The 115,343-nt window shown below is 65.5% G+C and carries 88 protein-coding genes, 3 other RNA genes and 2 pseudogenes (1 of these 93 only partly in view); 20 read left to right on the top strand and 73 right to left on the bottom strand.

Annotated elements, in window-relative coordinates:
* A protein-coding gene (locus ACCQ06_RS04410) for a glycosyltransferase family 2 protein (RefSeq protein ID WP_316690326.1) crosses the window boundary here: on the bottom strand, positions 1-349 show its start. Its footprint begins 491 nt before the window's first position; 349 of the gene's 840 nt are visible here — the first part of the coding sequence; its start codon is at positions 347-349; its stop codon lies off the left edge, out of view.
* 354 nt (positions 350-703) lie between these two features.
* Here ACCQ06_RS04410 and ACCQ06_RS04405 point away from each other — a divergent pair, with 354 nt between their 5' ends.
* The 4 genes from ACCQ06_RS04405 (at position 704) to ACCQ06_RS04390 (ending at position 5,816) form a co-directional block, all read left to right on the top strand.
* Positions 704-1,861: a phosphotransferase enzyme family protein gene (locus ACCQ06_RS04405; protein WP_316690323.1), complete on the top strand. Its 1,158-nt coding sequence runs from the start codon at positions 704-706 to the stop codon at positions 1,859-1,861.
* Positions 1,862-1,907: 46 nt separating this feature from the next.
* The gene (locus ACCQ06_RS04400) at positions 1,908-4,079 is read left to right on the top strand and encodes a TonB-dependent receptor (protein ID WP_316690322.1); all 2,172 of its coding nucleotides are present in this window, start codon (positions 1,908-1,910) and stop codon (positions 4,077-4,079) included.
* A 327-nt stretch (positions 4,080-4,406) separates the two neighbouring features.
* A complete protein-coding gene (pnuC, locus tag ACCQ06_RS04395; RefSeq protein ID WP_316690320.1) occupies positions 4,407-4,982 on the top strand; it encodes a nicotinamide riboside transporter PnuC in 576 nt (191 codons plus the stop codon).
* 105 nt (positions 4,983-5,087) lie between these two features.
* Positions 5,088-5,816: a UTRA domain-containing protein gene (locus ACCQ06_RS04390; RefSeq protein WP_228324117.1), complete on the top strand. Its 729-nt coding sequence runs from the start codon at positions 5,088-5,090 to the stop codon at positions 5,814-5,816.
* A gap of 385 nt (positions 5,817-6,201) precedes the next feature.
* Here the strand turns inward: ACCQ06_RS04390 and ACCQ06_RS04385 are convergent.
* The 20 genes from ACCQ06_RS04385 to ACCQ06_RS04290 form a co-directional block, all read right to left on the bottom strand.
* A non-coding RNA gene (locus ACCQ06_RS04385) (sX9 sRNA) lies at positions 6,202-6,293 on the bottom strand.
* Positions 6,294-6,351: 58 nt separating this feature from the next.
* Positions 6,352-7,191, bottom strand: a complete 840-nt coding sequence (locus tag ACCQ06_RS04380) for a glycosyltransferase family 2 protein (RefSeq protein WP_104615788.1) — start codon at positions 7,189-7,191, stop codon at positions 6,352-6,354.
* The gene (gene gspD, locus ACCQ06_RS04375) at positions 7,188-9,506 is read right to left on the bottom strand and encodes a type II secretion system secretin GspD (RefSeq protein WP_316690316.1); all 2,319 of its coding nucleotides are present in this window, start codon (positions 9,504-9,506) and stop codon (positions 7,188-7,190) included. The genes ACCQ06_RS04380 and gspD (ACCQ06_RS04375) overlap by 4 nt, the downstream gene beginning before the upstream one ends.
* Positions 9,503-10,297 (bottom strand): type II secretion system protein XpsN, encoded by a 795-nt coding sequence (xpsN, locus tag ACCQ06_RS04370; RefSeq protein ID WP_316690314.1) that lies wholly within the window; start codon positions 10,295-10,297, stop codon positions 9,503-9,505. The genes gspD (ACCQ06_RS04375) and xpsN overlap by 4 nt, the downstream gene beginning before the upstream one ends.
* Positions 10,287-10,940 carry a type II secretion system protein GspM gene (gene gspM, locus ACCQ06_RS04365; protein ID WP_316690312.1) on the bottom strand — a complete coding sequence of 218 codons (654 nt, stop codon included), beginning with the start codon at positions 10,938-10,940 and terminating at the stop codon, positions 10,287-10,289. The genes xpsN and gspM overlap by 11 nt, the downstream gene beginning before the upstream one ends.
* On the bottom strand, positions 10,924-12,045 hold the full coding sequence (locus ACCQ06_RS04360; RefSeq protein ID WP_104615784.1) for a PilN domain-containing protein: 1,122 nt from the start codon (positions 12,043-12,045) through the stop codon (positions 10,924-10,926). Before ACCQ06_RS04360 ends, gspM begins: the two co-directional genes overlap by 17 nt.
* Positions 12,042-12,893, bottom strand: coding sequence for a type II secretion system minor pseudopilin (locus ACCQ06_RS04355; protein WP_316690308.1), 852 nt, complete (start codon positions 12,891-12,893; stop codon positions 12,042-12,044). Before ACCQ06_RS04355 ends, ACCQ06_RS04360 begins: the two co-directional genes overlap by 4 nt.
* Complete coding sequence (locus tag ACCQ06_RS04350; RefSeq protein ID WP_104615782.1) at positions 12,890-13,525, bottom strand: type II secretion system protein J; 636 nt, start codon at positions 13,523-13,525, stop codon at positions 12,890-12,892. The genes ACCQ06_RS04355 and ACCQ06_RS04350 overlap by 4 nt, the downstream gene beginning before the upstream one ends.
* Positions 13,522-13,938, bottom strand: a complete 417-nt coding sequence (xpsI, locus tag ACCQ06_RS04345) for a type II secretion system protein XpsI (protein ID WP_316690305.1) — start codon at positions 13,936-13,938, stop codon at positions 13,522-13,524. Before xpsI ends, ACCQ06_RS04350 begins: the two co-directional genes overlap by 4 nt.
* Complete coding sequence (gene xpsH / locus ACCQ06_RS04340) at positions 13,935-14,441, bottom strand: type II secretion system protein XpsH (protein ID WP_228324111.1); 507 nt, start codon at positions 14,439-14,441, stop codon at positions 13,935-13,937. Before xpsH ends, xpsI begins: the two co-directional genes overlap by 4 nt.
* Before the next feature lie 10 nt (positions 14,442-14,451).
* Positions 14,452-14,883 (bottom strand): type II secretion system major pseudopilin GspG, encoded by a 432-nt coding sequence (gene gspG / locus ACCQ06_RS04335; protein ID WP_039426219.1) that lies wholly within the window; start codon positions 14,881-14,883, stop codon positions 14,452-14,454.
* 225 nt (positions 14,884-15,108) lie between these two features.
* Entirely contained in the window at positions 15,109-16,326 is a 1,218-nt protein-coding gene (gene xpsF / locus ACCQ06_RS04330; protein WP_104615779.1) for a type II secretion system protein XpsF, read from the bottom strand.
* 181 nt (positions 16,327-16,507) lie between these two features.
* Complete coding sequence (gspE, locus tag ACCQ06_RS04325; protein WP_316690301.1) at positions 16,508-18,235, bottom strand: type II secretion system ATPase GspE; 1,728 nt, start codon at positions 18,233-18,235, stop codon at positions 16,508-16,510.
* A gap of 129 nt (positions 18,236-18,364) precedes the next feature.
* A complete protein-coding gene (locus ACCQ06_RS04320) occupies positions 18,365-20,248 on the bottom strand; it encodes a diffusible signal factor-regulated S8 family serine peptidase (RefSeq protein WP_316692497.1) in 1,884 nt (627 codons plus the stop codon).
* Between the two features lie 233 nt (positions 20,249-20,481).
* On the bottom strand, positions 20,482-27,084 hold the full coding sequence (locus ACCQ06_RS04315; RefSeq protein WP_316690300.1) for an ESPR-type extended signal peptide-containing protein: 6,603 nt from the start codon (positions 27,082-27,084) through the stop codon (positions 20,482-20,484).
* 560 nt (positions 27,085-27,644) lie between these two features.
* Complete coding sequence (locus ACCQ06_RS04310; protein ID WP_372365119.1) at positions 27,645-27,902, bottom strand: PPC domain-containing protein; 258 nt, start codon at positions 27,900-27,902, stop codon at positions 27,645-27,647.
* Between the two features lie 143 nt (positions 27,903-28,045).
* Positions 28,046-28,870 carry an IS3 family transposase gene (locus ACCQ06_RS04305; RefSeq protein WP_316685822.1) on the bottom strand — a complete coding sequence of 275 codons (825 nt, stop codon included), beginning with the start codon at positions 28,868-28,870 and terminating at the stop codon, positions 28,046-28,048.
* Positions 28,870-29,187 (bottom strand): DUF1153 domain-containing protein, encoded by a 318-nt coding sequence (locus ACCQ06_RS04300; RefSeq protein WP_316685821.1) that lies wholly within the window; start codon positions 29,185-29,187, stop codon positions 28,870-28,872. Before ACCQ06_RS04300 ends, ACCQ06_RS04305 begins: the two co-directional genes overlap by 1 nt.
* 560 nt (positions 29,188-29,747) lie before the next feature.
* Complete coding sequence (gene purL / locus ACCQ06_RS04295; protein WP_316690299.1) at positions 29,748-33,866, bottom strand: phosphoribosylformylglycinamidine synthase; 4,119 nt, start codon at positions 33,864-33,866, stop codon at positions 29,748-29,750.
* 288 nt (positions 33,867-34,154) lie between these two features.
* Positions 34,155-34,958, bottom strand: a complete 804-nt coding sequence (locus ACCQ06_RS04290) for a DsbC family protein (protein ID WP_104616011.1) — start codon at positions 34,956-34,958, stop codon at positions 34,155-34,157.
* A 582-nt stretch (positions 34,959-35,540) separates the two neighbouring features.
* Here ACCQ06_RS04290 and xerD point away from each other — a divergent pair.
* Together xerD and ACCQ06_RS04280 are read left to right on the top strand one after the other, a co-directional pair.
* A complete protein-coding gene (gene xerD / locus ACCQ06_RS04285; RefSeq protein ID WP_316690296.1) occupies positions 35,541-36,512 on the top strand; it encodes a site-specific tyrosine recombinase XerD in 972 nt (323 codons plus the stop codon).
* Between the two features lie 337 nt (positions 36,513-36,849).
* Complete coding sequence (locus ACCQ06_RS04280) at positions 36,850-37,323, top strand: RDD family protein (protein WP_104616010.1); 474 nt, start codon at positions 36,850-36,852, stop codon at positions 37,321-37,323.
* Positions 37,324-37,489: 166 nt separating this feature from the next.
* Here the strand turns inward: ACCQ06_RS04280 and ACCQ06_RS04275 are convergent, their stop codons facing one another.
* The 3 genes from ACCQ06_RS04275 to lptF form a co-directional block, all read right to left on the bottom strand.
* Positions 37,490-37,783 (bottom strand): hypothetical protein, encoded by a 294-nt coding sequence (locus ACCQ06_RS04275; protein ID WP_104616009.1) that lies wholly within the window; start codon positions 37,781-37,783, stop codon positions 37,490-37,492.
* A gap of 138 nt (positions 37,784-37,921) precedes the next feature.
* Positions 37,922-39,028, bottom strand: coding sequence for an LPS export ABC transporter permease LptG (lptG, locus tag ACCQ06_RS04270; RefSeq protein WP_228324106.1), 1,107 nt, complete (start codon positions 39,026-39,028; stop codon positions 37,922-37,924).
* Complete coding sequence (lptF, locus tag ACCQ06_RS04265; RefSeq protein WP_104616007.1) at positions 39,025-40,107, bottom strand: LPS export ABC transporter permease LptF; 1,083 nt, start codon at positions 40,105-40,107, stop codon at positions 39,025-39,027. The genes lptG and lptF overlap by 4 nt, the downstream gene beginning before the upstream one ends.
* A 107-nt stretch (positions 40,108-40,214) precedes the next feature.
* Between lptF and ACCQ06_RS04260 the strand changes: the two genes are divergently transcribed.
* The 5 genes from ACCQ06_RS04260 (at position 40,215) to ACCQ06_RS04240 (ending at position 47,125) form a co-directional block, all read left to right on the top strand.
* Positions 40,215-41,687, top strand: a complete 1,473-nt coding sequence (locus ACCQ06_RS04260) for a leucyl aminopeptidase (RefSeq protein ID WP_316690291.1) — start codon at positions 40,215-40,217, stop codon at positions 41,685-41,687.
* Positions 41,687-42,049 carry a hypothetical protein gene (locus ACCQ06_RS04255; protein WP_316690290.1) on the top strand — a complete coding sequence of 121 codons (363 nt, stop codon included), beginning with the start codon at positions 41,687-41,689 and terminating at the stop codon, positions 42,047-42,049. The genes ACCQ06_RS04260 and ACCQ06_RS04255 overlap by 1 nt, the downstream gene beginning before the upstream one ends.
* 7 nt (positions 42,050-42,056) lie before the next feature.
* Entirely contained in the window at positions 42,057-42,482 is a 426-nt protein-coding gene (locus tag ACCQ06_RS04250; RefSeq protein WP_005995970.1) for a DNA polymerase III subunit chi, read from the top strand.
* Positions 42,483-42,590: 108 nt separating this feature from the next.
* Positions 42,591-45,431, top strand: coding sequence for a valine--tRNA ligase (locus tag ACCQ06_RS04245; protein WP_316690281.1), 2,841 nt, complete (start codon positions 42,591-42,593; stop codon positions 45,429-45,431).
* Between the two features lie 428 nt (positions 45,432-45,859).
* A complete protein-coding gene (locus ACCQ06_RS04240) occupies positions 45,860-47,125 on the top strand; it encodes a multifunctional CCA addition/repair protein (RefSeq protein WP_228324102.1) in 1,266 nt (421 codons plus the stop codon).
* Between the two features lie 424 nt (positions 47,126-47,549).
* Here the strand turns inward: ACCQ06_RS04240 and ACCQ06_RS04235 are convergent, their stop codons facing one another.
* Entirely contained in the window at positions 47,550-50,126 is a 2,577-nt protein-coding gene (locus tag ACCQ06_RS04235; protein ID WP_316690280.1) for a TonB-dependent receptor, read from the bottom strand.
* Between the two features lie 1,156 nt (positions 50,127-51,282).
* Here ACCQ06_RS04235 and ACCQ06_RS04230 point away from each other — a divergent pair.
* Positions 51,283-51,359: non-coding RNA, sX9 sRNA (locus ACCQ06_RS04230), on the top strand.
* 107 nt (positions 51,360-51,466) lie between these two features.
* On the opposite strand, the gene nagA is transcribed toward ACCQ06_RS04230, so the two are convergent.
* The 19 genes from nagA to ACCQ06_RS04135 all read right to left on the bottom strand — a co-directional run bounded on the left by nagA (position 51,467) and on the right by ACCQ06_RS04135 (position 72,343).
* Entirely contained in the window at positions 51,467-52,621 is a 1,155-nt protein-coding gene (gene nagA, locus ACCQ06_RS04225) for an N-acetylglucosamine-6-phosphate deacetylase (protein ID WP_316690279.1), read from the bottom strand.
* A gap of 2 nt (positions 52,622-52,623) precedes the next feature.
* Positions 52,624-53,652: an SIS domain-containing protein gene (locus ACCQ06_RS04220; protein WP_055850722.1), complete on the bottom strand. Its 1,029-nt coding sequence runs from the start codon at positions 53,650-53,652 to the stop codon at positions 52,624-52,626.
* A gap of 6 nt (positions 53,653-53,658) precedes the next feature.
* The gene (locus ACCQ06_RS04215; protein ID WP_055851407.1) at positions 53,659-54,726 is read right to left on the bottom strand and encodes a LacI family DNA-binding transcriptional regulator; all 1,068 of its coding nucleotides are present in this window, start codon (positions 54,724-54,726) and stop codon (positions 53,659-53,661) included.
* Positions 54,727-54,766: 40 nt separating this feature from the next.
* Complete coding sequence (locus ACCQ06_RS04210) at positions 54,767-56,041, bottom strand: sugar MFS transporter (RefSeq protein ID WP_316690278.1); 1,275 nt, start codon at positions 56,039-56,041, stop codon at positions 54,767-54,769.
* Between the two features lie 43 nt (positions 56,042-56,084).
* Positions 56,085-56,807, bottom strand: a complete 723-nt coding sequence (locus ACCQ06_RS04205) for a GntR family transcriptional regulator (protein WP_181113212.1) — start codon at positions 56,805-56,807, stop codon at positions 56,085-56,087.
* A gap of 389 nt (positions 56,808-57,196) precedes the next feature.
* Positions 57,197-57,913, bottom strand: a complete 717-nt coding sequence (gene gspN / locus ACCQ06_RS04200) for a type II secretion system protein N (RefSeq protein WP_228324097.1) — start codon at positions 57,911-57,913, stop codon at positions 57,197-57,199.
* Positions 57,910-58,368, bottom strand: a complete 459-nt coding sequence (locus ACCQ06_RS04195) for a type II secretion system protein M (RefSeq protein ID WP_316690277.1) — start codon at positions 58,366-58,368, stop codon at positions 57,910-57,912. Before ACCQ06_RS04195 ends, gspN begins: the two co-directional genes overlap by 4 nt.
* Positions 58,365-59,453 (bottom strand): type II secretion system protein GspL, encoded by a 1,089-nt coding sequence (gene gspL, locus ACCQ06_RS04190; protein ID WP_228324095.1) that lies wholly within the window; start codon positions 59,451-59,453, stop codon positions 58,365-58,367. The genes ACCQ06_RS04195 and gspL overlap by 4 nt, the downstream gene beginning before the upstream one ends.
* Complete coding sequence (gspK, locus tag ACCQ06_RS04185) at positions 59,450-60,442, bottom strand: type II secretion system minor pseudopilin GspK (RefSeq protein WP_316690276.1); 993 nt, start codon at positions 60,440-60,442, stop codon at positions 59,450-59,452. Before gspK ends, gspL begins: the two co-directional genes overlap by 4 nt.
* Positions 60,439-61,041, bottom strand: a complete 603-nt coding sequence (gspJ, locus tag ACCQ06_RS04180) for a type II secretion system minor pseudopilin GspJ (RefSeq protein ID WP_316690275.1) — start codon at positions 61,039-61,041, stop codon at positions 60,439-60,441. Before gspJ ends, gspK begins: the two co-directional genes overlap by 4 nt.
* Positions 61,038-61,415 carry a type II secretion system minor pseudopilin GspI gene (gene gspI / locus ACCQ06_RS04175; RefSeq protein WP_316690274.1) on the bottom strand — a complete coding sequence of 126 codons (378 nt, stop codon included), beginning with the start codon at positions 61,413-61,415 and terminating at the stop codon, positions 61,038-61,040. The genes gspJ and gspI overlap by 4 nt, the downstream gene beginning before the upstream one ends.
* The gene (locus ACCQ06_RS04170) at positions 61,399-61,842 is read right to left on the bottom strand and encodes a GspH/FimT family pseudopilin (RefSeq protein ID WP_316690273.1); all 444 of its coding nucleotides are present in this window, start codon (positions 61,840-61,842) and stop codon (positions 61,399-61,401) included. The genes gspI and ACCQ06_RS04170 overlap by 17 nt, the downstream gene beginning before the upstream one ends.
* A 66-nt stretch (positions 61,843-61,908) precedes the next feature.
* Positions 61,909-62,373, bottom strand: a complete 465-nt coding sequence (gspG, locus tag ACCQ06_RS04165) for a type II secretion system major pseudopilin GspG (RefSeq protein WP_316690272.1) — start codon at positions 62,371-62,373, stop codon at positions 61,909-61,911.
* A gap of 27 nt (positions 62,374-62,400) precedes the next feature.
* Positions 62,401-63,600 carry a type II secretion system inner membrane protein GspF gene (gene gspF, locus ACCQ06_RS04160; protein ID WP_316690271.1) on the bottom strand — a complete coding sequence of 400 codons (1,200 nt, stop codon included), beginning with the start codon at positions 63,598-63,600 and terminating at the stop codon, positions 62,401-62,403.
* Positions 63,587-65,080: a type II secretion system ATPase GspE gene (gspE, locus tag ACCQ06_RS04155; RefSeq protein ID WP_316690270.1), complete on the bottom strand. Its 1,494-nt coding sequence runs from the start codon at positions 65,078-65,080 to the stop codon at positions 63,587-63,589. Before gspE (ACCQ06_RS04155) ends, gspF begins: the two co-directional genes overlap by 14 nt.
* Before the next feature lie 4 nt (positions 65,081-65,084).
* Positions 65,085-67,160, bottom strand: coding sequence for a type II secretion system secretin GspD (gene gspD / locus ACCQ06_RS04150; protein WP_316690269.1), 2,076 nt, complete (start codon positions 67,158-67,160; stop codon positions 65,085-65,087).
* Complete coding sequence (locus ACCQ06_RS04145) at positions 67,157-67,978, bottom strand: type II secretion system protein N (RefSeq protein WP_316690268.1); 822 nt, start codon at positions 67,976-67,978, stop codon at positions 67,157-67,159. The genes gspD (ACCQ06_RS04150) and ACCQ06_RS04145 overlap by 4 nt, the downstream gene beginning before the upstream one ends.
* A 159-nt stretch (positions 67,979-68,137) precedes the next feature.
* Positions 68,138-70,792, bottom strand: a complete 2,655-nt coding sequence (locus ACCQ06_RS04140; RefSeq protein WP_316690267.1) for a TonB-dependent receptor domain-containing protein — start codon at positions 70,790-70,792, stop codon at positions 68,138-68,140.
* Between the two features lie 78 nt (positions 70,793-70,870).
* Positions 70,871-72,343 carry a beta-helix domain-containing protein gene (locus ACCQ06_RS04135; RefSeq protein WP_316690266.1) on the bottom strand — a complete coding sequence of 491 codons (1,473 nt, stop codon included), beginning with the start codon at positions 72,341-72,343 and terminating at the stop codon, positions 70,871-70,873.
* Positions 72,344-72,530: 187 nt separating this feature from the next.
* Here ACCQ06_RS04135 and ACCQ06_RS04130 point away from each other — a divergent pair.
* Positions 72,531-72,836, top strand: a pseudogene (locus ACCQ06_RS04130) (2-oxoglutarate-dependent dioxygenase); the annotation flags it as partial.
* A gap of 19 nt (positions 72,837-72,855) precedes the next feature.
* Here ACCQ06_RS04130 and ACCQ06_RS04125 read toward each other — a convergent pair.
* Positions 72,856-74,070: an IS4 family transposase gene (locus tag ACCQ06_RS04125; RefSeq protein WP_316686182.1), complete on the bottom strand. Its 1,215-nt coding sequence runs from the start codon at positions 74,068-74,070 to the stop codon at positions 72,856-72,858.
* Between the two features lie 117 nt (positions 74,071-74,187).
* Here ACCQ06_RS04125 and ACCQ06_RS04120 point away from each other — a divergent pair.
* Together ACCQ06_RS04120 and ACCQ06_RS04115 are read left to right on the top strand one after the other, a co-directional pair.
* A pseudogene (locus ACCQ06_RS04120) lies at positions 74,188-74,751 on the top strand (2OG-Fe(II) oxygenase); the annotation flags it as partial.
* 192 nt (positions 74,752-74,943) lie between these two features.
* Positions 74,944-76,989 (top strand): TonB-dependent receptor, encoded by a 2,046-nt coding sequence (locus ACCQ06_RS04115; protein WP_316690265.1) that lies wholly within the window; start codon positions 74,944-74,946, stop codon positions 76,987-76,989.
* A 227-nt stretch (positions 76,990-77,216) separates the two neighbouring features.
* On the opposite strand, the gene ACCQ06_RS04110 is transcribed toward ACCQ06_RS04115, so the two are convergent.
* Complete coding sequence (locus ACCQ06_RS04110; RefSeq protein ID WP_316690264.1) at positions 77,217-77,630, bottom strand: VanZ family protein; 414 nt, start codon at positions 77,628-77,630, stop codon at positions 77,217-77,219.
* Positions 77,618-78,871, bottom strand: coding sequence for a class I SAM-dependent methyltransferase (locus ACCQ06_RS04105; RefSeq protein WP_316690263.1), 1,254 nt, complete (start codon positions 78,869-78,871; stop codon positions 77,618-77,620). Before ACCQ06_RS04105 ends, ACCQ06_RS04110 begins: the two co-directional genes overlap by 13 nt.
* On the opposite strand from ACCQ06_RS04105, the gene ACCQ06_RS04100 reads away from it, so the two are divergent.
* Positions 78,870-79,607 (top strand): pteridine reductase, encoded by a 738-nt coding sequence (locus ACCQ06_RS04100; RefSeq protein ID WP_055850677.1) that lies wholly within the window; start codon positions 78,870-78,872, stop codon positions 79,605-79,607. The genes ACCQ06_RS04105 and ACCQ06_RS04100 overlap by 2 nt on opposite strands.
* Positions 79,608-79,894: 287 nt before the next feature.
* On the opposite strand, the gene folK is transcribed toward ACCQ06_RS04100, so the two are convergent.
* From folK to ACCQ06_RS04075, 5 genes are all read right to left on the bottom strand, one after another.
* Positions 79,895-80,404, bottom strand: a complete 510-nt coding sequence (gene folK, locus ACCQ06_RS04095) for a 2-amino-4-hydroxy-6-hydroxymethyldihydropteridine diphosphokinase (protein WP_316690261.1) — start codon at positions 80,402-80,404, stop codon at positions 79,895-79,897.
* A gap of 89 nt (positions 80,405-80,493) precedes the next feature.
* Complete coding sequence (locus tag ACCQ06_RS04090) at positions 80,494-81,996, bottom strand: ATP-binding response regulator (RefSeq protein ID WP_104615982.1); 1,503 nt, start codon at positions 81,994-81,996, stop codon at positions 80,494-80,496.
* 3 nt (positions 81,997-81,999) lie between these two features.
* Positions 82,000-82,440: a response regulator gene (locus ACCQ06_RS04085; protein WP_228324079.1), complete on the bottom strand. Its 441-nt coding sequence runs from the start codon at positions 82,438-82,440 to the stop codon at positions 82,000-82,002.
* Positions 82,437-84,248 (bottom strand): sensor histidine kinase, encoded by a 1,812-nt coding sequence (locus tag ACCQ06_RS04080; protein ID WP_228324078.1) that lies wholly within the window; start codon positions 84,246-84,248, stop codon positions 82,437-82,439. The genes ACCQ06_RS04085 and ACCQ06_RS04080 overlap by 4 nt, the downstream gene beginning before the upstream one ends.
* A 769-nt stretch (positions 84,249-85,017) precedes the next feature.
* Complete coding sequence (locus tag ACCQ06_RS04075; RefSeq protein ID WP_170068633.1) at positions 85,018-85,389, bottom strand: BON domain-containing protein; 372 nt, start codon at positions 85,387-85,389, stop codon at positions 85,018-85,020.
* Between the two features lie 149 nt (positions 85,390-85,538).
* Between ACCQ06_RS04075 and ACCQ06_RS04070 the strand changes: the two genes are divergently transcribed.
* Together ACCQ06_RS04070 and ACCQ06_RS04065 are read left to right on the top strand one after the other, a co-directional pair.
* Positions 85,539-86,597, top strand: coding sequence for an oxidoreductase (locus ACCQ06_RS04070; protein WP_316690260.1), 1,059 nt, complete (start codon positions 85,539-85,541; stop codon positions 86,595-86,597).
* A 251-nt stretch (positions 86,598-86,848) separates the two neighbouring features.
* A non-coding RNA gene (locus tag ACCQ06_RS04065) (sX9 sRNA) lies at positions 86,849-86,924 on the top strand.
* 158 nt (positions 86,925-87,082) lie between these two features.
* On the opposite strand, the gene gnd is transcribed toward ACCQ06_RS04065, so the two are convergent.
* From gnd to ACCQ06_RS04025, 8 genes are all read right to left on the bottom strand, one after another.
* Complete coding sequence (gnd, locus tag ACCQ06_RS04060) at positions 87,083-88,024, bottom strand: phosphogluconate dehydrogenase (NAD(+)-dependent, decarboxylating) (protein WP_316690259.1); 942 nt, start codon at positions 88,022-88,024, stop codon at positions 87,083-87,085.
* Between the two features lie 21 nt (positions 88,025-88,045).
* Positions 88,046-89,359 (bottom strand): hypothetical protein, encoded by a 1,314-nt coding sequence (locus ACCQ06_RS04055; protein ID WP_316690258.1) that lies wholly within the window; start codon positions 89,357-89,359, stop codon positions 88,046-88,048.
* Between the two features lie 176 nt (positions 89,360-89,535).
* Positions 89,536-89,913 (bottom strand): glycine zipper 2TM domain-containing protein, encoded by a 378-nt coding sequence (locus ACCQ06_RS04050; RefSeq protein WP_055850660.1) that lies wholly within the window; start codon positions 89,911-89,913, stop codon positions 89,536-89,538.
* Between the two features lie 124 nt (positions 89,914-90,037).
* Positions 90,038-90,820, bottom strand: a complete 783-nt coding sequence (locus ACCQ06_RS04045; RefSeq protein ID WP_228324074.1) for a DUF2242 domain-containing protein — start codon at positions 90,818-90,820, stop codon at positions 90,038-90,040.
* A 73-nt stretch (positions 90,821-90,893) separates the two neighbouring features.
* Positions 90,894-91,958, bottom strand: a complete 1,065-nt coding sequence (locus ACCQ06_RS04040; protein ID WP_316690257.1) for a DNA methyltransferase — start codon at positions 91,956-91,958, stop codon at positions 90,894-90,896.
* Positions 91,951-93,051, bottom strand: a complete 1,101-nt coding sequence (locus ACCQ06_RS04035) for a hypothetical protein (RefSeq protein ID WP_316690256.1) — start codon at positions 93,049-93,051, stop codon at positions 91,951-91,953. Before ACCQ06_RS04035 ends, ACCQ06_RS04040 begins: the two co-directional genes overlap by 8 nt.
* A 22-nt stretch (positions 93,052-93,073) precedes the next feature.
* Positions 93,074-94,477 carry a nicotinate phosphoribosyltransferase gene (locus ACCQ06_RS04030; RefSeq protein ID WP_316690255.1) on the bottom strand — a complete coding sequence of 468 codons (1,404 nt, stop codon included), beginning with the start codon at positions 94,475-94,477 and terminating at the stop codon, positions 93,074-93,076.
* A gap of 125 nt (positions 94,478-94,602) precedes the next feature.
* Positions 94,603-95,658: a bifunctional nicotinamide-nucleotide adenylyltransferase/Nudix hydroxylase gene (locus ACCQ06_RS04025; protein WP_115512599.1), complete on the bottom strand. Its 1,056-nt coding sequence runs from the start codon at positions 95,656-95,658 to the stop codon at positions 94,603-94,605.
* Positions 95,659-95,825: 167 nt separating this feature from the next.
* Here ACCQ06_RS04025 and ACCQ06_RS04020 point away from each other — a divergent pair, with 167 nt between their 5' ends.
* Positions 95,826-96,719: an endonuclease/exonuclease/phosphatase family protein gene (locus ACCQ06_RS04020; protein ID WP_316690254.1), complete on the top strand. Its 894-nt coding sequence runs from the start codon at positions 95,826-95,828 to the stop codon at positions 96,717-96,719.
* Between the two features lie 133 nt (positions 96,720-96,852).
* Here ACCQ06_RS04020 and ACCQ06_RS04015 read toward each other — a convergent pair whose 3' ends face one another.
* From ACCQ06_RS04015 to ACCQ06_RS04000, 4 genes are all read right to left on the bottom strand, one after another.
* Positions 96,853-99,012, bottom strand: a complete 2,160-nt coding sequence (locus ACCQ06_RS04015; protein ID WP_316692496.1) for a carboxy terminal-processing peptidase — start codon at positions 99,010-99,012, stop codon at positions 96,853-96,855.
* Positions 99,013-99,360: 348 nt separating this feature from the next.
* Entirely contained in the window at positions 99,361-100,374 is a 1,014-nt protein-coding gene (gene lipA, locus ACCQ06_RS04010; RefSeq protein ID WP_228324069.1) for a lipoyl synthase, read from the bottom strand.
* 14 nt (positions 100,375-100,388) lie between these two features.
* Entirely contained in the window at positions 100,389-101,081 is a 693-nt protein-coding gene (gene lipB, locus ACCQ06_RS04005; protein WP_316690253.1) for a lipoyl(octanoyl) transferase LipB, read from the bottom strand.
* Entirely contained in the window at positions 101,069-101,347 is a 279-nt protein-coding gene (locus ACCQ06_RS04000) for a YbeD family protein (protein WP_316690252.1), read from the bottom strand. Before ACCQ06_RS04000 ends, lipB begins: the two co-directional genes overlap by 13 nt.
* A gap of 252 nt (positions 101,348-101,599) precedes the next feature.
* On the opposite strand from ACCQ06_RS04000, the gene ACCQ06_RS03995 reads away from it, so the two are divergent.
* On the top strand, positions 101,600-102,661 hold the full coding sequence (locus ACCQ06_RS03995) for a lipid A deacylase LpxR family protein (protein WP_316690251.1): 1,062 nt from the start codon (positions 101,600-101,602) through the stop codon (positions 102,659-102,661).
* Positions 102,662-102,976: 315 nt separating this feature from the next.
* Here the strand turns inward: ACCQ06_RS03995 and ACCQ06_RS03990 are convergent, their stop codons facing one another.
* The 9 genes from ACCQ06_RS03990 to ACCQ06_RS03950 form a co-directional block, all read right to left on the bottom strand.
* Positions 102,977-104,182 carry a D-alanyl-D-alanine carboxypeptidase family protein gene (locus ACCQ06_RS03990; protein ID WP_228324066.1) on the bottom strand — a complete coding sequence of 402 codons (1,206 nt, stop codon included), beginning with the start codon at positions 104,180-104,182 and terminating at the stop codon, positions 102,977-102,979.
* Positions 104,183-104,426: 244 nt separating this feature from the next.
* Positions 104,427-105,818 carry a septal ring lytic transglycosylase RlpA family protein gene (locus ACCQ06_RS03985; protein WP_316690250.1) on the bottom strand — a complete coding sequence of 464 codons (1,392 nt, stop codon included), beginning with the start codon at positions 105,816-105,818 and terminating at the stop codon, positions 104,427-104,429.
* Positions 105,815-106,954 (bottom strand): lytic murein transglycosylase B, encoded by a 1,140-nt coding sequence (gene mltB / locus ACCQ06_RS03980; RefSeq protein WP_316690249.1) that lies wholly within the window; start codon positions 106,952-106,954, stop codon positions 105,815-105,817. The genes ACCQ06_RS03985 and mltB overlap by 4 nt, the downstream gene beginning before the upstream one ends.
* 433 nt (positions 106,955-107,387) lie before the next feature.
* Positions 107,388-108,776, bottom strand: a complete 1,389-nt coding sequence (locus tag ACCQ06_RS03975) for a glycoside hydrolase family 28 protein (RefSeq protein WP_316690248.1) — start codon at positions 108,774-108,776, stop codon at positions 107,388-107,390.
* A gap of 317 nt (positions 108,777-109,093) precedes the next feature.
* Complete coding sequence (gene rodA, locus ACCQ06_RS03970) at positions 109,094-110,212, bottom strand: rod shape-determining protein RodA (protein ID WP_104615957.1); 1,119 nt, start codon at positions 110,210-110,212, stop codon at positions 109,094-109,096.
* Positions 110,209-112,269 (bottom strand): penicillin-binding protein 2, encoded by a 2,061-nt coding sequence (mrdA, locus tag ACCQ06_RS03965; protein ID WP_104615956.1) that lies wholly within the window; start codon positions 112,267-112,269, stop codon positions 110,209-110,211. The genes rodA and mrdA overlap by 4 nt, the downstream gene beginning before the upstream one ends.
* Positions 112,270-112,272: 3 nt before the next feature.
* Entirely contained in the window at positions 112,273-112,758 is a 486-nt protein-coding gene (mreD, locus tag ACCQ06_RS03960) for a rod shape-determining protein MreD (RefSeq protein ID WP_104615955.1), read from the bottom strand.
* Complete coding sequence (gene mreC, locus ACCQ06_RS03955; RefSeq protein ID WP_316690247.1) at positions 112,755-113,957, bottom strand: rod shape-determining protein MreC; 1,203 nt, start codon at positions 113,955-113,957, stop codon at positions 112,755-112,757. Before mreC ends, mreD begins: the two co-directional genes overlap by 4 nt.
* A 172-nt stretch (positions 113,958-114,129) precedes the next feature.
* Positions 114,130-115,176: a rod shape-determining protein gene (locus ACCQ06_RS03950; RefSeq protein ID WP_003482734.1), complete on the bottom strand. Its 1,047-nt coding sequence runs from the start codon at positions 115,174-115,176 to the stop codon at positions 114,130-114,132.
* Positions 115,177-115,343: the final 167 nt, after the last annotated feature.

Raw genomic sequence — 115,343 nt, 5'->3', positions numbered from 1 at the left:
CCAGCAGCACCGCGGCATGCCCGGTGGCGCGCGCGCGCAGCTGCACCAGGGTGTCGGCTTCGACCATCAGATCCGGGTTGATGAAGACCAGCCAGGGCGCCTGCGAGTCGCGCGCGCCTTGATTGCAGGCAGTAGCAAAGCCGGGGTTGTCCGGGTTGGCGATGAAGTGCACCCGGGCATCGGCCAGCGCATGCCGTTGCACCACATCCAGGGTGTCGTCGCTGGATGCGTTGTCGACCACCCGGATCTCGCTGATGCCCTCGGCCGCACGCAGCCGCGACAGGCAGGCATCGATGGTGCTGCTGCTCTGATAGGTGACGACGACGGCGGCGATCTGGACTGGAGTCATCCGCCCATTATCCGGTGCCGGGACCACGCAGCGCCATTGCAGCGACGGCCCGGCATGGCGGCCGACGGCGGCACGGGGCATACTGCGCGCCCGACGGCCGCCACGCGGCGTGGTTCGGCGCCGCTTGCGGCACTCCCACATTTGATCTTGAGATGACGGCCAGCGAACTTTCGGTTTCGCGCTGCCCTTCCACTCCATGTCGCGCGACCGCCTGATGGCGCCAGCGCGACAACGACGGCCCGGCAGCGCCGTCCGTGTTGTTGCCGGTCTGCGTGCCGGCCCCGTTGGATCGGCTTCGCGCAATTGGTCTATACCACTCACCCTCTGCTCGGCATGTCTGCAGAGGGTGTGCGCATGAGCGCGACCCATCAAGTGCATGGCATGAGCCTGGAATTGGCCCTGCCCGACTGGCCGGCACTGACCGTGGATGAAATCCGCCAGGTGCTGCAGCGGTTCTCCGGGCTCGGGGCTGACGAAGGCGTGCGTTGGCACAGCGCGCGTCCGTTCTCCGCCGCTGCCTGCGTGCAGACCGCATCCGGCGCGGTCATCGTGAAGCGCCATCACTGCAGCGTGCGCAGTGTCGCTGCCTTGCGCGAAGAGCACAGCTTCATGGCCCATCTGCGCTGGGCTGGCGCGCCGGTGGTGGAGGTGCTGTACGCGGCTGACGGCCAGACCGCACTCGCGCAGGACCAGTGGGTCTACGAGGTGCAACGCGTCGGCGCGGGGCGCGACCTGTATCGCGATGCCTTGTCGTGGACACCGTTTACCAACGTTGCGCACGCACAGGCCGCAGGGGCTGCGCTCGCGCGGCTGCATCACGCCGCGCAGGGCTTCGATGCACCACCGCGCTCCACCACCGTGTTGGTCGCCAATCTACGGCTGTTTGCACAGCAAGACCCTGTGCAGGCGCTGCAGCGCGCGTTACCCGCGCGGCCGCATCTGGCCGCAGCGTTGCAGGAGTTTTCCTGGCAGCACGATCTGGCCACCCACGTACTGCCCTGGCATGCGCGCGCCTGGCCGTTGCTGTCTGCGCCAGGTGCGATGCCGCCGCTGTGGACGCATGGCGACTGGCATGCGTCCAATCTGCTGTGGAACACCGATCACGGCCACACCGACGTCAGCGCGATCTTCGATTTCGGATTGAGCGATCGCAGCAGCGCCTTGTTCGATCTGGCCACCGCCATCGAACGCAACCTGATCCCGTGGCTGCAGCTGGATACCGGCGCGCGTGCGCCAGCGGACCTGCAACAACTCGATGCCTTGCTGGATGGCTATGCGCTGCATCGCCCAATCAGCGCCACACAGCTGCGCTGCCTGGCCGCCCTGTTGCCGATCGTGCATGCCGATTTCGCCTTGAGCGAGATCGAGTACTTCGCCGGCATCACGCGTTCGCCCGACAACGTGGACATCGCCTATCACCGCTATCTGCTGGGTCATGCGGACTGGTTTGCCAGCACCGATGGTCAAGCGCTGCTTGCGCATCTGCATGCGCGCGCAGCGCTACTGCGATGAGCGGCAACCCCGTTTCTTTCCTCTCTATTCTTTGCGAGTTCCGTGCATGTCCCGTCTGTCGCTAGCCGCACTTCCCCGTCGCCCGCTGACGCTCGCCCTGGCGCTAGGTCTGGCCACGCCTGCGTTGGCGCAACAGCAGCAACCCGGCGAGTCAGCGGTGCAACTGGATACGGTCAACGTGCTGGGCGAGCGCAGCGATAGCAGCACGGCGCTGACCGGCTTCGGCGCAACGCCCCTGCTCGATGCGCCGGCCTCCATCGCGGTGATCGAGCGCCAGCAATTGCTCGATCGCCAGGCGCGCGTGCTCAGCGAGGTGTTGCGCGCCGATGCCTCCGCCGGCGATGCGTATGCACCGATTGGCTATTACGAAAACTTCGTGGTGCGCGGCTATTCGCTCAACGCCGCCAACAGCTATCGCATCAACGGGCTGAGCGCGGTGGGCGAGCAGTCGATTGCGCTGGAAAACAAGCAGCAGGTGCAGATCCTAAAGGGCCTGGCCGGGCTGCAGTCGGGCGTCAACGAACCGGCCGGGTTGATCGACTACCGCACCAAACGCCCCGAGCATGTGCGCAGCGTGACCCTGGGTACCGACGAGCAGGGCTCGCGCTATGTCGCCGCCGACCTGGGCGACTGGTTCGGTGCCGAGCGCACGCTGGGCCTGCGCGTGAATGCCGCACGCGAAGACATCGACAGCTATGTCGATCACGCCGACGGCTACCGCAATTTTCTGTCGCTGGCCGGTGACTGGAAGATCAGTGCGCAATCGTTGTTGCAGCTGGATGTGGAATATCAGCATCGGCAACAACGCTCGGTGCCCGGCTACCAATTGCTCGGTGGCACGCATGTGCCGCGCGACATCGATGTGCACCGCCTGCTCGGTTATCAGCCGTGGGCGCGGCCGGTGGAAATGGACTCGCTCAACGCGCAGCTGCGCTATGCGTATCAGTTCAACGACGATTGGCGCGCCACTGCCGAGGCGTCGCGCAGCCGTTCGGTGATCAACGATTTCTCCGCATTCGCCTGGGGCTGCTACGGCGCGGCAAGCTGTGCCGACATCGCCACGCCCAACGTCTTCAGCGCGCAAGGCGAGTACGACGTCTACGACTACCGCAGCCCCGACGACACCCGCGTGCACGATCAACTGCGCGCCACCCTCGAAGGCCACGTGGTCACCGGCGCGCTGGAGCATCACCTGAGCATCGGCGGCGACTGGCTACGCCGCACCATCGACCGCTTTGGCTCGGTCAACGAGTTCGTCGGCAGCGGCAGCATCGATCGCGACCCGGAGGTTTTCGCACAGACCGATGTGGCGCTGGACCCCAAGCAACGCCGCCTGGATAGCCGTCAACGTGCGTTGGTGCTGGCCGACCGCATCGGCCTGGGCGCGCAGTGGGAACTGGCGTTCGGCGCACGCGCTGTCCGCTTGGACGAGCGCGCCTTCGACCGCGATGGGCTGCTGGAACGACGCACCCGCAAGGATGCGGTGTTGCCGCAGGCCGCGCTGTTGTTCAAGCCGCAGCAAAACGTGTCGCTGTATGCCAGCTACGCCAAGAGTCTTGCCGCCGGTGGCACTGCACCGTGGTTTGCCGACAACGCCGATGAAGTCCTGCCGCCGACCAAGGCCTACCAGCTGGAAACCGGCGCCAAGCTCGAACTGGATGGCCTGCGCCTGGGCGCGGCGCTGTTCGACATCCGCCAGGCCTATCAATTCACCCAACCGCAGGCCGATGGAGGTTTGCTGTTCGTGCAACAAGGCCGGCTGCACAACCGCGGGCTGGAACTCTCCGCCGACGGCGCAGCTACCGAGCAACTGCGCCTGTTCGTCAGCGTCGCCGCCATCCGCGCACGCGCCGAAGAGACCGACATTGCCGACTACGAAGGCCATCAGGCGATCAATGTGCCCAAGCTGCGTGCCAGCGTGCAGGCCGACTACAGCGTGCCTGGCGTCGATGGCCTGGCGGTGTTGGCAGGCGTGCAATACAGCGGGCGCAAGTTCGCCGACCGGCTCGGCAATGCCAGCGTGCCGGCGTACACCGTGGCCAACCTGGGTGCGCGTTACGCCACTGCACTGGGCGGCCTGGCGACCACCTGGCGTTTGAACGTGGACAACGTGTTCGACAAACGCTACTGGCGCGATTCCGGCGAATACCAGGGCGATGCGTATCTGTTTCCGGGTGCGCCGCGCACGGCGCGTCTGAGCGTGCAGGTGGATTTTTGAGGTTTGCCGCCCCCATCCGCCCTTCGGGCACCTTCCCCCGCAGGCGGGGGGAAGGATGTCGGAGCGTCCGCAGGCGGGGAAAGGACATCGAAGCGTCCGCGAGCGGGGGAAGGACGTCGAAGCGAAAGCACCTGTGCGTTTGCGTGTTTCAGGCACTGACTGAAGGCCGCAGGCACCAGCTGAAGGCAGGGGCTCAGCGGTGCAGGCGCTGACGCGCTTGCAGTGCACGTCGGTACGGGGCATGGCGCAGCATCCACTTCCAACTGCACCACTGTTTTGCACCGGTTGCGTCTCTCCCACCGCCCTCCACTTTCCATCAGGCCTTGCATGTCTTTGCTCGAATCCATCGCCGTTGTGATCAACCTGCTGGGCGTGTGGCTGACCGCACAGCGCATCCGCTGGTGCTGGCCGGTCGGCATCGTGGCCGTCGCGCTGTATGCGTGGCTGTTCTATCAGTGGAAGCTGTACTCGGACATGCTGCTGCAAGGCGTGTATGTGCTGACCCAACTCTACGGGTGGTGGCAGTGGCAACGCGGCAACACCGTGGACACGCGTATCCGCCCCGTACCGATGCCGCAGCCGGAGCTATGGATGTCCATAGGCATCGGCGCGGCGTTCGCAGCTGCGCTGGGTGCGTACATGCATCACCGCACCGATGCCGCACTGCCCTGGCTGGATGCAGCACTGGCCAGCTTCAGCCTGGTCGCCAGCGTGTGGGCCGCGCGCAAGCGCATCGCCAACTGGGTGTTGTGGATCGTGCTCGACTGCATTTACGTCGGCGTGTTCGTCAGCAAGGAGTTGTATCCCACTGCCCTGCTTTACGCCGGCTTCGTGGCATTGGCGGTCTACGGCTGGCGCAGCTGGAAACCCCAACAGAACCGGAACCTGACCACGGCACGCTAAGCACAGCGCAGTTTGTGTGCGCGTTCTTCTTTACCATCGCGGCATGCACGATCTTCCTCTCATTGTCTCGCCCATGGCCCGCATCTTCGAGTGGCGGTGCGCCGCATGACCGCGTCGCGCCAACACGTCATCACCGAAATCATCGCCGCGCAGATCGCCACGGGCGAATGGGGACCGGACCAGCGCCTGCCGGTAGAGCGCGCGCTTGCCGAGCGCTTCGGCTGCACCCGCATCACCCTGCGCGAAGCCTTGCAGCACCTTGAAGCCGAAGGCCGCATCTACCGCGAGAACCGCCGCGGCTGGTTCGTCAGCGCGCCTCGCGTGCGCTACGACCCCACCAGCATCGCCGGCTTCATGCAGTACGTGGCCGCGCAAGGACGCAAGCCACGCACCGAGCTATTGAGCGCCACCCGCCAGCCCGCAGGCGCTGCGGTTGCGGCCGCGTTGCGTCTGGATACCCCGTACGAAGACGTCTTTGTGCTGCAACGCCGGCGCTGGATCGACCGCCGCGCCGTGCTGCTGGAAACCAACGTGGTGCTGGCGGCGTGGGCACCGGGCCTGCTCGAACACGACCTGGCCGGCTCGCTGTCGAGCGTGTTCAACCAAAAGTTGGGTCTATTCCTGAGCCGCGCGCAGGTGTCGATGCATCCGGCCGGGCTGGATGCGACGCAGGCCATGCTGCTGCAGTCCACCACCGGCACGCCGTGCTTCCGCCTGCAGCGGATCAGCTTTGCCGAAGACGGCCGCGCGGTGGAACTGGATATCGAATCCTGGCGTCACGACGCACTGGACGTGGTGGTGCGCACCGATGCGCCGACGCGGTCGGCTTCTTGAGGGGCTAACAAAACTAAGTCACGCCAGTCTATTGCAGGCCGGCTGATCTGCGGCCTGGCTGCAGGGCCCTTGCCCGCACACCCTCGCGGGACACGCTGCAAGTACGTCCTTGTCAGCGCTTACGCGGCATCCATGCCGCGTAAGGTCCCGCAAGGGTGGGCGGGCAAGGACCAGTCGAGATGGTCGGTGTGCGAGGCTTCAACAAAGCAACCAGCAACCTGTCTGGTGCGGTGTCCTCGCCGCTTGCGGGACCGTGTGGCGGCATGGATGCCGCCACCGAGACTCCATGGACGGATGCACGGCGTGTCCCTCGAGCGGTGAGGGCACCGCGCACTCGACCCACTCAGCGTTTGATCTGGACTTCCGACGGCATCCACCAGGATGCGGCCGACAACACCCCTGCACTCAGCGCACGGCGAGCAGTCGTCAGGTTGCAGGGGACAGCGCTCAAGGACCCGCACTGTACGCGTGCTACATGCCGCACCGAACACCGGCTGCGCCCGCCTAGCGATGCGCATGCTACTTGGCAGCTGCGCTACGCGTCGAACAGCATGCGTTGCGGGTCCGGCGGTGGCAGGTCGGCGAGCAGTTGGGTCAGTTGGTCGCGTTGCGCACGCAGCGGGTCGTGCATAAGGAAGTTGGCCAAACGCGCGTGCCAGGCCGGCCAGCGTGTGGCCAGGGCATCCATGTCGCCATCGGCCGGGCGGCCCTCGTGCGGGGAGGCGACGAAGGCGGTGTCGCACAACACGTTGCGCCATCCCAGCCCGCCCATGCGCAGGCTGAGGTCCACCAGCGCGGCATACCAGGAGCCATAACTGCTGGCATCCAGCCCGCCGGCCTTGCGCCGTGCGGCGCCACGCAACAACACCGCATGCCCGACCGCCGATGGCAGCTCCGGATGCAGTGGCGGCATGGCCGCACAGGCAGCGGCCAACCGCTCCGGCGCGTCCGGCAGTGGGTTGAGTTCGCCCAGCCGCGGCCAGCTGCAGGCTTCGCCCACATTGCTCCAGGGCGTGGCCGTGGCGATTGCCGCATCGCGCGCAAAACACGCGGTGAGCTGCCGCAACCAACCGCGCAGCGGACAGGCATCCACCCCCAGCACCACCACGTCGGCGTCGCCGCAGGCGGCGAGCATTTCATCCAGATGCGCCACCTCGCCGAGCATGCGCTGGCGGCGGGTGTGGTGTGCCTGCAGCTGGGTGCGCGCCAACCAGTGATCGATCACCGCGCGGCCGCGCGGGCCGGCCTGCGCATCGTCGGCCAGCCACACCCGCGTGCCCGCAGGCGTGGCCGCATCCAATGCGCCCAGGCACGCATCCAGCGCCTCGTCGTCGGTGCCGACCGGCACCAGCACGACGGGCAGTGCCGCACTCATTGCGGCTTCTGGCTGGGTTTCAGCGGCTCCATGGCCTTGAACTTCTGGCCGTATTCGTCGGTGAGATTGCGCGCTTCCTGCGGGTTGCGCACGATCGACGGGGTGATCAGCACGATGACTTCGCGACGCGTCGTGTCCCTCGTCTTCTGACCAAACAAGGCACCGATCACCGGCAACTTACTGAGGAACGGGACCCCTGAACTACCGTCGCTGGTGCTGTCATCGATCAGGCCAGCCAGCATCATGGTGTCACCACTTTGCACAGCAGCTTCGGTTTTGACACGGCGCGTATTGATATCGACGTTACAGGCAGCGCTGTTGACGGTAGTGGTGGTTGCCGCCGTGCACGCTGCGGGCCGTGCACCGGGCGTGCTTATTTCCTGAACGATATCCAGGAACACCATGCCGTCCTTGGTGACCCGCGGACGCACTTTCAGGATCACACCGGTATCGATGTATTGCACCGACGAGAAACTGCTGTCGCTGCCCAGTCCGGTGTTGATCGAGGTGGAGTTAATCGGAATGCGTGACCCCACATTGAGCGTGGCTTCGGCGTTGTTGCGCACAAAGACCGATGGCGTTTGCAGCAGGCGGATATTGGTGACCTGATCCAGCGCACTGATAACCGCAGCCGCATTTTTCCCCAGGAATGTCCAACCCACACCGTTGTTGGTGATGCTTCCTGCAATGTCGCCCCAGATATTGCGGCCCGCAGCCGATGGCAGTGCAGGACCGCCACCATTACCGTTGGCGTTGAACGGAGTCGTTACCGCATTTTCGAAATACCAGTTCACACCGTACTGCAGTTGGCCGGTCAAATTCACCTCAGCCACCTGCGCTTCGATATGCACCTGCATCGGCATCACGTCGAGCTTTTCGATGACGTCGCGGATGGAGGCCCACGATTGCGGTGTGGAACGCACCAGCAAGGTGTTGGTCTCTGCCACAGCCGACACGCCGACCTTGTCGCCTTCCACTTCCAGCGTCACTGCGCCGTTGCCGTTGCTGCGCGGTGAGAGCTGCAAGCTGCCGTTGCCCAGGCCACCGCTGCTGCCACTGCTTCCACCGACGCCGCTGCTGCCGCCGAAACTGCTGCCCGAGCCACTACCATCGCCGCTTTCGCCGACGCTGCCGCCGGTCATGCCCGAGCTGCCACCCATGCTGCTGTCGCGGTTGCCCAGCGCACCGCCAAGCACGCTGCTCTCGGCACCCGGCGCCAGCGAGGCGTTGGAATCGCCGCCACCGCTGCGCCCACCGAACACTTCCGACAACCGATCGGCCAGATCCTTGGCCTTGATGTACTTCAGCTCATACGAGAACAAGCGCACGCCGCCGCCGGCGCTGTCGATGCGGTCCAGCCACTGCTGGATCTGATCCAGATAGCGCGGTTGCGGAGTGATCACCAGCACCGCATTGGCGTTTTCCAGCGGCATGAAACGGAACATGCCGGCGCTGGGCGTCTTGCTCTGTTCGCCGAAGACCTTTTCCAGATCGGCACTGACCTTTTCGGCCTTGCCGGACTGGATCGGGAACACGCCCACCGACATGCCCGACAACCAGTCCACGTCGAAAATCTGCACGGTGCGCAAGTAGTTTTCGAGTTCGGCGCGGGTGCCGCCAAGGGTGATCACGTTGCGCGCGTTGTCGGTGCCGACGATGGCATTGGGCCGTGCGTACGGCTCCAGCACCTTCTTCATTTCGCTGGCGGAAATGAACTTCAACGGCACCACGCGCACTTCGAAACCGCGTGCGGCAGACGGCGATGCGGTGCTGGGCGCGACGGTGCCGGCCAGCGCCTGGTCGGCCGGCACGATGTTGTAGCGGCCACCGCTGAACACCATGCGCGCGTTGTTCCAGCCCAACACCATCTCCAGCAGGTTCAAGGCCTGCGCCGGCGAAACCGGATTGGGCGTGGCCAGGGTCACGGTGCCCTGCACGCCGGGCGCGATGACGTAGTTCTGGCCAAGCATGTCGCCCAGGATTGCCTTGACCACCGCCTGTACCGACTCGCCTTCGAAGTTGAAGGTGGCGCTGCCGCTGCTGGCCATGCCCAGCGTGGGCGACGGCGACGCCGCGGCGCTCTGGTTGATCATGGTGCCGCTGCCGCGCCGGATCACCGGGCTGGGCTTGGCGCTGGTAGCGGCATTGCCGTCGGTGCGTTGGTCGGCAGCGGTCTGGGTAGCGCCGGCAGCGCCGACTTGTGGGTCCAGGCGCGCGTCGCGGCGTACGTCCGGCGGCGGAGTGGTGGCGCAACCGGCCAGCAGGCCAATCAGCAGGGACACGGGAAACAGGCGCGGCGTCATGCGTTTACTCATTGGGTCTGACCGGGGGTAGAGCCGCTCTGGCGCTGCTGTTGCAGCTGGCGGCGTCGGGCTTCGATACGTTCGCGGATGGCACGCATCTGATCGTCGGAGGGGCGTGGAGCTTCCTGCGCGCCATCGCTGCGCTGCGGCGGCACCGTCGGCGGAGCTTGCCCGCCAGGCTGTTGCGCCGGCGGGGTGGCAGGCGGCGGCGGTTGCGGTTGCACGACCGCGGCGGCATCGGGCGATGGCGGCGGTAACGGCGGGAGCGCGCCCGCCGCACCACGCGCGGCGGCGTTGGCGGTCGGCGGTTGCCCGCCCTGGCCATTGAACACGTGCAGTTCCAGCGTCTGGGTGCCGCCGGGGCCTTCGATGGTGGCACTGCGCGGCTGCAGGGCCAGCAGGCGCCAGCCCTTGACCGCGTCGCCGCCGAGCTGCACGCGCACCGAATCCTGCGGGTCCAGGGTCAGCGTGGCCATCTTGAAGTTCTCGGTCAGCAGCACGCCGGTCAGGCGCACCGTCGAGGCCGCGCCACTTCCATCAGTGCCGGACAGGAAGAACGGATGCGGCAGGCGGTCTTCGGCGAATGCGGGATGCGCGGCGATCTCCGAATATTTTTCGAACGCCCCCAACCGCTCCGGCGCGGGCGCCGGCAGCGTGGGCAGGCGCTGCACCAGCGCCGGGTCGTCCGGCAGCAACTCCACCCGCTTGCCTAAGCCAGCCACTGCCAGGATGCATACCAGCAACGCCCAGCCGACCAAGGTGGCCAGCAACCAGGTGCGCAAACCGATCAGGTCAAGGCGCATTGCTGGCCTCCCCGGCGGCTGCGGCGGCGCGCGCGGCATCGGTGTTCAACGGCGCAGCGATGGCGCCGGGCCGCAGATAACCGGCCAGCTCGAAGGCGATGTCCAGGCCGTTGCCGCTTTCGTTGGGCGAGAGCTGGTAGCGCTGCGCCATCACGTTGAGGTTGTCCACGAACAGCCGCGGGGTACCGTTTTCCAGGCTGTACAACACCGAGGCCAGTTCCGGCGTGCCGCAACGCAGGCGCACCTGCACCGCCACGCGGGTGAAGCGGTCCTTGCTCTCCGGCTGCAGCGGCGAGCGGTTGCTGATGGCGCAGCTGCGGTTGCCGGGGCTGGCTTCCACCACCGCGCGTTCCAGCCGCTGCACCAGCCCGGCCGAGGCCAGCTCGGCGGAGGTTTCCGGCAAAAAGCCCGGGCGGCTTTCCAGCGTCTGCCGCGCCTGGCGCAGCCGCTGGGTGACCTGCGGCGCCTGCTGCAATTGCACACGTACGCGCAGCTCGCGCTCGCGCAGGGATTGCAGCTCGTCCTGCACGGCGATCATCGGCTGGGTGAACCACGGGTGCACCAGCACCAGATACGCCATGCCGAGCACCAGCAGCAGCAGACCCAAAGCGATCCAGCGATCGCGCTTAACGCTGCGTGGCATCGGCCGCCTCCTTCGCATCGGGGCCGGCCAGCTCGGCGGTGATGGTGAAACGGTCGACGTTGCGACCGGCATCGCTCTGCAGCACGCCAGTCAGCGACGGCGTACGCCACAGCGGCGAGCCTTCCAGACGACGCACCAGCGACGAGGCTTCGTTGCTCAAACCGATCAGCTGCAATTGCCCGCCTTCGACCGAGAATTTTTCCAGATAGGTGCCGCCCGGAAGACGCCGGCTCAACTCGTCCCAGATTTCCACCGAGGTCGGACGCGTGGCGCGTTGCTTCTGGAAGAAGGTGGCGCCTTCGACCAGATCCACCAGCTGCTGGCGTTCGGCAGCCACCTGGCGCGCGCGCGCGGCATTGGCCTGCACCTTGGCGCGCAGATCGTCGGCGGCCTGGCGGCGATTATCCAGCAGCAGCCAGCCGGCCACAGCCAGCAACACCACCGCGGTGGCGGCGAGCAGCAGGTTCCAGCGTTGCATCGGGTCGCTACGCCGCAGCCGGCGTGCCGGCGGCAGCAGGTTCACCCCCAACGGGGCGCCCTGCGCATCGGCCACATCGATGCCGGACAGCGCGTTGGCCCAGGCATCGGGCACACCGGCCGGGCCATCGATCATGCGCCGCGGCACGACGACCAATTCGGCATCGAGCTGGCCGTCTTCGCGCACATCGAGCACGCGTGCGTCGAAATACACCTGGTCGGCAGTGAACGGGGTTTGTCGGTCGATTTCGAAACGTGCCACGTCCTGCAGACGCGCAGCGGCCGCTGCCGGCAGCCGCAACGGCCGCCGCAACGCATGCGCCGACGGCAACAGCCAATGCCGCGGCAGGCCATCCAGCGCAGTCGGCAGCACGGCGTTGACTTCCTGCGGCTGCACCGGCCATGGCAGGCTGGCGATCGCCTCACGGCTCTGATCGCGTTGGCGCAGCAACTGCAAGGTGTCGCCATCGAGCTGCAACAACAGGCGCGCCTGCGACAGGCCCAATTGCCATTGCCAGCGCTGCGGCAGCCACGCCAGCAGCGATTGCTGCCACCAACGCCAGAAGCCTCCGGCTCCCGGCATGGCGCGCACGCCGATACGACCCAAGGTGTCCCGCCATGCGGTCATTGCACTGCTGCTCCCTCTTCCCAACGCAACACGGTGTAGGCCGATCCTGGAACTGCGGACGCGCTTGTCGACACGACCGCGCGCAACACAGCCTCGCGTCCCTGACTCAGTCGCGCCCGGCTCTCGATACTATAAGTGTCTGAGCCACCGACCGTCGCCTCGCTGCCCGGCAAACCCGGCGGCGCGTCACGCTGGGCCAGCAGTTGCCGCGCATCCAGGCCCATTGCGGTCAACACCGGACCGGGCGCAAAACGCGCTTCGGGCCGCGAGCGGCCGCTGTACAGGGTGATGTTCGGCAGCAACTTGCGATACAACGCGCTGTCCATGCCCAGCACCAGGCGCAGTTCGCCTAGGGTTTCGAACGGGCTGTCCTTTGCGCCATACGGCAAGCCGGCATCGGCGTAATCGCGGTCTTCTGCGCCACCGCCGGGCTGGCTCAGCGAGTCGCCATCGCGCCAATCGACGATGGCACCGGCAATGCGCGTCTCGCGGCCTTGTTCGCCGCCCACGGCGCGCACCAGCCCGGCCAACAGCGCCGGCTCGGCCATGTTCAGATCCACCTTGCCGCTTTCGTCAGTGATCCGGATCTCCACCGTGGCGTCGTCCATCTGCCAACGATAGCGTCGGCCGTCTGCACGCCAGCGTGCCTGGGTGTCGGCGCCCTGCAAGCGGGACAAGGCGTATTCCAGACCGGCGCGCGCATACTCCTGCGCCTGCGCGCCGTTGCGCAGCATCGTGCCTTGCAAGGCTTCCACGCGCGCGGTGAGCGCAAACGCACCGATCATCGCAGTGAGCAAGGCGATCAACCACAACACCAGCACCAAGGCAGCGCCACGGATCCGGCTCATTGCCCCGCTCCGGGGTTGCTGGACTGCGGCAGCGCCACCACCAACGAGGGCCATGCAGCGTCGCCGCTGCGGATATCGATCCGCACCAGCAGCGGCATGCGGTCGTGCCATTCCCACTGCGGCAACCATGCGCTCAGGCGGCCGTTCTGCGGATCCATGCCACGGTAACGAAAGCTCACCTGCTGCACGCCTTGCGCCAGCGGCTCCGGCGGCAATTTGCTGCCTTCTTCGATCGACTTGCCCGACTGCAGCATGGTCAACGCAATCTGCAAGGTGCGTTGCTCGCCATCGCCGACCACCGACAACTCGTGCAGATACGGGCCACCGCGTCCCAGGTAATCCGGCACATCGGCGGCAAAGCGCATGCGCTGCGGTTCGCCGACGAACAACATCGGCTGCTGGCTTTGCGGGTCGATACTCATTGCCAGCGGCAACGCAGCGGCCAACCGGCGGCGCAGGAATTCTTCCACCGCGCGTACGCGCTCGCTGCGCTGGGCAATCGCCTCGCCGCGCTGGCTCACCGCGCTGGCCGAGCGCAAGGTGGCAAAGGCCAATGCCAGACCGCCGACCAACAGCATCGTGGCCAGCAGCACTTCGATCAGGGTGAAGCCGGCGCTGCGCGAACGGATCACAGCGCGTTGTCCTGTGCGGTGGCGGCCACCAGGCGCAAGGTGCGCCATTGCAGCATTTGATTGGGCGCTTCGCCCCAACGTACCACCAGGGTCAGTTGCAGCAGTTTGTGCGCACCAGGAGCCACCGGCGCCTGCGGATTGCGCCGCGGTTCGTCGTAGGGGCGCACATCCATCGACCAACGGAAATGCCCGTCTTCGAACGTGCCTTGCTGTTGCTCGGGCACCAGTGGCTTGTCCATGCCTTGCAATGCCAGCAGCGATTGCGCATGCAGCGTGGCACGCGTGCTGTCGTCGGCCGCACGCACCTGACGTGCCGCACCGGACAACGAGCCCAGCAACAGACTCAATGCCAAGGCGAGCAGGGCAAAAGCGACGATTACCTCGATCAGGGTGTAACCGTGTTGCCGTTTCATGGCGCAGGCGTCCGCAGCGGGCCCGAACGCACTTCGCCGGTGATCCAGCCCACATCCACGCGCCAGCGCGCGTCCTTGACCTGCAGATCGATGCGACCGCCCGTGGAGGCCCCATCGGGGAAGAACTGGATGGCGCCCTGATCTTCCCGCGACTGCACCTGGCGTGCGCCGGTGAAGCGCACCTGCAGCGACGACGGCAGGTCGCCGTGATGGCCACCGGGCGCTTCCCAGCGGCGCTGCAGCGGGTCGATCAGAAAGCGTTGCGGCGTGCCGGTGGCGATCGCCTGGGTGCGCGTATAGCGCAGTTGCGAGGCGATCGCCTTGCCGGCGGTGCGCAGCCGCATGCCATCGATACCGCCGTTCAATGCGGCTGCGGCCAGCACACCGGCCATCGCGATCAACGCGATGACCAGCAGCATTTCAAGCAGCGAGGTGCCACGCGTGCGGGTACGGCCAGGACCGACTCCATGCGGATGACGCAACGGCTGACACGCAACGCGCATGGCGGAAGACTTATTGGTACTTGATGTCCGAGTCGTAGCTGCTGCCGCCAGGGCGACCATCCTTGCCCAGGCTGATCAGATCGAACGGCTGACCATCGCCCGGCGCGCGGTACTCGATGGTGTGGCCCCACGGGTCGTTGAGTTCCGCCGGCTTGGCGTACGGGCCCAGCCAACCGCTGCTGCCGCCGGGCTGGGTGACCAGGTCATCGAGCTTGCTCGGCAGCTTGCCGGTGTCGAGCTGGAAGTTTTCGATCTTGCCGGCCAGGGTCTGGATCTGCGACTTGGCCAGATTGGCCTTGCCGCGATCGGCGCCACCAAGCACGCGGCTGCCGACCAAGGTGAGCACCGCGCCGATCAGCACGATGACGATGATGATTTCCAGCAAGCTCATGCCGGCCTGGCCTGCGCGCGACGGACTACGGGTGATGGAACGCTTGATCATGAACGATTTCCTTGCACGTCGATGAAGGATGCTGCCGCTAGATGACACAGCGGCGATTGCATTGGTTCCCGCGTAGGTGTCGTGCGGTCACCGGAACGTTGTTGTGAAGACGCCGCCCGATTGAAAGCGCTGCGTACGGTTAAGCGAGTGTACGAGCGATGCGTGCCGATGCCGAGTCCCGCTTGCGCCCGCCTGACAGCGGCGCAGTCGCGTTGTCCACCGCTCTCAGCCGATCGCATTGGTGAGGTCATACAGCGGCACCAGCACCGAAATGATGACAAGCCCCACCACCGACGCCAGGACCAGCGTAATCAGCGGCACCAATGCAGCCAGCGCACGGTCGATGGCTTGCGCGGTTTCCAGCTCGAACGTATCGGCGGTCTTGAGCAACATCGTGTCCAACGCGCCGGATTCTTCGCCCACCTGGATCATCTGCAAGGCCAGCCGCGGAAAGCGCTTGCCGCGCGCCAGCGATATCGCCAGGCCATGCCCGTTCTTGACATCGTCGGCAGCGTTGGCCACGTCCTCGACCAACGCCAGATTGGACATCACGTTGCGCGCGATGCCGATCGCCGCCAGCAACGGTACGCCGTTGCGCAACAAGGTGCCCAAGGTGCGCGTCAGCCGTGCGGTTTCCAGCCGCGCAATCAGGCTGCCGACCACTTTTTGCCGCAGCAGCCATTCGTCCAGCGCTGCACGGAAAGCGGCGTTGCGCCGCTTGCGATCCAGCCACAGCCCGAGCACACCCGGCACCACGATCAGCACCAGCCACCAGTCGCGCACCAGCAAGCCCACGCTCAACACCGCCTGGGTGAACCACGGCAACGCGACATCCAGGCTTTCGTACATCTGCGCAAATTGCGGCACCACGTAACCCAGCAGAAACAACAGCGCGCAACCGACCACCGCCAGCAGGATCGCCGGATAGATCAAGGCGTTGATTACCTTGCCCTTGAGCGCGCGGCTGCGCTCCAGGTAATCGGCCAACCGTTGCAAGGTGTCCTGCATGCTACCGCCGGCTTCGCCGGCACGCACCATGTTGATGTACAGCTTGGAGAACAGCCCGTGCTGGCGTTCCAACGCGGACGACAGCGGCGCACCGCCGCGCACGGTGTCGCGGATGTCGCCGATGACGCGTCGGCTTTTTTCGTCTTCCGGCAAATCCATCAGGATCGACAACGCGCGATCCAACGGTTGCCCGGCGCCGATCAAGGTGGCCAGCTGCTGGGTGAATTGCACCAGCGCGGCATTGTCGAACGGCTTCTTGCGCAGCAGCATGCGCAGCGACGGCGAATCGCTTTCCCCGGTGGCCAGCCGCGTTTCTACCGGCAGATGGCCCTGTTCCTGCAGACGCAGCGCCACCTCGGCATCGCTGCCCGCTTCCATCTGGCCGTCGAGCATTTCGCCGTGGGCGTCGAGCGCTTTGTAGCGGTAGAGAGGCATCAGGAACGGCCGGGGCCGGGGGCCCGGGACAGGGGACCCGGGGAAAGCGGCGTACCGCAGCACTGGAATCCAGCAGCACGTCGGTCGGCGCATACGACAGCGACGACCAAGCACTTGCCTTGGCTGTTCCCGGGTCCCCGGCCCCGGGTCCCCGGTCCCGACCACCCGGTCACTTCACCGATCACGCATCCTCCGTCACGCGCAGGACTTCTTCGATGGTGGTTTCGCCGCGCAAGGCCTTGGACAGGCCGTCTTCGTACATGGTGCGCATGCCGGCCTGGCGGGCGAGTTGTTCGATCTCGCCCATGCCGGCACGGCGCATCACCGCGCGCCGCAATTCGTCGTTCATCACCAGGAATTCGACGATGGTGGTACGGCCCAGATAGCCGGTCGGCGCGGCCGCCGAGGCACGCGGGCGATACAGGAAGATCTCGCCCTCCGGCTGCAGGCGGCGCAGGTTGAAGCGTTCGATTTCTTCCGGCGATGCCAGGTAGCGTTCGGCGTTGGCCAGGTCGAGTTTGCGCACCAGGCGCTGCGCCAGAATGCCGTTGATGGTGGAGGTGAGCAGGTAATCCTCCACGCCCATGTCAAGCAAACGGGTGATGCCGCCGGCAGCGTTGTTGGTGTGCAGCGTGGACAGCACCAGATGGCCGGTGAGCGCAGACTGGATCGCGATGCGCGCGGTTTCCAGATCGCGCATTTCGCCGATCATGATGATGTCCGGGTCCTGACGCACGATGCTGCGCAGCGCATTGGCAAAATCCAGGCCGATCTGCGGCTTGGCCTGGATCTGGTTGATGCCTTCGATCTGGTATTCCACCGGGTCTTCGACGGTGATGATCTTGACGTCGGAGGTATTGAGCTGGCTCAGCGCGGTGTACAGCGTGGTGGTCTTGCCCGAGCCGGTGGGGCCGGTGACCAGCATGATGCCGTGCGGTTGCTCCAGCACCTTGCGGAACTGCGGCAGAAAGTCTTCGGTAAAGCCCAGCTTGTAGAAGTCGAACACCACCGTTTCACGATCGAGCAAACGCATCACCACGCTTTCGCCGTGCGCGGTGGGCACGGTGCTGACGCGCAGGTCCAGCTCCTTGCCCTGCACGCGCAACATGATGCGGCCGTCCTGCGGCAGGCGGCGCTCGGCGATATTGAGCTTGGCCATGATCTTGATGCGGCTGATCACCGCGGCGGTGAGTTTGGCCGGCGGGCTTTCGCCTTCCACCAGCACGCCATCGACGCGGTAACGCACCTTGAGGCGGCTTTCGAATGGTTCGATATGGATGTCCGATGCGCGCAATTCCACCGCATGCTGGATCACCAGATTGACCAGGCGAATCACTGGCGCTTCAGAGGCCAGATCGCGCAGCGCTTCGATGTCGTCGCTGCTGTTGGCATCGCCATCGGCGGTCTCGACGATGGTGCCCATCGCACTGCGGCCCTGGCCATACCAACGCTCGATCAGATCGTCGATTTCCGAGCGCAGGCCAACCTGCAGGAACAACGCGGAGCCGGTGGCAAGACGCACTGCATCGATGGCGTAATCGTCGTATGGATCGGCGATCCACAGATCCAGCCGGCCATCGCGTTCGCCCACCGGGCACAGATGAAATTGTTTGAGAAAGCGCAGCGACAGGCCCTGCACGTCGGGCAGCATTTCCGGTGGGGTATCGCCGAGTTGGCGTGCATCCACCAACGGCAGGCCGAGCACATCGGCGCATGTCTCTGCATGATCGCGTTCGGACACCAGGCCCAGACGGCCGAGCAGGGCCAGCAAGCCCATGCCGGATTCGGCCTGCAACTGGCGTGCGCGCAGCAGGTCGGAGTCCTTCAGACGACGGCGTTCAAGCAACGCTTCGACGATGCGCGTTTCCGCACTTCGATGCTCAATTGGATCGACGGCAACCGCGTTCACACTCGTCTCCACTGGTCCGGCGCCGACTGTAGCAGTTTGCCGCGACGATCAACCGCACACATCTGAATCGTCCTGAAAAACAATGCCCCCGGTGATTGGCCGGGGGCATTGGTCACACTATTTCACTACTTACTGTCGTGCAACGAGGGTCAGCTTCGCGTAATCGGATGCACCGACCAACTTGATGTAGTAAGTGCCTGCCTTCGGGGCCGTGAAGCGGACGGTTTCGCTGTTGCCCGGACGCGTGGACTTGGCATCGAAACTGGTGGCGCTGGGCTCGGCTTCATAGCTGACGTACACCGACACATCGCCGGTACCGCCGTAGGTCATGAAGCTCAGCACCGCACCGGCCTTGGCTTCGAAGCTGTACAGCGTGGAGCTGCCGTAGGCGCCGCTCAGGCCGGCCACCGGCGCCTTGTTGGTCAGCGCGATAGCAGTCGGTGCGCAGCTCTCGGTGGCCGGATCGCACGGCTCCACCAACACTGCTTCCAGCGCAGCCTTGGCGTCGACGATGCCGCTGCCGATCGGGGTGCTGGCCGGCGGGGTCACCGGGAAGCGGCGGCTGGTCTGCTTGAGTAACGCTTCGACCGCAGCCGGGGTCAGCGGGCCGTCGCCCAGACCGATCGCCGCGCTCTGCACCAGCGCCACGACGCCAGCCACATGCGGGGACGCCATCGAGGTTCCGCCCATGCCCATGTAGCTATAGCTACCGGAGGTCGGCGTGGTCGCACCGTCGTAGCCGGCCTGCCAGATATAGCCGCCCGGATTGCCGTCCACGCTGCCGCCGCCGCCCGGGCCGGACAAATCGACCTTGCTGCCGTAGTTGGAGTAGTAGGTGATGCCGCCGGTGATGCGGGTGGCACCGACGGTGATGGTGTTGTTGCAGCTGGCCGGCGAATGGTTGGCCGCGTCATCGCCATCGTTGCCGGCAGCGACCACCACGGTGGTGCCGCGCGCCACCGCACCGTTGATCGCCAGCTGGGTGGCCGAATCGCAAGCCCCACCGCCGCCCAGGCTCATGTTGATCACTTCGGCCGGGTTGGTGTTGGCGGGGACGCCTTCGACCGCGCCGCCGGATGCCCACACGATGGCGTCGGCGATGTCGGAGGTATAACCGCCGCAACGGCCGAGCACGCGCACCGGCAGGATGGTCGACTTGGGTGCGACGCCGGCCATGCCGATGCCGTTATTGGTCGCTTCGGCCACGGTGCCCGAGACATGGGTGCCGTGCCAGGAGCTTTCCTGCGCCACCGAGCCGGTGTAGCAGACGTTGTCGGCTTCTTCCCAGTCGCCGTAATCCAGTGCGCCGGGGACGCGGGCATCGGTCGGACGACGCGAGACTTCGGCATCGGTGATGAAGTCATAGCCCTGCAGCAGATTGCCGGCAAAATCCGGATGGCCCGGCAGGATGCCGGTGTCCAGCACCGCCACCACCACGCCAGCGCCTTGCGACAGATCCCATGCGCCCGGCGCATTGATACCGCCGTTGGGGTTGCTCAGGTGCCACTGGTACTGCGCATACAGCGGGTCGTTGGGAACCAGCTGCGGGCTCACATCGGTGGCCGCAACGCTTTTCTTGATCTCGACCGGACGCAGCATGCGATCGATCTGCACGTCGGCCACGGACGGATCGTTCTTCAGCTCGACCACCACCTTGTCCACCTGCGCGGCGGTCAGCGTGCTGGACAGCTTGATCAGGTCCGAGCCGATACCGAGCTTGCGCACATACGTCGCCTTGGCGGCGGCTGCGCTGCTACGTGCGCCGGTACTGGCGCCGACGCGGCCGACCGCGGCCTGCACGGCATTGAGCTTGCTGCTGCGATTGGTCGCAGCGGCAGTGTTGTCCTTGTAGCGCACGATCAGGCGGCTACTGAATTGGGCGCCGGCCGAAGCGGACTGGGTCGGTTCCTTGACCAGCAGTTTCGGTGCGGCAGCCAGGGTGCCGGATGCACCAAGGGCCATCATCAGGATGGCGCCGGTCAGCGGGGTGAGGCGGAAGGTCTTGTCGATCACGGTGAAATCCTCTTCGTGTTTTTCGTGAATCAGGCTTGGAACGGCGTCGACAACGCCGCGCAGCCGTGAACCGGCCTGCGGCAGTTGATCGATCGCTCCTGGTACGGCCATCACTCCATGCGAATCCGTTGGCTGGCCTAGCCACGGTCCTTGCCCGCCCCCTCAGGCCTTACCGCGGCGGCGCACATCGGCGCCGCCGCGTTTGATGCAACTGCGCACGCTGTTGCTAAGGGTTACCAGCCGAAACCGGCACCCACGCCGATCGAGCTGTCGTCGCCGCTCAGCGCACCGCCCACGGTCAACGTGGCGCGCGGACTGATCGCACGCTGGTAGCCCACCGACAACGCCGACTCGCCGTTCTGGAAACCGACACCGGCACCGACGCGGTTCTGCGAGGCGATACCGGCCACGCTGGCGGACATGTTCAACATCGCCGAGCTCATCGCGCCCTGACGATCCAGGCGACGGTTCTGCCGACGCAGGCGGTCTTCGATATCGCCCTGATAGCTTTCGAAGCTGTCGGCCATCGCGCTGTAACGGCTGTCGGTGTAGCTGTTGGCCGCGGCCACGCCGCTGTCCAACTGGCCCTTGTTCACCGCATCGGTGGCACGCGTACCGGCGGCCACATTGGCCACCTGGCGCTCGCCGCCAACGCTACCGACCGACACCGTGTTGGCGCGGTCGGCCACCGAGCCCTGGCCCAGTGCGACGGCACCCTGTGCACTGGCACGCGCGCCCTGGCCGATCGCGGTAGCGGACGCCGCGCTGACCTGCGCACCCTCGCCCATCGCCACCGCGTTGGTGGCCACGGCCGCAATCTGCGTGTTGGCACCCACCGCGGTGCTGCCGTCGGCATTGACGCGCGCATTGCTGCCGATGGCGGTGTCGTTGGGGCCGTGCGCGTAAGCGCTGCCACCAATCGCCGTGCCGGTGACGTGGTTAGCCACTGCCGCCGTGCCCACCGCCGTCGAGGTTGCCGCCGGGGTGATGCTGCCGACCACGGCTGCGGTTGGGGTGCCTTGCACGCCGGCAGTTGCGCTGGCGGTGTCCGTGCTGACGTTGCTTGCCGCATCGCTCGCAACAGCTGTAGCCACAGCCGGCACCGCGGCGGTACGCAGCGACACGCTACGTGCTGCCGTGCTGGCCGTTGCGGTGCCACCACGTGCATCCAGTTCGGTGACCTTGGTATCCAGCGCGGTCAATGCCGCGCCCACGTTGTTGTAGCTGGCGCCCTGAATCACGTAGGTCGGCGCAACGAACACGCCTTGCGCGCCGATCGCCGCACCGCCACCAAGGAAGCTGGCGGCATTGCTGAGCGACTGGAACAACTGACCGCCGTTGATGGCATCGGTGCTGGCATCGGCAATCGCGCCCGCGCCCACGTTGACGATGCGACGCGTTGCCGGACCACCGCGGCCATTGCCGCTACCCACCGACACCGTATTGGCCTCGTAGGTACGCGAACCCGAGCCCAACGCCACCGAATCGGCGCCGGTTGCACCGGCATTGGCGCCCAACGCCACGCTGTTGACCGCACTCTGGCGGACGAAGGAGTTGTAGCCCAGCGCCACGCTCTTTTCGCCGATGGCATTGGTCTGTTGACCCATCGCGGTGCTGTTCATGCCGCTGGCGCTGCTGTCCACGCCCACCGCACTGGCACCAGTGCCGGCGGCGCTGCTGCCGGAAGCAATGGCGACACTGCGTGCGCCACTGGCAGTGGCACCCGCACCTGCGGCGGTCGCGCGATCACCGGTTGCCACGGCTACGCCGGTGCCGGTGGTCTTGACCATGCCGCTGGTGGTCTGCACATCGGCCGCCAATGCATCCAGCTGCCCCTTGTTGACGGCATCGCTGGCGGTCTGGCCGTCGCTGACGTTGACGATGCGACGCGTTGCCGGACCACCGCGACCATTGCCGCTACCCACCGACACCGTATTGGCGTCGTAGGTGCGCGAGCCCGAGCCCAAGGCGACCGAATCGGCACCGCTGGCACCGGCATTCGCACCCAGGGCCACCGCATTGCTGCCGCTTTCGCGCACGAAGGAGTTGTAGCCCAGCGCCACACCATTTTCGCCGATGGAATTGGTCTGACGGCCCATCGCGGTGCTGTTCACGCCGCTGGCGCTGCTGTCCACACCCATCGCGCTGGCACCGGTCGCCGACGCGCTGCTGCCGGAGGCAATGGCAACACTGCGTGCACCCGTGGCAACAGCACCGGAGCCGGCAGCCGTGCTGCGCTCGCCGGTTGCGGCGGCCACCGCATCGCCGGTGGTCTTGAACTTGCTGCTGGTGGTCTGCACATCGGCCGACACCGCATCCAGCTGGCCCTTGTTGACCGCATCGGTCGCGGTCTGGCCATCGCTGACATTGACGATACGACGCGTCGCCGGACCACCGCGGCCGTTGCCGCTGCCGATCGACACCGTGTCGGCTTCATAGGTACGCGAACCCGAGCCCAATGCCACCGAATCGGCACCGGTGGCGCCGGCGTTGGCGCCCAGCGCCACACCGTTGACCGCGCTCTGGCGGACGAACGAGTTGTAGCCCACGGAGACCGCGTTTTCGCCGATCACATTGACCTGACGACCGACACCGGTGCTGTTGACGCCGGTGGCCGACGCATCCACGCCGATCACGCTGGCGCCGACCGCATCGGCGCGGCTATTGCCACCCAGTGCCAGCGTGTTGTTGGCTAACGCCGCAGCGCTTTGGCCTAGCGCGGTGGCATTGGTGCCGTCCGCATACGAGTTCCAGCCGATCGCGGTGGTGTAGTCCGCGGTTGCCCACGCACCCGCACCGAAGGCGGCCGCGCCGGTTCCCGAGGCACGCGCCGGGATGAAGCCGAAGAACGTGCTGCCACCGACCGCAACGCTTTCGTCGCCGGTGGCTTCGCTGAACTCACCCACGGCCACCGCGCTGGCGCCGGAGGCCAGCGATGCCGCACCGACGGCGGTGCTGTAATCGCTGGACGCCACCGCGCCGTAACCCAGTGCCGACGACAGCCGGCCGCTGGATTCGCTGTAGCCGCCAAATGCCGCGCTGCCGACGTTGGACGCCGCGCTGCGGAAGCCCGCAGCGGTGGCCTGGTTGTCGGATGCCACTGCCTCGCTGCCGAGCGCAGTGGTGTAGGTGGAGCTTGCCTGCGCGCCAGCGCCATTTGCGGTGGCGCCGATAGCGCTGGCCTGCGCATTGCTGCCGAATGCGCTGCTGTTTTCGGCCAACGCCTGCGCGTTGCTGCCGACCGCTGCGGCACTGGTGCCGCTCGCCAGCGCATTCAAGCCGACTGCGGTAGCCGCATCGGCCACTGCCTGCGCACCCGCGCCCAATGCGGTGGTGCCGGCGCCGGTGGCGTTGGCGCCCTCGCCTGCAGCCAATGCGTTATCGCCTTCGACGTACGCACCGGCATCGCTGTCGTCGCTGCCGCTGGCCTGGAAATACTTGCTGGTGGTTGCACTGGCTTCGGCAACTGCGTTGAGCTGATCCAGATTCACCGCATCGGTGCCCTGGGTGCCGGCCGCCACGTTGGTGATCTGACGCTCGTTGCCGGCGCTGCCGACCGACACCGCAAAGTCGCGATCAGCGACCGAATCGGCGCCCAATGCCACGCTGCTTTCGCCGGTGGATTCGGCAAAGTTGCCCAGCGCGGTGCTGTTGAGACCCGGTGCCCACGCGGCACCACCCACGGCGGTGGAGAAATCGCCGGAAGCTTCGGTCGGCAACAGGCCGAGCAAGGCGCCGCCAACCGACACGCTGTTGTAACCGCTGGCCACACTGCCCTGACCGGCTGCAACGCTGTAGGCGCCAGTGGCGGTGGCATCGCTGCCGACGGCGAGCGTGTTGGAGCCGCTGGCGGTGCTGAAGTTACCCAACGCAGTGCTGTTGAAACCGCTCGCGGTGGAGTACCCACCAACGGCGGTGGCGTAATTGGCCGTCGCCTGTGCGCCGAAGCCCAGTGCTGCGGCGGTGGTGCCGTCGGCGACGCTTTCTGCGCCGATTGCCGTGGCCGATTCGCCGCTGGCGCTGGCGAAGTAGCCCATCGCGGTGGATTCGCTGCCCTGTGCCTCGCTCAGCGCACCGACCGCCAGCGAGCCATCGCCATATGCGCCTGCCGCTGCACCGAGCGCGGTGCTCTGCGCGCCGGCTGCTTCGCTCTCGCCACCCACGGCCACGGCATAGTCGCCGCTGGCCTGGCTGAAGGCGCCGTTGGACACGCTGCCGAAGCCGCTGGCTGCTGCGTTGTAACCGGCGGCACTGGCGTACTGCGCCGTTGCGCTGGCGCCGCTGCCGATAGCCACTGCACCGATCGCGGTGGCATTGCTGCTGCCGCCGAACGCGCTGCTGTAATCGCCTTCGGCAGTGGCATTGGAACCGGCCGCCGTTGCATCTTCGCCCTGTGCGACGGCAGTGCCGTCGCCGGTGCCTGCATACAGGCGCGCGGTGGTTTCGGCGGTGCCGGCCACTGCGTTGAGCTGATCCAGATTCACCGCATCGGTGCCTTCGGTACCGGCAGCGACATTGGTGATCTGACGTTCGCCGCCAACGGTACCCACGGAAACCGTGTTGGCGCGATCGGCAACAGCGTTCACGCCAAGCGCAACGCTGTTGTTCACCGCAACTTGCGCACCATCGCCGATCGCAACGCTATCGGTGCCTTCGACGAAGGTGTTGGCACCCAGCGCAAGCGAACGATCGCCGTAAGCATTGGCCTGCGAGCCAATCGCAACTGCACGATTGCCGCCGGTGAACGTGGTATCGCCGATGGCAACCGAAGCATCGCCACCTGCGGCCGAGGCGATGCCAACTGCCACGCTGCCTGTGCCATACGCGGTGCTTTCCGCACCGATCGCGGTGCTGGTGTCGCCGAACGCAACGCTGGCAAACCCCAGCGCCGTGGATTCAAGCCCGTTGCCGATGCTTTCGAAACCGACCGCAGTCGCACCGCGGCCGAAGGCCACGCTGGTGCTGCCAAGTGCGGTGCCGTAGAAGCCCGACGCGGTGCTGTCTGCGCCCAGCGCAGTGGCATAACGGTCGCTGGCGATGCTGTTGAAACCTACCGCCGTGGCGTTGTTGAAGTTCGCAACTGCACCGCTGCCCACGGCAGTGGTATTGATGTCCGATGCAATGCTGCTGGAACCCAGCGCAGTGCTGTAATCGGCAAGCGCCGACGCATTGGAACCTGCCGCGACGCTGTCCACGCCTTCGGCAACTGCAGCGCCCTCACCGGTGGCGACGAACGTGCGCGCGGTGGTGGCGGCGACATCGGAGACGGCGGTGAGCTGGCCGAGATTCACCGCATCGGTGGCTTCGGTACCGGCAGCGACGCTGGTGATCTGACGCTCTGCGCCGGCCGCGCCGACCGACACGGTGTCGGCGCGCGTGGCGACCGAATTGGCGCCCAGCGCCACCGAGTTGGCGCCGCGTGCGGTGCTGTAATAGCCCAGCGCCGTGCTCAGCTCACCGCTGGCCCACGATTCCGGACCGACCGCGGTTGCGCCTTCGCCCGGTGCGTAGGCGAAGTAACCCACTGCCGTGGCTTCGGTGCCCGACGCCTCGCTCAACGTGCCGACAGCGGTGGTGTAGGTGCCCGATGCGATCGCACCGGCGCCGAGCGCAGTGGACGCGTCGCCACTGGCCTGGGTCTGCACGAAGAAGCCCAGTCCGGGAATCAGATCCACCGGGCCGCCCACGGCAGTGCTGCTGGTGCCGCTGGCGCTGGTCTGGGTGCCGACGGCAGTGGCGTAATCGCCACCGGCGTTGGCTACTGCACCGAATGCCGATGCCTGCGCACCGGCGGCATACGCGCCGACGCCGAACGAGGACGCCGCGAAACCGTCTGCATTGGCGCTGGCGCCGACCGCAGTTCCGCCAACGCCTGCGCTGGTGGCACCGGTGGTGACCGGCACACCGCCATTGGTGATCAACGGCTGGCCATCTTCGTTGACCGCAGCGCCGCCCACGGCCACGCTGGCCGGGCCATTGGCCTGCGCGTTATGGCCGAACGCTGCGCTGTTCTGGCCGGAGGCCAGTGCATTGGCGCCCACGGCCGTCGCGTTCTCGGCGATGGCATTGGCGCCGGTGCCGAGCGCGGTGGTGGCGGTACCGATCGCATTGGCGGCATCGCCTGCGGCCAGTGCGCTATCGCCTTCGACATAGGCGCCGACGCTGTCGTCGCCCGGGCTTGCCTTGAAGAACAGCGCGGTGCCTTCGGCCACATCGGCCACGTCGCGCAGCTGCGCCACGTTGACCGCATCGGTGGCGTTGATGCCGGCACCGACGTTGGTGATGCGACGCGTTGCCGGGCCGCCGCGACCATTGCCGCTACCGACCGACACCACGTCGTCTTCGTAGGTGCGCGAGCCTGCGCCCAGCGCCACCGAATTGGCACCGGTAACACCGGCATTGGCGCCCAGCGCCACGCCGTTTTCGCCGGCCTGGCGCACGAAACTGTTGTAGCCGATGGCCACCGCGTTTTCGCCGATGGCGTTGGTCTGGCGACCGATCGCGCTGCTATTCACACCGCTGGCGCTGCTGTCGGCACCGGTGGCGACTGCGCCGGTGGCGCTGGCGGTGCTGCCGGCACCGATGGCGGTCGCCTTGGCGGCAGGTGCGGAGGCACCGCGGCCGACTTCGACCGATTGCGCGCTGGCGGGCAGTGGCGTGATGAATCCGGCGCCGCCGAGCGCCAGGGTGATGGCGGCGGCCAATGCCAGGCTTTGGCGGCGGTCGATGAGCGAGGCTGGAGCAACGGCTCCGGTGCTGTCACCGGTGGCCAATTCCGAGGCCACGGCCCACACACCCAATGACTTGTTCCAGACCTTGCGATAAATCCGATTCATCGACGCACGACTCCTGAGTTGTTGGGACTGGTTTTTGGCGAGCGCCCACCCTCGGAAGGCCTTTCGGCCACGCGATTCCCCGTGGTTGTGCGCGCTATGGGCCTTGCGGCGGTGGGCGGCTCGCGCCTGCACCCTGGATAGTCAAAAAATGAACGCTACCCAACAATAGAACTGCGCAAAGTGTTAACAGCCGCCAAATCAGGCGTCAAGTTTTTGACAGAAAGCGAAGATAAGAGTGCTTTTCGTCACACTTCTGCTTGCTTTTATTAGATTTTTGATAATTCTTTGGAAAACAGCGACCTAGATCATGTCCCTCAAGACATTTGAAGGCTGAATAGCCATGTCCGTTGCGGACAAAAAAACCCCACTGGCGAGACGCCAGCGGGCTTGGTTGCGCAAAAACGCCGCAGGAATAGGTCAGTTGGCGGGTCAGCGTCTCGGGTGTCGGCACTGTCGCCTGGACGGCCCGCCAACATCGGCGCCAGATGCAGGCGCGCCAAGGAAATGACGATCACCCGGGCATCGGTGCCCGGCGTCGACGCATTGGCGCGCCAACCGGCTCACGCCATCGAAGCTGGCACCTCAAGCTTGAGTACGCAGGTACCTGTACGCGGCGCGGCGAAGCGCCCCGTCTGGCTGGTGCCGCTGCGCATGGAGACGGCATCGTTATCCTCGACGACGGGCACGCGGCACGCTGCCACGTATAGCGATGCCTGTCCGCTGCCACCAAAGCATGGAGGCACGTCGTTGTCGTCTTCGGCCGGCATTGCCGCGTTGGACGAGAGCGTCGACTCCACCGCACTGGCAACCGAACCCATCGACGCGTCAGCGACAGCGACAGCGGAGAACTGCGCGCACAGATGTGACCATCGACCACGCCCTACGGCGTCGCCGGACTACGCGCCTGTGCCATTGCAGTGAATGTGATGGCACTGTAATGACCCATCGGTTTCTGCACAGGTCAGGTGGTTAATGTAGCGGCATAGGCTTGGTCAGGCGTCATCATCTTCAGTGCCTGATGCGGCCGCTGCCGGTTGTAGAACCCAATCCAGTCGCCAATGACGCGTAGGGCGTGGGCCAGGCTCTCGAACCGGTGCCGATGGACGCACTGTTCCTTGAGTGTTCGGATGACGCGCTCGACCATCCCGTTCTGCTGCGGACAGTGTGGCGTGATGAACTCCTGCTTGAGGCCGTAGCCGGCGACCAGGCGGGTGTAGTCGCGGCTGGTGAAGACCAGGCCATTGTCCGAGCGCAGCAGGAACGGCTCCTTGACCTTGCCCAGCGTGCCGAAGCGGGTGATCAGCGCCTGCTCCAAGGCCGCCACGGCGGTGCTGGCCCTGCCTGTGCGCGAGAGCTGCCAGCCCAGCAATTGCCGGGTATGGCAATCGATCACCAGGGCCAGGCTCAGCCAGCCGTCCTTGCCGCCCCAGACCCGACACAGATCGGTGGCCCAGCGTTGATTCGGCGCGCTGGCCACCGAGGGCAAGGCCTCGATCCGCGGTCGCTTGCCCACGGCCCGCTTGCGCACCTGCCAGCCCTTGATCTGAAAGATCCGCTGCACCGTGTTCTTGTTCATCCCCAACAGTCCGGCCACCGTCCGATACCCGAACGACGGCTCGGCCTCGATCATGGCTTCGATCGGTGCGGCCAGCTCCGGCTTCACCTTCGGCACTGCCTTGCGCGGCGTGTAGTACACGCTGCGCCGGGCCACACCGAACCAGCGGCACAGCTTGACCATCGAGACGTCGAACCCGTCCTCCTTCAGGCCCTGCTGGATCGAGACCATCAGCTCTCGTCCTTGCCCAGCAGGGCTGACAACTTTTTTCGGGCGCGCAGTTCCAGCATGGCCTCGCCGTAGGCTTCCTGCAGGTCCTTGAGCTGGCGTGCGTACTGCTCGCGCACGTCTTCTGGTTTGGCCCGCAGCGCGTTCTCCAGCCCGCGCTTACCTTCCTCGACCCAGCCTTCGATCTCATTGGGCGTCAGGTCGAATTGCCGGCTGGCCAAGGCCACCGTCGTCTTCCCCTGGATGATCTCCAGCACCAGCGCCGACTTGCGCCGGGCCGTCCAGCGCTTGATCTGTTCTTCGTCCATCACTGCACTCATCGATGTCTCCTCTGAAAACTAACACCTGAGCAGAGTTTCAGTGGGTCTTTACAAAGATGCAACGCTGGGTAAATTTATTGAACACCCGAATAACTAAATTCAGAGCGCATCACGCACGCAAAAAATATTTTGGTGCGAATAACTAACAAATCTTACATTTGCTTGAAGAAATCTTTATTTTTTTACGGAACCTAGCCGTGACTGCACAGCCAAGTCGGCATGATCAGGCGCGACACATTGTCGATCGCCGAGTTGCTGCACAACACACCGGCCGCGTTGCCGCGGCGCACCTCCCGGGACGCACGGATGGATCGACCAGGACGCGCCTGCAGCCTGCTAAAACATACGGATTACACACCTCTTTCAGCGACAGCATCGCCGCACCGCTGCATGGTGATGCGCGATGCAACCCAATCCCTCCAGACCGTCGCGCAGCCACCTTGCGACGCGGTGGTATCAGACCGGGGGCCTAAACGAAAACGGCCGTGTGCATCGCTGCACACGGCCGTCAGGGAGACGCGTGACGCGCGCTTAGCGCACGCGGCTCCGGATCACCTCACTCAACCGCACCACACCCGCGCGTTACGGAACATGCGCAGCCACGGCGAGTCGTCGCCCCAGTCGGCCGGATGCCAACTCAGGTTTGCCGTGCGCGGCGTGCGCTCGGGATGCGGCATCAGGATGGTGGCGCGGCCATCGGTGCTGGTCAGCCCGGTGATGCCGTCCGGCGACCCGTTCGGGTTGAGCGGGTACTGCGATGCCACCGCGCCGTTGCCATCGATGAAACGCAGCGCCACGCGTGCGGCGGCCTGGTCCACGGCAGTGTCGAACTCCGCACGGCCTTCGCCATGCGCCACCGCCACCGGAATCCGCGAGCCCGCCATGCCGCGCAGGAAGATCGACGGCGACTCCACCACTTCCAGCAGCGCGGTGCGCGCTTCGAACTGCTCGCTGCGATTGCGCAGGAAACGCGGCCAATGCCCGGCGCCGGGAATGATGTCCTTGAGCTGGCTGAGCATCTGACAGCCGTTGCACACACCGAGCGCGAACGTATCGCTACGTGCGAAAAACGCGGCAAACGCATCGCGTAACGCGGTGCGCTCCAGGATCGAGGTGGCCCAGCCGCGGCCGGCGCCCAGCACATCGCCGTAGCTGAAACCGCCGCAGGCGGCGAAGCCGGAAAACTGCGCCAGATCCACGCGCCCTTCGATCAGGTCGCTCATGTGCACGTCGAATGCACTGAAGCCCGCACATTCGAAGTTGTAGGCCATTTCGATCTGCCCATTGACGCCCTGCTCGCGCAGGATCGCCACCTTGGGCCGCGCGCCGGTCGCCACGAACGGCGCGGCCACATCCTCGGACGGGTCGAACACCAACGTGGGACGCAGCCCAGGCGCCTGGAAATCGCGCGCCAGCGCGCGCTCTTCGTCGGCGCTGTCGGGGTTGTCGCGTAGCTTCTGCATGGCATGGGTCACCGACCACCACGCATCGAACAACTCCTCCCAACGCCATTCCGCCAGCACCCGCCCCTGCCCGCTCACCCGCACGCGCGGCGCGCCGGTGGGACGCGCGATACGCTGCGCGCACTCGGTCAGTGCATGGCGTTCGACCAGATCGGCAAACGCAGCGCGATCTTCGCTGGCGATCTGCACCACCGCACCGAGTTCTTCATTGAACAGGCTGCGGAACGCGTCGTCGCCCCAGGCATCCAGCGTGATATCCAGGCCCTGGCGCGAGGCAAAGGCCATCTCGCACAGCGCCGCAAACGCACCGCCATCGCTGCGATCGTGATACGCCAGCAACAGGCCGCTTTCGCGCGCATCGCGGATCAATTCGAAGAAACTACGCAGCCGTTGTGCGTCCTCCAGATCCGGCACGTCGCCGCCGAACGCCGGCAAGGCCGCATCGTCGGCATACACCTGCGCCAGCACCGACCCACCCAGGCGCTGCTTGCCGCCGCCCAGCCCGATCAACCACAGCTCGCTTTCTTCGTCGTTGCGCAACAACGGCGTCAGTTGCGTGCGCACATCGCCGACCGGTGCGAAGGCGCTGATGATCAGCGACACAGGTGAAACGCTTTTGTGGGTTTCACCGGGACCGGGGACCGGGGACCGGGGACCGGGGAAAGCGCCCTCTTCGGTGAGATCCAGCAAGGCGGCAGCTTGCTCTTCCCGGGTCCCCGGTCCCGGGTCCCCGGTCCCGGCCACAACCCACTGCGCCTGCATCGACAGCGAGTCCTTGCCCACCGGCACGCTCAGCTCCAGCGCCGGGCACAATTCCATGCCGATCGCACGTACCGCGTCGTACAGCAGCGCGTCTTCGCCAGCGTGGCCGGCGGCGGCCATCCAGTTGGCCGACAGCTTGATGCTGTCCAGCGACTGCACCGGAGCGGCACACAGATTGGTGATCGCCTCGCCCACCGCCATGCGCGCGGACGCGGCGGCGTTCAACAGCGCCAGCGGCGTGCGCTCGCCGATCGACATCGCCTCGCCGGAAAACGTCTCGAACCCGGCCAGGGTGATCGCGCAGTCGGCCAGCGGCAGCTGCCACGGGCCGATCATCTGTTCGCGCGCGGTCAAGCCACCCACGCTGCGGTCGCCGATGGTGACCAGAAAGCTCTTGGACGCGACTGTGGGATGCGCCAGCACGCGCAAACCGGCCTGCTGCAGATCCAGCGTTGCGGTCTGCAACACCGGCCACTGCGGCGCCGGCGGATGCACCGCATCGCGATGCATCTTCGGCGCCTTGCCGAAAAGCACGTCCATGGGGAGATTGATCGGGAGGTCGGGACCGGGGACCGGGGACCGGGGACCCGGAACAGCGCTGCCAAGTGCTGCATCAAACGTGCTCTGCGCGTTTGTGGCATCGCGCTCACGCTGTTGCACTTGCTCCTCACCGGTCCCCGGTCCCCGGTCCCCGGTCCCGCCATCCAGCGTCCCGTATCCCACCACCAGCCGCTCCTCGGCCGTAGCAACGCCGACGGCGGCAAACGGGCAGCGTTCGCGGGCGCAGATGGCAGCAAATTCCTGCAGACGCGCCTGCGGCACGCCCAGCACGTAGCGTTCCTGCGATTCGTTGCACCACAGTTCCAGCGGCGACAACGACGGGTCGTCGCTGAGCACGCGGCCCAGGTCGATGATGCCGCCCACGCCGGAGTCGTGCAGCAGTTCGGGAATCGCGTTGGACAGGCCGCCTGCACCCACGTCGTGGAACCAGCGGATCGGGTTGTCGATACCCAGCGCCACGCAGCGGTCGATGACCTCCTGGCAGCGGCGCTCCATTTCCGGGTTTTCGCGCTGCACGCTGGCAAAATCCAGCGCCTCGGCGCTGTCGCCGGCGGCCACCGAACTGGCCGCACCGCCGCCCAGGCCGATCAGCATCGCCGGGCCGCCCAGCACGATCACCGCATCGCCCGGCTGCAGGCGTAGCTTTTCGACCTGATTGCGATCGATCGCACCCAAGCCGCCGGCCAGCATGATCGGCTTGTCGTAAGCGCGGGTCAGGCCCGGGCCTTCGGCAAGTTCGAAGCTGCGGAAATACCCGAGCAGATTCGGCCGGCCGAATTCGTTGTTGAATGCGGCGCCGCCCAGCGGGCCGTCGAGCATGATGTCCAGGGCCGGAGCCATGCGCGGATTCAGCGCGCGCGGCGCTTCCCACGGCTGCGGCAGGGTCGGAATACGCAGGTGCGACACCGTGAAACCGGTCAGACCGGCCTTGGGCTTGCCGCCGCGGCCGGTGGCGCCTTCGTCGCGGATCTCGCCACCGGCACCGGTGGCCGCACCGGGAAACGGTGCGATCGCGGTCGGGTGATTATGTGTTTCCACCTTGATGGCGAATGCCGACGGCAGCACCGCTTCGCTGCGGTACTGGCCGGTGGCCGGATCCGGGCGATAGCGCGCGGCCGGCACGCCTTCCACCACCGCCGCATTGTCGCTGTAGGCCGACAAGGTGTTTTGCGGGGTCTGCTGGTGGGTGTGCTTGATCATGCGGAACAGCGAGCGTTCCTGCGGCTTGCCGTCGATGGTCCAGCTGGCGTTGAAGATCTTGTGCCGGCAGTGCTCGGAATTGGCCTGCGCAAACATCATCAACTCGACATCGGCCGGGTCGCGCCCAAGCTCGGCGAAGCGCTCGCGCAGGTAGTCGATCTCGTCCTGCGCCAGGGCCAGGCCGAGGTCACGGTTGGCCTGCTCCAGCCCATCCAGCGGCACGCGCTGCAGATGGCCCGGGTCGGGCACGTTGAACAGCGCCTCGGCGGCGGCCGCAGAACCAAGCAGCGATTGCGTCATCGGGTCGTGCAGCAGCTTGGCCACGGCGCCCCTGGTCGCTGCGTCGTCCGGCCAACCGACTAGATCGATGCGGGTGCCGCGCTCCACGCGCTGGATCGGCTGCCCGGCGCCGCGCACCAGTTCGGTGGCCTTGCTCGACCACGGCGACAGCGTGCCCAGACGCGGCACCACGTAGTGCGAGGACGCCTGTTCGTCGCGCGGCGCGGGGTCCGCTTGCGCCTGCAGGATCCGCTGCAAGGTGGCCGGATCGGGCGACTGCCCGGCCTCGGCGCGGATGAAATACACGTGCCAGGCGCCGGTGATGCGCAGCGCGGGGACGAGGGTTTGCAGGCGGGTTTCGAGCCGAGCGCGGCGGAACGGCGAAAGGGCGGAAGCGCCCTCGAGGACCATCATGTCCGGGGAACCGTGTCAGAAACGGGGCCGATCATTGTAGCGGAGGTTGGTCGGTGCAGGCCGGGATTGGGGATTGGGGATTGGAGGTCGGAGGTCGGCAATTAGCTTCGAGGTCGGAGGGGCTGCCTGGCATCGCGCCAGCCAGCCTCTGACCACTCTCTCCACACGGCAATCCCCCAAAACGACGAAGGGCCGGATGCCTACGCATCCAGCCCTTCCTCAACCGTATCCTGCCGTTGCGAAGCGCCTTACCCGCGCGCCACCGCTGCCAGGCTCACGTCTTCCCGCTTAGCGGCTGCCACCGGCGGTGGTGACGGCGCGCTTTTCCAACGCCTCGCGCAGCTGCGCCGGCGGGAGGTAGCCACCGAGCTGGGTGCCGTCCGGCGCAAAGATCGCCGGGGTGCCGTTGACGCCAAGACGCTGACCCAGTGTGTATTCCATCGACACCGGGTTCTTGCAGTCCTTGGAATTGACCGGCTGGCCCGACTTGGCCGCCGTCAAGGCCTGCTTGCGGTCGGCCGCGCACCACACGGCGATCATTTCCTTGTGGTCCTGGCTGCCCAGGCCCATGCGCGGGAAGGCCAGATATTCGACCGCGATGCCCTGCTTGTTGAGCTCGCCGATCTCGCTGTGCAGCTTGCGGCAGTAGCCGCATTCCACGTCGGTGAACACGGTCACGGTGTACTTGGGGTTGGCAGGAGCGAACACGATGCGGTCGGCCTTGGGCACGGTCTCCAGCTGCTTGCGACGATACGCCAGCAGGCCCGGGCTGGCCGCGAACTGCTTGTTCTGGATGTCGAACGGCTGCGCCTGGATCAGATAACGGCCGTCATCGCTGACGTACAGCACCTGCCCACCGACCACCACCTCGCGGAACCCGGGGAACGGCGCAGCGCCGATGTAGTCCGGCTTGAAGTCCGGGTCCAGCGCCTTGAGGGCGGTGCCGACGCGCTGATCCACATTGCCGGTCGCGGCGGGGGCGGCAGCGGCGGCTGGCTTGGCGCCGGCGTTGCTTGCCGCAGGCTGCGACGATTGTGCGCAGGCGGTAAGGCTGAGCGCGCCCAGCAGCGCGGCAATAGCAAGACGATACATTCACGCATCCAGTCGAATCGGGGTACCCTGATTCTCGCACAGGGTGGATGAAGCCTGGCAGCGGCCGCGACAGTTTATCGGTTGGCTTGCCGCTGGCTTGTTGGCGCTCCCAGTTCACAGGAGCGGATTGTTACGCCTGGCGCTGCCAAGACAGCGGTTGGAGCAGTGAAGCGGGATTGGGCGCGCAGGATTCCCGGCGATAGCCGTCGCGCCCCGGTGCGCTCCTACGTGTCTGATCCATGGTGCCGCGATGTCAGACGTAGGGATTGTGACGCCTGGTGCAGCCAAGTCAGCGTTGACGCATTGAAGCGAACTGGCTGCGGCGGGACTCCCGGTGACGGCCGTCGTACCCGCGTGCGCTCCTACGTGTGTGATCCGGCTGCAATTCGCATGGTGGCTTGCGTGCAGTCGCCCTGGCCAGGGAGCCGGCCATTACGCTGTGGGCAGCCTCAGGCGGCGCGTGCGACTGCCTTTGGGAGCGCCAAACCTTGGGCGTGCTACGGCAGGGCACGCACTGGCGATACGTGGCCGATCACCAATGTGGCGCATCGCAATCCATGCGGCACGTTCTATGCTGTGGCGATGTCAGCCAGCAGTCCCGCCGAACGTCGCCAACTCACCCAACAGCTGCCGCCGGTGCAGGCGGCCGATGCCGCCGTCATCGAGCGCTTTCTGGATCGCTTGTGGGCCGAGCAAGGCGTGGCGCGGCAGACGCTGGACAGTTACCGACGCGATCTGGAAGGGTTGGCACGCTGGCGCCATGGTGCCGGCGGCGGCTTGCTGGGCATCGATCGTTCGGTGTTGTTCGATTACCTGCGCTGGCGGACCGAGGCCCGATATTCGCCGCGCAGCAATGCCCGGCTGTTGTCGACCTTGCGGGCCTTCTACGGCCTGTGCCTGCGCGATGGCGTGCGCAGCGATGATCCCACCGCCCTGCTCGACCCGCCGCACTTGCCGCGCTCGCTGCCCAAGGCGCTGACCGAAACCCAGATCGAGGCCTTGCTGGCGGCGCCGGATATCCAGACACCGCTTGGCCTGCGCGACCGCGCCATGCTCGAGTTGATGTACGCCGCCGGGCTGCGCGTCAGCGAGTTGGTGAATCTGCCGGCGGTGGGCGTCAATCTGCGCCAGGGCGTGCTGCGCGTGACCGGCAAGGGCAGCAAGGAACGCCTGGTGCCGCTAGGCGAAGAGTCGCAGCATTGGCTGGAGCGCTATCTGCACGAAGCACGCCCGCTGTTGGCCGATCACAAGGCCGTGGCGGCGGTGGACGGCCAGGTGCCGCTGTTCATCGATGCGGCACACCAGCCGCCCAGCCGTCAGCACTTCTGGGCCTTGGTCAAACGCTATGCGGCGGTGGCCGGCATCGACCCGGCAACGGTCAGCCCGCACGGCCTGCGCCACAGTTTTGCGACCCACCTGCTCAACCACGGCGCAGACCTGCGCGCGCTGCAGATGCTGCTGGGCCACAGCTCGCTGTCGACCACCCAGATCTACACGCTGGTGGCCAGGCAGCACCTGCAGAAGCTGCATGCCACGCATCACCCGCGCGGTTAGCGCGCTTTGCCGGCAGACCTATCGCGCGCCCACGACCCAGCCATCCGCGCACATCAGACTCGTAGGAGCGCACCTGGGCGCGACGCCGTCGCCGAGAAGCCCGCCGCGCCCAAGCACGCCCCGAAACCCAGGCGCGACTTGGTAACGCGAGATGGGCCAATCCGTACATCAATTGCCGGAGAACCTCCACCGCATCGGCGGCAGCCTCCACGCCAACTCCGCGCACCGGCCGCAGCCACTTGGCGATTCGCACAGCCAGCGTCGGCCACGGCGTGTTCGATACGCCGTTACTGCAGCGCGGCGTTGCTGGATCGCTGGCGCCAGCTATGCTCGCGCCATGACGTCGATCGCCGCATCCGATTCCCCACGGCCAGCCGCCTTGTTGCACTGGCGGCTGCTGTCCATGTGCTACGACGCCTGGCCGGTGCTGGCGCTGTGGATGCTGATTTCCGCCGGCTTCACGCTGGGCTTTACCCTGGCCGGGCATCCGGCACGCGAAAACATCGCACCGTTCAGCGCCTGGCAGTGGCTGCTCTGGCTATGCTGCTGGGTCGCCGCCGGCGGGTACGCCACGCTGAGCTGGCGCCGCGGCGGCCAGACCCTGGGCATGCGTCCATGGCGGCTGCAGCTGGTCGGCCCGCAAGCCTCCTGGCGTGCGCTGTGGATCCGCTATGCGGTGGGCACGCTGTCGTTGGCCCTGGGCGGACTCGGATTCTGGTGGGCATGGGTCGATCGCGACCGGCTGACCTGGCACGACCGCGCCAGTGGGACGCGACTGCAGCGCAGTCACAAGCCAATCCGCACCCATTGATTACCCGCACGCCAGGCTGCCATTGCATGCTGCACAGCATCGGTGTGTCATGAAAATCTGCAGTGCAAGCAAAGATCCCGTACTCAGCTCCAGCCCGCCAGCCATCGACGCCCACACGCACGACACGCATCACCGCGTGCCTGCGACGCCCTCACTGCAGAGCTGACTACAGATCCACAGACGGGCGTTCAATCAATACCTGAATGCAATAGCCAAGCAAATACAACGCCGCCAGCATCGGCGGGAACAGCAGCGCGTAGGCGCCTGCCCATGAGAGCTCGCTCAAAATGTGGGTGCTCCCGAAGCCACGCAATAACTCGTACTGCGGCGTCAGCGGCAACTGCAACATGACGAAGCGACCCTTGGGATCGGCACCGGTGTTGGCAATCCATACGCAAAGCATGGTCAATGCGAGGTAGGGCAGACACAACAGAAGCCCACCGATGCTCAAGCGACGCATACGATTCCTTTCGCAGATACGGATCATTGGATGCCGCAGAAGTGCCGTCGGGTTAGAAAGTGGCACATGCGCAAGTTCCGACACACTACAGGGCGCCCTACGGCGTCCCGCGACATCGAATCTTTTGACCAGCGGCGCCTAACTACTGCGCCGCCGGAACAACCACGCGGACACGCCCAGCATCACCATCGGCGGCAGTGCGTAGGCGATGCGATAGTCCAGCTTTAGCGCGCCAGCCATACGGCCGAAGAACAGCTGCAGCAGCCAGAAGCCGAGGGCGAACAGGATGCCCAAAAACAGGCGCTTGCCCAGGCCGCCGCTGCGCAGCGAACCGAACGAGAACGGGATCGCCGCCATGCACAGCGCCAACACGTTGAGCGGGTAGAACCAGCGGCTCCAGTACTGGTCTTCGTAATCGCGCGCGTCCAGTCCGTTGCGGCGGCGATATTCGATGCTCTGCTGCAGTTCGTGTGCGGAGAGATTGCGCGGCTTGGCCAGGCCGGACGCCAATGCCGCCGGGCTCAGCTGCGATTGCCATGGTAGCTCGGGGAAGGTTTCGCGCTGCACCGAACGTTCCTGGAAGGTATCGCGACGCACCTGGCGCAAGGTCCAACGGCCGTCGCGGTGCTCGGCCACGGACGCGTAGGTCAGCTGCTGCAGCCTGCCGTTGGCATCCAGGTGATACAGCCGCACATCGTGCAGATCGAGCGCGGTGCCGCCGCCGTCGAGCAGCTTTTCTTCGCCGCTGAGCGCGTTGAGGAAGGTATCGCCTTCGCGTGCCCACAGACCCGAATAGCGCGAGGACGCCATGCTGTTGTTGTAGCGGGCGCTGGCCTTGAGGGTGTCGGCCTGGTTCTGCGCCCATGGCCCGACGGTTTCGCCGCTGATCACCATGCTGGCGGTCAACAGCGCCATCGCTGTCACCACCGAGGCGGACATGCGCTTGCGCGAGACGCCCAGCGCGCGCAAGGCGGTCAACTCGGATGTGGCCGCAAGCTGGCCCAGACCCATCAGCGCGCCGATCACCGCGGCGGTGGGGAACAAGGTGTAGGCGCGACGCGGCACAGTGTAGGCCACATAGGCCACCGCGTGACCGAAGCTGTAGCTGCCCTGGCCGATGTTCTTGGCCTCGCTGGCGAAGGCGTTGACCAGGTCCAGACCCAGCAGCACCGCCCAGGTCAGCAGCACGGTGAACAACACCACGCGACCGACGTACCAATCATGGACCCGCGGGGTCAGCCTCATGCGCCCGCCCTCGGCCGACGCACGCGGCCATCGCGCGCATACGCCCACACCGCCACCGCCAGCAGCGGCAGCGTCAGCCACCACAGGCCCAGCGCAGCCGGCGTCTTGCCGTTGGCGATCCACTGGGTCCCGACGATCATCAGATTGGTGCCCACCATGTACGCCAGGAAGGCCAGCATGATCCGGCCGTAGCGCTGCTGCCGTGGCGCGCTGCGCGACAGCGGCAGGGTCAGTAGCGCGAAGGCCAGCGCCAGCAAGGGCGGCGCCAGGCGCTCATGCAGCTGCGCGCGTGCGGCCGGGCGCGCATCGGACAGCAGCTGGGTGGTCCACATCACTTCCGGGTCGTTGGCGTCGTGGGTGCGGGTGCGGTCGGGCAAGGCCACGTCGTTGCTGGCGAACTTCATCAAACGGTAGTCCAGGGTGTCGCCGGCAGCCGGGCCTTCGATACGGTAGCCGTCCTCCAGACGCAGGTAACGGTCGGTCTTGCCTTCGAAGAACATCGCGCCGCGCTGGGCAGTGACCACATCGAGGCGGTCGTCCTTCTGGCGCTGCATGAAGACCTTGCCCAGGCCCTTGCCATCGGCGGAGATGGTGGTCAGATAGACCACGCCACCGCCGGACAGCGGGGTGAACTTGCCCGACTCCAGGCCGGCCATCAGCACGCTGCGGTTGGCGTCTTCCAGCATGGTTTCGGCGGTACGGCTGGCCCAAGGGCCCAGCCAAAGCGAGCACAGTCCGATGATGATCACCACCGGCACCACCAGCATCAGCATTGGCCGCAGCATGCGCTTGGGGCCGACGCCAATGGCGGTAATGACCGCCATTTCTGAATCGCGGTACAGCCGCGCCAGCGCCAATAACAGGCCCAGCATCAGCGCCAGCGGCAGGATGATCGGCAGATAGGCCACAAATTGCAGGCCTACCTGCGACAGCAGCAAGCGAGCCGGGATGCGGCCGTCGGCGATATTGCCGAGGATATCCACCAGGACACCGCCGACGCTGACGACCAGCAGCACGATCAAGGTGGCCAGGAAGCTCTGGGTGAAATCGCTAAGCAGATATCGATCGAGCTTCGGCATAGGGTGGGCTTGTTTTAAACTCTCGGATTCGTTCGCGGCGTCGCCAGCCTAGTCAGGTTGGCGTAAACAGCCCGCGATTGTACGGATTTGCCTACGGAATCTGATCAATGGCCCTGCAATTCACCCTGAACCAAGACGCGCCGGCAAGCGCCGCCGTCGACTGCATCGTGGTTGGCGTGTTCGCCGACAAGACCCTGTCGCCTGCCGCGCAGGCGCTGGACAGCGCCAGCCAGGGCCGCCTGACGGCCCTGGTGGCACGCGGCGACGTGGTTGCCAAGACCGGCAGCACCACCCTGGTCCACGACCTGCCGGGCGTGACCGCCCCGCGCGTGCTGGTGGTCGGGCTGGGCGAGACCGCCAGGTTCGGCGTCGCGCCCTACCTCAAGGCCATCGGCGATGCGACCCGCGCGCTGAAGACCGGCGCCGTCGGCACTGCCCTGCTCACCCTGACCGAATTGCCGATCAAGGCGCGCGATACCGCCTGGAATATCCGCCAGGCAGTCGTCGTCAGCGACCACGCCGCTTACCGCTACACCGCCACACTGGGCAAGAAGAAGGTCGACGAGACCGGCCTGACCACCCTGGCGATCGCCGGCGACGACGCGCGCGCGCTGGCGGTGGGCGTGGCGACCGCCGAGGGCGTGGAGTTCGCCCGCGAGCTGGGCAACCTGCCGCCGAACTACTGCACCCCGGCCTACCTGGCCGACACCGCGGCCGCATTTGCCGGCAAGTACGCCGGTGCCGAAGCGCAGATCCTGGACGAGGCGCAGATGGAGTCGCTGGGCATGGGCTCGCTGCTGTCGGTGGCGCGCGGCTCGGCCAACCGCCCGCGGCTGATCGTGCTGAAGTGGAACGGCGGCGGCGACGCGCGCCCGTACGTGCTGGTCGGCAAGGGCATCACCTTCGATACCGGCGGCGTCAATCTCAAGACGCAGGGCGGCATCGAGGAAATGAAGTACGACATGTGCGGTGGCGCCAACGTCATCGGCACCTTCGTGGCCACGGTCAAGGCCGAGCTGCCGATCAACCTGGTGGTGGTGGTGCCGGCGGTGGAAAACGCCATCGACGGCAATGCGTATCGTCCCTCGGACGTGATCACCAGCATGTCCGGCAAGACCATCGAAGTGGGCAATACCGATGCCGAAGGTCGCCTGATCCTGTGCGATGCGCTGACCTACGCCGAGCGCTTCAACCCCGAAGCGCTGGTGGACGTGGCCACGCTGACCGGCGCCTGCATGGTGGCCCTGGGCCACCAGACCGCCGGCCTGATGAGCAAGCACGACGACCTGGCCAACGAACTGCTGGCCGCTGGCGAGCACGTGTTCGACCGTGCCTGGCGCTTGCCCTTGTGGGACGAATACCAGGGCCTGCTGGATTCCACCTTTGCCGACGTCTACAACATCGGCGGTCGCTGGGGCGGTGCGATCACCGCGGGCTGCTTCCTGTCGCGCTTCACCGAAAACCAGCGCTGGGCGCATCTGGACATCGCCGGCGTGGCCAGCGACGAAGGCAAGCGCGGCATGGCCACCGGTCGCCCGGTGGGTCTGTTGACGCAGTGGTTGCTGGATCGCGCGGCCTGATGTCGCCACGCGCCGCGCTGGGGCTGATCGCCGGCTTCGCCGTCATCGACGGCGCCACCAGCGCGGTGCCGGGTTGGGCAGGCCTGGCCAGCGACCTGGTGCGGCTTGCGCTGTTGCTGGTGCTGATCTTCATCTGGCTGAGCGCTGACAGCCGCCGGCACGGTTATCGCCGCCATATGTGGCTCAACGTGGGGATCGTGCTGGCCTGGCTGTTGTTCATCCCCATCTATCTGTATCGCTCGCGGCCTGCGGGCAGGCGCCTGCGTGCAACAGGCGGGTTCCTGCTGGCGATCCTGGCGTATGGACTGCTGTTCGCTCTCGGCAGTTTCGTCGCCGACTCCGTTTTTCCTTCCGTTTCGTGACCTGCCCATGCCCCGTGCCGATTTCTACCTGATCGCCAAACCGCGCTTCCTCGACGAACCGCTGCGGCTGGTCTGCGAGCTGGCGCGCAAGGCCAACGACGCCAACCTGTCCACGCTGATCCTGGCACGCGATGCCGCGCAGGCCGAGGCGCTGGATGACCTGTTGTGGGCGTTCGACGACGAAGCCTATGTGCCGCACCAGATCGCCGGCACCGATGAGGAAGACGAACTGGCGCCGGTGCTGATCGCCACGCCGGAGTTCGCCGCGCCCTCGCGCCCCCTGGTGATCAACCTGCGCGACGACCCGTACCTGGGCGCCTGCGACCGCGTGCTGGAAGTGGTGCCCGCCGACCCCGCCGCCCGCGAACCGCTGCGCGAACGCTGGAAACAGTACAAGGCCCTGGGCCTGGAACTGACCAAATACGATATGTGAATCGGGAATGGGGAATCGAGAATCGAACGTCGACTACCCCGTAGACCTTCACCTTTCAACGCACCCGCTTTCCCTATTCCCTATTCCCGACTCTCCATTCCCTGCCTTATGACCACCCTCGCCTCCAGCTACGAACCCTCTTCCTTCGAATCGCGCCTGTACGCGCAATGGGAGGCGGCCGGTTACTTCGTGCCGTCCGGCAAGGGCGAGCCGTACACCGTGTTACTGCCGCCGCCGAACGTGACCGGTACGCTGCACATGGGCCACGCGTTTCAGCAGACGCTGATGGATGCGCTGGTGCGCTATCACCGCATGCGCGGCTTCGACACGCTGTGGCAGGTGGGCACCGACCACGCCGGCATCGCCACCGAAATGGTGGTGTCGCGCAATCTGGCGCTGGAAGGCAACGGTGAAACGCGCGACTCGCTCGGGCGCGAGGGTTTCATCGCCAAGGTGTGGGAATGGAAGGCCGAATCCGGCGACACCATCGAGCGCCAGATGCGTCGCCTGGGCACCTCCAGCGATTGGTCGCGCAGCACCTTCACCATGGACCCGCAACCCTCGGCAGCGGTCAACGACGCCTTCATGCGCTGGTACGAGCAGGGCCTGATCTATCGCGGCCAGCGGCTGGTCAACTGGGACCCGGTGCTGAAGACCGCCATCTCCGACCTGGAAGTGGAAAACGTCGAAGAAGACGGTTTTTTGTGGTCGATCCGCTACCCGCTGGCCGATGGCGTGACCTACGAACACGTCGAGCACGATGCCGACGGCGTCGAGACCCTGCGCGAAACCCGCGATTACTTGGTGGTGGCCACCACGCGCCCGGAAACCATGCTGGGCGACACCGCGGTGATGGTGCACCCGGACGATGCGCGCTACGCCACGCTGCATAACGCGCGCATCGTGCTGCCGCTGACCGGCCGGCACGTGCCGGTGATCACCGACGATTATGTCGACCGCGCCTTCGGTACCGGCGTGGTCAAAGTCACGCCTGCGCATGATTTCAACGATTACCAGGTGGGTGTGCGGCACGACCTGCCGTTGATCAACCTGTTCACCGTCACCGCTACCATCAACGACAACGCACCGGAGCGCTACCGCGGCCTGGATCGCTACGACGCACGCAAGCTGGTGCTGTCGGAGCTGGAAGAGTTGGGCGTGTTGGTGGAAACCAAGCCGCACAAACTGCAGGTGCCACGCGGCGACCGCACCGGTCAGGTGATCGAGCCGTACCTCACCGACCAGTGGTTCGTGAAGATGGACGCGCTGGCCAAGCGTGGCCTGGAGCTGGTTGAAAGTGGCCAGATCAAGTTCGTGCCGCCGAACTGGATCAACACCTATCGCCACTGGATGGAGAACATCCAGGATTGGTGCATCAGCCGTCAGCTGTGGTGGGGGCATCGCATTCCGGCGTGGTTCGACGACGCAGGCAAGTGCTATGTCGGCCACGACGAAACCGAGGTGCGCGCGAAGCACGGCCTGGGCGCAGAGATCGCGTTGCATCAGGACAGCGACGTGCTGGAAACCTGGTTCTCCTCGCAGCTGTGGCCATTCTCCACGCTGGGCTGGCCGGATGCCGATGCAATGGCCGAGCGCGGTTTCGAGCGCTATCTGCCCTCCAGCGTGCTGGTCACCGGCTTCGACATCATCTTCTTCTGGGTGGCCCGCATGATCATGGCCACCGACAGCTTCACCGGCCAGGTGCCGTTCCGTGATGTCTACATCACCGGCCTGATCCGCGATGCGCAGGGGCAGAAGATGTCCAAATCCAAGGGCAATGTGCTCGACCCGCTGGACATCATCGACGGCATCAGCATCGAGGACCTGGTCGCCAAGCGCACCAGCGGGCTGATGCAACCGCGGATGGCCGAGAAGATCGAAAAAGCCACGCGTCGCGAATTCCCGGACGGCATCATCGCCCACGGCGCCGATGCGCTGCGCTTCACCATCGCCGCACTCGCCACCCACGGCCGCGACATCAAGTTCGATCTGGGCCGCGCCGAGGGTTACAAGAATTTCTGCAACAAGCTGTGGAACGCCACGCGCTTTGTCCTGATGAACACTGAAGGCGCGCGCTTTGCTGGCGTACCGCAACCGCGTACCGAAGCGGAGAAGTGGATTCTGGCGCGGCTGGACAAGGTCACTGCGGAAACGCATGCGCATTACGCCAACTACCGCTTCGACCTGCTGACGCAGTCGTTGTACGAATTCGCCTGGAATGCGTTCTGCGATTGGTTCGTGGAGCTGGCAAAGCCTGCGCTCAACGGTGCCGTGCAGGACAACGACGCTGCCGCCAGCACGCGCCACACCCTGCTGTACGTGCTCGAATCGCTGCTGCGCCTGCTGCACCCGCTCACCCCGTTCGTCACCGAAGAGCTGTGGCAACAGGTCGCTCCGCGCCTGGGCATCACCACCGCGACGATCTCCCTGCAGACGTTCCCGCAGGTCGGCGATGTGGACACCAGCAGCTACGCCAGCGCAGACGCCGATGTCGAATGGTTGAAGTCGATGGTGTCGGCCTTGCGGCGCGTGCGCAGCGAGTTGAACGTGCCGCCGTCCAAGCAGGTGCAGCTGCTGCTGCAGGCCGGCACCGCCGACGACCGCACGCGCGTATCGCGCTTCGCATCGCAGCTGGCGTTCTTGCTCAAGCTCGAAGCCATCGACTGGCTGGACGCCGGCCAGGACACCCCGCCGGCCGCTGCTGCCATCGTGGGCGAACTCACCCTGCTGGTACCGCTGGAAGGCCTGGTCGACATGGAGGCCGAGCGCACCCGCCTGGACAAGGAGATCAAGCGCGTGGAAAGCGAAATCGGCAAGTGCAACGGCAAACTCGGCAATGCCACCTTCGTGCAGAACGCACCGGCGGCAGTCGTTGAGCAGGAGCGTGCGCGCTTGAACGATTGGACTGTGCAATTGACAGGTCTGCGGGAACAACGCGCCAAGATCTGACGCAGTGGAACGTCCAGATGCGCTGCAGCTGCACGGTCACGCGCCGTGCAAACGGCCACCGATTCGACGGCAGCAATTGACCTGGCACGTATCGCTCAGCTCGATGAAGCACGAATTGCGTTAACAGTGCACACCGACCATCGTGACGGCCCTTGCCCGCTCACCGTCGCGGGACCTTTGGCGGCATGGATGCCGCCAAAGCGCTGACATGGACGTACTTGCAGCGTGTCCCGCGATGGTGGGCGGGCAAGGGCCCTGCAGCGAACCGGCAGACCAGACGCCTTGCGCATCATCCATCTGCAGCAATCGCTTGCAGACGCCAAGATCTACGCGATACCCCCCCCGCCAGGCACCACATCCAAGCAAAACGCGACAGCGCACGCGGCAAGTTGTTTCGACGCGAGCACCGCATCGGGCATCATGGAGCGATGAAGATCTATCTCGTTGGCGGCGCAGTCCGCGATGCCTTGCTTGGCCAACCGGCCGGCGACCGCGACTGGGTGGTGGTGGGCGCCGACCAGGCGCAGATGCAGGCACAGGGTTTCAAACCGGTGGGCAAGGACTTCCCGGTATTTCTGCATCCGCGCAGCGGCGAGGAATATGCATTGGCCCGCACCGAGCGCAAATCCGGGCGCGGCTACCGCGGGTTCGTGGTGGATGCCGATCCGTCGGTGACGCTGGAAGAAGATCTGCTGCGCCGCGACTTCACCATCAACGCGATGGCGCGCGACGAAGACAGCGGCACCTTGGTGGATCCATACGGCGGTGCCCGCGATCTGCAAGCGCGCGTGCTGCGCCACGTGGGCCCGGCCTTTGTCGAAGACCCCGTGCGCGTCTTGCGTGCCGCGCGCTTCATGGCGCGGCTGGCGCCGCTGGGGTTCAGCATCGCACCGGACACTGCCGCATTGATGCGCGAGATGGCCGCCAGCGGCGAGCTGGACAGCCTGGTGCCCGAACGCGTGTGGCAGGAACTGCGCCGCGCGCTGACGTGCGCGCAGCCCTCTGCGTTTTTGCGCACGTTGCACGACACCGATGCGCTGCGCGTCATCCTGCCGGAACTCGATGCGCTGTATGGCGTCCCTCAACGTGCCGAATTTCATCCGGAAGTGGATACCGGCATCCATCAGGAAATGGTCAGCGACATGGCCGCGCAGCTGGCACCTGGCGATGCGCTGATCGGCTTTGCCGCATTGACCCACGACCTGGGCAAGGCGCTGACACCGCCGGACGAATGGCCGCGCCATGTGATGCACGAACAGCGCGGCGTTGCGCCGCTGCAGGCGCTGTGCGAACGGCTCAAGGTGCCGCAAGACTATCGCCAGCTCGCCGTCATCGCCTGCCGCGAGCACCTCAACGTGCATCGTCTGGCGGAACTGCGCGACCGCACGCTGCACGAGCTACTGGTGCGCTGTGATGCATTTCGTCGGCCGGAGCGTATCGCGCAACTGGCGTTGGTCTGCGAGGCGGACAAGCGTGGCAGGCTGGGCAGCGAAGACGCCGCATACCCGCAAGGCGCCGAACTCCAACGCCTGCATGCCGCCGCCCTGGCGATCAACGCACGCGACCTGGCCGCCGAAGGCTTGCAAGGCCCGCAGATCGGCGAGGCCCTGACAAAGGCGCGCATTGCCGCGATTGCGAACGCACGCAACCGCGACAAGCACAGCGGCAGCGAAGAGCCTTCTACACGCGCTTGATAAGCGGCTCTAGCGTGCGACGCGATATCCATGCGACTCAAGGGCACTGGCATGCAGCTGCGGCATCGCAGCAGTGCGTCCACACTTGCCATCTCTATCGAGCAAGATTGTGCGCGGTGTCGTTTGCGTTGCCGCGCTGCCCGTCGCCACCGACCTACACGTCATAGACGCCCAAGCGTGCCGAATCGTGACGCCCTGACCACCAAAAGCAACGGACCGCTCTAGAACGACGGACATCCTGTCGCAAGCGGTCGTCAGCTGGACGGCGCGGCGGAAACGTAAGGCAGGACGCGAACATGCCAACTTCGAGCACCGACCGGGCCAATCTGGCGGCCGCACTGTCGCTCGCTGCCCAGCCTTGGCCGTCGTCGACCAAAACCCTCCCATCAGCGAGCGGCTGCATCGCGCAGCCGCTCGGCATCCGTCACATCTTGAAATTCAGGCTCAGCATGAAGGAACGGCCGTTCTTGTAGATGTAGTACGGCTGGTTCTTGTTACCGATGTAGCTGAAGTAGGTTTCGTCCAGCAGGTTGGTGGCTTCCAGCGCCACGCGCAGCCGCTCGGTGGCCTGGTAGCCGAACGAGGCATCCACCTGGGTAAACGCATCGGTCATCTGCTGACCGTTGAGGCGACCGATCTGGGTGAAGTACTCCGAGCGCCAGCCAAGATTGACGCGCGCACTCCACTTGCCCTGCTCGTAGTACGGGCTGATGTTGTAGGCGTTGCGCGAGTTGTACGGCAGGCTGTAGTCGCCGTCGGTGTTGGAGTCGGAATACGTGTAGTTGGCGACCACGCCGAACCCGTTGCCGAAATTGTGCTGCAGATTGAGCGCCACGCCCTGCACCTTGGCGTCGCCGGCGTTGGTCGGTACCGAGGTCTGATACGTGCTCGACCCGCCGGTAGCGTTGTTGAAGAACACGCGGTCCTGCACGGTGGTCAGGATGTAGTTGGAGATATCGCGCGAGAAGAACTCGCCGCTGAGCAAGCTGCTGTCGGAGAAATACCACTCCACCGACGCACCGAGATTGGTCGACTCGTAAGGACTCAACCCGGGGTTGCCGGTGGACGCGGTCAACGTGGTGTCGTCGGTGGCAACGTACGGCGTCATGTTGGTGTAGCGCGGCCGCGCGATGACCTTGGAGGCGGCAAAGCGCAGCATCAGATCATCGCGTAGGTCGTAGGCGATATTGAAGGCCGGCAACCACTTGCCATAACTGCTGAGAAAGTTCACCGGCGTGTAGCTGCCGCCCGGCGCATAGCTGAAACCATCGGTGGAATCGCGCGTGTGCACGTAGCGCACGCCGATGTTGCCGCGATAGCGCTCGCCGGAGAAATTGCCTTGCAGAAACCAGGCGCGATTCTGTTCTTCGATGCTGTAGTTGCCGGCGTAGCTGATCGGCAAACCGTCATCGCCCTCCAGGCCACCGATGTACTGACCGATGGCACCACGATTGATGGTGGACCAGCGCTGCATGTCGGCGCTGGTCGATAACCCGCCCAGATAGCCGGACGGCGTGGTGCCCGGCGAGAAATCCGCCAGTGTGCTGCCGTCGTTCGGATTCCAGGTGCGGCTGTAAGACGATTGCCCGGTAGCATGATTGGTGAGCTTGATGCCGGTCATGATCTGCGTAAACGGGCCCCACTCCACCGCATGGTCGAAGTCCAGCTGCAGGTAACGCTCCTTGTCGTACTGCGGGCTATGGCTGGCCGAGGCGTTATTGAGCTGCATCGCCGCCGCATTGGTGGGGTCGGTGCTGTAGTCCATCGCGGTGCGGCGACCGTCGATGTTGTAGCTGTAGCCGGCAAGATTGCGGAACTGGATGCCGTAGATGCGCTCGGCACCGCCTTGCGAGCTGGTGTAGCCAACCTGGCTCGACGCATTCCAGCCATCGCCATGCCAGTCGGCACGCAAGTGGATGCTGCCGGTGGTGACGTCGCTGTTGCGCAGATAACCGTCCAGGAACGTGGTGGACTGATCGCCGAAGGTGCCCGAGGTGGCCACGCCGTTTTCGAAGCCCAATGCCTGCGCATCGCCAGGGTTGGAACCCCAATAGCCGTAACGGCTCTGGTTGTAGTTGTCGAAACTTTCCTTGACGTACAGGCCGGTCAGGTTGAGCTCGAAGTCGGCGTCGGGTTTCCACTGCAGCGCTGCACTGATGCCATCGCGTTTGCGCGTCTGCTGAAACAACGCAGTGTTGATCGAGGTGGGGAACACGCCGGTGTTGTTGCCAACCACTGCAGGCGGAAACGCCGCGCCGGCCACGTTGTCGTAACCGAAGATTTCCACACCATCGCGGCGCAGCACGCGCTGGGAATGCATCACCGAGGTGAGCACACCCAGGGTTTCGTCCTGGTTCTTCCAGCTGTACAGCGCCGATGCGTTGGGCTTGCCTTCCTCGGACCGGTCGTTGTAACCGTAGCTCACCGTGCCGGTCAGCGTATTGCGCTCCAGATCCAGCGGTTTGCGCGTATGCACGATCACCGTGCCGCCAATGGACCCTTCGTCGATGCGCGCTTCCGGCGTCTTGTAGACCTCCATCAGCCCCACGACTTCTGGCGCGAGCGTGCTGTAGTTGAACGAGCGGCTGTCCGGGTCGTTGGGATCGCCGCCCCAGCTTGTCGATGCAATGGTCTGGCCATTAAGCAACACGCGATTGAGTGCCGGGTCGGTACCAAGGATGCTGACCTTTTCGCCTTCGCCGAACTGGCGGTCGACGGTGATGCCGGACAACCGCGACAGCGATTCGGCGACGTTGGTATCCGGGAACTTGCCGATGTCTTCGGCGCTGATCGCATCGACGATGGCATCGGCATTGCGCTTGACGTTAAGCGCCTTGCCCAGGCTGGCCTGATAGCCCACCACCTTGACTTCGTCCAGCGTCGAGACCGACGGGTTGGCTGGAGCCTGCTCCTGCGACGGCGCAGCGACCGGCTGTTGTTGTGCGGGCGCAGGTTCGGATTGTTGCTGCGCAGACGCGGGAAGCGCCAGTACGCCGCTCATTGCGGCGCCACCAATCAGCAAGCCGCGCACCGCTGCACTCAATCGCGCGCGTCGCGGCCAATGCCTGGCTGCAGCAGTATTCAAGGAAGCGCTACGCGACTGCGCTGGATTGGCTTCCACAGCCTTGGTAAAGCGCGATTTAGAAGTGGCCTGCGACGCTGCGCAGAGACGACGGCGCACGTCGATTGATTGCGCGGTGGGTTGGCTTGTTGCGGAAACAGACAACGGGAACAGACGGGGAAACTGCATTACATTGACCTCGTGGCAGATACGTCAGGTCGCAACCGATGGGTTGCACTAAAGCGCGCTGCGCGCGCCATGCTGCGGTCCGTCCCCTGTGCCGGATCGCGAGCAGCGATCCGCGCGGCTCGATACAGCGCACGGATCGAAAGGCCAGGCCGATGCATGGCTGGCTGCAGTGATGTGATCGAGTGAAACAGGCTCCTGTTCGCTGACAACGTTATCAACGAAGGTGCCTTCCGCAAGTTGCACTGTCAACTTGCTGCGAACTGTGTCTGCTTTTATGCGGAATGCATTACGACTGACGCAGATAATGGAATGACGGCGTGACCGCAATCTCACTCTTGCTGACGCGCATGCAGACCACTGCGCCTTGCACTCAGATACTGCAAGGCTGCGCAGCAAAATGTTGCGATGCAGAGTGTGATGTCTCTGCGGAGTGGTGTAAGCGTACGGCCGTCATGCAAAGCGCGATGCGGTGCGACGGGCCTTGCATCCAACACGCAAGGCTTGCGCGCGATTCAACTGCCGGTGGATTGCTGCGTCAGTGCGACGCTGCCGAACGCACGCGAGCTCCGCATGGTGTAACGCGATGCGCAGTTTGACCTTGCATATGACGTCTCAATCAATGCATCGCATGTAGATTGGGATCAGCAGCGCCGTTGCCTCTGCGCGCTTCATAGCGCCTGTGTGTATCGCCGTATGCGGCGCCGCCGCGCTGCGGCGTCACTGGCGTCACTGGAGTGTCTGCGTGCCCAGCACTCCGTCCGGCTGCAACACCCTCCACGCGCTGTCCGTTGCGACCCTGCGAACGGCACTGCGCGTCGAACCGCAGCGCACAGACACTCACCTTTAGAGCAGCTGACAAACCCACCAGGCTCACCGCCAGGCGGGCGTGGACGGTGCTCGGTGCGGCATGTACCACGCATCCACTCCGGTTCTGAGCGCGTCGTCCACACCCAGCTGACCGCTGCTCGCTACGTTCTGTTAGCCGCTCTTAGACTGAAAACTTCAGCTGCGCTCGCGCGACCGCGAGCGCCGCCGCTTTCTTTGCCACAACGCCGCGTGATCGACGCGCCGATCCGTTGCTCGCGGCGCCCTCAATCGCGCTGCCCGCCAACCCAGGTGCCCAGCACTTGCACGTTCGTATCCACCAGCACCAGATCGGCCTGGTAGCCGGGTGCGATGCGTCCCAGGCGGTCGCCCAGACCGATGCATTGCGCGGGGTAGGTCGAGGCCATGCGTGCGGCTTCGGCCAGATCCACGCCCAGCCATTGCACGCTGTTGCGCACGGCGGTGGCCATGTCCAGGGCGGAGCCGGCAAGTGCGCCGTCGGCATTGCGCACCACGCCGTCGACGGCGGTGATGGTTTCGCCGTACAGATCGAAGCTGGGGCTGTCGGCGCCGACCATCGGCATGGCGTCGGTGACCAGCAGCAGCTTGCCGCGCGGTTTGGCTGCCAGCGCCACACGCAGGCTGGCCGGGTGCACGTGCACGCCATCGACGATGACGCCGCACCACACCTGCGGGTCTTCCAGTGCGGCGCCGACAGCGTTGGGCTCGCGACCGGCCAGTTGCGACATCGCGTTGTAGACGTGCGTAAAACCGCTCACGCCGGCGGCAATGCCATCGCGCGCCTGCTCGTAGGTGGCCGCGGTGTGCCCGGCGAATACGATCGCACCCCCGGCCACGAACGCGCGGATGTCATCCAGCGGCACGCGCTCGGGCGCGAGCGTGATCAGGGTGACGCCATTGTCCAGCGAGGTGTCGACGGCGATTTCGTGCGCGTCCGGCAGACGAAATTTGTGCGCATCGTGGGTGCCCTTGCGCGCGGGGCTCAGGTACGGGCCTTCCAGATGGATGCCGAGCACGCCGGGCACGCCTTGGGCGATGGCCGCACGGGTGGCCTCGATCGCTTCGGCCATCACCTGCGCGGTATCGCTGATCAGCGTCGGCAGCATGCCGGTGGTGCCGAAGCGGCGATGCGCTGCGGCAATCGTGGCCAGTGCCTGGGGGTCGCGCGCGTTGTTGAACAACACCCCGCCGCCGCCATTGACCTGGATGTCGATGAAGCCCGGCAACAAGGTGGCGCCGTTCAACTCCACGCGCGTGCGCGCCTGCGTAACGCGCACGTCGTCGGCCGGCACGATTGCCTGGATCTGCGCACCGTCCAGCAGCACGACCAGGCCCTCCTGCAGGCCGTCATCGGTGAGTACGCGTGCGTTGCACAATGCCTGAGTGCGGGAAGCATCCATGTTCAAACGGTTTCCGTCACCTTGTTCAAATGCGGCGGTAAATCGGGATTGTGGCCACGCTGCAGCGCCAGCGCATTGATGGCGCGATAGAAGCTCTGCACGGTCAGCAGCGGCGCGCACGCCGGGTGTGCGGCATCGGCAAGCGGCAGATCGCCATCGGGCGCAGCCAGCCACACCTGCGCGCCACGCGCACGGAATTCTTCTGCCAGTGCACGCGTGCCAGCACCGGTTTCGTCGGGCTGCGCGAAGACCAGCACCGGAAAGCCCGGGCCGACCAAGGCCATCGGCCCGTGTTTGACCTCGGCCGAGCTATAGGCTTCGGCATGCAGGCCGCAGGTTTCCTTGAACTTCAATGCCGCTTCCTGTGCCGCGCCCAGGCCCAGGCCGCGACCGAGCACGAACAGGTTGTGTGCAGGCGTCAAACCGGTGGTCAGTGCGGACCAGTCCGCCTGCCAGGCGCTGCGCAGTTGTTGCGGCAACGCATCCACTGCGGCGAGCAAAGCCGGGTCGTTCTTCCACACGGCGCCAAGGTGCAGCACCGCAGCGAGCGAGGCGAGATAGCTCTTGGTGGCGGCGACGCTTTTTTCCGGGCCGGCACCGAGCGGAATCACCACATCGGCCAGCTGCGCCAGCGGCGAATCTTCCACATTGACCAGAGCCACCACACGGGCACCGGCGGCCTTGGCCGCTTCGGCATTGCGCAGCAGATCTGGGCTTTTGCCCGATTGCGAAATCACGATGTACAGCGCGCCACGCAGTTGCAACGGCGCGGCGTACACCGAGCCCACCGATGGCGATGCGGAGGCGGTGACGATGCCCAGCTGCGTCTCGAACAGATACTTGGCATACGTCGCGGCGTGATCGGAGCTGCCGCGCGCGCAGGTCACCACGAACGGCGGCGGGTTGTCGCGCAACGACTGCGCAAGCGCAGCGATGGTGTCGGCGTTACGCGCGAACTGTGCGGCGACCACGTCGGCGGTTTGCGCCGCCTCGCGGAACATCAAGGTGTCGGTTTCCTGGGGGAGAGTCATCAGTGCTCAGGCGGATTCGGGGGGAAGGGATTTGGCGGCCGGCGTCTGCGCCGGCGCGGTGGAACCGCGCACCACCAGCTGTGGCACGAAGCCGCGGTTCTGCAATTGCGCCGGCTGGTCGTCGTAGGCATCGCTGCGCAGCTGGCTGATCAACAAGCGTGCCGCGTGCCGCGCGATGTCTTCGGTGGCCTGCTTTGCGGTGGTCAACGCCGGCCAGGACTGCCGCGAGAACGGGCTGTCTTCGAAGCCGGCGATCGACAATTGATACGGCACATTCATGCCGGTGGACTTGGCTGCGGCCAGCACGCCGGCGGCGATTTCGTCGTTGCTGCCGAAGATGGCAGTGGGCGGCTCGCGCAGCGACAGCAACCGGCGCGCACCACGGAAGCCATCGTCGAAGGTGTAATCGCCGGGAATCACCAAGTGCTTGTCCAGCGGGATGCCGTAGTCCTTCAACGCCGCTTCGTAGCCGGCGTAGCGCTCGCCGCTGGAGCGATGCTGCGGGCCGCCCCACAAGAAGCCGATGCGCTGATGACCGAGCTGGATCAGATGCTCGGTGATTTCATATGCGGCATCGCGGTCGTCGATATACACGCACGGGCCGTCGCCGGGATCTTCGGTGGACGCGATGATGCGCACGCTCTTGATGCCGCGCGCGGCCAGGCCGGCGAGCAGCTCGGGGCGTTCGGACATCGGCGCGGTCAACACCACCCCGGCCAGACGCGAGCGCTGCACCCACTCGGCCAGTTCTTCGGCCAGCAACGGCGAAGTGGAATCGCAGGGATGGATCTGCAGGCCAAAGCCGGTTTCGCGGCAGGCGGCCAGCACGCCGTTCTGGATGCCGATGATGTGATACGGGTTGGGATTGTCGTAGACCAGGCCGATCACGAACGGCGTGCCGCTACGCAGATTGCGTGCGGACGGATCGGGTTCGTAATCGAGATCGGCGATGGCGCGCAGCACGCGCGCACGCGTTGCCTGCATCACCGAGGGCTCGTTGTTGATCACCCGCGACACGGTCTTCAATGAGACCTTGGCGCGCTCGGCGACGTCTTTGATGGTGGGCCTGCGCATGGAAGTGCCTTGTTCGTCGGAACGCATCATGCCGCGTCGCTCACTTGGCCTGGGCCGGAAGGCCCACGCGATGACCGCGCAGCGAATAGAACAGGATGTACAGATAGCACGGCACCATCAGCGCAGCGAACACGCCCTGGAAGTCGTAGTGCTGTTTGAGAATGGCGAACAGCTGCGGAATGATCGCGCCGCCGGCAATGCCCATCACCAGCAGCGCCGAGCCGATCTCGGTAAAGCGGCCTAGCCCGCGAATGGCCAGCGGAAAGATCGCCGGCCACATCATGGCGTTGGCGAAGCCGAGTGCAGCCACAAAGGCCACCGACACGTAGCCATGGGTGAGCAACGCGCCCAGCGAGAACAGCACGCCCAGCACTGCCGAGACGCTCAGGTAACGCGCCTGCGAAATGACGGTCGGGATCAGCACCAGGCCGGCGATGTAGCCCAGCAGCATCGCGCCCAGCGTGTAGGAGGTGAACAGCTTGGTGCTGTCCAGCGGCAGGTTGAAGCCATGCCCGTAGGTGCCGATGGCATCGCCGGCCATCACTTCCACGCCCACGTAGACGAACAGGCACAGCACGCCCAGCCACAGATGCGGGAACTGGAAGATGCTGAATTTCTGCACGCCGGCAGCGCCGGGCGTTGCGTTGGCTTCGGAGGCCTTGAGTTCCGGCAACGGCGAGAACAGCACGCCGATGGCCAGCAACAACAGCACGCCGGACATCACCAGATACGGTGCGTGGATCTTGGCGGCGAACGCAGTGAGCAAGGTTTGCTTGGTCGCGGCATCGGCGCTGGCCACCTGAGCGGACAGGTCGCCGATCCCGTGCAGCACCAGCGAGCCGATCAGGATCGGCGCCAGGATGCCGGCGATCTTGTTGCAGATGCCCATCAGCGCGATGCGGCGTGCGGCGCTTTCGATCGGCCCCAGGATGCTGATGTACGGGTTGATCGCGGTCTGCAGCAAGGCCAGGCCGCTACCGATCACGAACAGCCCGCCCAGTGCGCCCGGATACCAGCGCTGGGTGGCGAACTGGCCGAACCCGGCCGCGCCCACCGCCATCACCACCAGGCTCAAGGCCAGGCCTTTCTTCATGCCGGTGCGCTTGAGAATCCACGACGACGGCAGCGCCAGAAAAAAGTACGACAGGTAGAACACCATCAGTACCAGAAACGCGTTGACCTCGTTGAGGTCGAACGCCAGCCGCACGAAGGTGATCAGCGGCCCGTTGATCCAGGTAAAAAAACCGATGATGAAAAACAGCACGCCGACGATGGCGATCGAGACAACGGGATTTGCGGGCCTGGCGGTAGTCATGGATCGGCTGGCTCTGAGGTTGTCGTAAGGAATGCCGTTGGCGTCAGCGGCGCAGTTCGGCGACGAAGTCGTAGAAGTCGTTATGGCAATAGGTATCGGTCAATTCGATTGCGCTGCCGTCGCGGGTGTAGCCCACGCGCACCACGTGCAGGATCGCCTCGCCGGTTTTCATGCGCAGATGTTCGGCCAGACGCGCCGGCAGATTGATCGCGCGGAAATACTGCAATGCGCGCACCACCGGCGTGCCCTGCGCATCCAGATAGCTGTAGAGCGAATCGCCCACCTGCTGCGGGTCGGCGACGATGCGTTGCGGCAGCACCGCGTGTTCGTAAGCCATGACGCGGTCGTCGGCGCTGCGCAGGCGCGTCAGCGAGGCCACAGCCGCATCCGGCGACAGGCCCAGCCGCAGGATTTCTTCGCCATGCGCCGGGCGCAGACGCCGCTCCAGCCAACGCGTGCCGGGCTCGTAGCCCTTGATCCGCAGCGTCTCGCTGAAACTGGTCAGACCACTGAGTTGGTGCTGGATCTGGGTGGTGACGAAGGTGCCGGCCCCCTGGCGACGCGAGACCAGGCCCTGTTCGACCAGTACATCGACTGCCTGCCGCAGGGTGACCCGCGAGATCTGCAGGCGCTCGCACAGCTGGCGCTCGGCCGGCAGCGCTTCGCCGGCCTTCCACTGACCGCCACGGATGGCATCGGTGAGCTTGCCGGCCAGCTGCAGATACAGCGGGGTTGGCGCGGACGCGTCCAGGTGCAGGTCGTCCAGTCGCTTGTCGGCGTCCGCCTTGGCCTTGGCCATTGGTTAGTCCCATCTGCCCGAATTCGATAGGTCCAATATAGTACCAATCGACGGCGACGCACCAGCCCTGTGCTGTGCCTCCACACGTGGACTGGTCTGGCGGGCATTGGGGTGGCCTGCGGGTGTATCTGCGGATTGGCCGATGCATGCCAGCACGGCGAGGACTGGTCCGCATCGGACGGGCCGTCCTATCGGCAGCGGCCCTGGCAAGACGTGGTGGCGACCGGCCGAGGTGTGGCCGGGTAGATCAGACCAATTTCGCCCGCGCCGAGGTCTCAGACAGGCAGCCAGCTGCCAGGTAAAAGCGCTGCGCCACGCGCACCTGAAACAATCCGCCCCGCTACCAGGCGTCTGCGCTACAGCTGCCCCTGATCGACACGCACCAGCCAACGCTCCGGCGTCTGCACGAAGCCGAGCAGTTGCAGGCCCAGCTGCAGCGCGGTGTCGTTGCCGGGCTCGACCTGGGTGCGCCACTGCCAGCGACCATCGCGCTGCAGGCGCAGCTCGGCGCTGAGGTCGACGCCTTCGGGCAGGCCACCATCGGGCGTCAGTGCCAGCACCACGGCATCGTCCATGCATCGCGGGCTACCGCGCAGACGCAACGGCAGCAGCCCGGCGGCTTCGCCACCGGCGTTGGGCAGCACCTGCACGGCCACATCGCCGCCGGCCTGCGTGCAGCGTGTGGCGTCGAACACCGCATGCACCTCGCGCAGGTCGATCGACAGGTCCAGCAAGGTCACCCCACCCGGCTTGCGCAGCAACAGGCGACCGTTGGCCTGCTGCACACCCTGCTGCGCACCCTGCAACGCCACCAGCTGCGCGGTGGCCGAACGCAGCTGCACCTGGCGTTGCCCGCGCAACAAGGGCAGCGGGCGCACACGCACACCGACATCGCCCACGTCCATGCTGGTCCAGGTCACGCCACGCAGGGTGCCATTCCAGATCGAGCCCTGTGCTTCCAGCGCGGCAAACGGCAGCGTGTCGATCGGCAACACCAGGCGCAGCGGCAAGGTGGCGATGACGCCGATGACCAGCAATACGCTGCCCAGCAACAACCAACGCACTGTCCTCATGGCGCGATGCCTGCGAACGTGCAGCGCACCTGCAGTTGCCCGTCGCGGCGGCTGATGCCAAGCGTCGAAGGCGTCAGGCCGTGGCGCTGGCGCAGCTGTTCCAGCCAGGCGAACAAGACGGGGCTGGTGACGGTGTCGATCTGCAATGCAAGTGTTCCCGTCGAACTGCGCTGTTGGCGGGTGATGGTGATCGTCGCATCGCGCGCGCTTTGCGCGATGCGCGCCAGCGGAATGGCGGCCACGGTAGCGCCGGGCTGCGATGCGCGTGCCATGAGCAGCGCCTGCGCAGCATGGTCATAGCGTGCCTGCGCGCTGCTGCGCCAGTGCCGCAGCGGCACCAGCAGCGCGTACCAGCCGATGAATGCAGCGATGGCAGCCACTATCACCGACAGCATGAGGCGCTCGCGTGGTGCGCGGGTCTGCCACCACACCGGCATGCGTTGCAGCGTACTCATTGCAGCGGCTCCAGTTCCAATGAAGTGGCGAGTCTGTCATCGCGGGGCTGGCCTGCGCCTGCGCGCACCTGCCAACCGGCGCGACTGAGCGGGGCAGTGACGTGTTGCAGTTGCGCGGCGTCGTTGTGCAGCAAGGTGACACGCAGCGGACCTTGCTGCTGGTAAGCGAGCGCGTCCAGTTCTGCACCAGGTACCGCTTCGACTGCCGCGAACAGTGCGGCCAGGTGCGGGGCGAATGCGTTCTGCGAGGCGGCAGTTTTCCGGGTTGTGTCTGCGCTGGGCGTCATCACCACCTTGTCCAGCAGCTGTGCGCTGCGCCGCTGCAGAAGCTGCGCGCCGATCTCGTAACGCAGGCTCTGCGCCACCAGCAGAAACACCGGCGACAGCACCAGCAGCGCAAGCAACCACGCAAGCGTGCGTGCGCTCAGCTGCGCACGCTGGCGCGTTGGCGCGGCGAAGCCTTGCTGGCGCAGATTGATCGGCACGCTGGCGGCATGCCGGGCAAACTGCGCGATGGCGGGCGTTGGATCCGGATCCGGCGGCAGTGCCGGTGCGACCGGGAGCGCTGCGATCAGCACCTGCGCAAGCTGCGGCTCCAGGCTGCAGGCGATGCGTGTACCACGCACCACCCAGCGGCCATCCCAGTGCAGCAGCGTCGGCGGTTGATCCGCCGCCGCGTCGGGCAGCAGCAGACAGTCGGGCACCACTGCATCGGGCACCATGCCCAGGGCTGCTGCACGGTCGAGCCACTGCCGCATCACCGACGCATCCACTGCGGCAACCAGGCGCATGCCATCGCTCTCTGCATGGTCGGCGATCACCACATGCAGCGCCTGGGCATCGCCCGCCAGATGCTCGGCCAGCTGCAGCCGCGCCGCAGCCAGCGACTGCGCGACGCTGCGCCCAGGCAAGGTCATCCAGCGCAGATGCACGTCCATGCCTGGCACCACCAGCACCGTCTGCGTTGTTTGCGCCGGGCGCTCATTCGACGCGTCCTGCGCCAGCACATGGCCGTGTGCATCTACGCGCACGGCGATGGGCTGCGTTGTGGCATCGGCCGGCAACAACACCAGGGTGCTACTCATTCGTCGGGGCTCCATTGGCGTGCCACCAGCCGCACACGGCCGGCAGGGTCCTGTTGCAGCAATGCCTCCAGCAGAACCTGCGCACCGGCATGGTCGACCTGGCTGTAGAGGGAAAAATAGGACGTGCGTAATGCGATCTGCTGAAACACCGCGTCGGGCAACTGCGCCTGCATCAGTGCAGGTTGCTTCCAGAACGCCGCCGGGTCCCGCCAACCGCCGACCGGCCGTGCGGCGATGATGCGGCGTGCCGCCGGCAACTCCACGGCGCCCTCGGTCAAGGCCACCAGCACCGCTGCATCGTCGGCGCGCAGCGTGTTGATGTTGATCGGCGACAACCGCCCTTCGGGCAATGCGCACACATAGGGCTTCAGCTGCGCGACGAGCGACGGCGTGTAACCGGCGATGGCGTGCAGCTCGCTGACGCCAGCCAGCAAGGTCGCCCCGGTGCGCAGCGGTACCGCTGCTTGCAGATAGCGGTCATCTTCGGCACCTTGCGCGCCCGGCTGTGCATCGCTATCGATCCAGTCCACCAGCGCATCGGTCAGGGCCTGCGACTGTTGCGGCGCGATGCCCAACGCGTCCAGCAAGGCCAGATACTGGTTGGCGCCATCGTCGCTACGTTGCCATTGCTCGGGTGCGCCCATCACCACGCTATTGAGGTTGAAGCAGCCGCCGCGATCGCGCAGCCGCACGCTCACCATCCCATCGTCCAACGGGAAGGTGACCGGCTGATCGTTCCAGCCGCCCTCCAGCGTGGTGCGCAACGGGTCGCGCTTGGCCAACGCCTGCAAGCGTTGCCGCGCGACGGTTTCGCTGCCCAGCGCATACCACTGCGCCTGCGTCATCGCCTCTGCATTACCGCTGCGGCGCAGGCCAAAGCGCAGGTCGTTCAAGACCGCCACCATCAGCAGCGTCATCACCGCCACCAGCAACAACACCGTCAGTAACGCGACACCGCGTTGTTGCGCAGGCGCCTGCAGCGTTTTCATGCGCGTCCCTCCGGCAGCAGGAACAGCTGACGCACGCGGCCCCAGTGTTCCAGATCCAGTTCCAGCGACAGCGCATCCGGCAGTGCTTCCAGCCCGCCGCTCCAACCATCGCTCCACTGCGCGCGGTAGTGAAACGCCACCTCGGCCGAACGCACCCCACGCAGCAGCACCTGCGGCGCCCCGGCCACCGCACCATCCAGCATCGGCCGCGCACTGCGCTCCAGGCGGCCATCGACGATGCGGTACTCGACATATTGCAGCGACGCACGCGGCGCCTGATCCGGATTGCTCCAGCCGCGCCGAACAAAGCCGAACAACGGCCCTTGCGTTCCGGGCGCACGCGCAACGAACGCAGTACGCGCGGCGCTGCCATCGCTGTTGCGGGTGCGGCGTACCGCAGCCTGTTGCAGATCGCTGCGCAGCAGGCCATGGGCCAGTTGAAGATCGCGCACCTGCTGCAGGCGCGCGCGCACCGCATCGCGCTGATCGATGCTTTGCCGCATCACCACCATTGCGGCGCTGGCCACCAGCGCGAAGACCGCCAGCGCCACCAGCAGTTCGATCAAGGTGAAGCCCTGCATGCGGCGCGTGCGGCTCATTGCACACTCCGTAACGTACTCAGGGTGGCGATCTGCTGCACTTGTCCTGCGGCGCGCACGCGCACCTCGATACGCACCATGCCAGCGCTTGCCGGCACCACCTGGCGCTGCCAGTCCCAACCACGGCCACCCAGTGTGTCCTGGCCTTGCGCAGGCGCCACTGCGGCGTTGGCCGGCGCCAGCATCGCCTCGATCGCCTGATTCTCTGCAACCAACGCGGCCAACATGCGTTCTTCCAGCACCACCGCGGTGCGCGTGCTCTCGCCCGACAGATTCAACAAGCCGACCACCGCCATGCCGAAGATGGCCAAGGCAACCATCAACTCAAGTAGCGAAAATCCGGCACAGGCGCGGTGATTATCGATGCGGCGCATCGACCTGCACCACACCGGCGGCATCCACCGTCACCTGTACCTGTTGCTGCCCATCGGCCAGCGCGATGCGTTGCGGCGTGGCCGCACCGGTCGGGTCGAAGCGAACGCTCAGCTGGGTGCCGCCAGCCGGAAACTGCGCCTGCACGCCGGCCGGCCAGCGCGTGGCGGCGAACGGCGTGTCGTCCAGTGCCACCCAGCGCTGTTGCGCCTGGCGACGGAACGCATAACCGCCCGCATCGATGGTGACTTCCACCATGCGCAGGCTCAGGATCGCTTCGTCGCGGGCATTGGCCAGCGCGCTGGCCAGCATGTCCGCCTGATCGTGCAGATCCTGACGCGTGTCCGGCAAGGTCATCACCACCAGGGTGCTGGCAAGCGCAGTGATCACCAGCACAGCCAACAGCTCGAGCAGGGTGAAACCGCGCATGCGTGCACGCCCACTGCGTAACGACGCGCGTTGCTCGCTGGGTGACGCAGTCAGCACAGCGGCACCTCAGCGCCAGTTGCCGATGTCGGCATTGTCGGCATCGCCACCTTCGGCGCCGTCGGCACCGAACGAGTAGACGTCGAAGCCGCCGTTTCGGCCCGGGCGACGGTACTGATACGCGTGGCCCCACGGGTCTTCCGGCAACCGGCGGATGTAACCGCCCTGCCGATAGCGCTCGGGCCGGGTCAGGCCGCTCGGCGGGTTGAGCAAGGCCTGCAAGCCCTGCTCGGTGGTCGGATAGGTCAGATTGTCCAGGCGGTAGGTTTCCAGCGCCTGCTCCAGCACCGCGACATCCGCGCGTGCCTTTTCGACCATGGCGCGGTCCTGGCTGGGCATCACGTTGATCATCACCACGGTGGCCAACAGGCCGATGATGACGATCACCACCATCAACTCGACCAGGGTAAAACCGCGCACGCCACTGCGCGAGACAGGCGAGCCGGCGAGTGCACGAGATTGGGTGGACTGCATGTGGATCTCCGAAGAAAGCGGCCGCGCTCAGCCAAGCGCGAGGGTGTTGAATTGCAGGATGGGCAACAGGATCGACAGCACGATCACCGCCACCACGCCGCCGAGCAGCACGATGATGGCCGGCTCCAGCAGGCTCATCGCCGCGGTGGTGAACGATTCAAACTCGCGCTCCAGATACTCGGCGGCGCGTTCCAGCATCGGCGCCAGGCGCCCGCTGTTTTCGCCGCTGGACGCCATGTACAGCAGCGTGGGCGGAAACACGCCGGCGCGCTTCATCGCCGCAGCCAGGCTGCCACCCTCGCGGATGGCGGTGACCATGTTGTCGGTGGCCAGCCGCAATGCGCGGTTGTCGACCGTACGTGCGGCGATCATCAGGCCTTCCATCAGCGGCAGGCCGCTGTTGACCATGATCGCCAAGGTGCGCGCCATGCGCGCGGCGTGCAGGTCGCGGATCAGCCGGCCAAGCAAGGGCACGCGCAGGACGGCACGATCCGCCGCCAGCCGCAACGCCGGACGTTTGAGCAACCGCAACGCGGCGATAACCGCGATCACCAGCGCAACCAGCAGCGGAATGCCGGCATGCAGCAGGAAGTTCGACACCGCGATCACCGCGCGCGTCAGCCATGGCAAGGCGCGGCCCATCGAATCGAACTGGTCCACCACCTTGGGCACGACAAAGGTCATCAACACGATCACCACCGCACCGGCCGTCAACGCCAACGCGGCCGGGTAGACCAAGGCGGACTGCAGCTTGCTGCGCACCTGCGCCTGCCGCTCGAGCAGATCGGCTAACCGCTCAAGCACCTGCGGCAACGCGCCAGCGCTTTCGCCTGCGGCCACCATGGCGCGATACAGCGGCGGAAATGCCTTGCCCTGGCGTGCCATCGCATCGGATAGGCGAAAGCCTTCGATCACCAAGCCATGCGTCTGGCTGGTCACGCGGCGCACGCCGCGACGTTCGGATTGCGTGCCGATGGTGCGCAAGGCTTCTTCCAACGGCGCGGTTTCCACCAGTGTCGACAGCTGGCGCGTGAACAACACCAGGTCCTTGCCGCTGAAGCGTGCCGCGTGCACGGCGGTCGAAACAGTTGCCGCGGCAGCGATCCGCACCGGTACCCATTGGCGCTGCTCCAGCTGCGCGCGCGCACTGTGCATGCTGTCGGCGCTAATCACGCCCTGGCGGCTGCGCCCATGCAGATCGAGCACGGTGTAATCAAACCGCGGCATGCGCATCGTCCTGCTGGCGAGTGACGCGCAAGGCTTCTTCCAGCGTGGTCAGCCCCTGCAGCACCGCAGCGCGTGCGGCATCGCCCAACCGCGTCGCGCGTGCGAACGCGACTGCCGCCAGCGCATCTTCGTCGGCGTTGTCGCCGATCAGGCGGCGCAGCGCATCGTCCACCGCAATGGCTTCGTAAATGCCCAGGCGCCCGGCATAGCCGCTGTGATGGCACACCGCGCAGCCCACCGCTGCATAAACGGTTGCACTGCCATCGTCGTTGATCGCAAGCAGCTGCCGCGTGGCTGCATCCAGTGGCCGCGGCGTGCAGCATTGCGGGCACAGCCGCCGCACCAGCCGCTGCGCCAGAATCAGGCGCAGGCTCGACGCCAGCAGAAACGGTTCGATGCCCATGTCGCGCAGGCGCGTGACCGCGCCCACCGCATCGTTGGTGTGCACGGTGGACAGCACCAGATGGCCGGTAAGGCTGGCCTGCACCGCGATCTGCGCGGTCTCGGCATCGCGGATCTCGCCGATCATCACCACGTCCGGGTCCTGCCGCAGGATGGCGCGCAAGCCGGCCGCGAAGGTCATGCCCACGCGCGCGTTGACCTGGGTCTGGCCGACCCCGTCGATGGCGTATTCCACCGGGTCTTCGACGGTGAGGATATTGCGCGAGCCATCGTTGAGCAGGCTCAACGCAGCGTACAAGGTGGTGGTCTTGCCCGAGCCGGTGGGGCCGGTCACCAGCACGATGCCGTTGGGCACCTGCAATGCGCGCTGCACGGTGTGCATCACCGCCGCCGGCATGCCCAACTGGGTCAACGACAAGCTGCCCTGCTCCTTGTCCAGGATGCGCAGCACCACGCGCTCGCTGTTGCGCGTGGGCAAGGTGGACACGCGTACGTCCAACGCCTTTGCGCCCATCACCAGCGACACCCGGCCGTCCTGCGGAACACGTTTTTCCGCGATATCCAGGCGGGCCATCACCTTGACGCGCGACACCAGCAGCGGTGCGATGCGTCCGGGCAACGTGGCCGCTTCGCGCATCACCCCATCCACGCGCATGCGCACCCGCAGCCGCGATTCGTAGGATTCCAGATGCACGTCGGACGCGCCCAGGCGCGCGGCCTCGGCGATGATGCCGTTGATCAGGCGAATGATCGGCGCATCGTCCTGGCTGTCGAGCAGATCGGCGGTGGGAATATCGTCGATCAACGCATCCAGGCTGCCATGCAGATCCAGCGCCTCGACCTGTACGCCCTGCTCCATGCCAGCATCGGCATAGATCTCCGACACATGCCGGTCGAATACCGCCGGCGCCAGCGTGCGCACCTGCAACGGCCTGCCCAGCGCACGACGCAACTCGATCAAGGCGTGCACATCGGCGCCATCGCGCAGCCCGATCTGTGCAACGTCGTCGGCGCCAAGCAGCACCACGCCGTGGCGCTTGGCGAATGCGTAGGAAATGCTGGCGCGCGCGGTGCTCATGGCATCAGCGCTGCACGGGGCGTGCGCTGGGTGCAGGCGTAGCTGCAGGTGCCGGCGCCACCGGCGATGGCCCGGCGGGCAACTGCGGCGGCTGCGCGCGCAGGTAGTCGCGCACCAGGGCATCGAGCGCCGCTTCCGGGTCGCCGTCGGCCAGCTGGCGGTCGCGCAGATAGCTGTAGCGTGGTGCGGTCATGCGCTGCGCATCGGCGGCATCGCGAATGATGGTGGGGCGGATGAAGACCATCAGGTTGGTCTTGTCGCGGTTACGCGACTTGTGCCGGAACAGTGCGCCCAGGCCCGGCACGTCGCCCAGCAGCGGCACCTTTTCCACGGTCTGGCGGTCGTTTTGATCCAGCAATCCACCGAGCGCAACGATGGCGCCGTTTTCCACCACCACCCGCGTTTCGATCTGACGTTTATTGAAGACCAGCTCCGAGGACTGCGCGCTCACCGGCCCGGCAATGGCCGAGACTTCCTGCTTGATCGCCAGCGTAATGCCGCCGGCGGTATTGATCTGCGGGCGCACTTCCAGCTCCACGCCCACGTCCTGACGCTGGATGGTGCGGAACGGGTTGTCGTTGGCCGCGCCCAGCACTTCGCCCGTGGTGATCGGCACTTCCTGGCCCACCAGAATGCGTGCCTGTTCGTTGTCCAACGTCATGATCGACGGCGTGGACAACAGATTGGAACCGGTATCGCTCTTGACCGCATCGATGATCATGCCGAACACCGCATCGTTGCTTTGCCCGGCCAGACCAATCAGGCCGCCGCTCAACCCCAGCAGCGATTGCGCGGCCACATTGCGCGCCTGTTCCAGCAACGAATCGTCGTCGTCATTGCCGCTGCGCGTACCGGCCGCTGCGGCGGCAAGCGGTACGATGCCCGGCGATGCACCGCTGTACTGCGTGGCGATCAACGGCACGGTGCCATTGCGACCGGCCAGCAGCAGCTGCACGCCCAAGCGCTTGGCCGCGGTGTCGGAAATCTCCACCACGATCGCCTCCACCAGCACCTGCTCGCGATGCACGTCCAGCTGGCGGATGACATCCATCAAGGCGCGCTGGGTTTCCGGATCGGCGTTGATGATCAAGGCATTGGAGCCGGGGTAGCGCACGATCACCGGGCGCTTGCCGGCGGCAGGCGCAATCACCTGGGTCTGTGCGGTGCCGGCGGCTGCCACATCCACGGCAGTGGAGCGCGTGTCCTGCCCGGCTTGCGCCTCATTGCCCGGCGTCTGCCCGACCAACTGTTGCAGCACCGGCAGCAATTGCTCGGCGCTGGCGTGTTGCAAGCGCACCACGCTGACATCGCCGCGACGCTCGGCGCGCCCATCCAGATCCATCGCGGTGCGCACCACGCGATGCACCAGCGCCGGGTCGCCACGCACGATCAACGAATTGCTGCTGTCCACCGGCAACACCGACAACACCGCGCTGCGTTCGCCTGCCTGGCCGAACAGCGAGGTCAATGTGCGTGCCAGCTCCTGCGCAGAACTATTGCGCAAGGTCACCGTGTCGATGGCCGCACGGTCGGTATCGATCTGCGCCACCAGCGCGCGAATGCGGCGCAGGTTGTCCGCGTAATCGGCAATCAGCAAGCTATTGCCCTGCGGCAGCGCCATGATCACGCCACCGCGCCCGATCAGCGGCTTGAGGATCTCTGCCGCACTGCGCGCATCCACGCGCTGCAGCGTGAACACCTGGGTGGCAAACCCCAGATTGGCGCTGGCAGCACTGCCCGGCTGTTGCGCGGCGGTGTCGTCGGGAATGATGCGATACGTCGACGGACCACTGGACACCGCAATCAAGCCATTGGCGCGCAACACCGCCAGCAGCATGCCGAGCAGATCGGCTTCGCTCATCGCCTGCGCGCGCGCCACGTTCACCGTTCCCTGCACGCGCGTGTCCACGATGAAGGTGATGCCGGTAGCGCGCGAGACGTCCTGGATGAAGGCACGCAGGTCCACGTCCTGCAGGCGCACGGCAGGCGCATCGGCGGCCTGCAGCGAGACCACCGGTGCGACGGCACACATGCACAGCAACGTGGCCGACAACAGCCATAAGGGGCGAACAGCGGTCATTGCGTGCGTTTCAAGGTCATGGTGTGGGTCTGGCCGTCGCGGCGATAGGTCAGCGTGGCCGCCTGGCCATCGCGTAGTTCGTCCTGCAACTCGCGCAGGTGTTCTGCATCGAGCGTGCGGCCGTTGATCTGGGTCAGCACATCGCCTGCTGCCAGCCCGGCCTGGCGCAACAGCGCGCCATCGCCACGCGGCATGATGGTGAAACCGCTGCCGTCCGCGCTTGCGCGCAGCCCGGCGCTGCTCAGCAGCTGCTGCGGGTCGACCGCGGTTGCGCTTGCTGCTGCCGTCGCATTGCCCACGTTGGACATCACGCCGGATGCGCTGCCTGCTGCCGCCGTGTTCGCTGACGATGGCGTTGTTGCAAGCGCCGCCACTGCCGCATCGCGCAGTGCCAGGCGGCGCACGCCGCTGCCGGTGCGCAACAGCACATGGTCGGCAGCGACCGCTTGCAACACCACGCCGGGCATCACCGTATCGCCAATGCGGTAGGCGCCTTGCCGGCCATCGCCAAGACTCAGGTAAGCCGCTGCCTGCGCAGCACCTGCGCGCACACCGTGCAGCACCACACCGTCGCTATTGCTATTGCTGTCGGCAACGCTGCGATAGAACACGTCGCGGCGTAATGCAGACAGGTCGGACGCCATGGCAGCGCTCGGCGGTGCATGACCCACCGGACCGACCGGCGTCAGCACCAACCACAGCAATCGCAGCCCTTGCAGTGCCAGCAACGCGACCAGCGCACAGACCAGTGCCGTGCGTGCGGCATGCGACGACATGACGGTGGTCAACGGGGGCAAGGCGCGGTGCAAAGCGGACATCCGTCTGGAGGATTTCGATCGGATGACAGAATGCGGCAGCAATGTGTCATTTCTAAGAAATCGATGACACAAGCCGACACACTCCGACATACGGCAAAACGCAAACGCCCGCCATGCGAAGCACAGCGGGCGTTTGCGTTTCTGCAGGCGTCTGAGGGATCAGAAACGCGCTGTCACACTGATGTCATAGCTGATGCCGGGCTGGTAGGTGTACAGATCCACCCGGTTGCTGCCCACGCGCTGGAACTCCTGGTATTTGGTCTTGAGCAGATTGCGTGCGGCAAAGTTCACCGACAGCGTATCGCCCGACCACACCAGGCCCTTCTTGATCACCAGATCCAGCGATGTACCCGGCTTGTCGATGTAGTCCGGCTGACCCGGACGACCGCGTGCAGAAATACGCTCGCCCACGTAGTTGGCGATCAAGGTCGCCTGGCTATGCGTGCTCTCGCTTTCCACACCGATCTGCAGGTTGGCGATATCGTCCGACTGCCCCTGCAGTGCCGACCCGTCGCGAATGAACAGGTTGGCCTGCACCGGTGCGCTGAAGCCGAACGGCTGCACGGTATCGCCGGCACTCGCGCTCACCTCGGACTTGGTGCGCGTGTAGTTGCCGGACACGAACAGGCGCTTGTCGCCCCACCAATCGGCTGCGACCGGCACGTCCAGATACTTCTTGGCTTCCAGCTCGATGCCGTACAGCGTGGCCTTGGGCGCATTGATGAAGCTCTGCACGATGCCGCCGCCGGGTGCATCGTTGACGATGGCTTCGATCGGCTTGTCGATGTTCTTGTAGAACGCGCCGACAGTGACGTACTGGCCCGGCTCGAAGAACCATTCGTAGCGCGCATCCAGATTGACCAGTTCGCTGTCGATCAGAAACGGGTTGCCGAAGAACTGGCGGTCGATATCCGGGTCCAGATACTGCTGCGGTGCCATTTCGCGGAATTGCGGCCGCGCAATCGTCTTGGACGCACCGAAGCGTAGTTGCTGGTTGTCGGCAAAGTTCCAGGTCACCGTGGCCGATGGCAACGCGTAGCTGTTCTGCAACGGCGCCACGCTGTCCTGGCGTGCGCCGCTGAAGATGTCGTACGGATGCACCGCCTGGGTGGCGTCTTCGTAACGCACGCCAACGGTGGCGCGCAGGGTCGGCACGATTTCGCCTTCGGCCTGCAGATAGGCTGCCTTGACCTTCAACGTCGCGTCGTACGCAGCCGCACCGAAGCTGCCGGTGGTTTCGCGTAGCCGCAGCAGATCGTTGCTGAGGTTGTAGTCGGAGATCAGATAATCCACGCGCTGATACTGGTTCAAGAACGGCAACGGGCCGTCCAGCGCCAGAAAGCGGAATTCGCGGCTCCAAGCAGTGCGGTCGTTATCCAGATAGGCCAAGCCGCCCTTGATGGTGAGGTCGTGTTCGATCGGCAGCCGCCAGGTCACATCCACGCCGCCGCTGGCGACTTTATCGTCGACCTTGCTGAAGCGTGTGTAGTTCTGCACGCGCGAGGCATCGTGCGCCCAGTAGCCATCGAGCAACTCGTAACGGATGCCGGTTTCGTACGGCACATCGCGGCTGGCGTTGGCCACCGCGGCACGCCACTCGATCTTGAGATCGTCGTATTCGCCGAACGCATGCGAGCCAAGCAGCTGGTTGTTGATCAACTGACGCACATACCACTCGGTGTTGTCGTCGCGCACATCGAACCCGGCCAGTTCATCGCGGCCGGCGCGGCTGCGCGCCACCTTCAGGGTGTCGTGGACATACAAGGTGGTCCAGCCGATCTTGTGGCGGCCATATTCCCAGCCCAGGCCGAGCATGCCGTTGGTGCGCACGTTGTTGCGTGTGGTCGCAAAGTCATAGTTGGAATTGAACTCCACGCTGTCGCCGACAAAGATGCCGTCCTGCTGCTTGCCGGTACGCGTGCGCCACTCGTTGTCGTAGCTGGCCACGGCCAGAATGCCCAGCTTGGCCTCGCCGATGTCCATGCTGTAGCCGGCGCTGCCGCCGACATTGACGTCCGGGTCGATGCTGTCCTTCTCCTGCAGCACATACAGGTTGGCGTCGTTCATGCTGCGGCCGATGCGGCGGATGTCCTCGCGCGAAAAACTGCCCAGGTCTACACGGCGCCCGGTGCGGATCGCATCGCGCAACGCGGCAGGCTGCTTGCGCGTGCCATCGTCTTCGCCCCACTCGTCATCGCCGGAACCGTAGTACGTCAGGCCCTTCTCGCCGGTACTGACGCTATTGGCGCCGCCGCCCACGGTGAGCGACAGAAACGGTTTGTCCGGCACCGTCATCGATTGCAGATCGATCACGCCGCCGCCGAATTCGCCCGGATAGTCGGCCGAATACGTCTTTTGCACGGTCACGCTTTGCAGCACATCGCTGGGAAACAGATCCAGCGGCACCACGCGCTGCATCGGCTCCGGGCTGGGCAGTGGCGAGCCGTTGAACAAGGCCGACGAATAGCGCTCGCCCAGGCCGCGTACGTACACGTATTTGCCACGCGACAGGCTCAGCCCGGTAACACGCGTCAGCGCCACCGCAGCGCTGCTGTCGCCGGTGCGCTCCATGTCCTCGCGGGTGATGAACGAGGCCACTTCGGAGGTTTGCAGCATCGGTTCGGGAATGTATTCGCCGCGCACCACGACCTGGTCGAGTTGCTTGGGCGCAATGGCAGCAGCGCTGGCACTGCTGCTACCGCCAGCGGCATCGCTGCTGGTCGACTGCGCCATGGCGGCGCCGGACAGCAGCAAGGTGGAAATGGAAAGAGACAGGCCCGTCCGCGAAAGACGGGCAACAGCGAAGGTTCGCATCGTGGGAGCCCTGACAACAGAAAGATGAAGCTGGACGCATCACACGGCGACGCGATGGCCGCCGTGCGATGCCGCGCCTCAGCAGGGGCGATCGGCGGTCAGCCCGCAGGTCCAGCCCTGCCACCAGGTGTCGTTGGCATCACGCACGCCACCGATGTAGTTCACCTGCTGAAAGAAGCTGCTCACGCCGTTCAAGCCCTGGAACGCCGGCACTGCAGTTTCGTTGGCGCCATTGATGAAGGTGTTCTGCAGCGTGGACACGCCGTTGGCCACATTGTTGGTGCCGGCGGCGAACTGGCTGGTCGCACGCGGGTCGCTGCCGAACGCGGTCGGGCAGGCGAAGAACACCGAGTTGAACGTCCCCACGGTATCGGTATCGGCCAGGTTGAAGCACACCAGACCATCGCCGGTGCCACCGGCCGGACGGGTGAACACCGAGTTGTAGAACGCGGCCTGCGTGCCCTGGTTGAGCATGATCGCCGCACCCGTGCGGGCATTGCCCACGTAAGTGAAGTTGGCCACCTTCGGGCGCGAATACGGCTGACGACGCAGGCTGCTCCACTCGTTCATGCGGTCGCCGCCGCCAGCACGCTGGACCACGATGCCGAACTGCAATGCGCCGCTCCAACCGGCATCGGTATCCAGCGAATCGTCGTCGGCGCCGGTGATGACCACGTGGCTACCGTTGACCGTACCGCCGAACCATTCGATACCGTCGTCGGAGCTGTTGTGGATCTGTACGTAGTCCAGACGCGTGCCGCTGCCCACGCCGGCCAGGGTGATGCCCTGCAGCTCGTTGTTGGGCGAGATTTCGAAACCCGAATACATCACGCGCAGGTAGCGCATCGAGCCGCTGTTATCGGTGGCGCTATTGCCGCCGTAGAACGCGTTGGTGCCTTCGACCTGCGCCTGACATTCCGGCGTGCCCGACACGGTGGCGCCCGGGCAGTTGTTGATCGCTGCACGACCCAGCACCACGATGCCGCCCCACAGGCCGATGGTGTTGGCGCTGACCGTGCCATCCAGCGCCTGACGCGCAGTGAAGACGATCGGCGCAGTCGCGCTGCCTTCGGCAAAAATCTGCGAACCGCGATTGACCACGATGTAGTCGCTACCCGCCGAGCCATACAAGGTGACGCCCGGCTCGATGGTCAACACGCCCTGCGTGCTGCCGGCCGCCGGCGCGATGGCGTTGCCGCCGCGATCGGTACCGACGTTGACGCGGCCGCTGATCGAATACGCGGTACCGGCGCGCGCGGGCACCACCAGATTGCCGTTGATGGTGTCCGGCAGCTGGCAAGCGCGCAGCGTGTTGTTGGCGATAGTGCCCACGTTGGAAAACCCGGTCGGGCAATCCGCAGCCGGGCCGCTCGGGGTCGGTGTCGGAGCCGGGGTTGGTGCAGGCGTGGGCGCCGGGGTCGGTGCCGGGGCGGGCGGAAACGCGCCTTCGCCGGGCGAAGCGACACGGTCGGCACCGCCACCGCAGGCAGACAAGGCCAGTGCGGTGCTAAAGGTCATGAGAAGTGTCTTGCTGCTGTTGCGAACGGACATACGGCTGATCTCCAGGTCAAAGGGTCCGGTATGAAGAGGAGTCGTCAAGAATTGGTTGCGTTCCGCTCACTGCAGTGGCGAGCACGTTCAAGATCCCCGTCACCTTTATAGGGGCCGTCTGTTGCATTTGTCTTACCACGACACATTTGACACATAGATGCCACACGTTGGCATGCACTGTAGCGGGATGACACTCACCGATATCCCCAGCGCCCTGGCCGACTGGATCGTGGCGCAGGCCTTGGCCGGCCAACCGCCCGAGCACGCGCTGCAACCGCTGCTGGATCTTGGCTGGAACATGCAGGACGCCATCGATGCAGTCGAAGCGCTGGTGCGTGCGCACATTCAGCAGCACGCGCAGACACATGGATTGCCGATGCCGGTGCGCGTGCCGGCGCTGCTGCAAGACAGCGATGCATCGCTGCTGGATCTGGGCGATCGCCAGGTGCGCGTGTTGATGCGCATGCAGTTGCCGCGCGTGATGGTGCTGGGTCTTAGGTATCCCCACGTTTTTAAGGTACCAGGGTCATCTGCTCGCGCACTGCGTCGGGCAGTGAGCGCAAGCGTTCTAGCCAGCGTGAGACAGGTTCCATGGGCCAACGTCGGATCAACGCCTCGCGGCCGACACGCAGTGTCGAGTAGAGCTTGCGCTGACTGTTGCGGGGCGACAGCCAGTGCGCGATGCCGGTGGCTTCGCAGCCCAGTCCTGCCAGCCAGCTGGCGAAGGTGGCCAGCGTATTGAGCAACAACAGGATCTGCAAGCGCTCACCGCGACGGGTCAGGCTGTCTTCCATCGCCTGACCGTAGCGATGCGACTTCAGATCCCGAAATGCCAGCTCGATCTGCATCCTTCGTGCGTACAGGTTGACCAACTGCTTTGCGCTGGGCGCTTGCAGTTGTGGGGAGGCGACGATCAGCCACGGCTCGCGCTCACGCGCTGCTGCTTTCAAACTTGATGATGCGCGCGAGACCTTGGCAGGTGAGCGTCGATTGCGTTGCTGACGTCCCTGCGGTGTCTTGGCATAGAGCACCAGACGGCAATCGAGTGGATCGCTGCGATTGGCCTGCATCGGTGGCAATGCGTGTGCACGGTTGGACGCCAGCCCATGCAAGCGTCGGCTATCGATCCATTGCGCTGCATCATCGGGCACGTCTTGCGGCTTGACCTGCGTGCGTCCGCGCAGACGCCCGACCCAATCCCAGCCCATCGCCGAGACCGCGCGAAACCACGGCGTGCGGAATCCGGCATCCGTGACCAGGATTGGACGCACATCGTCTGGAATCAGTTCCTTGAGGTGTTGCAGAAAACGCTTCTCCGCACCAGGCGAGCCTTGCTGTTTCCCAGCAACCACCATGTCCAGCAACGTGAGCGTGCGCCCACCGATCGGCACGGCTGCGCGCAGCAGACACCATGACTTGTCCGGCTTTAGATCGCTCCAGTCGATGACGATCACCGGCTGCGCGCCGCGCAGCAGCCAATGCGCCATGTCCCGCTCGATCACGGATCGTTCGCCCTGCAACGTGCGATTGCGCAGCAGGCGGTCGCATGCCTTGAGGGGCGCACGTACCCGCCTCGCGCCTGGCCATGCGCGTGCAATGTCGATCAAGGTCAGCCGGCCTCCGTGCAACAGCGCCTCAACCGCGCCAAGCAAGGCGCGTCGACGTAATGCATGCATGCCAGAGAGTGAGTGAGACAGGCACTTCTGCAATACTTCGCTGGCGCGCATGGTCGGCACTCTTCTCTGGCTTAGTCACCTTGAAGCGTGCACCATGCGCGCACCTTCTTCCACATCCTGATCCAGCAAGTACTTGATCTCGCAGGAAGAAATGTGGGGAAACCTCAGGTGCTGGGTGGTTTTTTATCCGATGCCGAATGCGATGCAGTGATCGCCCTCGCGCAGCCGCGCCTTGCGCGCTCGCGCACGGTGGACAACGCCAACGGCGCACATGTGGTGCACGCCGCACGCACCAGCGACAGCATGTGTTTGCAACTCGGGCAGGATGCGCTCTGCCAACGCATCGAAGCACGCATCGCCCGTCTGCTCGACTGGCCGGTGGATCACGGCGAAGGCTTGCAGGTCTTGCGCTACACCACCGGCGCCGAATATCGGCCGCACTACGATTACTTCGACCCCGACGCAGCCGGCACCCCGGTGTTGCTGCAAGCCGGCGGGCAACGCGTCGCCTCGTTGGTGATGTACCTCAACACGCCCGACCGCGGCGGCGCCACGCGCTTTCCCGATGTGCATCTGGACATTGCCGCGATCAAGGGCAACGCGGTGTTCTTCAGCTACGACCGCCCGCACCCGATGACGCGCAGCCTGCATGCCGGCTCCCCGGTCCTGGCCGGCGAAAAGTGGGTGGCGACCAAGTGGCTGCGCGAGCGCGCGGCGTGCCTGCCGGACTGATCGAGCAAAGCGCCCAACAGCCAGCTTCGTCGCCCGACGCATCGCCCAGCGCGCCCATTGCGGTGCGCACCGCGTCCCGTCATGCCACCCGCTCCAGCGCGCCGCGAGGGGTATGCTTATCGTATGTTATAATATTTCATTAGCTGACACATGGGGTGATCAGCTCCTTTTCGCATCGGTGTCGTTCGATCCATGAAGATCCATATTCTCGTGGCGGCAGTGGCTGCCGTCCTGTTTGCCACCGAAGCGCGTGCGCAATCGTCCGATTCGGCGCTGACGCTCGGCAAGGTCGATGTCCACCAGCAGGGCGAAGGCCAACTCACCGCGCATCAGGTGCTGACCTCGGTGGACGTGCTGGGCGCCGACCAGATCGAAGACAAGAACGTGTCCTACAGCTGGGAGCTGCTTGGGCAGATGCCCGGCATCCAGCTCACCGAAACCCGGCAAGGCGCCGAATCGGGCAAGGTCAGCTTTCGCGCATTCAATGGCGAGGGCTACCTCAATGCGATCAAGACGCTGATCGACGGAATCCCCAGCAACGTCAACAGCGGCAACCAGCGCTTCATCGACATGCTGTTCCCGCTGGAAATCAGCTACATCGAGGTGGTGCGCGGCACCAACGATCCGCGCTACGGCTTGCACAATATCGGGGGCAACATCAATTTCGGCACGCGTCAGGGCGGCAATGACACCGATGTGCGCCTGACCTACGGCAGCTTCAATACCCGCGATGCACAGCTAGCCGTGGGCCGCGAGCGCGACGGCTTTGCGCAGAACTATTTCATCGGTGTGCAGGCCTCCGATGGCTACCGCGACCACGACACCTCCAGCAAATACTCGCTGGGCGGCAAATGGTTCTACGGCAACCTCGACGACGGCATGCGCATCGGCCTGACCGCCCGCATCTACCACAACCAGGCCGACGAACCCGGCTTCATGACCGCTGCGGAAATGCAGGCAGACCGTCGCAGCTCGGACCTGCGCAACCGCAACGACGGCGACGACCGCGACATGCGCCAGCTCGGCGTGCACATGGACCTGAAGCTGGCCGAGCACCTGTTCCTGGGCACCAAGCTGTACTACAACAGGTACGAAGACGACCGCAAGGTGACCTTCAGTGACCTACCCACCGGCAACGCACCACGCCAGCGCCGCAGTTGGGACGAAACCCAGGTCGGCATGCTCAACACGCTGACCTGGCGCAGCAGCGACACACTCACCATGGAAGGCGGCGTCAACTACGAGCATCAGGACAACGCCTACCGACGCGAACGCTTCCGCTATGCCGAGCCCACCAACTTCAACGCCACGCCGGCACGCATCCAGAACGACGACCGCCATACATTCGACAACTGGGGCGCCTATGTGCAGGCGATCTATCAGCCGATCGAGGCGCTGAAGATCGTGCCGGCCTACCGCGTGGATCGCTTCGATGGCGACACCCAACTGCCAGGCGGCGTGCGTGCACCGCTGCAGCGCTACGGCACCATCGAGCAGCCCAAACTGAGCCTGGTCTACGCCTTCACCCCGACCACCAACGTCTATGCCAACTGGGGTCGTACTTTCCAGGTACTGACCGGGTCCACCGCACCGGCCTACCTCACCGCCGGGCAACCGGACGTGCGCCCGTCCACCAATACCGGTATGGAGCTGGGCATGAAATTCGGCCCGTTCCACGGAAGCCAGGCGCGCATCGCGGTGTGGCAGCAGGACGCGGCCAACGAAGTTTCCAACATGCCCGCCACTGGCACCACCGTCACCCTGGGCAAGACACGCCGGCGCGGCGTGGACGCGCAGATCAATGCGCAGCTGGGCGACAAGTGGACGCTATGGGCATCGCACGCGTATCAGGAAGCGAAGATCGAACGCGACGACCGCGATGCCAGCGTGTCGCTGGTCGGCCGTGAGGTAGCGGCAACGCCGCGTTACATCAGCAACATCGGTGCCGAGTACCGGCCAACCGATGCGCTGCGCTTAGGCCTGCAGGGCCGTGCGCAAGGCGATTATTATCTGGAGGAACGCAATATAGCCGGCAAATACGGCGGTTTCGCCACCCTGGATCTCACCGCCAGGTACACCATCAACCCCGCCTGGAGCGTGGACCTGCAGGTCCGCAACGCCACCGGCCGCGAGTATGCCTACGTGTGGTACGACAGCTTCTTCTGGAGCCAGGCGCAGCCGATGTTTTCGCCAGCGGCAGGACGCCAGCTCTATCTCGGCTTGAACATGAAGCTGTAACTCGCAGATCCAACGGCTGGGACCAGCGCCGCATCCGATGATGGTGGCATGGCTGCTGCGCAACGCAGCAGCCATGCACCGGATCTGAGAGTTGAAATATGCACTCGGCTGCTACAGCGATTCGGTGCGCGCTACCAACGCGTCAATGCGCCATCGCCCGCACATCAACCCGATAGCGATAATGCTTCACGCACGCGAGCGTTCGTACACGCAGGCGCACACGCAACTCAACGCCGCGCAAACAAGCGTTGATCGATCCGCAACATCACAAAGCGCAGCGGCGTCCATGTCAGGCACAGGCCAGCAACGATACCTAGCGTATCGGCCAGCGCATCGTATGGGTCGGCGCTTCGATTGGTCGTCAGTGCGCCCTGCGCGATCTCGATGCCGATCCCCAACCCCACCAGGCCGATGGCCGCAACGAGCTGCGCGCGACGCGTGGCAAACAACTGCACCGCGCCCCAGCACAACAAGGCAAATGTCAAAAAGTGCTCGCCCTTGTCGCTGTTATCCGGCAGCTCCGGAATCACCGGCGGCGGCCCCAGGCAGACCGCAATCACCACCACGATCGCAGCGATCCACAACCCCACCCACAACAGCGGCCGATGAAACGGGCGCAGCGCCCGCGTTACAGCCGCCATGTAAGATCGCCGGCCAAAAATGCGGGCGCAATATCCACATCGCGCGCGAAGCCCATCACCTGGAACCGCTCGCCCATTTCGCTGGGCAAGGTCAGCCGCTTGATCTGCTCGCGCAGGCGCATGCGCCCCACTTCATCGGTGCGCGTATCGGCCTGCGTCAGCAACGCATCCAGGCCGTTGCCCAGCAGGAAACTGGCCTGCGTGCAGTAACCCGCCAGCTCGAAACCGGCACCGGTACCGGCCTCCGCCAGCGCGGTGAAATCCACCGACGCGGTCAGGTCCTGCAGGCCGGGCCAGCGGTACAGGTCCTCATGCATGCGATGGCGATAGAACGCACGCAAGGTGCCGTCCTCGCGCTGCGCGCGATAGAACTCGCCGCGCGGATAGCCGTAGTCGACAAACACCATCGCACCGCGCTTCAAACCGCCGGCCACCGCCTGGATCCAGTACGGCAGCTGCGGCAACAATTCGGAGCGATAACCATCGGCGAAGGGCTGCTCCAGATAGCGCTCCAGATGCCGCACCGCCGCGCTCAACAATGCATCGGCCGGCTGCTCGCCACGCGCAAATTGCTGCTGCGCATCGAGCACCACGGTTTCTTCGTAGACCTCGCCCTCGCGGATCGCAAAGCGCGGCGTGGGCAATGCATCGATCACCTCGTTGGCGAACAGCACGCCGTCCCAATCGTCAGGAAACGGGCCATCCAGCCATTCGACCAGATCGAACACCGGCGGGATCAGGCTGCGCCCCAGGCGCTCGCGCTGACGCTCGCGCAGGTCCGCACTGGGTTCGAGAATCGCGTAGCGCTCGGGCAGCGCATCCAGCTCCAGCAGCCGCTTGAGCGTGACTTCGGCAAATGCGCCGCTGCCGCCACCCACTTCCAGCATGCGCGCCTGCGGCCCAAGCTGCTGCAATACCGGCGCCAGCGCACCGGACACGGTGGCGGCAAACAACGGACCCAGCTCGGGCGCGGTGACGAAGTCGCCGGCCTCGCCAAACTTGCTCGACCCGGCGCTGTAATAGCCAAGACCCGGCGCATACAACGCCAGCTCCATGAAACGCGAAAACGGGATCGCACCGCCGGCGGCCTGGATTTCGGCGCGCACATGCGCAGCCAGTCGCTCGCTGTGCGCCAGCGCGTCCGAATCGGGGGTGGGAAGGTCGGCGTGCATGCGGGCACCGGTTGCGGGGACAATGCACAGGATAGCCGAGCCCTTTGCAACGCCGAGCGAGTACGCCATGACAGACAGTTCCAAGGTGGTGTTGATCACCGGCGCAGGCCGCCGCATCGGCGCGCAGATCGCCACCACGCTGCACGCCGCCGGCTACCGGGTTGCCCTGCATGCGCATCAGTCCGCCGACGCGCTTCGCGCACGCGTGGCCGAGCTGTGTGCGCAACGCGCAGGCAGCGCGCAGGCCTTGCACGCGGATCTGCGCCTGCCGCACGCACCGGCGCAACTGGTCGCCGCGTGCATCGACGCATTCGGCCGCCTGGATGGCGTGGTCAACAACGCCTCGGCGTTTTATCCCACCGCAGTGGGCGAAGCCACGCCGGCGCAGTGGGACGAGCTGTTCGCGGTCAATGCACGCGCACCATTCTTCATTGCCCAGGCCGCTGCTGCGCAGCTGCGTCAGCACCGCGGCGCCATCGTCAATCTCACCGACCTGCATGCACAGCAGCCGATGCGCAACCACCCGCTATACGGCGCTTCCAAGAGCGCGCTGGAGATGCTGACCCGCTCACTGGCGCTGGAGCTGGCACCGCAGGTGCGCGTCAATGCTGTCGCGCCCGGCGCCATCCTGTGGCCGGAGGAAGGCAAATCATCCGACGCCAAGCAGGCGCTGCTCGCCCGCACGCCGCTGGCGCGCATCGGCACGCCGGAAGAAATCGCCGAGGCGGTGCGCTGGTTGCTGGACGACGCCAGCTTTATCACCGGCCAGACCTTGCATGTGGATGGCGGCCGTCAACTCAGTTAAGAGCCGCTGATAGCACGACCACGCGCACCGTCAGGCGGGCGCAGCCGGTGCGCGGTGCGCGACGTAACATCCGTAGATTCCGATCCTGAGTGCGCTAGCCACATCCAGCTGGCGACTGCCCGCGATGTTTCGTTAGACGCTCTGACACGAACATCGTACGAACGCACGCGTGTGCGGCATGCTTCGTCAGTGATCGGCATACGCATGCGTACAAGCCGATCCGCGCCGAACATGACGTCACTTTCGCGACGGTCATGCAGCACCGCCAGCTGCACCACACACCGGCACTACTGCGCAGCACTCAGCGCAGGCGCATCCAGCTCCACCGTGGTGAACGCACTGCCGTAGTGCGGATGCGCCTGCCAAAGCGCAGCCAGCGTCCGTCCGCTCAGCGGGTCGACGAAGTCCGGCGCGATGTCGGCCAGCGGCTTGAGCACGAAGGCATGCTTGAGCTCGGGACGCGGGATGCGCAGATGGCCGGGCCCTTCGACGATGCAATCGCCGAAGAACACCACGTCCACATCCAGGGTACGGTCGCTGAAACGCGGCCCGCTGCGATCGCGCCCGTGCGCATCTTCCAGCGCATGCAACCACTGGTCGAGTGTCTGCAGGTCCAGATCGGTCTGCAAGGCCACGGCGTTATTGACGAAGTCCGGCCCATCGAAGCCCACCGCCGGCGTGCGATACGCCGGGGAGACGTCGAGCTGGCCAAAGCGCGCGCGCAAGGCGGCGACGGCCAGGCGCAGGTAGTGGGTCGGCTGGACATTGCTGCCGAGGCTGAGAAGCACGGTGGTCATGCGGTATTCGCGCATGCGGCCGGCCTCAGCGTCAACTGTTGCTGCGCGCTGCAGGCGCATCGCTGCACGCGCAGCTTACATGCGTGGCCTCAGGCCACTTCCAGCGCGTGCGCCACCGCGCGAAACACACGGCGCATTTCCAGCGGTTTGCGCAACACGTGCACCGGGATGTCGGGCGGAAAATGCGCACGCTGCAACGGCGCGCCGACATCTTCCAGTACGATCGCCGGCCCCTGGTAGCCCAGCTCCTGCATGCTCAGCAGCACGCTCACCGCCGACAGCAGAATGATGTCGCTGTCGATGATCACCAGATCCGGCATTGCGTGCTGCTGCACCAGTTGCAGCGCAGCGGCGCCGTCGGTGGCCAGTTGCGGCTGATAGCCCTGGCTGGACAAGGCATTGCCCAGCAACGACAGCCGGGTGGCCTCGCCGTCCACCAGCAGGATGCGCTGCCCATGGCCCAGCGCCAGCGGCGGCTCGCTATCGGCAACTACCGTGGGTGCCCCACGCATCGGTACGATCATGTCGAAGCGCGTGCCTTCACCCAGCCGGCTGTCGACCTGGATGTTGCCACCGTAGCTTTCCACGATGCGCTTGCACGAAATCAGGCCCAATCCGGTGCCATCGGCCTTGGTGGTAAAGAAGGGGCTGAACAGACGTGCGCGCGTTTCATCGGTCATGCCCACGCCGGTGTCGGCCACGCTCATGCGCACGCGCGTGGCATCAAAGCGATCGGCCGACAGCACCAGGGTGCCGCCACCCGGCATCGCCTGGATCGCGTTCAAACCGAGGTTGAGCAGGCACTGCTGCAATTCGGTGTAGTTGGCTTCGATGGTCAGATCCGAGGCGATCGTGTCCATCTGCAACCGCACGCCATCGGGCAGGCTGCTCCGCAGCAGCATCTGCACCGCCTGGAACAGATTGGCGATGGACACCTGCTCGCGCGGCTTGTTGGAGCCACGCACGAACGACAACATCGACTCGGCCATCTCGTGCCCGCGCCGGCCGCATTCGGCCACCACGTTGGCCAGTTGACGCAGCTGCGGGTCGTCGGTGCGCCCAGCCAGCAGGTCGGGCACGATCAGCAACGGCTGCAGGATATTGCGTAAATCGTGGCTCAGGCCGGCTGCCAGCATCGCCAGGCTTTCCAGCCGCTGCGCACGCATCAGCTCGCTCTCCACACGCTGGCGTTCGAGCTCGGCACGCGCCTCGCGGATGGCGCGCATCACCGCGCTCGGTAGCCGCGTGGGGTTGTGCTTGATGATGTAGTCGTTGGCGCCGTCCTGCAGCGCCTTGACCGCAGTCTCCTCCCCCATGGTGCCGGAGACGAAGATGAAGGGGGTGGCGCCGTTCTGACGCACCAGGCGCAACGCCTGATAGCCGGAAAATCCGGGCATGCTCAGATCCGACAGCACGATGTCCGGGTGAAACGTCTCCAGCGCGCCGCGCAGCGACGGCTCGCTGTCCACGCGCTCGAATGCCGCATCGATGCCGGCATCGAGCAACTGATCGGACAACAGCTCGGCATCTTCCGGTGAATCTTCCACCAGAAGGATCTTCAGCTGCTCCAGTTTGCCACCCTCATGCGGCATGGGTCAGTCCAGCTCCGGTGCCTGATTGATCACCGCCCAGAACGTGCCGAGCGTCTTGACCGCAGTAAAGAACTGATCGACATCCACCGGCTTGACCACATAGGCGTTGACGCCCAGGTCCCAGCTGCGGGCAAGATCGCTCTCTTCGCGCGACGACGACAGGATCACCACCGGAAGGCGCTTGAGTGCCTCATCGCTACGCACCTGCTTGAGCACTTCCAGCCCATCCAGGCGCGGCATCTTGATGTCCAGCAGCAGCACCGCCGGCAGGCCTTCCTCGCGGTCGGCATACGCGCCACGGCGCAATAGGTAGTCCATGGCTTCCACGCCGTCTTCGACGTGCACGATCGGGTTGGCCAGCCGGGCGTCACGCAGGGCGTCGACCGCCATCTCCGCATCGGCCGGGCTGTCTTCTGCCAGAAGAATGGTACGAATGGCGGTCATACAGTGAACTCTTTGTTGGGCGCTTCAAGCGCAGGAGGAAGCTCGAAATAAAACGTGGCGCCTTCATCGACGACGCCTTCAGCCCAGATGCGGCCACCGTGACGCGTCAACACGCGCCGCACGCTGGCCAGACCGATGCCGGTGCCAGCGTATTCGCTGGCCTTGTGCAACCGCTGGAACACGCCAAACAGCTTGCCGCTGTACTCCATGTCGAAGCCTGCGCCGTTGTCGCGCACGCTGAACTGATGGCCGCCGTCGGCCATCGGCGTGTAGCTGACCTCGATCCTGGCCACCTCGCGCTTAGCGCTGTACTTGACCGCATTGCCCAGCAGATTCATCCACAGCTGGCGCATCATGTTTTCGTCGGCCACCAGCACCGGCAGCGGCGCGATCTGCCAGTCCACACGGTGGCCGGTATTTTCGCTCTGCACGTTCGAATCCAGGATCGCACGCGTCTCGGCCACCAGCGATTGCATGTCCACCGCCTGCAAGCGCAGCGCGCTGCGTCCCAGGCGCGAATACACCAGCAGGTCGTCGATCAGCGACGCCATGCGCCGCGCCGAGGAGCTGATCACTTCCATGTAGTGCCGCGATTTTTCGTCCGCCGCATCACCCAGGTGACGCGCCAGCTTGTCCGAAAAACCGGCCACGTGGCGCAGCGGCGCGCGCAGGTCGTGCGATACCGAATAGCTGAAGGCTTCCAGCTCGCGGTTGACCTCCGACACCTGCTCCACCTTGCCCTCCATCTGCCGGTTGAGCTCCTGGATGCGCAGTTGCGAGGCCTTTTGCAGGCTGATGTCGCTGACCGTCATCAGCACCACGTCTTCGTCGACGGTATCCGGCAACGGCATGCGGCGGGCGTTGATCAGCATGGTGCGCAACACGCCATCGGCGGCGCGCTGCTCATGCTCGAAGTCCCACAGCTCGCGGCCGCGCAGCAACACGTCGGCCAGGCGCTGATGGAACAGCGGATCGCGCCAGACCCCGTGGCCCACATCTTCCAACGCCATCAATTCGTTGCCGCGCTCCTCCAGGCCGTACAACTCGGCAAAAGCCGGGTTGTGCAGCACGATGCGTTGATTGGCATCCAGCAGCACGATCGGCTCGCGCACGGTCTGCAACACCGAACTGGCACGGCCGTTGGCGCGCAGATATTCCTGCTCGGCGGCAAGACGGCGGCGGATTTGCCGCTGCAGCAACCAGATGACGGTCGCCAGCAACAGCAGCTGCACCGCCAGTGCGGCCCAGCTCAACACCGCGTAGTGCAGGCGCTCGGTGTCTGCACGCCCGTTGCGCAGGGCCAGCAACCGGCCCTCGGCGCCTTGCAACTCGTCGATCAGCACGCGGATCGGGTTGTTCACGGTCATATCGTCGATCAACGCGCGGATCTGATCCTGCCCGGTGGTCACCGCGATGCGCTCGGCCAGCAACAGCCGGCGCTCGATGGTGCTCTGGATACGCCCCATGCGCACCTGCTGCGCAGGGTTGTCCTTGGTCAGTTCGATCAGCCGATCCACCGCGGCCAGCGACTCGCGCCGGCCACGCCGCATGCGTTCCAGCAAGGCCGGGCGCTCCACGCCATGCGAGCGCATCAACGCGGCCGATTCGGTGTCGCGCATCGCCGCTTCCAGCCGTTGCGCGGTCTCCTGCACTTCCTGGCTATGCGACACCCACACCGCGGCCTGATTGGCGTTGCGCGCCATCTGCTGCAGCAGCAACGACGGCACCACCACAATCAGGCACACGGCAACCGCCAACGAGGGCAGGCGCCAGCGATCCCATTTGTCTGCTTGGATCGTTGTCTGCATTGCTAGGTCTGTATCCGCTCGCTGCACGTGCCCAGGACGAGTCGGCATTGTCTCCGATCACACCCCGAGCGAGATTAATGGTTCAGACATGCCGTGATCGCCATGACATAGCTGAATGGGCATATCATAAGTGCAGCAACGGTGAAAATGGCGCGAGAAACCCGCCGTTTGTCGGCGTCGTGGCGAGCGATAGGCCCTGAGCGAGCCCAGCGGCCCGGACAAATCGACACGCCCCGTTGCAGCCAGACTACGCCTACACCACAACTGAGCACCTGCACACCTGGCTGTCTCCGATCCTGCGCGCCGCCACGCATAGGCGCTCACCCGATACGATCGCGCGTCGATAGGTAGGTGAGTCGACAGGTACGTGATACGAAGCGATCCCCGCCAGTACCGAAGACATCCTTGCAGATCACGCCGATGGCGCGGTCGTCTTGGACGATCCGAGTCACGGCATGGCCTGATACCCAACCACTGCATCGCTGTAGACCGTAACCGCCGCGTCGATGTCCGTCACCGACAAACAAATCACCGCACGACGACAAGCCGCGTCGCTGATCCGAGCGGCCAGCACCAGGTCGCGGGCAGGGGCTGGGCGTCGCATCGCATCAGCGCCTGCCGGCAACGCACGGCAAGCCATCTTCCACCGCTGATCGCGCAAGCGCGCCGAGTAAAACGCGCCAATAAAAAAGGCGCACTCCGTAGAGTGCGCCTGGTGCTCGGTTCAGCCGCCTCGCCGCAGCTGGCCCGGCATTCGCAGCAGCTGCGCTTACTTCTTCGCAGCGACCACCTTCAGGCCGGTCGACTTGACGCTCTTGACGCCTTCGATGCCCTTGGCGACAGCCACGGCCTTGTCGTGCTCAGCCTGGGTCGCAACCGAACCGGTCAACATCACGATGCCGTTCTTGGTCTCCACCTTGACGTCGGTGCCGGACACATTGTCGGTGGCCAGCAGATCGGCCTTGACCTTGGTGGTGATCCAGGTATCGGTAACCGGCTTCTTGGATTCATTCATGCCGGCGGCGTGATCTTTGTGCGCGCCCATGTCCTGCGGTGCGGCGAATGCCTGCGAAGCACCCAGGGTCAGGCCGAGCGACAACGCCAGCGCCAACAGCTTACGTGCATGCATCATGTTCTTCATTCGAATCGCTCCTGTTGAATGTGGCTGCAGCTTGCGGTGGTGGTCGTCGCGTACACGTGACCGTTGCATGCAGAGGTTGTGAACCCTGCGCACACGGGTGTGTGCAATACCATGCAGACTCCTTCGTTCGTTGCGATGAACCGTTTTCAATGGCTAAACCGTTCAATCTGGCTGTCGTCGGCTACGGCTATGTCGGCCACACCTTCCATGCGCCGCTGATCGCCAGCACGCCAGGGCTGCGCTTGCACAGCGTGGTCTCTTCCAAATCGCAGCAGGTACAAGCCGATTTCCCCGAGGTCACCGTCGTTGCCGACCTCGACAGTGCGTTGGCCGACCCCGCGCTAGACGCGGTGGTGCTTGCCACGCCCAATCAAACGCACGCGCCCTTCGCGTTGCAGGCGCTGGCCGCGGGCAAGCATGTGCTGGTCGACAAACCCTTCGCACTGGACGCCGCGCAAGCGCGCGCCATGGTCGACGCTGCAGCGGCTGCCGGGCGCGTCATCAGCGTGTTCCAGAACCGACGCTGGGATGCCGACTTTCTCACCGTGCGCCGCCTGATCGACGAAGGTCAACTCGGCGAGGTAGTGGAATTTCATTCGCACTTCGACCGCTATCGGCCACAGGTCCGCGACCGCTGGCGCGAAAGCGACATCCCCGGTGCCGGCCTGTGGTACGACCTGGGGCCGCATCTGCTGGACCAGGCGTTGCAACTGTTCGGCGCACCGCAGGCGATCGCTGCGGATTTACAGCGCCAGCGCAGCCAGGCGCGCAGCGACGATTATTTCCACGTCACCCTGCACTACCCGCGGCTGCGCGCGATCCTGCATGCCGGCTCGCTGGTCGCCGACAACCGCCTGCGGTTTGCCGTGCATGGCACACGCGGCAGTTATCTCAAGCACGGCCTGGACACCCAGGAAGACCAGCTGCGCGCCGGGCGACGCCCGGGCACGGTGGGCTGGGGCGTGGATCCGTTGCCGGGCACGCTCACCCGCGTGGATGAAGAAGGCCGCGTACACACCCATCAACCCGAGAATCAGGCCGGCGATTACCGGCAGTGCTATGCGGCCTTCCGCGATGCGTTGGCAGGCACCGGCCCGGCACCGGTCGATGGCGCAGACGCGGTACAACTCATGCACTTGCTGGAATTGGCGCGGCACAGCGCCGCGACCGGACAGGTGCAATGGCTGGATGGTACGCGCGCGCCTTGATGCGCCACGAGCATCGGCTGCAGACGCAAGTTGCGCATGCAGCCGATGCATGATGACGATGCTTGACAATCAGAACTGCTGAATCGACTCCACGCAACGCGCATAGCGTAGCGTGTCCGCGGCAACGTTGTTCGCTCGTGCAATGTCTTACTTCTTGTGTAGGCCTGACGCGCGCCACGCCACGAACTAAGAGCAGCTAACAAAACTACTGTGCAGCCGCCAGGCGGGCGCGGGCGGTGCTCGGAATCGGCATGTACCACTCGTACACTCCGGTTCCTCCGCGCCGTCCGCATCCACCTGACGACTGCTCGCTACGTTTTGTTAGTCGCTCTAAGACTCGGTATACAACGACCGTGGCGCCAGCGAGCGAAACACATCGCGAGCAGCCATCGGCACCCCGTAAAACGCGCACCCGAATCGACTGCATTCAAGCCGCGCAACGACCGCGATGCCGGTCGGCAATCGCGGCCATCTGTGCGACGCGCTTACGCGTCCTTGCTGCCGATCGTCGGCGCTGCAGCGGTGGTGGTCTTCACTGCATGGCCGCCGAACTGGTTGCGCATGGCCGCCAGCAATTTGTCGGTAAACGAATCCTTGTCGCGCGAACGCAGCCGCTCCATCAGCGACAACGTGATGATCGGCGCGGACACTTCCAGGTCGATCGCCTCGGCCACCGTCCAGCGACCCTCGCCCGAGTCGGCTACGAACGGCGCGATACCGTCCATGGTCGGGTTGTGTTGCAGCGCATCGGCGGTCAGGTCCAGCAACCACGAACGCACCACGCTACCGTCGCGCCAGATCTCCGAGACCTGGTGCAGATCCAGCGCAAAATCGGTCTTGTGCTGCATCAGTGCGAAGCCTTCGGCGTAGGCCTGCATCATTCCGTACTCGATGCCGTTGTGGACCATCTTGGTGAAGTGGCCGGCACCGCTCGGGCCCACCCGCCCCCAGCCCTTGTCCGGCGCAGGCGCCAGCGTGGCCAGGATCGGATGCAGCGTGGTCACTGCAGACTCTTGCCCGCCCACCATCAGGCTATAGCCTTCTTTCAAGCCCCAGACGCCACCGCTGGTGCCGCAGTCGACGAACGCGATACCGCTTTCCTGCAGTTGCGCCGCGCGGCGTTGCGAATCCTTGTAATACGAATTGCCGCCATCGATGACGATGTCGCCGGCCTGCAACAACGGCAGCAGTTGCGCCAGCGTGTCGTCGACGATCTTGCCTGCCGGCACCATCAACCACACCACGCGCGGGCTCGGCAGCGCAGACACCAGCGCTGCCAGCGCATCGGCAGTGACAATGCCCTTGGCCTGTGCGCTGCTACGCGCGCTATCGCCGGGATCGTAGCCATGCACACGATGCCCGCCGTGCACCAGACGCTCGGCCATGTTGGCGCCCATGCGGCCCAAACCCACCATACCCAGTTCCATAACCACTCCTCAATGATCTGATCAGTGCAGGGTGCCACGCCGGGCGTACGCCGGCGTGGCGGAATTTTCAATGGATTGTTCCGTGACGGTGCTGGCGCCGCACTGTTGCAGCTGCCAATCGATCCATCGCCAGTACAAGGTGGTGCGCAGAGTGTGCAAGGTCAGGTCGATCGCATATGGCGTGCGCGGGTTGCGATCGAGCAGGCGCGCGACGTGATAACCGATCGGCTTGGTGCCTTTGGGGTGCACGTACACCAGAAAGCCTTGATAGAACGGGTCGTCCAGCAACGTCTGCAGTTCCTGCAAGCGCGCCTGTTGCTGCGGGTCCAGCGTTGCCCGCAACGCCGCGTCGCGCTCGTACAGCAACCGCTCGAACCGTCGCTTGCCGGGCCCATGCAGCTGCCTGGAGAGTTCCCAAATCTGCCGGTTGAGCGCATCGTAATACGCAAAGCCGCCGTGCTGCGCCAACGCCTGCGCTGCCGCATCGCTGACATCCACCACCACGAAGTTTTCGGCCTGGTTATGGATATCGTCCAGATACGCCTTGTCGAATACATGCGCGATGAAGCCCGGCGCACCGACAAAGGCCTGGCGCCCCAGTTGCGCTGTCTTCACCGCTTTACCGTCGGCAAAAAATTCGCCGGCATGTGCGCCGAGCAGGATGCTGTCGGTGTCGTGCAGGGTCAAAAATGTACCGATCGACAGTTCGCCTGGGGTGAATACCTGATCGAATCCGGCATCGCCATACAGCTCGCGCTGCGTGGCGAGCTGGGCGACCTGCCGCCCCACGCCGCATTCGGAACGCACCTGTCCGCGATAGAACGCGTCCAGCGCCTGCGCATTGCTGCCGCGTGGCTGATAGCCGCGGCCGAAGCTCTTGAATCCACTCCAGCCCTGCGCAGCGGCGCCACGCCAGCCGAAGCCGATCCAGCCCAGTTGCAGCGCAGAAAACCGGTAATGCGGATTGTCTTGCAACTGGGCGACGGCGCGCCGTGTGGCAGCGCCAACGTCGAATCCGTAGGCGCATTGGCTGGCGGTATCGTCCAGCAATGCCGTCAGCGCTGCGCCGCGTTGCTGCATGTCCCAGCCGGCCGGCAGTGTGATCTGCAGATCGCCTGCTGCGTGCGCCTGCGCAAGGGAGGCTCGCGTGCAAGGTGCGCCGCGCTGGATCATTGGCGCGCTGACCGCCGCACTGTTGATGCTCCACCCCAATCGCCGCAACAGCGCTTCCACGCAATCGGGTGCGGCCGCGCTGGCCGTTTGACTTGGCGCAGCAGCGGCCACTTGCGACAGCTGCAGACCGCACAGCGCCACGGCACAGAGCAGCACGGTCATGCGGCGGCCTGCCGCCTGCGGCTCACGCACTGCGCGCGCCGGTCGCGGCAGCCATCGTCTGCTCTGCACCCGGGATGCACTCATTGATCGGAGAGGTGGATCGGCAGCACGGCGCTGCTCCTGCAATACAAGAAAGCCCCGGCAGGGCCGGGGCTCGTAGCGTCACTTCATCAAGCTCAGCGGCGTTCGCAGACGCGCTCGACCTGACGATTGCCATTGGCCTGCTGACGATTGCCCTGGATGGTGCGGCCTGCCGCGCCACCAGCCACCGCGCCTGCCACGGTAGCGAGCTTCTTGCCGTTACCGCCACCAACTTGGTTACCCAGCAGACCGCCGATGGCCGCACCTGCAAGCGTGCCACCAATGCGATTCGGGTCGGTGGAGTTCTTTTGCACCTCGACGTTCTTGCAGCGCACGCGGGTGCCGTCATTGAACCTGCGGCCTTCGTCTGCCGTCGTATAGCGGTGCTGCGAGTAGTTCTGCGCTTGCGCGAAGGTGCTCGTCGCCATCAGAGCGATCAGGGACATACCCATCAGGGAATTGCGCATTTTCATCGTACGTCTCCATCGTTCTCGCCGATTCGGCGAGCCATGGCTGCACTCTGGCCAGTCGGTCGAGAACACAACGTGAAGCGCAAACCCCTCTATTCAGGCTTTGGACCGGTGCGTGAATCGCGCGTCACGGCTGCGTGGCAGGTTCCTGCGGTACGTTGGCCGGCGCCGGCGGCGGGTCCTGCGCTTCGACCGGCAACGGAGCGACCGGCGGCTGCTCGACGGTGGTTGGGCTCGGTGCTGCAGCGGCTGGCGTAACAGGCGCGCTGACCGCCGGTGTCGGCGCAGCGGCGGGCGATGCGGCTGGTGCCGCCGCCGGCGGGTGCGGCGCTGCCGGTACCGGCGCAGGCATCGCGGTTGCGGCAGCAGGCGCCGCTTCGGTCACCTTGGGAAGATACGAATTCAGCCGTTCGAAAAAACGCTTGTAGAAGGCCGCGTCCTGCACCGTGGTGCTGGACACGCGCACGAGCGAGTCGCCGCTGCTGCCCACCGGCAACGACAACGAGCCGAGCACGCCGACACCGACGCTGGCCGAGGTCGAGCTCTTCTTCAATGCGTATCGATCCTGCAGCGCGCTGACGAAGATCTGCGCCTTGCCGCCATCCTGTGCCGCGCAGGAAATGCGCAGATTGAGCTGCTCGCTCTGGTCGGCTTCCTTCAGCTGGAAGTTCTTGCTGCCTTCCACCGCCGCAGCGTCGGCACGCGTCACGGCGTAGCCCTGGCTCAACAGCACGCGTCGTGCGGCTTCGCAGGCTTGCGGCGAACTGGCCGCCACGCTGCGCGAATAGGTGTCGTCGGAGTTGAACGACTCGCGCATCAGCATGCTGTCGCCCTTGCTGCCGCCGCAGCCGACCAGGGTTGCCAACGCGGCAAGCAGCGCGCCGCGCGCGATCAGGGAAGTACACGACATGGGAAGACTCCCGCATCCAAAACCGGCCAAAGCATAGCCGCAACCGATGTGCGCGCGACGTCGCGTTACCGGCTCAGGGCATCGGCGGTTCATCCGTTGGCAGTTGCAGGTCGACCTGCAGGTGGCTGCCATCGGCGCCAATGCGCTCGGCGCGCAGGTAGTGATGCGCGCGCACCGCCGCCAGCGCCACTGGCGCGCGGCAAGGCTCGCCCCACAGGCTCAGGCTGAAGCCCTGCGCCTGCAACCAAGCGGTCAGGCGGTCCCACAGCGGCTGCTCGGCGCGCAGCATCAGATCCAGATCCGCCGGGCCTTGCGGCACCAGCGCAGGCGATTGCAGCCACCGCGCGTAACTGCCGTGCATCACCACCGGCACGCCAAGCGCCTGCATGGCCTGCAGCAGCTGCGCCGCCTGCTGCACATCCAACCGGGCGCGGCAGTGCTGAAAAATCAGTGCGTATTCGTGGCTACGATTGCTGTCGGTGCCTGCAGGTGCCAATCCAGCGGCAGCACGCGGGTAACACAGCACCCGCTCGTCGTGCAGGGTGAACAGGCTGCCGAGTATCCGGCCCAGATCCCAGGCCTGCGGGATCACGCGCCCGCCCACACGGACATTTTCGACCATGGCCACGCCGAACGCGCCCGGACGCAACTGCCGCCGCAGCGCGTGAAACACCGCGCGCATGCCGGCCAGATACCCCGCGTAGTCCGCGCTGGCATACAGTTGCTCCGCCACCGTCGCACCGCGCCACTGGCAACCGAAATACGGCACGTTGGTCAAGCACAGATCGATCGGCGCAGCGGGTGCGGTGTGCACCAGGCTGCCGACCACGATTGGCGTATCCACGCCGTGCCGCTGCAACCGCGTACGCGCCAGCTGTGCACGCGCCGCATCGATCTCCATGCCATGGGCGTTGCGGCCTTCGAGGGACGCGGCCAGCAACGTACTGCCGAATCCGCAGAACGGGTCGAACACCTGCTCGCCCGGCTGGCTGAAATGGCGCACGAACGGCCGCATCTGATTGACCCAGCCACAGTCGCGTCCGTTGAGTGGGTCGCGCGCACGCAGGTCGTCGGGCAGTGCCCAGGCCGCGTCGTCGGGTGCCGGCGTCCACCAGCTGCGCTGATCGAACTCATCCATCTGCTGCGTCCCACAGCACATCGGCATCCGGGTCCCACCCCGCGCACAACCGACCATTGGCGAAGAACACCAGCTTGTACACATCGCCGGTGGCATGGCGCGCGTGCATCGCCGCGTAGTCGGCGCTTTCGAACACCACCTGCATGCCATCGTCGCTGCGCATCCGCACATTCCAGAAGTAATACCCTTCCGTCATGCCGTCCAGCTGCCAACGCGACCACCACGGCTGCTGCATGCACTCGGCCAGCAGGTGCTCCACACCGATGCGGTGCTGCTCGATGTAACGCAACGTGCCGTTGTTGCGATACGCATCATCCAGCCGCGACAACTCGCGGAAGATCACCTGGCCTGCATCACAGCTGCGCGCCCACGCGATGTATCGCGCGATCTCCTCTGCGCTGCACACCCCATCCCGTTGCACGATGCACACCAGCCGCACCGGCAGACGCGCAGCGATGCGACGTGCGGTCTGTACGAACGTCGTGGCATCGGCGATGGGCTCGCCCGCACGGAAGCGCATGATCGCGTCGTTGCGCGCCTGCAACGGGTGGTGACGCGACAGCTCGATCCAGGACACGCCGAAATCGACCAGCGCATCGAGCAGACGCTCAGCGTGCGCACGCGCCAGGCCTGCACCATTGCTATACAGCACGCGCTGCTCGACGCGCGGGCCATTGGCGGTAGTGGCCAAGGTGTGCAGCAAGGTCAGCAGCCACTGCGCGTCGTCGGTCATTTCCAGGCCCGACAACGAATACGACAACGGCACCGCATGCAGCAGCTGCAGTGCGCTGCGCAACTGCGCGAAATAGTCCGGGCCCGGACGCAGCATCGCCCCCGCCAGACCGCCCGCGTGCTGCCGCAGATTCTCCGAACAAAACCCGCAGCGCGCCGAACAGGGCCGCACCGAGGCGTACGGCGTCAACGTGATCGGCAATGCAACCCGATAGCGGCGTGCGCCGATCTGCAACGCATGCCATCGATTGCTGTCGCCCTGTAGCGGCACGCGCCGCTGCAGGTTGGGTGCCGTGGCGCGCAACTGCGCCAACAGCGGTGAGGCAGGTAGCAGCGGCACAGCGTCGATGGAAGCGGGCATGGGCATGCCTGCGTGCAACCCGTCAGCGCCGGGCGGCATCGGCACGCTCGCGTACCTGCTGCAACGTCCATTCCTGCTGCATCGCGCCGTTTTCCCACACCGTCACCAACGCATCTTCGCTGTCGGTGCTGGCGGCTACCTCGTCGAGCAACGCACTGCGATAACTGCCATCGCGACGGTCGCGCAGCAGGGTTAGTCGGCCGCGCTTGCTCTGCTTGCCCTGGTCGGTGATCGGGTCCTTGTAGACGTCGATCCACTGACCATCTACACGCACTGCCGAGCACTTCAACGCAAACTTCTGCGTATCGCGGTCCACCTTCTGCAGCAATGCACCACCCATACCGAAGGCGACGTTGTCGGCGGCATAACCGGCTGCAGTGATGCGCTCCAGAATGGCGCGCAACGACTGCGGATTGATGCCGTCGCCCTGGATCACGCGCACATGGTTGAGCACCTTGTAGCCCTTGCCGTTGACCTGATGCCCGAAGGCCTCGTCCAGCAATAGCAGGCACTGTTCGACCACATCCACCGGGTCGCCGGAATCGGGGCGGATCACCACCGTCGCGCCGGAGGCGATGATCTCTTCGCGCAAGGTGGTGCCCCAATGCTCGCGAATGGCGCGATAGATGTCGTAGCTGTCGGACACCACGGCCACGATGGAACCCGGCCGCGCGAATTGCGTGAGCATGTTGCGGTAGGCATCCACCTCGCGCTCGCGGCCCCAACTGGTGATGGTGCTGTGCTCGGCGGCGGGAATCGAAAACCCCGCTACCGGCGTGTGGTAATGCGCGCGTGCCAGCAGCAAGGCAGACAACGTATCGGTGCCGAGGAAGTTCACCAGATGCGCGGCGCCACCGAGGGCTGCCGAGCCCAGACTGGACACACCGCGCGCACCAAAGTCGTGCAGCTTGAAGGGCAACTGGCCTTCCGGATCGTCGCTGGTGCGCTCCAGGTAATCGCGCACGATCTGCTTCACCTGCCAGCTCACCGTGGCCACCGTTACCGGGTACCACACGCGCAGCAACAAGGTTTCCAGATACGACGGCACCCAGAACGCCTTGGCGTCGGTGGATTCGATGGTCATCAACACGTTGTGCGTGGGCACCACCGCACCTTCGGGCACCGCACGGATACGGATCGGCAACTGTCCGCCAAGGCGGTCGACGATATCGCGCCAGCCGGCTTCGTTGAACGGCTCGCCATGCGCGGCCAGCAAGGCCTTGGCATCGTCGATGTCGGCGTGGGTCACCGGACGGTTGATGGCTTCTTTCAGGATCGACTGCAGACCGAAGAACACGGTCTGGTCGTACACGCCGCCGCGCGATTCGACATAGAAGAACGAGGCATCGGTGCCGGGCGGATACTGCAGCCAGTGGCTGGCCTTGTAGCTGTCGGTATTGAGTAGCAGGTTATCGAGGTAATGCATGACGGAAGCTCCTTCGCGTCGGGAAAACCAGCGGTCTGTCCGCCAGTGGGAGGTCGTGATTCAAGCAAGACGCATCGACGTGACCGACGCCGGTCGGCAGCGGCACGCAGGCGATGACGTCGCGCTCAGCCACGACCCAGGAAGAATTCAAGAATATGCAGGTGGTCTTCGTACAGCCGCGGGCCCATCGCCATGACTTCGGCAATCGGAATCCAGCGCGCCTTGTCGGCATCGTCGCCGCCGCGCACCGCGGGCAGCTCACCGGCCGGAAATTCGAAATGGAATGCATGGGTGATGGTGCGACCGCGCAGGCTGCGCTCGGGATGATCGAAGACCTGGCGTCCGCGCAACGAGCCCTTGAGCACCGGCACCGGGACCTTGAGCCGTGTTTCTTCGCGCAGCTCGCGCAGGCAGCTGTCCAGCAGCCCCTCTTCCTGGGCAACGAAACCGCCCGGCAGCGCCCACAACCCCTTGCCCGGCTCGGCGCGCCGCCGCACCAGCAGCACGTGCCCGGAATGCACCACCACCGCATCGGTGGTCACGAAGGTCGGTGCGTACGGCGCATCCTTCCAGGCCGCGCGGTACTGCTCGATGAAGCGGTACTCGGCCACCAGTTGCGCGTAGCTCGGCGAATTGCGGCGGAACGCTTCCAGCATCTCGTACACCGGCGCCGGCACGTTACCGCGCAGCATCAGTAACCCGCCATGAAAACCGATGTCGCCAGCCTCGAACAGATAACGGCGCAACTCGGTGGCCGACAACGTGGCGGTATGTTGCACGTCTTCCAGCGGCCACTGCGGAAACTCGCGCAGGTAATAACTGCTGGCGTCCTTGTCCATGCCGATCAGGCCGATGCGCGCATCGAGCGTGCCACCATCGGCTTTCACCACTTCGGCAACCTGGCGCTGCACTTCGGCAATCCACAGGCTTTCGTTGTAAAGATGGTCGCGCAACGGACGCAGGATCAAACGCTCGCTCTCGCCCGGCAATGCGGACTCGATCATCACTGCGCGTTCGGCGACGGTCCAGGGGTTGCGGATGGTGCGTGGTGTGTCGGCCGAGCCGATCAACACAATGAGCTTGTTCGCTTTGCCCAGGGCATGGCGGGCGACGGCAGCGTGGCCGTTATGAAAGGGCTCGAAACGCCCGATAAACACAAGATAGTCGTACTGTGCTGCCATGAGAATCCCTCACGGTTGAGTGGTCAGTCAGCGGTCTCTCCGCTGGCTTGCTGCAAATGCTACGCCGATAGATGGCCACGTCAAGCGTGTTTGTTCAATCGCGCGCCGACACAATATGTCATGCACGCGGACTAGACTTGGCGGCTGGCCATTCCGGAATCCATCGCATGCCACAGCAGTCCCTTCGCGCTGTCTCTCGGCCATTGCTCGCTGTCATCGCCGTGCTGTGCATGACGCTGCCTGCATGGGGGGCTGCACCTGCACCTGCACCTGCACCTGCACCTGCACCTGCGCCATTGCGGGTGATGTCGTTCAACGTGCGCGTGCCGGTGGACACCGACGGCGACAAACGTTGGTCGGTGCGACGCACGGCCATGGTCGAGCTCATCAAGCACACCCATCCCGATGTCTTCGGCACCCAGGAGTTGGTGCAGGAGCAGGCGCAGTATCTGGCGTCGCAGTTGCCTGCTTACCGCTGGTTCGGCAAGGGCCGCCGCGCCGATGGCAGCGATGAGCATATGGGCGTGTTCTACGATAGCCACGCGCTGTCGGTCGTGGAATCGGGCGATTTCTGGCTGTCCGACACCCCCGACGTGCCCGGCAGCAGCAGCTGGAACACCGACCTGCCGCGCATGGTCACCTGGGCCTTGTTCGAGCGCCGCAGCGACAAGCGCCGCTTTTATTTGTTGAACACCCATCTGCCGCACCGCGACCAGGACGAGGCAGCGCGCGAACAGGGTGCGCGCGTGATCCTGTCGCGTATCGCAAGCTTGCCGGCAGATGTTCCGGTGGTACTGACTGGCGATTTCAACAGCGATCCCGATCAGGGCACCTACCGCACGCTCACCGCAACGCTTAAGGACGCACGCGCCAACGTGGCGACGCCGCAAGGTCCCGAAAAAACCTTTCAGGACTTCAGCACCCGCCCGACCCGCCGTATCGACTGGATCCTGTTCCGCGGTCTGACACCCACGCGTTTCTCTACGCTGGATATGCGCCCTGGCGGCATCCTGCCGTCGGACCATTACCCGGTGCTGGCCGAATTCGACTGGCCGCGCTGAGACCGCCAGGCGGCATCCGTACACGCCCGCAAGCAACGGGGCACGTAAACACCTCATTCGCATCTCGACGCATCTTTCGCACAAAAAAAGCCACCGAATGCGGTGGCTTTTTGGTTTTGCAGTCTTGCTGTGATCAGTCAGCCCAACGTCCAGGCGCTGTGGACTGCGGCAACACCTGCGCCGACAGCGGCTGATCCTGCGCAAGCAGGCTCAGCGCATCGGCCAGAATCGCGGCCGATTCGTGCAGCAGCGGATCGGGACGCTTTTCCGCCGCCTTCTCGCGTGCCGTGTCCTTGACGATGTCACGCTCGTTGCCGGTCAGGCCGTCGTCGCTGTCATCGGCAAGCGGGTCCAGCGGCAAGCCCAGCTGCTTGCGCACCTGCTGGCGGTCCTTGCGCTGCTGGTCCTGCTTCTGACGCTCGGCCACGCGCTCGGCTTCGTTCAACGAGATGTACTTCTTGGCCTTCTCGTCGCGGAACTGCTTGACGTCCTCTTCCCACCACTGGAACTCCTTGTCGGCAGCGATGCGCGCAGTGTGCAGCGTCTGCAACTTGGGCAGCAGCGGTGCGAAGTTGCCGTACTGGGTGTGCGGCGCGGCAGCGATACGCGTCCACGGCAGCGCGTTGTCGTAGGTGCTTTCGCCAAACTCGGTGGCATCCACGCTGGCCGGGAACGCGATATCCGGCACCACGCCCTTGTGCTGCGTGCTGGAGCCGCTGACACGGAAGAACTGCGCAATCGTCAGCTTGACCTGACCATAGCGCTGGCCTTCGGCAGCCGGCCAACGGTCCAGATCCACGATGTTCTGCACGGTCCCCTTGCCGAAGCTGGTTTCACCGATCACCAGGCCGCGGCCGTAATCCTGGATCGCACCGGCAAAGATTTCCGACGCCGAGGCCGAGCCACGGTTGATCAACACGCCCAGCGGACCATCCCAGGCGACCTTGGGATTGCTGTCGCCGTTGACGGTCACGCGGCCACCGGATTCGCGCACCTGCACCACCGGACCCTGCTCGATGAACAGACCGGTGAGCTCGATCGCTTCGTCCAACGAACCGCCACCGTTGTTGCGCAGATCCAGTACCACGCCGTCGACCTTGTCGGTCTTGAAGCCAGCCAGCAGCTTGGCGACATCGCGCGTTGCGGACGCGTAATCGGTCGCATTGCGGCGACGGCCTTCGAAGTCCTGGTAAAAGCCCGGCAGCTTGATGATGCCGATACGGCGTTCCGGCTCGCTGCCCTTGGCCGGCAGGGTGATCGTCTCGCCCTTGGCCGCCTGTTCGGCCAGACGCACCTTCTGACGGGTCAGGGTCACCGTGCGGTGCTTGCCGTCGATGCCCGACTCGGCCGGGATGTACTCCAAGCGCACCTGGGTGTCCTTGCTGCCGCGGATCTTGGCCACCACATCGTCGATGCGCCAGCCGATCACATCTTCGATGGCGCCGTTCTTGGCCTGCCCCACGCCGACGATGCGATCGCCCGGCTTGAGCGTGCCATCCACCGCTGCCGGACCACCCGGGATCACCTCGCGGATCACCACCATGTCGTCCTGCTTCTGCAGTTGCGCGCCGATGCCTTCCAGCGACAGCGACATCTGCTGGTTGAACGTTTCGGCGGTGCGCGGGGTGAAGTAATCGGTATGCGGGTCGACGGCGTTGGTGTACGCGTTGACGAAGAACTGGAACACATCCTCGCCCTTGAGCTGCTTCACCGAATCGGCGAGCGCGGCGTAGCGCTTGTCCAGCGTCTTGCGAATGTCGCCGGGCTTCTTGCCGGCCAGCTTCAGGCGCAACCAGTCGTTCATCACCGACTGCCGCCACAACACATCCAGCTGTTTGTCGTCCGATGCCCACGGCACGTCCTTGCGGTCGTACTCGAACTTGTCGCTGCCGGTGAAATCGAAATCCTGTTTGAGCAGGTCGCGCGCGTATTTGACGCGCTGATCGACGCGCTTCTTGTAGATCGCAAACACCTGGAACGCGGGCTCCAGGTTGCCGCCGCGCAGCGCATCGCCCACACCGGACTGCAGCGGCGCGAAGCCGTCGATGTCGGCCTGGGTGAAGAATTGTTTGCCGCCGTCCAGCGTTTCCAGATAACGCTTGAAGACGTCCTTGGACATCGCCTCGTCCAGCGTCCGCGGACGGTAGGCATAGCGGCTGTCGGACAGCAGGCCGTAGACAAGTTTGGTCGCCGTCGCCTGGTCCGGCGTGGCGGCCGCCGGCAGCGCTGTGTCGGCGCGTGCGAGCAAGGCCATCGGAGTGGTCAACACCAGCGCCAGCAGGCCGGCCTTCATGGACGCAGAAACGTTGTAGGTCATCGAATGGCTCTCGGCACAAGGCCGACGAAAGAAAGGCGGTGAACGGATCAGACAGCATGACAGTGCCCAAAGTTGCTGGCGTTGTCATCCGCTGGCTGAATCAGCCTAGCGCCGGGCCTGTATCGGATTGTGAACGCGACCGTACCTTGCGCCGGCAGCACGGCAACCGGAGACGACACGGCCCCGTGCACTGCACAGGGCCGGCAATGAAACGGAGGGTTTGGCGACGCCGTCGCAATGGGGCGTCATGCGGACTTTGCAGCCGCGCGCGGCGTTGGCCACCGCGTGCCGCTGCTGCAGGGCGCGTGGAGCGCCGGGCCTGGCTCAGGCAGCGACGCCCGCGCCAGCGGCCTGGCGATCGGCGTGATACGACGAGCGCACCATCGGGCCGGAGGCCACGTGGCTGAAGCCCAGCGCGTTGCCGTAGTCTTCCAGCGCCTTGTATTCCTCCGGGGTCCAGTAACGCATCACCGGGTGATGGTGCGGCGTAGGCTGCAGGTACTGGCCGATCGTGATCATGTCCACATCGTGCGCGCGCAGATCGCGCAAGGTGGCCTGCACCTGCTCCATCGTTTCGCCCAGGCCGAGCATGATGCCGGACTTGGTGGCGATGGACGGATGCTGCGCCTTGAAGCGCTGCAGCAGTGTCAGCGACCACTGGTAATCCGCACCGGGGCGCACGTTCGGGTACAGGTCCGGCACGGTTTCGATGTTGTGGTTGAACACGTCCGGCGGGCTCAGCGCCAGAATCTCCAGCGCACGGTCCATGCGGCCCTTGCCGCGAAAATCCGGGGTCAGGATCTCGATACGGGTCTTGGGCGAACTGGCACGGATGGCCGCGATGCAGTCCACAAAGTGCTGGGCACCGCCGTCGCGCAGGTCGTCGCGGTCCACGCTGGTCACCACCACGTACTTCAGACCCATGTCGGCCACGGTGGTGGCCAGGCTGGCCGGCTCGTTCGCATCCGGCGGCTTGGGCCGTCCATGCGCCACATCGCAGAACGAGCAGCGCCGCGTGCACACCTCACCCAGGATCATGAAGGTGGCGGTGCCGTGGCTGAAGCACTCGTGGATGTTCGGGCAGCTGGCCTCTTCGCACACCGTGACCAGGCGGTTTTCGCGCAACTTGGCCTTGAGGTTCTGCACCGCGTTGCCGGACGGAATCCGCACGCGGATCCACGACGGTTTGCGCAGCACCGGCGCATCGACAAACTGCACCGGCGAGCGGTTGATCTTGTCGCCACCGATCTGCTTGACGCCGGTCTGCAGCGGCGCAGGTGCGGCGGCGTCGCCGGAGACGACCTGCAAGGGGATGGAACGGGCGATAGGCTGGGTCATGGCGGTACGGGCGCTCAGGCCGGAAGCGAAAGGTCGGGCATTGCGGAGGCGGGGTGCAGCGTCAGGCCGAACTGGCGGGCCAGCTGATCGAGCAGTACTGCCTTGACGGCATCCATCCCGGAGGGGCCACCCAAGTCTAGCACCGAGGTCACCCGCAGGCCCTCGTAGCCGCACGGGTTGATGCGGTGGAACGGTTCCAGGTCCATGGCCACGTTGAACGACAAGCCATGGAAGGTGCAGCCCCGGCGCACGCGGATGCCGAGCGCGGCGATCTTGGCGTCGCCGACATACACGCCCGGCGCGCCTTCGCGACGTTCGGCCACGATATTCCACTCGTCCAGTGTGTCGATCAGCGCCTGCTCGATCTTGCAGACGTAATCGCGCACGCCGATCTTGAGCCGGCGCAGATCCAGTAACGGGTAGACCACCAGCTGGCCGGGGCCGTGGTAGGTCACCTGACCGCCGCGATCCACCTGCAACACCGGGATATCGCCCGGGGCGAGTACGTGCTCGGGCTTGCCTGCCTGGCCCAGCGTAAACACCGGCGCATGCTCGACCATCCACACCTCATCGGCGGTCTGCTCGTCGCGTGCATCGGTGAAACGCTGCATTGCACGCCACACCGGTGCATAGTCTTGCTGGCCGAGGTCGCGCAGCTGCGCGGGCGCAATCGCAACCACCGCGGATTCGGCCGCTACAGCGTCCACTTCACTTCCGGATGGTCGCGCAGCGCCTGATGCGCGGCGTCGAACTGCTCCCGGCTCTCGGCACGGAAGCCGATCTTGACCGAGACATATTTGCCGTTGGACGAATGCTTCCAGCTGACGCTTTCCTGCAGCAGCTCCACGCCGATGGCAGCGAGCAGGCGCGGCAATTCGGTTTCCAGGCCACGCTCGGCCGCGCCCATGGCGCTGAGCTCGAAGGTACCGGGAAACTGGAAGCCGTGATCGGGGTTGTCGGTGCTGATATCCATGGCCCCATTATCGGGCCGGTGGTGCGCAAACCCAAGTCTTGCCTCGCACCCTCCGTGCGCATGGTTCCTCCTAGCCCGGGGGGCATCCTTGATTGCGGCACTTAGCCAAACACACCTACGTGGGAACGACGATTCTGCACAGACCGGCCTGGACTGAAAATGAGATTGCGCTTAGGCGCACGTTCACGCGGCGCAGCCGCAGGCGCAGGCACCTTTGCCCATCCCGTCCCTCCTTACTCCCCCAGGCCTTCCATGCTCCGACCGCGCGCGCTGTCTGCTGCCTTGCTGTTCTCTCTCACCGGACTTTCGATGCCGGCCATCGCGGCGGATCAGTGCGATTCCAGCCGGCTGGGTCAAACGCCGCCGGCGGTCAACTTCCGGGTCGACAACGACTTGTTCGGTGGGGAGGACCAGGATCAGGGATATTCCAACGGTGCGGTGCTGACCCTGGTTTCGCCCAATCTGGTCGACTACACCGACGACCCGTGCCTGCCGCGCACCGCACGCTGGGTCAACAGCTATCTGGAGCGGCTGCATCCAGGCGAGTTCGACCAGCAGAACATGGTGTTTTCGATCGGCCAGGCGATCTTTACGCCCACCGATTACACCCGTCGCGACGTGATCCCGAAGGACCGTCCGTATGCAGGCATCCTGCTGGCAAGCTTCGGCTACAACGCGCGTAACGAAGCGCACCTGCGGACCACCCAGCTGCAGGTGGGTGTGGTTGGCCCGTGGTCGTTCGCACAGGAAGCGCAGGATGCGATTCACGACGTACTGGGCGACGAGAAATTCCAGGGGTGGGACAACCAGCTGCATAACGAGCCGCTGATTAACCTGGTGCACGAACGTATGCGCCGGTGGCCGGCCGATGCCAGCGGCAATGCCGATGGATTCGGTTGGGATTTCATCTCGCACTGGGGTGGAGCGGTGGGCAACATGGCCACGCATCTGAACGCCGGTGGCGAAGCGCGTTTTGGCTGGAAACTGCCGGACGACTTCGGTAGCACCCCCACCCGCCCGGCGGGCGAAAACACCGCCCCGAGCCGGTTGGGACGTGCCAATGGCTGGTCGGGTCATCTGTTCGTGACCACCGACGCGCGCTGGGTGATCCGCGACATCACCCTGGATGGCAACACCTTCCGCAGCAGCCACAGCGTGGATAAACGCCCGTTCGTGGGCGATGTGGGCTATGGCCTGGCGGTGATGTACGGCCGCTGGAAGTTCGCCCTCGCCCGCTACCACCGCACCCGCGAATTCGAAACCCAGCGCGAAACCCCGGTGTACGGCAGCTTCACGATCAGTCGGATGCTTTGAGGGCTGGGATTGGGGAGTTGGGATTGGGGATTCGCAAGAGCGGGCTGCTGGGGATTTGCACCTGCTTTTGCTCTTGCCAACCTCGAATCCCTAATCCCCACCACCAAAAAGCCGGCTTCTTTTGGTTGCACCATTCGGATTGCTGCCGCATCCACATAGCCAGCTTCCCGTTTAAGCAGATGCGTCTGGGTCGGGATTGGGATTCGTCAGAGCGGCTGCGGGTGCGTTGCACCTGCTCTGGCTGTTGCGAATGCCAAATCCCCCATCCCCAATCCCACAAACAAAAAGCCGGCTTTCGCCGGCTTTTTGCTGCACTTATTCCGATTCCCACCACATCCAGAACGCATCCCAGAGGCGCTTGAAGAAACCGCCCTCCTCCACTGCGTTGATGGCGACCAGTGGGGCCTGGGCGATGATCTTGCCGTCGAGGCTGACCTTCACGGTGCCGACCTGCTGGCCCTTCTTGATGGGCGCTTCCAGGTTCTTGGCCACGTCCATGCTGGGCTTGAGGTCGTTGTAGCGGCCGCGCTGCAGGCTGACCTGCAGCGGCTGCGCCACCCCCAGCTGCACTTCGTCCTGCGCACCCTTCCAGACCTTCTGCTTGGTCACGACCTTGCCGGGCGCGTACAGGCTGTGGGTTTCGAAGAAGCGGAACCCCCAGTTGAGCAGGGCCAGGCTGTCGGTGGCGCGTTGTTCTTCGGAGCTGTCGCCCATCACCACCGCGATCAGGCGCTGGTCGCCGCGCTTGGCCGAGCTCAGCAGGCAGTAGCCGGCCTCGGAGGTGTGGCCGGTCTTGATGCCGTCCACCGCCGGGTCGCGCCACAGCAGCCGGTTACGGTTGCTCTGCTTGATGGTGCCGACCTGGAATTCCTTGATCTTGTTGTAGGCGTAGGTTTCCGGGTAATCGCGCACCATCGCACGGCCCAGCATGGCCAGGTCGTAGGCGGTGGAATGATGGCCTTCGGCACTCAACCCATGCGCGTTGACGAAGTACGAATTCTTCATGCCGATCTTGGCGGCATAGCTGTTCATCAGCGAGGCGAAGGCTTCTTCGCTACCGGCCACATGCTCGGCCAGCGCAATCGCCGCGTCGTTGCCGGACTGGATCGCCATGCCCTTTTCCATGTCTTCCAGACGCGCGGTCTGGTTGACCGGGAAGCCGCTATAGCTGCCGTCGGTGCCGGCACCGCCCTCGCGCCAGGCGCGCTCGCTCATCATGACCTGGTCGTCGCGCTTGACCTTGCCGTTCTTGATTTCCGCAGCCACTACGTAGGAGGTCATCACCTTGGTGATGCTGGCCGGTGCCAACTGCTGATGGATGTTTTCGCCGGCGAGCACCTGCCCGGTGGCGTAATCCATCAGGATCCAGGATTTGGACACGGCCGGCGCGGGTGCGGGCGGAACCGGCAGTGCAGCCGGCGCGGCAGCCACAGCGGGAGTCGGCTGCGGCGCAGGTGTCTGGGCGCAGACCAAGCCGAAGGCGAACGTGGCCAAGGCAGCGGCGGCGAAGCGGAATTTCATTGAAGAACGACTCCTGACGGGCCCGAAGGCTGGGTAATACGAAATTGTAAGGCGCGATGAAGATTCAGGCGACGCGCGCCGGGACGGACGCGCCTGCGCAGTTCAGTGTTGCGGTCGGCTGATCGGGCGTGTGACGCCTCAAGCCGCCGACTGCGGCCCGCACTTCAAAGCGGTCGGTAGCGCCGGCGCCGCGCATCGGGTCGCTGACCTCGATGGCGGCGCATGACGGCACGACGGTTTGCGCTCAGTTGGCAACGATCTGCGGACGTCCAAAACCCAGGCCGGCGATGCGCTGGGCAATCTCCGATGCATTGGCATGGTCGCGTGCGTTGACGCGCAGGCGCCACAGGGTGCGGCCACCGCTGACGATGTCGCTGACGCTGGCACCGGCGATGCCAGCCGAGGCCAGCTGCGACAGCGCGCGGTTGGCGTTTTCGCGGCTGGCAAAGCTGGCGACCTGCAACAGGATGTCGCCAAGCGCAGCCTCGGCCACGCTCGGCGCCTTGGCCGGCATCGGGTCCGGCGTGAGCGGACGCGCAGCCACGCTTTCTGGTGCCTTGACCACGGCAACGGCCACCGGGGCTGTTGTCGCGCTTGCCGGTCGCTGCTGCACGGCAGCGGCGGGCTTGCCGGTGGCCACACGCACGCCCTGCGTCTTCATCCAGGCATCGAAGTTGTCGGCATTGCCAGGCTGGCGGGAATCGGCCACGCGGTAGCGCCAACGCTCGCCGGCCGCAGTGACCGGTGCTGCGGCAGTTGCTACTGCAGCCGTGGCAACCGCTGTGCCCGCACCTGTCGCCACCGGGCGCGGCGGAACCGGGCGCGTGGGCAGACGCTGCACCAGACCATCGATCTGGCTGCTACCCGACGCCGGCCGCGCGGTGGCAACCGCCGAAGTGGCCGGCACCTGGCCACGATTGCGCTTGGCCAGCAGGTTGCCGTTATCGGCTTCGGTCAGCCCGCGCACTTCGACATTGCCGGTGCCTTTGCCGGTGATGCCCAGCTTGACCGCGGCGGCGTAGCTCAGATCAATCACGCGGCCATCGTGAAACGGGCCACGGTCGTTGACGCGCACCACCACCGAATCGCCGGTGTCGGTATTGGTCACCAGCGCGAAACTGGGCAGCGGCAGCGTCTTGTGCGCGGCGGTGAAGGCGTACATGTCGTAGACCTCCTTGTTGGAGGTCAGGCGGCCGTGGAATTTGCTGCCGTAATACGAAGCGGTGCCGCGTTCGACATAGTCGCCCGGGTTGTCCATCACCACGTAGCGCTTGCCCAGCACTTCATAGGGCGAGCGATTGCCGACTGCCGAGCGCGGCTCGTCGGTGACCAGCGGTTCGGGGATGCAGGCCACATTGGGGACGTGGTCGGGCGTGGCGTCCTTGACGCCGGGTTTGTACAGGCCGCCGGCGGTGTAGTCGCCGCGCGTGGACGGGTCTTCCTTGGCGGCCGCATACGGCGAGGTCGACGGGCATCCGGTGGCGACGTACGCCGGTCCCTTGCCGTCAACCTTGACGCCCTTGATGGCGCCGCCACCCTTGGCACCGACGTTTTTCTTCGGAGCGCTGCTACAGGCCGCCAGGCCGAGCATCAGCGCCATCGGGATCAGCCACTTGGGGCCTGTCATGCTGTTCATGCCGGGGGTAACTCCTTACCGGCGATGGCCTCGGACAACTGGAACACGGCCATCGCATACATTTTGGAAATGTTGTATCGGGTGATCGCGTAGAAGTTCTGGAAGCCCAGCCAGTACTGCTTGCCGTTGGCGTCGTCCAGGCTGATCGGCGTGGCGGTGCTGCCGGCCACCACCGGCGCGCTGGGGTGATACCCGCGCGCGGACAGATCGGCCAGCGTGTATACCGGCGACCAGTCGGTGGGATTGAATTCTTCTTGGCCGGCAGTCAGCGTGGCTGGTACGGCGACCTGACCGCCGCGCACCCAGCCGCCCTTCTTGACGAAGTAATTGGCGATCGAGGCGAACACGTCGTTGTAATCGGTGAACAGATTGCGCTTACCATCCGCATCGCCATCGACACCGAACTGGCGGTAGCTGGAAGGCATGAACTGGCCCATGCCCATCGCGCCGGCGTAGCTGCCGATCAGGCTGGTGACATCGAGTTGCTCTTCCTTGCCGAGCGCGAACAATTGGCCGAGTTCGTCGCGGAAAAACAGCTCGCGGCGCACTTCGCGCTCGAGCTTGGCCGGGTCGCCGCTGCGCGGGTAGCGGAACGCCAGCGTGTACAACGCATCCAGCACGCGGTACTTGCCGGCATTGCTGCCGTAACTGGTTTCCACCCCGATGATGGCCACGATCACCTGCGCCGGCACGCCGGTAGCGGCTTCGACCTTGCTCAGCTCGGCGCGATGCTGGGCCAGGAAGCTGCGGCCGCCATCGATGCGCGCCTGGGTGATGAACATCGGCCGGTATTCGTTCCACGGTTTGACCCGCTCGGCCGGCCGCGACATGGCAGTGACGATGGCATCCTTGAATTGCGCCTGCGCCAGCACCGCTTCGATCTGTGCGGCGTCGATGCCGTATTTGGCGGCGGTGTCGCGCACGAAGTTGGCGCGTGCGATCTCGAACGGGACCGGCGTCAGGTCGACCGGCGGTAACGCGGGCGCCTCGGCGGCGGCACTTACAGGCGCGATGGGAGCCACTGGCGGCTTGGCCGGAGGCGCGCTGGCGGCCGGCGGCGGGGACGGAGGGCTGGGCTGGGTCGCGCAGGCGACAAGGCCGAGGGTGAGCAGGCAGGTCAGGGTGCGTCGAATCATCGGCCGAGGGTAACAGACATCAGATGAACTTCTGGCAATAAGACCATGAAACGAAAAGACTTTAGCCAAAGTCAAGGTCTGCCGCAGCAGGTGGGGGCAGTTTGCTGGCTGAGGCATCGGGATTGGGGCCGACGGCTGGCAGCAGCCGCCTCGCGGCGACACGGCGCGGTAGCACGATGACCGCCACTGGCATGCCGGCGTTGCGCGAAGACACTGGATGCTCGACGGTGATTGCGATCAGCTGATCGCGAGCGATATCGCCGCGCCGGCGTCAGTGCCGCGAAGGCGGCCGTCGCCACCTTGGAAAGTGCCAGGCCAGCTAGCCGGCTTGGCAGCTCATGGAATATCGAAGCCAGTTGCCAACGGCCGCATCGACTGAGCAGCCGTGGCAACAAACCAGGCGCGGCCGCTAGGGTCAGCCGCGCCTGTCGTCTCACAGCGCCGGGAAGCGCGGCGCGCCCGAGCAGGTCGGTATCGCGCCGCCCAGTTGTAGCTGTGCAGTAGTGACGCCGGTACCGGTCGGTGTCAGCGCGCTGTTGCTCAGACCGATCTGCGCGTTGCTCGCATTGACCGATGTGTTGCCGGTCACCACGTTGGCCAGCACCAGATCAAGACGGGTCTGCGCATCGTAGCCACGCAGGATCCAGCCCTTGCCGCCGGCATCGTTCGTACTACGCAGCCCGTCGACGACGATTTCGCTGAAGGTCGGCTTGGTGCCGCTGCTACCGCCGGCATAGAACGGGTTGATCACCAGCGGGCTGGTCACGCCGTACAGGCAGGTGTGATACGTGACCTGGCTCACCGCCCCACCCTTGACGATGCTGGTCTTGATGCGCAACCCGTTGTTGTCGGTACTGCGATTGCCTGCGTCGTCGGTAGACACCAGCGCGTTGTTGTCGACCAGTACATTGCTGACGCCGGACATCACTTCGCTGCCGATGGAGATGCCATGCGTGCCATAGCAGCGCGTATTGCGCACGGTGATGTTGGCCGACTTGGAAGCGATGGTCTTGATCGCCACGCAATCGTCGCCGCCCATCACATCGTTGTCGTGGAGGGTGGCATTGACCACGCTGTCCAGATCCAGGCCGTCGGTATTGGGACTGGTGGCGGGCGACTTCACCCGCACGCCCCAGATGGTCAGGCCATCGACGATATGCGCGAAGAAATGGAAGTACGCCGCGTTGATCAGGTTGATGTCGTACAGCGTAAATTCCGTTGAGTTCTGCACCTTGATCAGGTCCGGGGTGTTCTGCACCTGGCCGGCCGCCTTGGCGTCTTCGCCCAATTGCCACCAGGTGGTGCTCTTGCCCAGCATGGTCAGATCGCCGCGGCCATCGATGGTGCCCTGACGCCCGCCGGTGCGGATGCCCATGACGCCCGACTTGGCGCCCTTGACGCTGATCAGCGGCGCGCAGCCGCCGCTCTTGGGACCTGCCACGCCGCAGCTGCCGCCGTAGTCGACCGGATTGCGTGAGCCGTACAAGGTGACGCCCTGGTCGACCACCAGCGTGACACCCGTGGGAATGGTCAGCGGTCCGGTCAGAAACGCGTCACCGCTGCCGCTGGTCAACAGCACACTGCCGTTTTTGCAGGCATTGAGCGCGGCCTGGATGGTCTTGGTGTCGGGCGGCGAGCGCTCCAACGCATCATCGAATTGACGCCCGGTCGGGGTCAACCCAGCTTTCAAGGACGGCGCACACGTGGCTGGAGGTGCGGGTTGCGCGACAGCGCGGGTATCGCCGGTGGCGAAAGTGACGGCACTGGCCTGCGCGGCAAGCAGCAGACAGACACCGCCGATGGCGGCGGTTAGAAATTTCATGGAAAGAGGCACCAGAAAGAGGAATGGCGCGCACCTGCAGAGGCAACGCGACGCGGCCGCTATCACTGCGGCAGCATGGCGAACTCTACGGAGCGCGGCCATCACATGCAGAACGCGAGCGAACCCGATGCCGCGCGCGCGAAGCCGGCCTGCTTCGCTGTGCCGTCATTGCAATGCAGCGCGCAAAACGCGGCGTTATTTGTGCTTTGTCAGCGCGCTGACACACGCGTGTCGCATCCATCAGGGTTGCACTGCCACGCATGCCGCTGGCGCGTCACGTGCGACGATGCAATGCGCCGCTGCGACACCGCCACGCCTCAATACCCATGGACCGGTCGGTGCGTCTTTACTGCCATCACCAGGCCCAATCCGGCCAGCAACGACACCGCCGAGGTGCCGCCGTAACTCATCAAGGGCATGGGCACGCCGACCACCGGCAGCAGGCCGGAGATCATGCCGCCGTTGACCAGCACGTAGACGAAGAACGCCAGACCGGTGGCACCGGCGACCAGGCGCGAATAGGTGTCGCGCGCCTGCGAGGCGATCCACAGGCAGCGGCCGATGACGATGAGATAGAGCGTGAGCACGGTGGCCACGCCGATCCAGCCGAATTCTTCGCTGAGCACCGAAAACGCAAAGTCAGTGGTCTGTTCGGGAATGAAGTTCAGATGCGATTGCGAGCCCAACCCCCAGCCCTTGCCATCCAACCCGCCGGAGCCGATCGCGATCTTGGACTGGATGATGTTCCAGCCGGCGCCGAGCGCGTCGTTCTCGGGGTTGAGGAACATCATGATGCGGTCCTTCTGGTACGGCCGCAGCAGCCAGAACCAGGCGATCGGCGCCGCCGCCGCCACACCGCCCAGACCCACGGCCACCCACCACCACGGCAGACCGGCCAGCAGCAGCACGAACACGCCGCTGGCGGCGATCAGCACGCCGGTGCCGAAGTCCGGCTGCAACATGATCAACGCGGTAGGCACGCCGATGATCATGCAGGTGACCAACACGGTGGAGATGCGCGGCGGTAACGGCATGCGATGCAGATACCAGGCCGCCATCATCGGCAGGCTGATCTTGAGCAGCTCGGCCGGCTGCAGATAGAACACTTTCAGATCCAGCCACTGCCGGCCGTATTTGCCGGTGCCCAGCGCAAACACCGCCAGCAACGGCAGCATCGACAAGCCATACACCCACGGGGTCCAGGCGCGCAGGCGCAGCACCGACATGCGCGAGATGCCCCACATCGCGGCCACGCCGATGACGAAGCGGATGCCTTGCGCCATCACCAGATGATCGCCGTTGGCCGTGCCGCCGGCACTCTTGAGCACCGACAGGCCGATCACCATCAAGCCGCCCAGCGCCAGGCACAGCACCCAGTCCAGGCTGCGCGTAAAACGCGCGGCCATGTCCGCCAACCAGCGCAGGATGTCACTCAATGATCGGTCTCCTGCACCGCATCCGGCACATCCGGTACCACCGGCTGCGCGGGCGTGCTGGGATCCAGCGCAACGGCGGTCTGGCCGATCACCACCGGCAATTCTTCCAGCGTGGCGGCGGCCGCATCACCGGCCGCACGTGCATCGGTGGCACCGGCTTCGAACTGGTTGATGCCCACGGCGGTCATGCCGAGTTCGCTGTCCAGCGGCAGGATGCCCGCAGGCATCTTGCCCAGCAGCCAGGCGTCGAAGATCTTGCGTGCGATCGGCGCTGCCGAGCTGGTACCGAAGCCACCGCCCTCCACCGCCACCGCCACCGCGATGACCGGGTTGTCGGCCGGCGCAAAGCCGACGAACAGGCCGCGGTGGCGCAGGTGCATCGGCAGACTGCGCGGGTCCACGGCGGCCACGCCCTTGCGGCTGACCACCTGCGCGGTGCCGGTCTTGCCGGCCATCTGATACGGCGCGCCGGGCGTGATGGCGTAGCCGGTACCGCCGGGGCGCATGGTGTCCATCATGCCCTCGCGCACCACTTGCAGATGCGCCGGATTCGGGCTGATCGGCTTGCCCGGCGGCTGGATCATCGGCTGCCAGGGGTGATCGAAGCCGGTGCGTTCTTCCAGCACCAGATGCGGGCGCAGCAGCAGGCCGCTGGCGATCGCCGAGATGCCGCGCACCAATTGCAACGGCGTCACTTTCCAGTCGCCCTGGCCGATGGCGATGTTGACGGTGTCGCCGGGGTACCAGCGCTCCTTGCGGGTCTTGTACTTGTAGGCCGGCGACGGCAGGATGCCGCCGATTTCGCCCAGCAGATCCAGCCCGGTGGGCGCGCCGAAGCCGTACCCGCCCATGTAGTGGTCGAAGCGCTCGATGCCCATGTCCACCGCCAGGCGGTAGTAGTAGGTATTGACCGACTGGGCGATGGATTTGCGCAGATCGGTCCAGCCGTGGCCGCCACGGTGCGAGTCGCCCCAGCCGCGGCTGACGCCGGGCAGATAGAACATGCCGGTGGACAACACCCGGTCTTCCGGCCGGCGCAGGCCGCTATCCAGGCCGGCCAAGGCGATCAGCGGCTTGAGCGTGGAGCCCGGCGCCACGCCACCGAGCACCAGCCGGTTGAACTGCGGCCGCGACGGATTGTCGTTGAGCATCTTGAAGTCGGTATGCGAGATGCCATTGACGAACAGATTGGGGTCGTAGCTGGGCAGGCTGACCATGCCCAGGATCTCGCCGGTGCGCGGATCCATCGCAATGGCCGCACCTTCGTGTTCGCCGAACGCCGCCACCATTGCGCGCTGCAGATCGGCATCCACCGACAGCCGCAGATCCGCACCCGACTGCGGCGCGACGCGGCCGACGGTACGGATCGCCCGCCCCTGCACGTTGGTCTCGACCTGCTCGTAGCCCACCTGCCCGCGCAGGTCCTGTTCGTAATAGCGCTCCAGGCCGGACTTACCCATATGGGTGAGCGCGGCGTTGCCCTCGCCCAGCACCGCGAGGTCTTTTTCGTCGATGCGGCCGACGTAGCCGATGATGTGCGCGAACAGCGGCCCGTAGGGGTAGCGCCGGGTCAGATACGGCTCCAGCTCCACGCCAGGGAAGCGCCAGCGCTCCACCGCAAAGCGCGCCATCTCTTCGTCGCTCATGCGCAGCTTGAGGGTGACCGGCAGGAAGCTGCGGCGCGCGCGGCGCTCACGGTTGAAGCGTTCCAGATCCTCCGGCGCGATCGGGATCACCTTGCCCAGCGCGGCCAGCATGGCGTCCATGTCGGCGACCTTGTCCGGGGTCACGTCCAGCCGGAACGCCGGCACGTTTTCGGCCAGCAACCGGCCGGTGCGGTCGTAGATCATGCCGCGCCCGGGTACCACCGGTTTGGGCTTGATGCGATTGGCTTCCGAGCGCGTGGCGTAGACCTCGTGGTCGAGCACCTGCAGCTTGAAATACCAGCCGCCCAGGCCGACCAGGCAGATCACCACCATCACAAACCCCAGCACCGCCCGGCGGCGGAACTGCTCGGCCTCGGCATGCGGATTCTTGGGTTGGCGCCGACCGTGCATGGACTACTTCTTGCTCCGCTTGCCCAGGCGCACCGCATCCAGCAACACGAACAGCGGCGGCCACAGCGCCATGCCCAGCAGCGGCGCCCACCAGTAACTCCACGGCAGGGTCGGCTCGCCGACCGCCAGATGCACCGCCGAAGACACGATGCGGTCGTTCAGCAGCAGCCCGCCGATCGCCAGCGCCTGCTGCGACACCGGGAAAAACCGCATCCGCGCGCGGAAGCGCTGCAGGATGAAGGTCATGATCACCAGCCGCAGCGCCTGCTCGCCCAGCAGCCCGCCGTACAGCAGATCGGCCAGCACGCCGGCCACGAAGGCCACACCCAAGCCCACCCGATCCGGCTCCTCGATCACCCAGTAGGCCAGCACCAGCGCCACCCAGTACGGGCGCAGCGGCTGCACCACCTCCGGCAACGGCAGCAGACCCAGCACCAGCGCGATGAGCAGGCTCACCGGCAGGATCCAGGTGTTGCGCATGCGGGTCATTGGTCCGTCTCCGGTGGAGCCGGGACCGGGGACTGGGGACCGGGGACCCGGGAAGAAGCGCTGGACGTCGCGGCTGGCGCGGCATTCTGGGGAGCCGGGACCGGGGACCGGGGACCGGGGACCCGGGAAGAAGCGCTGGACGTCGCGGCTGGCGCGGCATTCTGGGGAGCCGGGACCGGGGACCGGGGACCGGGGACCCGGGAAGAAGCGTGGGGCTCGGGACTGCTACCCGCCGCCGCTCCATTACCGTCCTCGCTGCCGTTGCCGCTGCCGCTGCTGTTGCCGTTGCTATTCCCGGGTCCCCGGTCCCCGGTCCCCGGTCCCGACTCGGGTCCCGACTCCGGTCCCGGCACCACCCGCAGCGGCTTGCCGGCGCGCAACAACAGCACGTCGCGGCCGCGGTCGAGTTTGGCGGCCGGGGTCAGCTCGCCGACCAGGAAGGCGTGGGTATCGTCGGGATGCAGCTCGGAGACCTTGCCCACCGGGAAGCCGGCAGGGAAACGGCCGCCCAGGCCGGAGGTGACGATTTCATCGCCCACCTGCACGCCGGCGCTCAGCGGGATGTCGCGCAATTCGAGGCGGTCGCCGCGGCCGTAGACGATCAGGCGCACGCCGTTGCGCGCCACGCTGACCGGCACCGCGTGGTCTGGGTCGGTCAGCAGCAAGACGGTCGAATGCAGCGGGGTCACTTCGATCACCTGGCCCATCAGGCCGCCGGCATCGATCACGGCCTGGCCCATCAGCACGCCATCGCGGCTGCCGGCGTCCAGCAGCAAGCGCTGGCGGGTCGGGTCCAGGTCGATATCCAGGATCGGCGCCAGCTGCACGTCCAGGCCACGGCGCTCGGCCACGTTGAGCAGCTCGCGCAACTGGGCGTTATCCAGCGCAGCGGTCTGCAGCCGGGTCAGGCGGGCGTTGGCGACCAGCAGCTGATTGCGCAGGTCGCGGGTTTCTTCCACCAGTTGCGCGTGCGTGGCGGCGTTGTCGCGCACCTGCGACCCGATGCGCCCTGGCAACCCGGCCACTGCCCAGATCGGCTGGATCAGCAGATTGGCCTGCATTCGCACCTGGCTCAGCCAGCTGCCGCGGCTATCGAGCGCAATCAACGTGATCGCCAGCACCAGATAGACCAGCAGCCGCAGCGTGGAGGTGACTTCGCCCGGACGGGAGGCGACGGGAGGACCGGCGTAGGAGGGCACTTTCAGGGCCGGGAATGGGGAATCGGGAATGGGGAATCGGAGAGCACTTGGCTGCCCGCGAGACGGCTGAGGCGAAAACTCACTTTAGCGGGACCGCGTCGCAACCGCGCAGGAGCATCGGCAGGGAATGCTTTTGCGATTCCCAAATCCCGATTCCCGATTCCCGAACGCATCACTCCGGCGCGAAGAACTCGTTGCCGTGCATGTCCACCAGCTCCAGCGCGCGGCCGCCGCCGCGGGCCACACAGGTGAGCGGATCGTCGGCCACCTGCACGTGCAGGCCGGTTTCTTCGGAGATCAGACGGTCCAGGTCGCGCAGCAGCGCGCCGCCACCGGTGAGCACGATGCCGCGCTCGGCGACGTCGGCGCACAGTTCCGGCGGGGTCTGCTCCAGCGCCAGCTTCACCGCCGACACGATGCCCGACAGCGGCTCGTGCAGCGCTTCGAGCACTTCGTTGGAGTTGATCTTGATCATCTTCGGCACGCCTTCGGCGAGGTTGCGGCCGGAGATTTCCATCTCCTGCACCTCGTCCTGCGGGTAAGCGCAGCCGATCTGCAACTTGATGCGCTCGGCCGTAGCTTCGCCGATCAACATGCCGTGGTTGCGACGCACGTAGTTGGTGATCGACTCATCGAAGCGGTCGCCGCCCACGCGCACCGACTGCGAGTAGACGATGCCGTTGAGCGAGATCACCGCCACTTCGGTGGTGCCGCCGCCGATGTCGATGACCATCGAGCCACGCGCTTCGGTCACCGGCATGCCGGCACCGATGGCAGCGGCCATGGGTTCTTCGATCAGGTACACGTCGCGCGCACCGGCCTCTTCCGCAGATTCCTTGATCGCGCGGCGCTCCACCTGGGTGGAACCGGCCGGCACGCACACCAGCACGCGTGGGCTGGGGCGCAGGAAGCGCGACTTGTGCACCTTCTTGATGAAGTGCTTCAGCATTGCTTCGGTGTAGGTGAAATCGGCGATGACGCCGTCTTTCATCGGGCGGATCGTGGTGATGTGTCCGGGGGTACGACCAAGCATCTGCTTGGCCTCCGCGCCGACGGCAGCCACCGAGCGCGTCCCGCCGATTGCACGGTCCTGACGCACCGCAACCACCGATGGCTCGTTCAGCACGATGCCCTGTCCGCGCACGTAGATCAGCGTATTGGCCGTGCCCAGATCGATGGACAGGTCGTTGGAGAACATGCCGCGCAGTTTCTTGAACATCGAGGGAGTTGTTCCTGGGTAAGTCGCGTGCCCACCGCCAGAGTGGCGAAATTTTGGGCAGAAAACGAAGTCCACTAGCCTAGCAATCCCCCCCGGTGCGAGCAAGGAAAAATCGGTTCTCCCGGCCGGATTTTCATGTGACGGTCACGCCGGGCATGGCACGCGGT

Source organism: Xanthomonas sp. NCPPB 4467, assembly GCF_041475665.2.
Lineage (GTDB): Bacteria > Pseudomonadota > Gammaproteobacteria > Xanthomonadales > Xanthomonadaceae > Xanthomonas > Xanthomonas dyei.
Note: the sequence above shows the minus strand (reverse complement) of the source record. Positions and strands in the feature narration are given on the sequence as shown.

Coding starts and splice junctions, on each gene's coding strand:
- ACCQ06_RS04405 (WP_316690323.1), top strand. CDS start 704: ATGAGCGCGACCCATCAAGTGCATGGCATGAGCCTGGAATTGGCCCTG.
- ACCQ06_RS04400 (WP_316690322.1), top strand. CDS start 1,908: ATGTCCCGTCTGTCGCTAGCCGCACTTCCCCGTCGCCCGCTGACGCTC.
- pnuC (WP_316690320.1), top strand. CDS start 4,407: ATGTCTTTGCTCGAATCCATCGCCGTTGTGATCAACCTGCTGGGCGTG.
- ACCQ06_RS04390 (WP_228324117.1), top strand. CDS start 5,088: ATGACCGCGTCGCGCCAACACGTCATCACCGAAATCATCGCCGCGCAG.
- ACCQ06_RS04380 (WP_104615788.1), bottom strand. CDS start 7,191: ATGAGTGCGGCACTGCCCGTCGTGCTGGTGCCGGTCGGCACCGACGAC.
- gspD (WP_316690316.1), bottom strand. CDS start 9,506: ATGAGTAAACGCATGACGCCGCGCCTGTTTCCCGTGTCCCTGCTGATT.
- xpsN (WP_316690314.1), bottom strand. CDS start 10,297: ATGCGCCTTGACCTGATCGGTTTGCGCACCTGGTTGCTGGCCACCTTG.
- gspM (WP_316690312.1), bottom strand. CDS start 10,940: ATGCCACGCAGCGTTAAGCGCGATCGCTGGATCGCTTTGGGTCTGCTG.
- ACCQ06_RS04360 (WP_104615784.1), bottom strand. CDS start 12,045: ATGACCGCATGGCGGGACACCTTGGGTCGTATCGGCGTGCGCGCCATG.
- ACCQ06_RS04355 (WP_316690308.1), bottom strand. CDS start 12,893: ATGAGCCGGATCCGTGGCGCTGCCTTGGTGCTGGTGTTGTGGTTGATC.
- xpsI (WP_316690305.1), bottom strand. CDS start 13,938: ATGAAACGGCAACACGGTTACACCCTGATCGAGGTAATCGTCGCTTTT.
- xpsH (WP_228324111.1), bottom strand. CDS start 14,441: ATGCGCGTTGCGTGTCAGCCGTTGCGTCATCCGCATGGAGTCGGTCCT.
- gspG (WP_039426219.1), bottom strand. CDS start 14,883: ATGATCAAGCGTTCCATCACCCGTAGTCCGTCGCGCGCAGGCCAGGCC.
- xpsF (WP_104615779.1), bottom strand. CDS start 16,326: ATGCCTCTCTACCGCTACAAAGCGCTCGACGCCCACGGCGAAATGCTC.
- ACCQ06_RS04315 (WP_316690300.1), bottom strand. CDS start 27,084: ATGAATCGGATTTATCGCAAGGTCTGGAACAAGTCATTGGGTGTGTGG.
- ACCQ06_RS04310 (WP_372365119.1), bottom strand. CDS start 27,902: ATGGGTTCGGTTGCCAGTGCGGTGGAGTCGACGCTCTCGTCCAACGCG.
- ACCQ06_RS04305 (WP_316685822.1), bottom strand. CDS start 28,870: ATGGTCTCGATCCAGCAGGGCCTGAAGGAGGACGGGTTCGACGTCTCG.
- ACCQ06_RS04300 (WP_316685821.1), bottom strand. CDS start 29,187: ATGAGTGCAGTGATGGACGAAGAACAGATCAAGCGCTGGACGGCCCGG.
- purL (WP_316690299.1), bottom strand. CDS start 33,866: ATGATGGTCCTCGAGGGCGCTTCCGCCCTTTCGCCGTTCCGCCGCGCT.
- ACCQ06_RS04290 (WP_104616011.1), bottom strand. CDS start 34,958: ATGTATCGTCTTGCTATTGCCGCGCTGCTGGGCGCGCTCAGCCTTACC.
- xerD (WP_316690296.1), top strand. CDS start 35,541: ATGTCAGCCAGCAGTCCCGCCGAACGTCGCCAACTCACCCAACAGCTG.
- ACCQ06_RS04280 (WP_104616010.1), top strand. CDS start 36,850: ATGACGTCGATCGCCGCATCCGATTCCCCACGGCCAGCCGCCTTGTTG.
- ACCQ06_RS04275 (WP_104616009.1), bottom strand. CDS start 37,783: ATGCGTCGCTTGAGCATCGGTGGGCTTCTGTTGTGTCTGCCCTACCTC.
- lptG (WP_228324106.1), bottom strand. CDS start 39,028: ATGAGGCTGACCCCGCGGGTCCATGATTGGTACGTCGGTCGCGTGGTG.
- lptF (WP_104616007.1), bottom strand. CDS start 40,107: ATGCCGAAGCTCGATCGATATCTGCTTAGCGATTTCACCCAGAGCTTC.
- ACCQ06_RS04260 (WP_316690291.1), top strand. CDS start 40,215: ATGGCCCTGCAATTCACCCTGAACCAAGACGCGCCGGCAAGCGCCGCC.
- ACCQ06_RS04255 (WP_316690290.1), top strand. CDS start 41,687: ATGTCGCCACGCGCCGCGCTGGGGCTGATCGCCGGCTTCGCCGTCATC.
- ACCQ06_RS04250 (WP_005995970.1), top strand. CDS start 42,057: ATGCCCCGTGCCGATTTCTACCTGATCGCCAAACCGCGCTTCCTCGAC.
- ACCQ06_RS04245 (WP_316690281.1), top strand. CDS start 42,591: ATGACCACCCTCGCCTCCAGCTACGAACCCTCTTCCTTCGAATCGCGC.
- ACCQ06_RS04240 (WP_228324102.1), top strand. CDS start 45,860: ATGAAGATCTATCTCGTTGGCGGCGCAGTCCGCGATGCCTTGCTTGGC.
- ACCQ06_RS04235 (WP_316690280.1), bottom strand. CDS start 50,126: ATGAGCGGCGTACTGGCGCTTCCCGCGTCTGCGCAGCAACAATCCGAA.
- nagA (WP_316690279.1), bottom strand. CDS start 52,621: ATGGATGCTTCCCGCACTCAGGCATTGTGCAACGCACGCGTACTCACC.
- ACCQ06_RS04220 (WP_055850722.1), bottom strand. CDS start 53,652: ATGACTCTCCCCCAGGAAACCGACACCTTGATGTTCCGCGAGGCGGCG.
- ACCQ06_RS04215 (WP_055851407.1), bottom strand. CDS start 54,726: ATGCGCAGGCCCACCATCAAAGACGTCGCCGAGCGCGCCAAGGTCTCA.
- ACCQ06_RS04210 (WP_316690278.1), bottom strand. CDS start 56,041: ATGACTACCGCCAGGCCCGCAAATCCCGTTGTCTCGATCGCCATCGTC.
- gspN (WP_228324097.1), bottom strand. CDS start 57,913: ATGAGGACAGTGCGTTGGTTGTTGCTGGGCAGCGTATTGCTGGTCATC.
- ACCQ06_RS04195 (WP_316690277.1), bottom strand. CDS start 58,368: ATGAGTACGCTGCAACGCATGCCGGTGTGGTGGCAGACCCGCGCACCA.
- gspL (WP_228324095.1), bottom strand. CDS start 59,453: ATGAGTAGCACCCTGGTGTTGTTGCCGGCCGATGCCACAACGCAGCCC.
- gspK (WP_316690276.1), bottom strand. CDS start 60,442: ATGAAAACGCTGCAGGCGCCTGCGCAACAACGCGGTGTCGCGTTACTG.
- gspJ (WP_316690275.1), bottom strand. CDS start 61,041: ATGAGCCGCACGCGCCGCATGCAGGGCTTCACCTTGATCGAACTGCTG.
- gspI (WP_316690274.1), bottom strand. CDS start 61,415: ATGCGCCGCATCGATAATCACCGCGCCTGTGCCGGATTTTCGCTACTT.
- ACCQ06_RS04170 (WP_316690273.1), bottom strand. CDS start 61,842: ATGCGCGGTTTCACCCTGCTCGAGCTGTTGGCTGTGCTGGTGATCACT.
- gspG (WP_316690272.1), bottom strand. CDS start 62,373: ATGCAGTCCACCCAATCTCGTGCACTCGCCGGCTCGCCTGTCTCGCGC.
- gspF (WP_316690271.1), bottom strand. CDS start 63,600: ATGCCGCGGTTTGATTACACCGTGCTCGATCTGCATGGGCGCAGCCGC.
- gspE (WP_316690270.1), bottom strand. CDS start 65,080: ATGAGCACCGCGCGCGCCAGCATTTCCTACGCATTCGCCAAGCGCCAC.
- gspD (WP_316690269.1), bottom strand. CDS start 67,160: ATGACCGCTGTTCGCCCCTTATGGCTGTTGTCGGCCACGTTGCTGTGC.
- ACCQ06_RS04145 (WP_316690268.1), bottom strand. CDS start 67,978: ATGTCCGCTTTGCACCGCGCCTTGCCCCCGTTGACCACCGTCATGTCG.
- ACCQ06_RS04140 (WP_316690267.1), bottom strand. CDS start 70,792: ATGCGAACCTTCGCTGTTGCCCGTCTTTCGCGGACGGGCCTGTCTCTT.
- ACCQ06_RS04135 (WP_316690266.1), bottom strand. CDS start 72,343: ATGTCCGTTCGCAACAGCAGCAAGACACTTCTCATGACCTTTAGCACC.
- ACCQ06_RS04125 (WP_316686182.1), bottom strand. CDS start 74,070: ATGCGCGCCAGCGAAGTATTGCAGAAGTGCCTGTCTCACTCACTCTCT.
- ACCQ06_RS04115 (WP_316690265.1), top strand. CDS start 74,944: ATGAAGATCCATATTCTCGTGGCGGCAGTGGCTGCCGTCCTGTTTGCC.
- ACCQ06_RS04110 (WP_316690264.1), bottom strand. CDS start 77,630: ATGGCGGCTGTAACGCGGGCGCTGCGCCCGTTTCATCGGCCGCTGTTG.
- ACCQ06_RS04100 (WP_055850677.1), top strand. CDS start 78,870: ATGACAGACAGTTCCAAGGTGGTGTTGATCACCGGCGCAGGCCGCCGC.
- ACCQ06_RS04105 (WP_316690263.1), bottom strand. CDS start 78,871: ATGGCGTACTCGCTCGGCGTTGCAAAGGGCTCGGCTATCCTGTGCATT.
- folK (WP_316690261.1), bottom strand. CDS start 80,404: ATGACCACCGTGCTTCTCAGCCTCGGCAGCAATGTCCAGCCGACCCAC.
- ACCQ06_RS04090 (WP_104615982.1), bottom strand. CDS start 81,996: ATGCCGCATGAGGGTGGCAAACTGGAGCAGCTGAAGATCCTTCTGGTG.
- ACCQ06_RS04085 (WP_228324079.1), bottom strand. CDS start 82,440: ATGACCGCCATTCGTACCATTCTTCTGGCAGAAGACAGCCCGGCCGAT.
- ACCQ06_RS04080 (WP_228324078.1), bottom strand. CDS start 84,248: ATGCAGACAACGATCCAAGCAGACAAATGGGATCGCTGGCGCCTGCCC.
- ACCQ06_RS04075 (WP_170068633.1), bottom strand. CDS start 85,389: ATGAAGAACATGATGCATGCACGTAAGCTGTTGGCGCTGGCGTTGTCG.
- ACCQ06_RS04070 (WP_316690260.1), top strand. CDS start 85,539: ATGGCTAAACCGTTCAATCTGGCTGTCGTCGGCTACGGCTATGTCGGC.
- gnd (WP_316690259.1), bottom strand. CDS start 88,024: ATGGAACTGGGTATGGTGGGTTTGGGCCGCATGGGCGCCAACATGGCC.
- ACCQ06_RS04055 (WP_316690258.1), bottom strand. CDS start 89,359: ATGACCGTGCTGCTCTGTGCCGTGGCGCTGTGCGGTCTGCAGCTGTCG.
- ACCQ06_RS04050 (WP_055850660.1), bottom strand. CDS start 89,913: ATGAAAATGCGCAATTCCCTGATGGGTATGTCCCTGATCGCTCTGATG.
- ACCQ06_RS04045 (WP_228324074.1), bottom strand. CDS start 90,820: ATGTCGTGTACTTCCCTGATCGCGCGCGGCGCGCTGCTTGCCGCGTTG.
- ACCQ06_RS04040 (WP_316690257.1), bottom strand. CDS start 91,958: ATGGATGAGTTCGATCAGCGCAGCTGGTGGACGCCGGCACCCGACGAC.
- ACCQ06_RS04035 (WP_316690256.1), bottom strand. CDS start 93,051: ATGCCCGCTTCCATCGACGCTGTGCCGCTGCTACCTGCCTCACCGCTG.
- ACCQ06_RS04030 (WP_316690255.1), bottom strand. CDS start 94,477: ATGCATTACCTCGATAACCTGCTACTCAATACCGACAGCTACAAGGCC.
- ACCQ06_RS04025 (WP_115512599.1), bottom strand. CDS start 95,658: ATGGCAGCACAGTACGACTATCTTGTGTTTATCGGGCGTTTCGAGCCC.
- ACCQ06_RS04020 (WP_316690254.1), top strand. CDS start 95,826: ATGCCACAGCAGTCCCTTCGCGCTGTCTCTCGGCCATTGCTCGCTGTC.
- ACCQ06_RS04015 (WP_316692496.1), bottom strand. CDS start 99,012: ATGAAGGCCGGCCTGCTGGCGCTGGTGTTGACCACTCCGATGGCCTTG.
- lipA (WP_228324069.1), bottom strand. CDS start 100,374: ATGACCCAGCCTATCGCCCGTTCCATCCCCTTGCAGGTCGTCTCCGGC.
- ACCQ06_RS04000 (WP_316690252.1), bottom strand. CDS start 101,347: ATGGATATCAGCACCGACAACCCCGATCACGGCTTCCAGTTTCCCGGT.
- ACCQ06_RS03995 (WP_316690251.1), top strand. CDS start 101,600: ATGCTCCGACCGCGCGCGCTGTCTGCTGCCTTGCTGTTCTCTCTCACC.
- ACCQ06_RS03990 (WP_228324066.1), bottom strand. CDS start 104,182: ATGAAATTCCGCTTCGCCGCCGCTGCCTTGGCCACGTTCGCCTTCGGC.
- ACCQ06_RS03985 (WP_316690250.1), bottom strand. CDS start 105,818: ATGAACAGCATGACAGGCCCCAAGTGGCTGATCCCGATGGCGCTGATG.
- mltB (WP_316690249.1), bottom strand. CDS start 106,954: ATGATTCGACGCACCCTGACCTGCCTGCTCACCCTCGGCCTTGTCGCC.
- ACCQ06_RS03975 (WP_316690248.1), bottom strand. CDS start 108,776: ATGAAATTTCTAACCGCCGCCATCGGCGGTGTCTGTCTGCTGCTTGCC.
- mrdA (WP_104615956.1), bottom strand. CDS start 112,269: ATGCACGGTCGGCGCCAACCCAAGAATCCGCATGCCGAGGCCGAGCAG.
- mreD (WP_104615955.1), bottom strand. CDS start 112,758: ATGACCCGCATGCGCAACACCTGGATCCTGCCGGTGAGCCTGCTCATC.
- ACCQ06_RS03950 (WP_003482734.1), bottom strand. CDS start 115,176: ATGTTCAAGAAACTGCGCGGCATGTTCTCCAACGACCTGTCCATCGAT.